This is a genomic window from Pseudomonas sp. REST10, assembly GCF_029542605.1.
GTDB classification, from domain to species: Bacteria; Pseudomonadota; Gammaproteobacteria; order Pseudomonadales; family Pseudomonadaceae; genus Aquipseudomonas; species Aquipseudomonas khazarica.
In genome coordinates this window covers 1582992-1694458 of the sequence record NZ_CP035677.1, presented here as the reverse complement: position 1 = coordinate 1694458, position 111467 = coordinate 1582992, and the positions used below count along the sequence as shown (strand labels likewise).

111 protein-coding genes, 3 tRNA genes and 1 pseudogene (2 of these 115 cut by a window edge) are annotated in these 111467 nt (G+C 64.6%); 50 read left to right on the top strand and 65 right to left on the bottom strand.

The genetic code is table 11. The features are described 5' to 3' along the window. Nucleotides 1–298, bottom strand: partial view of a UTRA domain-containing protein gene (locus EWH21_RS07910; protein WP_037056975.1) — the beginning only. It extends 419 nt beyond the left edge of the window; the window shows 298 of its 717 coding nt (coding positions 1–298); it begins with the start codon at nucleotides 296–298; its stop codon lies beyond the left edge, outside the window. A 316-nt stretch (nucleotides 299–614) separates the two neighbouring features. On the opposite strand from EWH21_RS07910, the gene EWH21_RS07905 reads away from it, so the two are divergent. The 6 genes from EWH21_RS07905 (at nucleotide 615) to EWH21_RS07880 (ending at nucleotide 5929) form a co-directional block, all read left to right on the top strand. Next, nucleotides 615–1673 (top strand): ABC transporter substrate-binding protein, encoded by a 1059-nt coding sequence (locus EWH21_RS07905; RefSeq protein WP_037056973.1) that lies wholly within the window; start codon nucleotides 615–617, stop codon nucleotides 1671–1673. 187 nt (nucleotides 1674–1860) lie between these two features. Next, nucleotides 1861–2667: an alkaline phosphatase family protein gene (locus EWH21_RS07900; protein ID WP_277700231.1), complete on the top strand. Its 807-nt coding sequence runs from the start codon at nucleotides 1861–1863 to the stop codon at nucleotides 2665–2667. Further along, entirely contained in the window at nucleotides 2664–3509 is an 846-nt protein-coding gene (locus EWH21_RS07895; protein ID WP_277700230.1) for an ABC transporter permease subunit, read from the top strand. The genes EWH21_RS07900 and EWH21_RS07895 overlap by 4 nt, the downstream gene beginning before the upstream one ends. Then, nucleotides 3496–4293, top strand: coding sequence for an ABC transporter permease (locus tag EWH21_RS07890; protein ID WP_277700229.1), 798 nt, complete (start codon nucleotides 3496–3498; stop codon nucleotides 4291–4293). The genes EWH21_RS07895 and EWH21_RS07890 overlap by 14 nt, the downstream gene beginning before the upstream one ends. After that, entirely contained in the window at nucleotides 4290–5276 is a 987-nt protein-coding gene (locus tag EWH21_RS07885) for an ABC transporter ATP-binding protein (protein WP_179553711.1), read from the top strand. The genes EWH21_RS07890 and EWH21_RS07885 overlap by 4 nt, the downstream gene beginning before the upstream one ends. Next, nucleotides 5276–5929 carry an HAD family hydrolase gene (locus EWH21_RS07880; RefSeq protein WP_134677392.1) on the top strand — a complete coding sequence of 218 codons (654 nt, stop codon included), beginning with the start codon at nucleotides 5276–5278 and terminating at the stop codon, nucleotides 5927–5929. The genes EWH21_RS07885 and EWH21_RS07880 overlap by 1 nt, the downstream gene beginning before the upstream one ends. Here EWH21_RS07880 and EWH21_RS07875 read toward each other — a convergent pair. Then, the gene (locus EWH21_RS07875) at nucleotides 5916–6794 is read right to left on the bottom strand and encodes a LysR substrate-binding domain-containing protein (RefSeq protein WP_047587649.1); all 879 of its coding nucleotides are present in this window, start codon (nucleotides 6792–6794) and stop codon (nucleotides 5916–5918) included. The two genes, EWH21_RS07880 and EWH21_RS07875, sit on opposite strands and share 14 nt — an antisense overlap. A gap of 142 nt (nucleotides 6795–6936) precedes the next feature. Between EWH21_RS07875 and EWH21_RS07870 the strand changes: the two genes are divergently transcribed. Further along, on the top strand, nucleotides 6937–7779 hold the full coding sequence (locus tag EWH21_RS07870) for a bifunctional allantoicase/(S)-ureidoglycine aminohydrolase (protein WP_037056954.1): 843 nt from the start codon (nucleotides 6937–6939) through the stop codon (nucleotides 7777–7779). A 191-nt stretch (nucleotides 7780–7970) separates the two neighbouring features. On the opposite strand, the gene ahpF is transcribed toward EWH21_RS07870, so the two are convergent. The 3 genes from ahpF to EWH21_RS07855 form a co-directional block, all read right to left on the bottom strand. Beyond that, nucleotides 7971–9527, bottom strand: a complete 1557-nt coding sequence (gene ahpF, locus EWH21_RS07865; protein ID WP_277700228.1) for an alkyl hydroperoxide reductase subunit F — start codon at nucleotides 9525–9527, stop codon at nucleotides 7971–7973. Nucleotides 9528–9782: 255 nt separating this feature from the next. After that, nucleotides 9783–10346 (bottom strand): alkyl hydroperoxide reductase subunit C, encoded by a 564-nt coding sequence (gene ahpC / locus EWH21_RS07860; RefSeq protein ID WP_037004971.1) that lies wholly within the window; start codon nucleotides 10344–10346, stop codon nucleotides 9783–9785. Nucleotides 10347–10501: 155 nt separating this feature from the next. Then, a complete protein-coding gene (locus EWH21_RS07855; RefSeq protein WP_277700227.1) occupies nucleotides 10502–11464 on the bottom strand; it encodes an NAD(P)H-quinone oxidoreductase in 963 nt (320 codons plus the stop codon). Between the two features lie 128 nt (nucleotides 11465–11592). On the opposite strand from EWH21_RS07855, the gene EWH21_RS07850 reads away from it, so the two are divergent. Then, nucleotides 11593–13671 carry a carboxy terminal-processing peptidase gene (locus tag EWH21_RS07850; protein ID WP_277700226.1) on the top strand — a complete coding sequence of 693 codons (2079 nt, stop codon included), beginning with the start codon at nucleotides 11593–11595 and terminating at the stop codon, nucleotides 13669–13671. Nucleotides 13672–13772: 101 nt separating this feature from the next. Beyond that, nucleotides 13773–15530, top strand: coding sequence for a bifunctional diguanylate cyclase/phosphodiesterase (locus tag EWH21_RS07845; protein WP_037057446.1), 1758 nt, complete (start codon nucleotides 13773–13775; stop codon nucleotides 15528–15530). Here EWH21_RS07845 and EWH21_RS07840 read toward each other — a convergent pair. The 7 genes from EWH21_RS07840 to EWH21_RS07810 form a co-directional block, all read right to left on the bottom strand. Further along, entirely contained in the window at nucleotides 15519–16004 is a 486-nt protein-coding gene (locus tag EWH21_RS07840) for a sel1 repeat family protein (protein WP_277700225.1), read from the bottom strand. The two genes, EWH21_RS07845 and EWH21_RS07840, sit on opposite strands and share 12 nt — an antisense overlap. After that, nucleotides 15997–16362 (bottom strand): hypothetical protein, encoded by a 366-nt coding sequence (locus EWH21_RS07835; protein ID WP_037057444.1) that lies wholly within the window; start codon nucleotides 16360–16362, stop codon nucleotides 15997–15999. The genes EWH21_RS07840 and EWH21_RS07835 overlap by 8 nt, the downstream gene beginning before the upstream one ends. Beyond that, nucleotides 16359–16682 carry a helix-turn-helix transcriptional regulator gene (locus EWH21_RS07830; RefSeq protein ID WP_277700224.1) on the bottom strand — a complete coding sequence of 108 codons (324 nt, stop codon included), beginning with the start codon at nucleotides 16680–16682 and terminating at the stop codon, nucleotides 16359–16361. The genes EWH21_RS07835 and EWH21_RS07830 overlap by 4 nt, the downstream gene beginning before the upstream one ends. Nucleotides 16683–16825: 143 nt before the next feature. Beyond that, nucleotides 16826–17257 (bottom strand): YkvA family protein, encoded by a 432-nt coding sequence (locus EWH21_RS07825; RefSeq protein WP_037057442.1) that lies wholly within the window; start codon nucleotides 17255–17257, stop codon nucleotides 16826–16828. 326 nt (nucleotides 17258–17583) lie between these two features. After that, nucleotides 17584–18318: an FKBP-type peptidyl-prolyl cis-trans isomerase gene (locus EWH21_RS07820; RefSeq protein ID WP_277700223.1), complete on the bottom strand. Its 735-nt coding sequence runs from the start codon at nucleotides 18316–18318 to the stop codon at nucleotides 17584–17586. 188 nt (nucleotides 18319–18506) lie between these two features. Next, nucleotides 18507–18583, bottom strand: a tRNA-Asp gene (locus tag EWH21_RS07815). Nucleotides 18584–18598: 15 nt separating this feature from the next. After that, nucleotides 18599–18674, bottom strand: a tRNA-Val gene (locus tag EWH21_RS07810). 295 nt (nucleotides 18675–18969) lie between these two features. Between EWH21_RS07810 and rdgC the strand changes: the two genes are divergently transcribed. Next, on the top strand, nucleotides 18970–19890 hold the full coding sequence (gene rdgC, locus EWH21_RS07805; protein WP_037047431.1) for a recombination-associated protein RdgC: 921 nt from the start codon (nucleotides 18970–18972) through the stop codon (nucleotides 19888–19890). A gap of 82 nt (nucleotides 19891–19972) precedes the next feature. Here the strand turns inward: rdgC and edd are convergent, their stop codons facing one another. After that, nucleotides 19973–21796 carry a phosphogluconate dehydratase gene (gene edd, locus EWH21_RS07800; protein ID WP_277700222.1) on the bottom strand — a complete coding sequence of 608 codons (1824 nt, stop codon included), beginning with the start codon at nucleotides 21794–21796 and terminating at the stop codon, nucleotides 19973–19975. A 130-nt stretch (nucleotides 21797–21926) separates the two neighbouring features. On the opposite strand from edd, the gene gap reads away from it, so the two are divergent. Next, nucleotides 21927–22928 (top strand): type I glyceraldehyde-3-phosphate dehydrogenase, encoded by a 1002-nt coding sequence (gene gap / locus EWH21_RS07795; RefSeq protein WP_277700221.1) that lies wholly within the window; start codon nucleotides 21927–21929, stop codon nucleotides 22926–22928. Between the two features lie 13 nt (nucleotides 22929–22941). Beyond that, complete coding sequence (locus EWH21_RS07790; RefSeq protein ID WP_175253153.1) at nucleotides 22942–23406, top strand: methylglyoxal synthase; 465 nt, start codon at nucleotides 22942–22944, stop codon at nucleotides 23404–23406. Between the two features lie 8 nt (nucleotides 23407–23414). On the opposite strand, the gene arfB is transcribed toward EWH21_RS07790, so the two are convergent. Beyond that, on the bottom strand, nucleotides 23415–23828 hold the full coding sequence (gene arfB, locus EWH21_RS07785) for an alternative ribosome rescue aminoacyl-tRNA hydrolase ArfB (RefSeq protein WP_179553700.1): 414 nt from the start codon (nucleotides 23826–23828) through the stop codon (nucleotides 23415–23417). A gap of 131 nt (nucleotides 23829–23959) precedes the next feature. Between arfB and EWH21_RS07780 the strand changes: the two genes are divergently transcribed. Both EWH21_RS07780 and EWH21_RS07775 read left to right on the top strand, forming a co-directional pair. Beyond that, on the top strand, nucleotides 23960–25024 hold the full coding sequence (locus tag EWH21_RS07780; RefSeq protein WP_277700220.1) for a metal-dependent hydrolase: 1065 nt from the start codon (nucleotides 23960–23962) through the stop codon (nucleotides 25022–25024). Between the two features lie 45 nt (nucleotides 25025–25069). Beyond that, complete coding sequence (locus EWH21_RS07775; protein WP_277700219.1) at nucleotides 25070–26905, top strand: ABC transporter ATP-binding protein; 1836 nt, start codon at nucleotides 25070–25072, stop codon at nucleotides 26903–26905. A gap of 440 nt (nucleotides 26906–27345) precedes the next feature. On the opposite strand, the gene EWH21_RS07770 is transcribed toward EWH21_RS07775, so the two are convergent. Further along, nucleotides 27346–28671: a DEAD/DEAH box helicase gene (locus tag EWH21_RS07770; RefSeq protein ID WP_179553697.1), complete on the bottom strand. Its 1326-nt coding sequence runs from the start codon at nucleotides 28669–28671 to the stop codon at nucleotides 27346–27348. 186 nt (nucleotides 28672–28857) lie between these two features. Between EWH21_RS07770 and EWH21_RS07765 the strand changes: the two genes are divergently transcribed. Both EWH21_RS07765 and EWH21_RS07760 read left to right on the top strand, forming a co-directional pair. Next, the gene (locus EWH21_RS07765) at nucleotides 28858–29280 is read left to right on the top strand and encodes an anti-virulence regulator CigR family protein (RefSeq protein ID WP_047588106.1); all 423 of its coding nucleotides are present in this window, start codon (nucleotides 28858–28860) and stop codon (nucleotides 29278–29280) included. A gap of 98 nt (nucleotides 29281–29378) precedes the next feature. Then, a complete protein-coding gene (locus EWH21_RS07760; RefSeq protein ID WP_179553695.1) occupies nucleotides 29379–29948 on the top strand; it encodes a dihydrofolate reductase family protein in 570 nt (189 codons plus the stop codon). 5 nt (nucleotides 29949–29953) lie between these two features. On the opposite strand, the gene rarD is transcribed toward EWH21_RS07760, so the two are convergent. From rarD to EWH21_RS07740, 4 genes are all read right to left on the bottom strand, one after another. Beyond that, nucleotides 29954–30841, bottom strand: coding sequence for an EamA family transporter RarD (gene rarD / locus EWH21_RS07755; RefSeq protein WP_150608593.1), 888 nt, complete (start codon nucleotides 30839–30841; stop codon nucleotides 29954–29956). Next, entirely contained in the window at nucleotides 30841–31704 is an 864-nt protein-coding gene (locus EWH21_RS07750; protein ID WP_277700218.1) for a carboxylate/amino acid/amine transporter, read from the bottom strand. The genes rarD and EWH21_RS07750 overlap by 1 nt, the downstream gene beginning before the upstream one ends. A 159-nt stretch (nucleotides 31705–31863) precedes the next feature. After that, the gene (locus EWH21_RS07745; protein ID WP_152488161.1) at nucleotides 31864–32463 is read right to left on the bottom strand and encodes an FMN-dependent NADH-azoreductase; all 600 of its coding nucleotides are present in this window, start codon (nucleotides 32461–32463) and stop codon (nucleotides 31864–31866) included. Between the two features lie 135 nt (nucleotides 32464–32598). Beyond that, nucleotides 32599–32913, bottom strand: coding sequence for a hypothetical protein (locus EWH21_RS07740; RefSeq protein WP_037047329.1), 315 nt, complete (start codon nucleotides 32911–32913; stop codon nucleotides 32599–32601). A 74-nt stretch (nucleotides 32914–32987) separates the two neighbouring features. Between EWH21_RS07740 and EWH21_RS07735 the strand changes: the two genes are divergently transcribed. Genes EWH21_RS07735 through EWH21_RS07725 form a run of 3 tightly spaced genes read left to right on the top strand, consistent with a single transcriptional unit; the run spans nucleotide 32988 to nucleotide 35291 of the window. Further along, entirely contained in the window at nucleotides 32988–33914 is a 927-nt protein-coding gene (locus tag EWH21_RS07735) for a LysR family transcriptional regulator (RefSeq protein WP_037047327.1), read from the top strand. A 10-nt stretch (nucleotides 33915–33924) separates the two neighbouring features. Then, nucleotides 33925–34731, top strand: a complete 807-nt coding sequence (locus tag EWH21_RS07730; RefSeq protein WP_277700217.1) for an alpha/beta hydrolase — start codon at nucleotides 33925–33927, stop codon at nucleotides 34729–34731. Nucleotides 34732–34736: 5 nt separating this feature from the next. Beyond that, complete coding sequence (locus EWH21_RS07725; RefSeq protein ID WP_150608583.1) at nucleotides 34737–35291, top strand: peptidylprolyl isomerase; 555 nt, start codon at nucleotides 34737–34739, stop codon at nucleotides 35289–35291. A 57-nt stretch (nucleotides 35292–35348) separates the two neighbouring features. On the opposite strand, the gene fpr is transcribed toward EWH21_RS07725, so the two are convergent. Beyond that, on the bottom strand, nucleotides 35349–36128 hold the full coding sequence (gene fpr / locus EWH21_RS07720) for a ferredoxin-NADP reductase (protein ID WP_037047321.1): 780 nt from the start codon (nucleotides 36126–36128) through the stop codon (nucleotides 35349–35351). Nucleotides 36129–36242: 114 nt separating this feature from the next. Between fpr and EWH21_RS07715 the strand changes: the two genes are divergently transcribed. Further along, on the top strand, nucleotides 36243–37169 hold the full coding sequence (locus EWH21_RS07715) for a LysR family transcriptional regulator (RefSeq protein ID WP_037047319.1): 927 nt from the start codon (nucleotides 36243–36245) through the stop codon (nucleotides 37167–37169). Between the two features lie 12 nt (nucleotides 37170–37181). Here EWH21_RS07715 and erdR read toward each other — a convergent pair whose 3' ends face one another. Next, nucleotides 37182–37829: a response regulator transcription factor ErdR gene (erdR, locus tag EWH21_RS07710; protein ID WP_037047317.1), complete on the bottom strand. Its 648-nt coding sequence runs from the start codon at nucleotides 37827–37829 to the stop codon at nucleotides 37182–37184. A gap of 203 nt (nucleotides 37830–38032) precedes the next feature. On the opposite strand from erdR, the gene EWH21_RS07705 reads away from it, so the two are divergent. Continuing rightward, nucleotides 38033–38959 (top strand): DMT family transporter, encoded by a 927-nt coding sequence (locus tag EWH21_RS07705; protein WP_277700216.1) that lies wholly within the window; start codon nucleotides 38033–38035, stop codon nucleotides 38957–38959. Here EWH21_RS07705 and EWH21_RS07700 read toward each other — a convergent pair. After that, nucleotides 38919–39641 carry a tRNA-uridine aminocarboxypropyltransferase gene (locus EWH21_RS07700; protein ID WP_277700215.1) on the bottom strand — a complete coding sequence of 241 codons (723 nt, stop codon included), beginning with the start codon at nucleotides 39639–39641 and terminating at the stop codon, nucleotides 38919–38921. The genes EWH21_RS07705 and EWH21_RS07700 overlap by 41 nt on opposite strands. 60 nt (nucleotides 39642–39701) lie before the next feature. Continuing rightward, nucleotides 39702–41399 carry an OmpP1/FadL family transporter gene (locus EWH21_RS07695; RefSeq protein WP_277700214.1) on the bottom strand — a complete coding sequence of 566 codons (1698 nt, stop codon included), beginning with the start codon at nucleotides 41397–41399 and terminating at the stop codon, nucleotides 39702–39704. 285 nt (nucleotides 41400–41684) lie between these two features. On the opposite strand from EWH21_RS07695, the gene EWH21_RS07690 reads away from it, so the two are divergent. Further along, complete coding sequence (locus tag EWH21_RS07690) at nucleotides 41685–42086, top strand: quorum-sensing-regulated virulence factor family protein (RefSeq protein WP_037047310.1); 402 nt, start codon at nucleotides 41685–41687, stop codon at nucleotides 42084–42086. A 13-nt stretch (nucleotides 42087–42099) separates the two neighbouring features. Here the strand turns inward: EWH21_RS07690 and EWH21_RS07685 are convergent, their stop codons facing one another. Beyond that, entirely contained in the window at nucleotides 42100–42294 is a 195-nt protein-coding gene (locus EWH21_RS07685; RefSeq protein ID WP_037047308.1) for a hypothetical protein, read from the bottom strand. Between the two features lie 361 nt (nucleotides 42295–42655). Between EWH21_RS07685 and EWH21_RS07680 the strand changes: the two genes are divergently transcribed. Next, a complete protein-coding gene (locus EWH21_RS07680) occupies nucleotides 42656–44059 on the top strand; it encodes an MBL fold metallo-hydrolase (protein WP_277700213.1) in 1404 nt (467 codons plus the stop codon). Between the two features lie 82 nt (nucleotides 44060–44141). Then, nucleotides 44142–45221, top strand: a complete 1080-nt coding sequence (locus tag EWH21_RS07675) for an LOG family protein (protein ID WP_047592716.1) — start codon at nucleotides 44142–44144, stop codon at nucleotides 45219–45221. Nucleotides 45222–45295: 74 nt separating this feature from the next. Here the strand turns inward: EWH21_RS07675 and nadA are convergent, their stop codons facing one another. The 16 genes from nadA to aspS all read right to left on the bottom strand — a co-directional run bounded on the left by nadA (nucleotide 45296) and on the right by aspS (nucleotide 58603). Then, the gene (nadA, locus tag EWH21_RS07670; RefSeq protein ID WP_150608573.1) at nucleotides 45296–46354 is read right to left on the bottom strand and encodes a quinolinate synthase NadA; all 1059 of its coding nucleotides are present in this window, start codon (nucleotides 46352–46354) and stop codon (nucleotides 45296–45298) included. A gap of 141 nt (nucleotides 46355–46495) precedes the next feature. Continuing rightward, nucleotides 46496–46571, bottom strand: a tRNA-Lys gene (locus EWH21_RS07665). Between the two features lie 58 nt (nucleotides 46572–46629). After that, nucleotides 46630–47304 carry a 7-cyano-7-deazaguanine synthase QueC gene (gene queC / locus EWH21_RS07660; RefSeq protein WP_277700212.1) on the bottom strand — a complete coding sequence of 225 codons (675 nt, stop codon included), beginning with the start codon at nucleotides 47302–47304 and terminating at the stop codon, nucleotides 46630–46632. A 2-nt stretch (nucleotides 47305–47306) separates the two neighbouring features. Continuing rightward, nucleotides 47307–47954 (bottom strand): 7-carboxy-7-deazaguanine synthase QueE, encoded by a 648-nt coding sequence (queE, locus tag EWH21_RS07655; RefSeq protein WP_277700211.1) that lies wholly within the window; start codon nucleotides 47952–47954, stop codon nucleotides 47307–47309. Nucleotides 47955–48175: 221 nt separating this feature from the next. Beyond that, entirely contained in the window at nucleotides 48176–48985 is an 810-nt protein-coding gene (gene ybgF, locus EWH21_RS07650) for a tol-pal system protein YbgF (RefSeq protein ID WP_277700210.1), read from the bottom strand. A 6-nt stretch (nucleotides 48986–48991) separates the two neighbouring features. Next, nucleotides 48992–49489, bottom strand: coding sequence for a peptidoglycan-associated lipoprotein Pal (pal, locus tag EWH21_RS07645; protein WP_037047296.1), 498 nt, complete (start codon nucleotides 49487–49489; stop codon nucleotides 48992–48994). A 55-nt stretch (nucleotides 49490–49544) separates the two neighbouring features. Further along, the gene (gene tolB, locus EWH21_RS07640; protein ID WP_152488156.1) at nucleotides 49545–50843 is read right to left on the bottom strand and encodes a Tol-Pal system beta propeller repeat protein TolB; all 1299 of its coding nucleotides are present in this window, start codon (nucleotides 50841–50843) and stop codon (nucleotides 49545–49547) included. 5 nt (nucleotides 50844–50848) lie between these two features. Next, on the bottom strand, nucleotides 50849–51802 hold the full coding sequence (tolA, locus tag EWH21_RS07635; RefSeq protein ID WP_277700209.1) for a cell envelope integrity protein TolA: 954 nt from the start codon (nucleotides 51800–51802) through the stop codon (nucleotides 50849–50851). After that, on the bottom strand, nucleotides 51802–52254 hold the full coding sequence (gene tolR, locus EWH21_RS07630) for a protein TolR (RefSeq protein WP_037047288.1): 453 nt from the start codon (nucleotides 52252–52254) through the stop codon (nucleotides 51802–51804). Before tolR ends, tolA begins: the two co-directional genes overlap by 1 nt. A gap of 15 nt (nucleotides 52255–52269) precedes the next feature. Next, the gene (tolQ, locus tag EWH21_RS07625) at nucleotides 52270–52965 is read right to left on the bottom strand and encodes a protein TolQ (RefSeq protein WP_037047286.1); all 696 of its coding nucleotides are present in this window, start codon (nucleotides 52963–52965) and stop codon (nucleotides 52270–52272) included. 20 nt (nucleotides 52966–52985) lie between these two features. Then, nucleotides 52986–53420, bottom strand: a complete 435-nt coding sequence (ybgC, locus tag EWH21_RS07620; protein WP_277700208.1) for a tol-pal system-associated acyl-CoA thioesterase — start codon at nucleotides 53418–53420, stop codon at nucleotides 52986–52988. 53 nt (nucleotides 53421–53473) lie between these two features. Further along, on the bottom strand, nucleotides 53474–54526 hold the full coding sequence (gene ruvB, locus EWH21_RS07615) for a Holliday junction branch migration DNA helicase RuvB (RefSeq protein WP_277700207.1): 1053 nt from the start codon (nucleotides 54524–54526) through the stop codon (nucleotides 53474–53476). A gap of 84 nt (nucleotides 54527–54610) precedes the next feature. Next, a complete protein-coding gene (ruvA, locus tag EWH21_RS07610) occupies nucleotides 54611–55216 on the bottom strand; it encodes a Holliday junction branch migration protein RuvA (protein WP_134677349.1) in 606 nt (201 codons plus the stop codon). Nucleotides 55217–55234: 18 nt separating this feature from the next. Beyond that, nucleotides 55235–55759, bottom strand: a complete 525-nt coding sequence (gene ruvC, locus EWH21_RS07605) for a crossover junction endodeoxyribonuclease RuvC (protein WP_047592699.1) — start codon at nucleotides 55757–55759, stop codon at nucleotides 55235–55237. A 149-nt stretch (nucleotides 55760–55908) separates the two neighbouring features. After that, the gene (locus EWH21_RS07600; RefSeq protein ID WP_037047274.1) at nucleotides 55909–56658 is read right to left on the bottom strand and encodes a YebC/PmpR family DNA-binding transcriptional regulator; all 750 of its coding nucleotides are present in this window, start codon (nucleotides 56656–56658) and stop codon (nucleotides 55909–55911) included. Nucleotides 56659–56827: 169 nt separating this feature from the next. Further along, a complete protein-coding gene (gene aspS / locus EWH21_RS07595) occupies nucleotides 56828–58603 on the bottom strand; it encodes an aspartate--tRNA ligase (protein WP_037047271.1) in 1776 nt (591 codons plus the stop codon). Between the two features lie 192 nt (nucleotides 58604–58795). Here aspS and EWH21_RS07590 point away from each other — a divergent pair, with 192 nt between their 5' ends. The 5 genes and pseudogenes from EWH21_RS07590 to EWH21_RS07570 all read left to right on the top strand — a co-directional run bounded on the left by EWH21_RS07590 (nucleotide 58796) and on the right by EWH21_RS07570 (nucleotide 62614). After that, nucleotides 58796–59914: an HD domain-containing phosphohydrolase gene (locus EWH21_RS07590; protein WP_277700206.1), complete on the top strand. Its 1119-nt coding sequence runs from the start codon at nucleotides 58796–58798 to the stop codon at nucleotides 59912–59914. 286 nt (nucleotides 59915–60200) lie between these two features. Beyond that, entirely contained in the window at nucleotides 60201–60671 is a 471-nt protein-coding gene (locus tag EWH21_RS07585) for a Dps family protein (RefSeq protein WP_037047267.1), read from the top strand. Nucleotides 60672–60767: 96 nt separating this feature from the next. Further along, a complete protein-coding gene (locus EWH21_RS07580; protein WP_172979132.1) occupies nucleotides 60768–61835 on the top strand; it encodes a GGDEF domain-containing protein in 1068 nt (355 codons plus the stop codon). Between the two features lie 173 nt (nucleotides 61836–62008). Next, nucleotides 62009–62314: pseudogene (locus EWH21_RS07575) on the top strand (cold shock domain-containing protein membrane protein); the annotation flags it as partial. Between the two features lie 99 nt (nucleotides 62315–62413). Then, nucleotides 62414–62614, top strand: a complete 201-nt coding sequence (locus tag EWH21_RS07570) for a cold-shock protein (protein WP_230622853.1) — start codon at nucleotides 62414–62416, stop codon at nucleotides 62612–62614. Between the two features lie 40 nt (nucleotides 62615–62654). Here the strand turns inward: EWH21_RS07570 and EWH21_RS07565 are convergent, their stop codons facing one another. Together EWH21_RS07565 and EWH21_RS07560 are read right to left on the bottom strand one after the other, a co-directional pair. Continuing rightward, the gene (locus tag EWH21_RS07565) at nucleotides 62655–62861 is read right to left on the bottom strand and encodes a SlyX family protein (RefSeq protein WP_037047258.1); all 207 of its coding nucleotides are present in this window, start codon (nucleotides 62859–62861) and stop codon (nucleotides 62655–62657) included. Then, nucleotides 62858–63289, bottom strand: coding sequence for an HIT domain-containing protein (locus tag EWH21_RS07560; RefSeq protein WP_037047255.1), 432 nt, complete (start codon nucleotides 63287–63289; stop codon nucleotides 62858–62860). Before EWH21_RS07560 ends, EWH21_RS07565 begins: the two co-directional genes overlap by 4 nt. 655 nt (nucleotides 63290–63944) lie before the next feature. Here EWH21_RS07560 and EWH21_RS07555 point away from each other — a divergent pair. After that, entirely contained in the window at nucleotides 63945–65201 is a 1257-nt protein-coding gene (locus EWH21_RS07555; protein WP_277700205.1) for an OprD family porin, read from the top strand. A 69-nt stretch (nucleotides 65202–65270) separates the two neighbouring features. On the opposite strand, the gene EWH21_RS07550 is transcribed toward EWH21_RS07555, so the two are convergent. Continuing rightward, on the bottom strand, nucleotides 65271–65678 hold the full coding sequence (locus EWH21_RS07550; protein WP_134677430.1) for a PaaI family thioesterase: 408 nt from the start codon (nucleotides 65676–65678) through the stop codon (nucleotides 65271–65273). A gap of 143 nt (nucleotides 65679–65821) precedes the next feature. Between EWH21_RS07550 and EWH21_RS07545 the strand changes: the two genes are divergently transcribed. Together EWH21_RS07545 and EWH21_RS07540 are read left to right on the top strand one after the other, a co-directional pair. Beyond that, the gene (locus tag EWH21_RS07545) at nucleotides 65822–67537 is read left to right on the top strand and encodes a proline--tRNA ligase (RefSeq protein ID WP_037047250.1); all 1716 of its coding nucleotides are present in this window, start codon (nucleotides 65822–65824) and stop codon (nucleotides 67535–67537) included. Between the two features lie 20 nt (nucleotides 67538–67557). After that, nucleotides 67558–68514 carry a hypothetical protein gene (locus EWH21_RS07540; protein ID WP_037047249.1) on the top strand — a complete coding sequence of 319 codons (957 nt, stop codon included), beginning with the start codon at nucleotides 67558–67560 and terminating at the stop codon, nucleotides 68512–68514. 26 nt (nucleotides 68515–68540) lie between these two features. Here EWH21_RS07540 and EWH21_RS07535 read toward each other — a convergent pair whose 3' ends face one another. Together EWH21_RS07535 and EWH21_RS07530 are read right to left on the bottom strand one after the other, a co-directional pair. Further along, nucleotides 68541–69362 carry an aldo/keto reductase gene (locus EWH21_RS07535; RefSeq protein ID WP_277700204.1) on the bottom strand — a complete coding sequence of 274 codons (822 nt, stop codon included), beginning with the start codon at nucleotides 69360–69362 and terminating at the stop codon, nucleotides 68541–68543. A 66-nt stretch (nucleotides 69363–69428) separates the two neighbouring features. Then, on the bottom strand, nucleotides 69429–70109 hold the full coding sequence (locus tag EWH21_RS07530; RefSeq protein ID WP_037047246.1) for a methyltransferase domain-containing protein: 681 nt from the start codon (nucleotides 70107–70109) through the stop codon (nucleotides 69429–69431). Nucleotides 70110–70280: 171 nt separating this feature from the next. Here EWH21_RS07530 and EWH21_RS07525 point away from each other — a divergent pair, with 171 nt between their 5' ends. Both EWH21_RS07525 and EWH21_RS07520 read left to right on the top strand, forming a co-directional pair. Next, nucleotides 70281–73379: a transglycosylase domain-containing protein gene (locus EWH21_RS07525; RefSeq protein WP_277700203.1), complete on the top strand. Its 3099-nt coding sequence runs from the start codon at nucleotides 70281–70283 to the stop codon at nucleotides 73377–73379. Nucleotides 73380–73474: 95 nt separating this feature from the next. Continuing rightward, nucleotides 73475–74359 (top strand): alpha/beta fold hydrolase, encoded by an 885-nt coding sequence (locus EWH21_RS07520; protein ID WP_277700202.1) that lies wholly within the window; start codon nucleotides 73475–73477, stop codon nucleotides 74357–74359. A gap of 6 nt (nucleotides 74360–74365) precedes the next feature. Here the strand turns inward: EWH21_RS07520 and EWH21_RS07515 are convergent, their stop codons facing one another. From EWH21_RS07515 to EWH21_RS07475, 9 genes are all read right to left on the bottom strand, one after another. Beyond that, on the bottom strand, nucleotides 74366–74578 hold the full coding sequence (locus tag EWH21_RS07515; protein ID WP_037047239.1) for a VF530 family protein: 213 nt from the start codon (nucleotides 74576–74578) through the stop codon (nucleotides 74366–74368). 103 nt (nucleotides 74579–74681) lie between these two features. Then, the gene (putP, locus tag EWH21_RS07510) at nucleotides 74682–76166 is read right to left on the bottom strand and encodes a sodium/proline symporter PutP (RefSeq protein WP_037047237.1); all 1485 of its coding nucleotides are present in this window, start codon (nucleotides 76164–76166) and stop codon (nucleotides 74682–74684) included. 411 nt (nucleotides 76167–76577) lie between these two features. Beyond that, the gene (locus EWH21_RS07505; RefSeq protein WP_277700201.1) at nucleotides 76578–77711 is read right to left on the bottom strand and encodes a GNAT family N-acetyltransferase; all 1134 of its coding nucleotides are present in this window, start codon (nucleotides 77709–77711) and stop codon (nucleotides 76578–76580) included. A 216-nt stretch (nucleotides 77712–77927) separates the two neighbouring features. Next, nucleotides 77928–79226, bottom strand: coding sequence for a porin (locus EWH21_RS07500; RefSeq protein ID WP_277700200.1), 1299 nt, complete (start codon nucleotides 79224–79226; stop codon nucleotides 77928–77930). 159 nt (nucleotides 79227–79385) lie between these two features. Beyond that, entirely contained in the window at nucleotides 79386–79718 is a 333-nt protein-coding gene (locus tag EWH21_RS07495; RefSeq protein ID WP_037047228.1) for a YnfA family protein, read from the bottom strand. Nucleotides 79719–79727: 9 nt separating this feature from the next. Next, on the bottom strand, nucleotides 79728–80156 hold the full coding sequence (locus EWH21_RS07490) for a hypothetical protein (protein WP_037047227.1): 429 nt from the start codon (nucleotides 80154–80156) through the stop codon (nucleotides 79728–79730). Between the two features lie 72 nt (nucleotides 80157–80228). Further along, nucleotides 80229–81362, bottom strand: coding sequence for an MFS transporter (locus EWH21_RS07485; protein WP_047592669.1), 1134 nt, complete (start codon nucleotides 81360–81362; stop codon nucleotides 80229–80231). A gap of 130 nt (nucleotides 81363–81492) precedes the next feature. Continuing rightward, nucleotides 81493–82305, bottom strand: coding sequence for an SDR family oxidoreductase (locus EWH21_RS07480; protein ID WP_277700199.1), 813 nt, complete (start codon nucleotides 82303–82305; stop codon nucleotides 81493–81495). A gap of 119 nt (nucleotides 82306–82424) precedes the next feature. Continuing rightward, nucleotides 82425–82754 (bottom strand): DHCW motif cupin fold protein, encoded by a 330-nt coding sequence (locus EWH21_RS07475; protein WP_277700198.1) that lies wholly within the window; start codon nucleotides 82752–82754, stop codon nucleotides 82425–82427. Between the two features lie 198 nt (nucleotides 82755–82952). Between EWH21_RS07475 and EWH21_RS07470 the strand changes: the two genes are divergently transcribed. The 4 genes from EWH21_RS07470 (at nucleotide 82953) to EWH21_RS07455 (ending at nucleotide 86373) form a co-directional block, all read left to right on the top strand. After that, entirely contained in the window at nucleotides 82953–83174 is a 222-nt protein-coding gene (locus tag EWH21_RS07470) for a DUF2061 domain-containing protein (protein ID WP_037047218.1), read from the top strand. A 169-nt stretch (nucleotides 83175–83343) separates the two neighbouring features. Beyond that, entirely contained in the window at nucleotides 83344–84642 is a 1299-nt protein-coding gene (locus EWH21_RS07465) for a serine/threonine protein kinase (RefSeq protein WP_277700197.1), read from the top strand. After that, nucleotides 84635–85402 (top strand): VacJ family lipoprotein, encoded by a 768-nt coding sequence (locus tag EWH21_RS07460; RefSeq protein ID WP_277700196.1) that lies wholly within the window; start codon nucleotides 84635–84637, stop codon nucleotides 85400–85402. Before EWH21_RS07465 ends, EWH21_RS07460 begins: the two co-directional genes overlap by 8 nt. A gap of 116 nt (nucleotides 85403–85518) precedes the next feature. Beyond that, nucleotides 85519–86373, top strand: a complete 855-nt coding sequence (locus tag EWH21_RS07455; RefSeq protein ID WP_277700195.1) for a pirin family protein — start codon at nucleotides 85519–85521, stop codon at nucleotides 86371–86373. A gap of 6 nt (nucleotides 86374–86379) precedes the next feature. Here the strand turns inward: EWH21_RS07455 and EWH21_RS07450 are convergent, their stop codons facing one another. Together EWH21_RS07450 and EWH21_RS07445 are read right to left on the bottom strand one after the other, a co-directional pair. Beyond that, nucleotides 86380–87561 (bottom strand): patatin-like phospholipase family protein, encoded by a 1182-nt coding sequence (locus EWH21_RS07450; protein ID WP_037047201.1) that lies wholly within the window; start codon nucleotides 87559–87561, stop codon nucleotides 86380–86382. A 35-nt stretch (nucleotides 87562–87596) separates the two neighbouring features. Continuing rightward, entirely contained in the window at nucleotides 87597–88529 is a 933-nt protein-coding gene (locus tag EWH21_RS07445; protein ID WP_277700194.1) for a lipid A biosynthesis lauroyl acyltransferase, read from the bottom strand. A 202-nt stretch (nucleotides 88530–88731) separates the two neighbouring features. Here EWH21_RS07445 and minC point away from each other — a divergent pair, with 202 nt between their 5' ends. The 8 genes from minC to EWH21_RS07405 all read left to right on the top strand — a co-directional run bounded on the left by minC (nucleotide 88732) and on the right by EWH21_RS07405 (nucleotide 95788). Further along, nucleotides 88732–89460 carry a septum site-determining protein MinC gene (minC, locus tag EWH21_RS07440; protein WP_150608539.1) on the top strand — a complete coding sequence of 243 codons (729 nt, stop codon included), beginning with the start codon at nucleotides 88732–88734 and terminating at the stop codon, nucleotides 89458–89460. 100 nt (nucleotides 89461–89560) lie between these two features. Continuing rightward, nucleotides 89561–90376 (top strand): septum site-determining protein MinD, encoded by an 816-nt coding sequence (minD, locus tag EWH21_RS07435; protein ID WP_037047179.1) that lies wholly within the window; start codon nucleotides 89561–89563, stop codon nucleotides 90374–90376. Continuing rightward, the gene (minE, locus tag EWH21_RS07430) at nucleotides 90373–90627 is read left to right on the top strand and encodes a cell division topological specificity factor MinE (RefSeq protein ID WP_037047177.1); all 255 of its coding nucleotides are present in this window, start codon (nucleotides 90373–90375) and stop codon (nucleotides 90625–90627) included. Before minD ends, minE begins: the two co-directional genes overlap by 4 nt. Before the next feature lie 110 nt (nucleotides 90628–90737). Further along, on the top strand, nucleotides 90738–91403 hold the full coding sequence (locus EWH21_RS07425; protein WP_269319939.1) for an RluA family pseudouridine synthase: 666 nt from the start codon (nucleotides 90738–90740) through the stop codon (nucleotides 91401–91403). 70 nt (nucleotides 91404–91473) lie between these two features. After that, complete coding sequence (locus EWH21_RS07420) at nucleotides 91474–92763, top strand: M18 family aminopeptidase (RefSeq protein WP_277700193.1); 1290 nt, start codon at nucleotides 91474–91476, stop codon at nucleotides 92761–92763. A gap of 164 nt (nucleotides 92764–92927) precedes the next feature. After that, nucleotides 92928–93515 (top strand): D-sedoheptulose 7-phosphate isomerase, encoded by a 588-nt coding sequence (gene lpcA, locus EWH21_RS07415; RefSeq protein ID WP_277700192.1) that lies wholly within the window; start codon nucleotides 92928–92930, stop codon nucleotides 93513–93515. Nucleotides 93516–93756: 241 nt separating this feature from the next. Further along, a complete protein-coding gene (locus EWH21_RS07410; protein WP_277700191.1) occupies nucleotides 93757–94629 on the top strand; it encodes an RNA ligase family protein in 873 nt (290 codons plus the stop codon). A gap of 1 nt (nucleotide 94630) precedes the next feature. Beyond that, entirely contained in the window at nucleotides 94631–95788 is a 1158-nt protein-coding gene (locus EWH21_RS07405) for an AAA family ATPase (RefSeq protein WP_047591745.1), read from the top strand. Between the two features lie 7 nt (nucleotides 95789–95795). Here the strand turns inward: EWH21_RS07405 and EWH21_RS07400 are convergent, their stop codons facing one another. Then, entirely contained in the window at nucleotides 95796–96545 is a 750-nt protein-coding gene (locus tag EWH21_RS07400; RefSeq protein WP_134677311.1) for an AraC family transcriptional regulator, read from the bottom strand. A gap of 250 nt (nucleotides 96546–96795) precedes the next feature. Between EWH21_RS07400 and EWH21_RS07395 the strand changes: the two genes are divergently transcribed. From EWH21_RS07395 to EWH21_RS07385, 3 genes are all read left to right on the top strand, one after another. Next, entirely contained in the window at nucleotides 96796–97500 is a 705-nt protein-coding gene (locus EWH21_RS07395) for a hypothetical protein (protein ID WP_277700190.1), read from the top strand. Between the two features lie 61 nt (nucleotides 97501–97561). Continuing rightward, nucleotides 97562–99958, top strand: coding sequence for an endopeptidase La (lon, locus tag EWH21_RS07390; RefSeq protein WP_277700189.1), 2397 nt, complete (start codon nucleotides 97562–97564; stop codon nucleotides 99956–99958). A 126-nt stretch (nucleotides 99959–100084) separates the two neighbouring features. After that, nucleotides 100085–100477: a protease inhibitor I42 family protein gene (locus tag EWH21_RS07385; protein ID WP_037047429.1), complete on the top strand. Its 393-nt coding sequence runs from the start codon at nucleotides 100085–100087 to the stop codon at nucleotides 100475–100477. Between the two features lie 271 nt (nucleotides 100478–100748). Here the strand turns inward: EWH21_RS07385 and EWH21_RS07380 are convergent, their stop codons facing one another. From EWH21_RS07380 to kdgD, 8 genes are all read right to left on the bottom strand, one after another. Then, a complete protein-coding gene (locus EWH21_RS07380) occupies nucleotides 100749–101510 on the bottom strand; it encodes an ABC transporter permease (RefSeq protein ID WP_037047162.1) in 762 nt (253 codons plus the stop codon). Then, entirely contained in the window at nucleotides 101507–102436 is a 930-nt protein-coding gene (locus EWH21_RS07375; RefSeq protein ID WP_047591735.1) for an ABC transporter ATP-binding protein, read from the bottom strand. Before EWH21_RS07375 ends, EWH21_RS07380 begins: the two co-directional genes overlap by 4 nt. A gap of 239 nt (nucleotides 102437–102675) precedes the next feature. Further along, complete coding sequence (locus EWH21_RS07370) at nucleotides 102676–103614, bottom strand: 2-hydroxyacid dehydrogenase (RefSeq protein ID WP_152488134.1); 939 nt, start codon at nucleotides 103612–103614, stop codon at nucleotides 102676–102678. 58 nt (nucleotides 103615–103672) lie between these two features. After that, a complete protein-coding gene (locus tag EWH21_RS07365; protein WP_152488133.1) occupies nucleotides 103673–105091 on the bottom strand; it encodes an FAD-binding oxidoreductase in 1419 nt (472 codons plus the stop codon). Between the two features lies 1 nt (nucleotide 105092). Beyond that, nucleotides 105093–106649 (bottom strand): galactarate dehydratase, encoded by a 1557-nt coding sequence (gene garD / locus EWH21_RS07360; protein WP_152488132.1) that lies wholly within the window; start codon nucleotides 106647–106649, stop codon nucleotides 105093–105095. 23 nt (nucleotides 106650–106672) lie between these two features. Next, nucleotides 106673–107998 carry an MFS transporter gene (locus EWH21_RS07355; protein WP_037047146.1) on the bottom strand — a complete coding sequence of 442 codons (1326 nt, stop codon included), beginning with the start codon at nucleotides 107996–107998 and terminating at the stop codon, nucleotides 106673–106675. Nucleotides 107999–108053: 55 nt separating this feature from the next. Then, the gene (gene gudD, locus EWH21_RS07350) at nucleotides 108054–109403 is read right to left on the bottom strand and encodes a glucarate dehydratase (protein ID WP_037047144.1); all 1350 of its coding nucleotides are present in this window, start codon (nucleotides 109401–109403) and stop codon (nucleotides 108054–108056) included. 99 nt (nucleotides 109404–109502) lie between these two features. After that, on the bottom strand, nucleotides 109503–110414 hold the full coding sequence (gene kdgD / locus EWH21_RS07345; protein ID WP_037047142.1) for a 5-dehydro-4-deoxyglucarate dehydratase: 912 nt from the start codon (nucleotides 110412–110414) through the stop codon (nucleotides 109503–109505). 546 nt (nucleotides 110415–110960) lie between these two features. On the opposite strand from kdgD, the gene EWH21_RS07340 reads away from it, so the two are divergent. After that, nucleotides 110961–111467, top strand: the 5' end (the start) of a protein-coding gene (locus EWH21_RS07340) for an enolase C-terminal domain-like protein (RefSeq protein WP_277700188.1). The gene runs 888 nt beyond the window's last position; the window shows 507 of its 1395 coding nt (coding positions 1–507); the start codon lies at nucleotides 110961–110963; its stop codon lies off the right edge, out of view.

The following is a 111467-nucleotide window of genomic DNA, read 5'->3' as shown; positions in this document are numbered from 1 at the left end:
CGGTGGCGGGCACCCGCCCCTGTTCGGCGACCATGGCATGGAAGTGGGTGCGGACCAGCGGGTTGTAAGACACCCGCTGCGGAGAAACGAACCAGCCACGGCGTTCCTCGCGGTACACCAGCCCCTGAGCCTCCAGCTGACCCAAGGCCTCACGCAGGGTGATGCGGGTGGTGTCGAACAATTCGCTGAGCTTGCGCTCGGCCGGCAACTTGCTGCCGGACGGCAACAGGCCCCGGTCGATCTGCTCCTGCAATGCGCGGCAGATGATGGTGACCGCTCGCGGCGCTTCATCGCGCATCAATTTCTCCCCTTTTGGACTAGTCCAGCCCCAACACGGGGCACACGTCATTCGCTCGAATGGGTGACAAGACTAGGCAGTCTAGATGACTGATAGATGACAGCTATGCTGCAAGCATGCCGCATGCCACCACGACCTTCGTGCACAACCCGTTAAATCAGTTACTTATCCATGGTCTACGCTTGCTGAGCGCGCCATCCGTACAGGCCTAGACATCTGCAGCTGGCAAACGGACATAAAACTGTCATCGAAGGCGCTTAGATTGGCTCGGGTATTGCTGATCTAGACCAACACACACACCGCAAAGGAGTTTCCGATGAAACAACTGCTGCTGGCTTCTCTGATGGGTTCGGCGATTGCCCTCGCCACTTCCGCCATGGCTGCAGGCACCGACCTGCAAGCGCTGGAAAAAGCCGCTCGCGCCGAAGGCGCGGTCAATAGCGTGGGTATGCCCGACAGCTGGGCCAACTGGAAGGACACCTGGAACGACCTGAATAGCAAGTACGGCCTCACGCACTCCGACACCGACATGAGCTCGGCCCAGGAGATCGCCAAGTTCGCCGCCGAGAAGGACAACGCCACCGCCGACATCGGCGACGTAGGCGCCGCCTTCGGCCCCATCGCCGTGCAGCAGGGCGTGACCCAGCCCTACAAGCCGAGCACCTGGGAGCAGATTCCGAGCTGGGCCAAGGATGCCGACGGCCACTGGATGCTGGCCTACACCGGCTCCATCGCGTTCATCGTCAACAAGCAACTGGTCAAGGACGTACCGAAGTCCTGGGCCGACCTGAAGAACGGCAAGTACCGCGTCGCCATCGGTGACGTCAGTGCCGCCGCCCAGGCCGTCAACGGCGTACTGGCTGCAGCCATCGCCAACGGCGGCGACGAGAAGAACATCCAGCCGGGCCTGGACTTCTTCGCCAGCATCGCCGAACAGGGCCGCCTGTCGCTGTCCAACCCGACCATCCAGACCCTGGAGAAGGGCGAAGTGGAAGTGGGCGTGGTGTGGGACTTCAACGGCCTGTCCTACCGCGACCAGATCGACCCCAGCCGCTTCGAAGTGCTGATTCCGTCCGATGGCTCGGTCATCTCCGGCTACAGCACCATCATCAACAAGTACGCCAAGAACCCGAACGCGGCCAAGCTGGCGCGTGAGTACATCCTTTCCGACGCCGGCCAGATCAACCTGGCCAAGGGTAACGCCCGGCCGATCCGCGCCGAGCACCTGACCCTGCCGGCCGACGTGCAGGCCAAGCTGCTGCCCAACGAGCAGTACGCCAAGGTCCAGCCGATCAAGGACGCTGCGGCCTGGGAAGCCACGTCCAAGGCGCTGCCGCAGCTGTGGCAGGAGCACGTCATCATCAACATGGAGTGATAGGTTGAGGCGCAGGGTGGACCGGGGCGCATAGCTGACGCTCCACCCGTCCACCATTCGATACCCCCGGATGCTGGATGAAAAGAGCGTCATCCACCCTGCGCACGACAAACGCCGCTCCCTCAGGCAGTACCTGTGGGAGCGGCTTCAGCCGCTAAGCGCTTCCATCGTTTTCAGGATTTCCCCCATGCCTTCCAAGGTCATCCTCGTCATGCTCGACGGCCTCAGCCATTCGGTCGCACAACACGCCATGGGCCATCTGCATGCCTGGTGCCAAGCCGGGCGGGCGGCCTACTACCGCCTGGACTGCGAGCTGCCGGCGCTGTCGCGCCCGCTCTACGAATGCATCCTTACCGGCGTACGCCCCATCGACAGCGGCGTGGTGCACAACGACGTCTCGCGCCTGTCGCGTGAGCACAGCCTGTTTCATTACGCGCGCGATGCCGGCCTGACGACCGCCGCCGCGGCCTATCACTGGGTCAGCGAGCTGTACAACCGTTCGCCCTTCGTCGCCGTGCGCGATCGCCACACCAGCGATCCAGGCCTGCCGATCCAGCACGGCCATTTCTACTACGCCGACCACTACCCGGACTCGCACTTGTTCGTCGACGCCGAGAGCCTGCGCCTGCAGCACGAGCCGGACCTGCTGCTGGTGCACCCGATGAACATCGACGACGCCGGGCACAAGCACGGCCTGGACAGCCCGCAGTACCGCAACGCGGCACGCATGGCCGACGTGCTGCTGGCCGACCACCTGCAGAACTGGGTCGATGCCGGCTACCAGGTGCTGGTCACCGCCGACCACGGCATGAACGTCGACCGCTCGCACAACGGCCTGTTGCCGGAGGAGCGCCAGGTGCCGCTGTTCGTCATCGGCGACGCCTTCAGCCTCGACGCGGCCGCCCGCCCACGGCAGGTCGAACTGTGCGGCAGCATCTGTCAGCTGCTCGGTGTGCCCCATGACAAACCCTACTGCGCGGAGCTGTTGAAATGAGCGCGCCGTCTTCCCTGCGACGCTGGTTACCGCTGCTGTGCCTGCTGCCTTTCGCCGTGTTCTTCCTGGTGTTTCAGGTCGCGCCGCTGGTGTGGGTGGCGGTCAACAGCCTGAACGGCCCCAATGGCTGGGGCCTGGGCAATTTCGAGAAGATCTTCGCATCCAAGTTCTACCTGCAGGCGATCAAGCACAGCCTGCAGATCGCCTTCTGGTCGAGCCTGTTCGGCATGGCCATCGCCATCCTCGGCAGCTACTCGCTGCGCCAGGTGGACTCGAAGCTGCGCGACTTCGTCATCGCCTTCTCCAACATGACCAGCAACTTCGCCGGCGTGCCGCTGGCCTTCGCCTTCATCATCCTGCTCGGCTTCAACGGTGCGCTGACCCTGCTGCTGATCCAGGCCGGGCTGATCGACGGCTTCAACCTCTACTCGAAGAACGGCCTGATCGTCCTCTACACCTACTTCCAGATTCCCCTGGGCGTGCTGTTGCTCTACCCCGCCTTCGACGCCCTGCGCCAGGACTGGCGCGAGTCGGCGGCGCTGCTCGGCGCCGGCACCTGGGACTTCTGGCGCCACATCGGCCTGCCGGTGCTGACCCCGGCCCTGCTCGGCACCTTCGTCATCCTCCTGGCCAATGCCCTGGGCGCCTACGCCACGGTGTACTACCTGACCACGGGCAACTTCAACGTGCTGCCGATCCGCATCGCGGCGATGGTCTCCGGTGACATCTCGCTGAACCCGAACCTGGCCAGCGCCCTGTCGATGATCCTGGTCGGGCTGATGGTGCTGATCACCATCGTTCACCAGCTGCTGCTGAAAAGGAGCAACCATGTCACACGCTGACGCCCCTGCCGCCAGCCTCTACCACCGAGTCGTGGTCTGGCTGCTGTTCCTCATCCTGCTCCTGCCGCTGGCCGGCACCCTGCTCTACTCACTGTCCACCAGCTGGTCGGCGACCATCCTGCCGGATGGCCTGACACTGAAGTGGTACGCCGCCCTGTGGAGCGACGAGCGCTTCCTGCGCGCCTTCGCCCAGTCGCTGCTGGTCTGCGTCGGCGCCCTGGCGCTGTCGGTGATGCTGATCCTTCCGCTGATGTTCGTGGTGCACTACCACTTCCCCAGGCTCGACACGCTGATGAACGTGCTGATCCTGCTGCCGTTCGCGGTACCGCCGGTGGTGTCCTCGGTGGGCCTGCTGCAGCTCTATGGCTCCGGCCCGCTGGCGATGACCGGCACGCCGTGGATCCTGTTCGGCTGTTACTTCACCATCGCCCTGCCGTTCATGTACCGCGCCATCAGCAACAACCTGCAGGCGATCAACCTGCGCGACCTGATGGACGCTGCCCACCTGCTCGGCGCCAGTACCTGGAAGGCGGCCTTTCTGGTGGTGCTGCCGAATCTGCGCAAGGGCCTGATGGTGTCGCTGTTCCTCTCCTTCAGCTTCCTGTTCGGCGAGTTCGTCTTCGCCAACATGCTGGTCGGCACCCGCTATGAAACGCTGCAGGTGTACCTGAACAACATGCGCAACAGCAGCGGCCACTTCAACAGTGCGCTGGTGATCTCCTATTTCTTCTTCGTCCTGGTCTTCACCTGGGCGGCCAACCGTTTGAACAGGGACAAGGCATGAGCTTCCTGAGCATCCAAAACCTGCATAAAAGCTACGGCGACACCCGCATCTTCAGCGACATCAACTGCGAGATCGCCCAGGGCGAGTTCGTCACCCTGCTCGGCCCCTCCGGCTGCGGCAAGTCCACCCTGCTGCGCTGCATCGCCGGACTGACCGGCGTCGATGGCGGGCAGATCATCCTCGGCGACCAGGACCTGGTGCCGCTGACGCCGCAGAAACGTGGCATCGGCATGGTGTTCCAGAGCTATGCGCTGTTCCCCAACATGACCGTGGCGCAGAACGTCGCCTTCGGCCTGCGCATGCAGAAAGTGGCCAGGACCGAGAGCGACAAGCGCGTGCAGGAAGCCCTGGACATGGTCGAGCTGGGCGAGTTCGCCACACGCTACCCGCACCAGCTTTCCGGCGGCCAGTGCCAGCGCGTGGCCCTGGCCCGCTCGCTGGTCACCCGTCCGCGCCTGCTGCTGCTCGACGAGCCGCTGTCGGCCCTCGACGCACGCATTCGCAAACACCTGCGCGAGCAGATCCGCGCCATCCAGCAGGAACTGAACCTGACCACCATCTTCGTCACCCACGACCAGGAAGAGGCGCTGACCATGAGCGACCGCATCTTCCTCATGAACGCCGGCAAGATCGTCCAGAGCGGCGACGCCGAGACCCTCTACACCGCCCCCGTGGACGCCTTCGCCGCCGGTTTCATCGGCAACTACAACCTGCTCGAGGCCGATGCCGCCAGCCGCCTGCTGGAGCAGACGGTGAGTTCGCGCGTGGCGATTCGCCCGGAAGCCATCGCCTTCGCCGAGCATGGCATCGGCGCGAAAATCGTCAGCCACAGCCTGCTGGGCAACGTCGTGCGCTACCGCATCGACGCCCGCGGTGTGGAGCTGTTCGTCGACGTGCTCAATCGCTCGGCGGATGAACTCTACAGCTGCGGCCAGCAGGTCAGCCTGCAGATCGATGTCGGCGCAATCCGGGAGGTGGCGTGATGGCCCTGGTCATATTCGATCTGGACGAAACCCTGATCCACGGCGACTGCTCCACCCTGTGGACCGAGGAAATGGTGAAGATCGGCTGGGCCGATGGCGATTCCTTCATCAGCCACGAGCAGGAGCTGATGCGCCAGTACGCCAGCGGGACCCTGGCCATGGAGGACTACATGGCCTTCACCCTGTCGCCGCTGGTCGGGCGCACGCCCGAGGAGGTCGCCCACGTGGTCGAGCCCTTCGTCGAGGACGTGATCGAGCCGATCTTCTACAGCGACGCCAGCCGCTGCCTGGCCCGGCACCGCGAAGCCGGCGACCGCCTGCTGGTGATCTCCGCCTCGGCGCACTTCCTGGTCAGCGCGATTGCCGAACGCTTCGGCATCGGCGAAGTGCTGGCCATCGACCTGGAACAACAGCGGGGCTTCTACACCGGACGCACCGAAGGCGTGCTGACCTATCGCGAAGGCAAGGTGACGCGCCTGCATGCCTGGCTCAGTGAACAGGGCGAAAGCCTGGCCGGGGCCGCCTTCTACTCCGACTCGCGCAACGACCTGCCGCTGCTGAAACTGGTGGAGAAGCCCTTCACCGTCAACCCGGACCCGGTTCTGCGCGCCCACGCCGAACAGGCGGGCTGGCCCATCCTCAACTGGCGCTGAGCGCGCCAGCCGGGGCCTGCATGATCCCTTCGCACGCCTCGATCAACGCCGCCGCCAACTCACGCGCATAACCGGGCAACTGGTTACGCGCGTGCAGGGCCACCTCCACCGGTGCCACGGCGGCAAAGCCTTCGGCGGCCCCCAGTTCGCGGTGCGCCGCGGTGATCAGGCGGCGCGGCAGCAGAGTCAGGCCCAGACCGCCTTCGGCCGCCGCGCTGACGCCCGGCAGGCTGCTGCTGACATAGGCGATGCGCCAGGGCTTGCCCATGGCATCCAGGGCGTGGGTCATCTCCAGGCGATACAGGCCGTTGGGCGGGAACACCGCCAGCGGCACCGGGTTGCGCGCCAGCACCGGCCGTGCGCGGCTGTCCAGCCAGGCCAGGGGCTCGGCCCAGCTGGCCAGCCCCTTGGCGCTGCCGGCGCGCTGCTTGATCAGCGCCAGATCCAGCTCGCCGGCGTTGAACGCACGCCACACGTCATGACTGAGGCCGCTGGTGATCTCCAGGCGGATGCCAGGGTGCGCGTCGGCGAAATCAGCCAGGTAAGGCGTCAGGCTGTTGGCCGCGAAATCGTCCGGCACACCGAGACGCACCTCGCCCTCCACCGCACTCTGGCCCAGCGCGAGCAGCGCTTCGTCCATCAGCGCAACGATGCGATTGGCATAACCGAGCAGGCGTTCACCTTCGGTGGTGGTCACCACGTAGCGGCCGCTGCGGTCGAGCAGCTCGGCGCCGATCTGCTCCTCCAGGCGCCGCACCTGCTGGCTGACCGTGGACTGGGTCAGGTGCAGGCTGGCCGCGGCACGGGTGAAGCCACCGGTCTGGACCACGGCGAGAAAGCTGCGCAACAGCACGGGATCGAGCATATCGACACCTATCATGAAACCCACTGACAGGGATTCTACTATTTAATTTCCGAATCCAGGCGCAAATTCCTATAGTGCATGGGAGACCGTTTTCCGCGCCGGGTCGATCCCGGTGCCTTTCACCCGCCGAGGCAATCTCTCGATGAGCAAATCGCCCTACTACTACGCCCCGCATGGCGGCCATCCCGGTCAGGAGCAACTGCTGACCGATCGCGCCATGTTCACCGAAGCCTACGCCGTGATCCCCAAAGGCGTGATGCGTGACATCGTCACCAGCCACCTGCCGTTCTGGGACAACATGCGCATGTGGGTCATCGCCCGCCCGCTGACCGGTTTCGCCGAAACCTTCTCGCAGTACATCGTCGAAGTCGCCCCCAACGGCGGCAGCGACAAGCCCGAGCTGGACCCGAGCGCCGAAGGCGTGATCTTCGTCGTCGAAGGCGAGTGCAACCTGACCCTGAACGGCACCCGGCATGCCCTGCGTCCGGGCAGCTACGCCTTCATCCCGCCACAGAGCGACTGGTCGCTGCGCAACAACGGCAGCGAAGCGGTGCGTTTCCACTGGCTGCGCAAAGCCTACCAGCCCGTCGAAGGCGTGCCCTACCCGGAAGCCTTCGTGACCCACGAGCAGGACATCGAGCCGATCGTCATGCCGGGCACCGAAGGTCGCTGGAGCACCACGCGCTTCGTCGAAATCAGCGACATGCGCCATGACATGCACGTCAACATCGTCAACTTCGAGCCGGGCGGCGTGATCCCCTTCGCCGAGACCCACGTCATGGAACACGGCCTGTACGTGCTGGAAGGCAAGGCGGTGTATCGCCTCAACCAGGACTGGGTCGAAGTCGAGGCCGGTGACTTCATGTGGCTGCGCGCCTTCTGCCCGCAGGCCTGCTACGCCGGTGGCCCGAGTCGCTTCCGCTACCTGCTGTACAAGGATGTGAACCGCCAGATGCCGCTGACTCTGGGCGGCCTCAAGCGCTGAGTGCAGGAGTGGCTCTAGCCGCGGGCTGACGCACCGCCGCGGATTGCATCCGGGCTACACAACCGTAGCCCGGAGGAAATCCGCGGCATGCAGCATGAACACCTGCAGCGTCGGCCGCGAGGCAGTCACCGCAATACGCCCATGACGACAAAGGCCACCCGAAGGTGGCCTTTGTCGTTCCAGCGCGCTGATCAGCTGTGGCGGATCAGGTGATCGAAGGCGCTCAGCGAGGCCTTGGCCCCCTCACCCACGGCGATGACGATCTGCTTGTACGGCACGGTGGTGACGTCACCGGCAGCGAAGACGCCCGGCACGCTGGTCTGGCCCTTGGCATCGACCACGATCTCGCCGAAGCGGTTGAGCTCGAGGGTGCCCTTGAGCCAGTCGCTGTTGGGCAGCAGGCCGATCTGCACGAAGATGCCTTCCAGTTCGACCGTGTGCAGCGCTTCGCTGGTGCGGTCCTTGTAGACCAGCGCGTTGACCTTCTGGCCATCGCCCTTGACCTCGGTGGTCTGCGCACTCTTGATCACGGTCACGTTCGCCAGGCTGTACAGCTTCTTCTGCAGCACGGCATCGGCACGCAGGGTGTCGGCGAACTCCAGCAAGGTCACATGGGCGACGATCCCGGCCAGGTCGATGGCCGCCTCGACGCCGGAGTTACCGCCACCGATCACCGCCACGCGCTTGCCCTTGAACAGCGGGCCGTCGCAGTGCGGGCAGAAGCACACGCCCTTGGCCTTGTACTCCTGCTCGCCGGGCACCCCCATCTCGCGCCAGCGTGCGCCGGTGGAGAGGATCACGGTCTTGGCCTTGAGCGAGGCGCCATTCTCGAACTGCACCTCGTGCAGGCCGCCTTCGCCATTGGCCGGCACCAGCGCGGAGGCGCGCTGCAGGTTCATCACGTCGACTTCGTATTCCTTGACGTGTTCTTCCAGGGCGCGCACCAGCTTCGGCCCTTCGGTTTCCTTCACCGAAATGAAGTTCTCGATCGCCATGGTATCGAGCACCTGGCCACCGAAACGCTCGGCAGCGATGGCCGTGCGGATGCCTTTGCGCGCAGCGTAGATGGCCGCCGAGGCGCCAGCCGGGCCACCGCCGACCACCAGCACGTCGAAGGCTTCCTTGGCGCTCATCTTCTCGGCGTCGCGGCTGCCGGCCTTGGTGTCGATCTTGGCGAGAATCTCCTTCACTTCCATGCGGCCGGAAGCGAATACCTCACCGTTCAGGTAGATGCTCGGCACGGCCATGACCTGGCGACGCTCGACTTCTTCCTGGAACAGCGCACCGTCGATGGAGACGTTGCGGATATTGGGGTTCAGCACTGCCATCAGGTTCAGCGCCTGGACCACGTCCGGGCAGTTCTGGCAGCTCAGCGAGAAATAGGTCTCGAACTCGAAACGGCCTTCGATGGCCTTGATCTGGGCGATGGTATCGGCGTCCAGCTTCGACGGGTGGCCACCGACCTGCAGCAGCGCCAGCACCAGCGAGGTGAACTCATGGCCCATGGGGATGCCGGCGAAGGCGACGCCGGTGTCTTCGCCCGGACGATTCAGGGCGAACGAAGGACGACGGGCATCGCTGCCATCGGTCTTCAGGGTGATCTTGTCGGTCAGGCCGACGATGTCGTTGAGCAGGCCAAGCAGCTCCTGGGATTTCGCGCTGTCATCGAGGGACGCGACGATCTCGAACGGCTGGGTGACCTTTTCCAGGTAGGCCTTCAACTGGGCTTTAAGATTGGCGTCCAACATGGCGAACAGTCCTCAGAAACAAAAAATTCGGGCAATAAAATGCCCGGACGGATCGCGCCCGGGCATCGGGCACCACAAGGGCCGGTGATGGCCCAAACAGCGCAGGTAGCAAGTGCAAAACGGGTTTCAGAGCGTCGGGAGCGACGGCCAGACAAGGCGTAATCCGATGAGGGCGCGGAATGTACCGACGTACATGACAAGCCCGAGTCCGATTACCCCGCTGCCTGGCCGAGCGCAGCAGCTCTGAAGCCGTTCTTAGATCTTGCCGACCAGGTCCAGCGAAGGAGCCAGAGTGGCTTCGCCTTCTTTCCACTTGGCCGGGCAAACCTGACCCGGGTTGGCGGCGGTGTACTGAGCGGCCTTCAGCTTGCGCAGGGTCTCGGACACGTCACGGGCGATTTCGTTGGAGTGGATTTCCAGGGTCTTGATCTGGCCTTCCGGGTTGATGATGAAGGTGCCGCGCAGCGCCAGGCCTTCTTCCGGAATGTGCACGCCGAAGGCGTTGGTCAGCTGGTGGGTCGGGTCACCGATCAGCGGGAACTGAGCCTTGCCAACGGCCGGCGAAGTTTCGTGCCAGACCTTGTGCGAGAAGTGAGTGTCGGTGGTCACGATGTAAACCTCGGCACCCGCCTTCTGGAACTCGGCGTAGTTGTTGGCGGCGTCTTCGATCTCGGTCGGGCAGTTGAAGGTGAAGGCAGCCGGCATGAAGATCAGCACGGACCACTTGCCCTGCAGGGACTGCTCGGTCACTTCGACGAACTCACCAGCGTGGAAAGCGTTGACCTTGAACGGTTGAACTTGAGTATTGATGAGAGACATCTCTGACTCCTTCTGAGGTTTCTGTGAGGGTTGAAAATTTACGGTTGCTATCTTAGCTACCTAACGGAAAAAAGCTTATTGATTACGGCCATGATATCGATTGATTGCACCAATCGATAACGAAGCCCGCGCCAGACGCGGGCTGCAGCCCTGGCTCAGGCCAGGTCGGGATCGATCAATAGCGCCAGTTTACCTGCGACTTGGTTACCAGCGAGTGTCTCGAACGCCACTTCGCTGTCTTCGATCGCAAAAGTGCGCTCCAGTTGCGGCCGCAATCGGCCTTCGGCGAACAGCGGCCAGACCTGCTGCTGCAGGTCATGCAACAGATCCGCCTTGAACTGATCGTCGCGGTTGCGCAGGGTCGAGCCGATCAGCTGGATGCGCTTGCCCAGCACCTGCGCCAGGTCCAGCTTGGCCTCGCGCCCGCCCATCAGGCCGATGTTGATCCAGCGCCCGTCACGCGCCAGCAGCTCCAGGTTGAGGGCCGCGTACTGGCCACCGACGGGATCAAGGATCACGTCGAACGGTCCGAAATCGCTGAGCGCCTGAAGATCTTCGCCACGCAGCGCGCCGCCCTGGGCGCCTAGCCCTTCGCAGTAGGCCAGCCGCTCGGCGGAGCCGACGCTGACCCAGCAGGGGCTGCCGAACGCCTTGCACAGCTGGATCGCCGCCGAGCCCACACCACTGGCACCGGCATGCAGCAGAACCTTCTCGCCAGGATGCAGGGCGCCGAGCTGAAACAGGTTGAGCCAGGCCGTGGCATACACCTCGGGGACCACGGCGGCCTCGACCAGGCTGAGGCCCTCGGGCACCGACATGGCATGGCGCGCATCGACCACCACCTCTTCGGCCATACCGCCGCCCGCCAGCAGGCAGCAGACCCGATCCCCCACCTGCCAGGCGCTGCCGGCGCCCACTTCGGTGACCACGCCGGAGCACTCCAGGCCCAGAGCCTGGCTGGCCCCCGGCGGTGGCGGGTAGAGCCCCGCGCGCTGCAGCAGATCGGCCCGATTGAGCCCTGCGGCGGCGACCTTCACGCGAATCTGCCCCGCGTCGCAGGCCTGGGTGGGTTGTTCCAACCACTCCGCACGCCCTTCGACGCCTTGCAATGCCTTCATGCTGCCTCCATAGTGCAAGTGAAACGAGCCTCGCGCCTTGCGCGAGGCTTTCGTCTAGCGCCAACGGAACCTGGCGCCCTCAGATACGGCCTAATATGCGTTATCACCTGCCACTACGTCGAATCCGCATGAAACGCTCTCTAGCAAGTACCGCCCTCGCCCTAGTACTCGGCTTCAGTGCCCTGCCGCTGGCGGCCAAGACCACTCCAGCGACCAGCTGGGACTATCTGCAGCCGGACCGCGATCAGGTGATTGCCAGTCTCAACGTCGTGGAGCTGCTCAAGCGCCACCACTACAACAAGCCGCCGCTCAACGACGAGCGCTCGATCAAGATCTACGACAACTACCTGAAGTTGCTCGATCCATCGCGCAGCTACTTCATGGCGTCGGACATCGCCGAATTCAACCAGTGGCGCAACCAGTTCGATGACCTGCTCAAGAGCGGCAACCTCGAACCGGGCTTCGCCATCTACCGCCGGCACCTGACGCGCCTGCAGGAGCGCCTCGACTTCGCCCTGGCCGAGCTGGCCAAGGGGGTCGACAAGATCGACTTCAGCGTCGACGAGGACCTGCAGGTCGACCGTGAGAAAGCGCCCTGGGCGAAGGACCGTGCCGAGCTCGACGACCTGTGGCGCAAGCGCGTCAAGGATGAAGTGCTGCGACTGAAGATCGCCGGCAAGGAAACCAAGGACATCCAGGAGCTGCTGACCAAGCGCTACAAGAACCAGCTCAAGCGCCTCAAGCAGACCCGTGGCGAGGATGTGTTCCAGGCCTACATCAACGCCTTCGCCACCACCTACGACCCGCACACCACGTACCTGTCGCCGGACAACGCGGAAAACTTCGATATCAACATGAGCCTCTCGCTCGAAGGTATCGGTGCCGTGCTGCAGAGCGACAACGAGCACGTCAAGGTGGTGCGCCTGGTGCCCGCCGGCCCGGCGGAGAAGAGCAAGCAGATCGCACCGGCCGACAAGATCGTCGGTGTCGCCCAGGGCAACGAAGAGATGGTCGACGTGATCGGCTGGCGCCTGGACGAAGTGGTCAAGCTGATCCGTGGCCCGAAAGGCTCCACGGTACGCCTGGAAGTCATTCCGGCCAGCAACCCGCCGACCGACCAGACCAGCAAGGTGGTCACCATCACCCGCGAGGCAGTGAAGCTCGAAGAGCAGGCGGCGAAGAAGAAGGTCCTGCACCTCAAGCAGGATGGCCGCGACTACAAGCTCGGGGTCATCGAACTGCCGGCCTTCTACCTCGACTTCAAGGCCTTCCGCGCGGGCGACCCCAACTACAAGAGCACCACGCGTGACGTGAAACAGCTGATCGACGAGCTGCGTGCCGAGAAGGTCGACGGCCTGGTCATCGACCTGCGCAACAACGGCGGTGGCTCCCTGCAGGAAGCCACCGAGCTGACCAGCCTGTTCATCGAGCAGGGCCCGACCGTACTGGTACGCAACGCCGATGGCCGCGTCGACGTACTGGCGGACGAGAACAAGGGGATCTACTACAACGGCCCCCTGGCCGTACTGGTCAATCGCCTCTCGGCCTCCGCCTCGGAGATCTTCGCCGGCGCCATGCAGGACTATCACCGCGCGCTGATCCTCGGCGGCCAGACCTTCGGCAAGGGCACGGTGCAGACCATCCAGCCGCTCAATCACGGCGAACTGAAGCTGACCCTGGCCAAGTTCTACCGTGTATCGGGGCAGAGCACCCAGCACCAGGGCGTGCTGCCGGACATCGCCTACCCCGACGTGATGCACACCAAGGACATCGGTGAGAGCGCCCTGCCCGCCGCCATGCCCTGGGACAGCATCCGCCCGGCGATCAAGCCGGAGCTGGACCCGATCAAACCGTTCCTCACCCAGCTACAGAGCAAGCACGACCAGCGCACCGCGCAGGACCCGGACTTCCTCTTCACCCGCGCCAGCATCGACCTGTCGAAGCAGCTGATGGCCGAAACCACCGTCAGCCTCAACGAAGTCAAACGCCGTGCGCAGCAGGCCGCCATCGAGGCCAAGCAGCTCAAGCTGGAGAACGACCGTCGCGTGGCCAAGGGTGAGAAGCCTCTCGCGGAACTGGCCAAGGAAGACGAAGACGCCCTGCCCGTGGAAGACAAGGGCAAGCCGGAAGACGACGCCTACCTGTCCGAGTCCGGCCACATCCTCATCGACTACCTGAGCCTGAACCCGTCCCTGGCCATCCATTGACCAGGGATCAGGGAACGTCATCAAATTGTCATCGAACTGTCGTGAAATGCAGGGGCCGGCTGAAAAGCCGGCCTCTTCGTTTCCGGCAGATCGAGAACACCATGACCGTCACCGAGCAGTTGAGCGCCTTGGGGAATATCCTCGCTCACGGCGACCTCAGTAGCCTGTTCCAGCCCATCGTCTCGCTTTCCGAGCAGCGCATCCTCGGCTACGAGGCGCTGACCCGTGGCCCGTCCAACAGCCCGCTGCACTCGCCCCTGACCCTGTTCGCCGTCGCCCGCCATGCCGGCCGCCTGAGCGAGCTGGAAATGGCCTGTCGCAAGAGCGCGTGCCGGGGTTTCAGCGCACTGGGGCTGGAGGGCAAGCTGTTCCTCAACGTGTCTCCCGAATCGCTGCTCGACCCCAGCCACCAGCCCGGACGCACCCTGAAGCTGCTGCAGACCTTCGGCATACCGCCCAGCCAGGTGGTGATCGAACTCACCGAGCAGTCGCCGACCGAAGACTTCGCGCTGCTCGACAATGCCCTGCACCATTACCGCGCCATGGGCTTCTCCATCGCCCTGGACGACCTTGGCGCCGGCTATTCCAGCCTGCGCCTGTGGTCCGAGCTGCGCCCGGACTACGTGAAGATCGACCGCCACTTCATCGACGGCATCCACCAGGACGCGGTGAAGCGCGAGTTCGTCGGCTCGATCCTGAAGATGGCCGAGGCCTCGCGCGCACAGGTCATCGCCGAGGGCATCGAGCTGACCGAAGAGCTGACCGTACTGGCCGAGATGGGCGTCGATCTGGTGCAGGGCTACCTGCTGAGCAGGCCGCAGGAAAAACCGCCACGGGACGCCCGCCAGTTGCTGCCACAGCTGCAGAGCACGCAGCACAGCAGCCTCAACGAGGACAACCATGACCTCAGCGCCCTGCTCAACGAGCAGCCCGCCGTCGACCAGCGCACCGCCATCGCCGAGGTGCTGGATCTGTTTCGTGCCCAGGCCAATCTGAACTCACTGGCGGTGCTCGACGAGCAGCAACAACCGGTAGGTATCGTGCACCGCCATTCGCTCTCCGAAGCGCTGCTGAAGCCCTTCGCGACCGACCTGTTCGCGCGCAAACCGATCAGCCGCCTGATGAGCCAGGACTTTCTCGCGGTGGAACTGAAGCAATCGCTGCAGAAGGTCAGCCGCCTGCTCACCAGCCGCGCACGGCAGCGCATCGAAGAGGACTTCATCATCATCCAGGGTGGCCGCTACCTCGGCCTGGGGCGGGTGATCGACGTGCTCAAGCTGATCACCGAACAGAAGCTGCAGCAGGCGCGTCATGCCAACCCGCTGACCCTGCTACCGGGCAACGTGCCCATCCAGCAGTGCCTGAGCCGGCTGCTGCAACAACAGCGGGAAGCGGCGGTGTGCTACGTCGACATCGACAGCTTCAAGCCCTTCAACGACCTCTACGGCTACGCCAAGGGCGACGAGGTCCTGCTGTGCCTGGCACAGTGCCTGAACGAGCGGGTGGACCCGGCGCGCGATTTCGTCGGTCATATCGGGGGCGATGATTTCATGCTGGTGCTCGGCTCGACCGACTGGCGCGAAAAGCTCGGTCGCCTGATCGAGGACTTCCAGAGCCAGTGCCGCCGCTTCTACCGCGAAGAACACCTGCAGGCCGGCTGTTTCGTCGCCCACAACCGTCACGGCCAGCGCCAGGAATACGCCCTGCTGTCGCTGTCCATCGGCGTGGTGCACGTGAGTAAGGAAGACTGCCTGCAGCTCGACGCCTCGCGCCTGGCGGAACTCGCCTCCGAAGCCAAGCGCCACGCCAAGGCCGTGCCCGGCTACAGCCTGCACATCCTCGCCGGATCAGCCAGCTGAAACCTGCGTCTCCTGCGCCAGCGCGGCATGCTGCTCGGCCAGGGCCCGATCAGGCGTGACGCCCGGTGCGCCGTCGAGATACACCTGGCTCAGGCGCCGCGCTGCCAGCGGATGGCCAGCTGCCAGCGCCATCTCCCACCAGCGCACCGCCTGCACACCGTCCGGCGCCTGTCGCGTGTCACCCTGCAACGCCTGCACACCCAGCTGATAGGCGGCCTTGCCGTCGCCGCCGCTGGCAGCCAGGCGCAACAGCCTCAGCCCCTCCTCGCGCGCACCGAGGCCCTGACCGCGAAACAGCAGGATATGGCCGTAGAAGCTTTGCGCCGGGGTATCGCCCAGGTTGGCCATGCGCCCGTACTGGCCCTGCATCCACTGCCACAGGCGCGGCTGACGCAGCGTCCACGACCAGTGAAACAGGCGCCGGGCCAACCAGTAGCCCAGGCGCGCGCGCACCTGCCAGAGCAGCCTAGACATCGACGGGATAGTCGAATTCGAACACCCGGACCACCTCTGCGGCATGCCAGGATGCCGCCGCCACGCCATCGGAGGCTCCGCTGAAGCGCCCCAGGCGCATCACGCAGTCGAAGAAGCCGGTACGCGGCAGACGGCTGGCCCCCTGGCTGATGACCAGCGCGCTGCGCAGTGGCCGTTCGGCACGGGCATCCAGCGCCGCCAGATGCTCCAGCGCTGCGGTCAGGGTCTGCATGGCCGGTGTCGGCAGGTCGAGGCGCTCGATCAGCGCACGGTAGGTAAGCAGATGGCGCTGCCGGCGCGCATCATCGAGTTCGTCAAGCAACGCCTGCCAGTGTTGGCGACTGATACGTACGCTCAAGACCAGCCCTCCAACCCCAGCGACCATGCCAGGGAGCGCAGGATGGCCGCATCCGGTTGACGCTCGCCACGCTCGATCATCGCCAGATAGTGCGGGCTGATACCGACACTGCGCGCCAGCGCCTCGGCCGTCAGCCCTTTGTCTTCACGCAGTGCCCGCAGTTGATCGAGCCCGGGTCTCACGGCCTCCGGATCAGGCTGTTCGCGACCGGATTCGACGGCAGGCTGGTGTCCTGCGGCCTGCAGCAGGGCCTGATAATCGGCCCAGGGCAGTACCGCGTACTCCGGCTCACCATCGCGGGCAATGATTTGCACACTCATGAGTCTCTCCGTTGGAAAGCAGGACCGATGGCCTCGATCCTTTCCTTGCAAGCGGCCATCTTAACAGGGCCAAGCCGCCTGGGGCGTGATCCGTGCAGACACTCCACGCAGCGCGCCGCGTCTCGCCGCACAGGCGCCCGCGATCAGGAATGCAACGGCTCGGCCGGCAGGTGCTCAATGAGCGCCAGCTTCTCCGGGGCCTGCCTGGCACGCCAGGCCTTGAATGCCTCGAGTTCCCCCTGCCAGGTGCGCATCACCCAGGCCAGCACGGCCAGGTCATCGACGAACCCCACCCCCACCAGCCAGTCGGGAATGGCGTCCAGCGGGGTGATGAAATACAGCAACGCGGCGACCACCATCAGCAACGCCTGGCGGCTGATCTGCCGGTATTCCCCCTTGAACCAGGCCAGGCTCAGCGCGCGCAGCAGCTGCAGGTCATCCTTCAGCGCGGCGAAGCGCTGGCCCTGCGGGGTGCGCTTGTCACCCAGCGCGCGCAGCAACTCAGGCAGCCGCCCCTCACGAAGAAAACGGGCCGCCAGCGGCAGGTAACGCGTCAGTTTCCACGGGGTTTTCATCGGACCTCCTCGGCAAGCCAGGCGCTGCCTGGGCTTGCTTCGCTTATCCACCGAAGCTGTGGATAAATCTGTGCAAAGACTTTCGACAAGCTTATCAAAGCCCCGTGGCATGGGGCCTGGGCTCAGATCGGGCATTTTTTATACAGCCCATAAAACCCATGAAAATCAACGAGTTGCCGATTGACATGAACAGCTTGCAAGGGTAGCGCACGCTTGTTAGGAACCTTTCCCACAATGTGCATAAGCGTAACACTGCAGGTGCCAGCCAAGGCCCGGAAACGACAACGCCCCGTCAAGACGGGGCGTTGTCATGAAGCCATGCAGTGTTACTGCGCTGCCGGCTCGGCTGGCTCAGCCGGTTCTGCCGCATGATCCTTGATACCGATCAGCTCCAGGTCGAACACCAGCACCGCGTTGGCCGGAATGGCCGGGGACGGGCTCTGCTCGCCATAGGCCAGCTCGCTGGGGATGTACAGTTTGTACTTCTCACCCACGTGCATCAGCTGCAGACCTTCGACCCAACCCGGGATCACGCCACCGACCGGCAGGTCGATGGGGCTGCCACGTGCGACGGAGCTGTCGAAGACGCTGCCATCGGTCAGCTTGCCTTCGTAGTGAACGGTCACCACGTCGCTTTCCTTCGGCTGCGCGCCGTCGGTCTTCTTGATCACTTCGTATTGCAGGCCGGACGGCGTGGTCACGACGCCTTCTCGCTTGCCGTTCTCTTCGAGGAATTTCTTGCCGGCTTCGGCCGCTTCCTTGTTCAGCGCGGTCATGCGCTCTTGCGCACGGTTCTGCAGGAAGGAGAAGGCCTCGATCATGTCCTCGTCCTTGATGCGCGGCTCCTTCTTCGCCAGCGCGTCTTCGATGCCCTGGGCGACGGCCTTGGAATCCAGATCGTCCATGCCTTCCTCGGACAGACTGCGACCCATGTTCAGGCCGATGCCGTAGGAGGCTTTCTGCGCGGGGCTCTTGAGTTCGACTTCGCTGGTTTGCGAATCGCAACCGGCAAGCACCAGGCCCACCAGGGCAACCGCTGCCGCCAAACGATGCTGTTTCATGCTTGTTCCTTGTAGATACGCCCGAAGGCCGTCGTGTGAAAGCGCGAGCTTAGCAGTACGCCGCGATCACTGGCTACGGCATAGGAGCCGTGCAATGCGCATAAGTTCAAGCAAACAAAGGATTTTTTCGAAGAGATTCGGCTGGCGCCGAAGCATTGTCACAGGAGGGGATGAAGCGAGGAGAAGAATGGCGCAGCGGACGGGACTCGAACCCGCGACCCCCGGCGTGACAGGCCGGTATTCTAACCGACTGAACTACCGCTGCGCGTAACTGCGAGATTGGTGGGTGGTGACGGGATCGAACCGCCGACCCTCTGCTTGTAAGGCAGATGCTCTCCCGGCTGAGCTAACCACCCATTCGCTCTCGAAGTGGGGCGCATTCTAGAGAGCGATCCGCACCTTGGCAAGCCCTCTTTGCAAAAAAATTTACCGGCCCAGCAAGAACTTAGGTGAGACCAGCGAATTTTCTCGACGCACCGTGGTCAGGGTTGGCCTGAGCCCGCCAGCGGAGAATAATGCGCGCTCTGTGCCGAGTGGACGAATCCCTGTCCATCACCTTCATCCGTCGCGGTGCGCCTCCTTTCTCATGCGGGAAAGGTTCATGGATGGCGCCACCCCGCGACCTCAACACCAATGGAGAGTCACCTGCTCATGTGGTTTCGTAACCTGCTGGTCTACCGCCTCACTCAGGACATCCCGTTCGACGCCGACGCGCTGGAAGCCGCACTGTCCGGCAAGCAGGCCCGTCCCTGCGCCAGCCAGGAGCTGACCACCTATGGCTTCACCGCGCCCTTCGGCAAGGGTGCCGATGCCCCGCTGGTGCATGTCAGCGGTGATTTCCTGCTGATCGGCGCGCGCAAGGAAGAGCGCATCCTGCCGGGCTCGGTGGTGCGTGACGCGCTGAAGGAGAAGGTCGACGAGATCGAGAACACCCAGATGCGCAAGGTGTACAAGAAGGAGCGCGATCAGATCAAAGACGAGATCGTCCAGGCCTTCCTGCCTCGCGCCTTCATCCGCAAGTCCGGCACCTTCGCGGCCATCGCGCCGAAGCAGGGCCTGATCCTGGTCGACAGCGCCAGCGCCAAGAAAGCCGAGGACCTGCTCTCCACCCTGCGCGAGGCCATCGGCTCGCTGCCGGTACGCCCGCTGTCGGTGAAGATCGCACCGACCGCCACCCTGACCGACTGGCTGAAGAACCAGAGTGCCGCCGAAGGCTTCTTCGTGCTCGACGAGTGCGAGCTGCGCGACACCCACGAAGACGGTGGCGTGGTGCGCTGCAAGCGCCAGGACCTGACCAGCGAGGAAATCCAGCTGCACCTGTCCACCGGCAAGCAGGTCACCCAGCTGTCGCTGGCCTGGCAGGACAAGCTGTCGTTCGTGCTCGACGACAAGCTGACCATCAAGCGCCTGCGCTTCGAAGACGTCCTGCAGGAGCAGGCCGAGCAGGACGGTGGCGATGACGCCTTGGCCCAGCAGGATGCCAGCTTCGTGCTGATGATGATGACCCTGGTGGAGTTCCTCCCGGAGCTGTTCACCGCACTGGGCGGCGAAGAGATTCCGCAAGGCATCTGATAACCCGCCGGGTGGATGACGCGTCTTTCATCCACCATCCGGACAGGCGGTGGACACGCTTCGCGCTGCCCACCGCCCCTGTTCAGGTCAAGGATTCGAGGCTCTCGGTGAAGGCGCTGGCGCCCTGCTCCGCCGTGCTGAAGTTGTGACGCATGAAGGCGAACAGCTCGCGCCCGCAGCCACTGGCCGGCGCCGGCCTGGCCGCCAGTTCGCGGGAAGCCAGCTCGGCGTCTGCGACTTTCAGGAGCAATTCACCGCTGCGACCATCGACACGCAGCACGTCGCCATCGCGCACCCGCGCCAGCGGCCCGCCGTCGAACGCTTCCGGACACACATGGATGGCCGCCGGGATCTTGCCGGAGGCGCCGGACATGCGCCCGTCCGTCACCAGCGCCACCTTGAAGCCCCGGTCCTGCAGCACACCGAGGTAAGGCGTCATCTTGTGCAGCTCCGGCATGCCGTTGCTGCGCGGTCCCTGGAAGCGCACCACGGCAACGAAATCGCGCTCCAGCCTGCCGGCCTTGAAGGCTTCCACCAGCTCCAGCTGGTCCTCGAAGACCAGCGCCGGCGCTTCGACCACCTGGTGCTCCGGCGCCACCGCAGACACCTTCATCACCCCACGCCCCAGGTTGCCCTGCATCAGGCGCAGGCCACCCTCGGCCGAGAAGGGCCGGGCCACCGGACGCAACACGCTTTCCTCGAGGCTCGCACTCGGCCCGTCACGCCATACCAGCTTGCCGGCTTCGAGGAAGGGTTCGCGGGTGTAACGCGACAAGCCGCGCCCGGCCACGGTATTGACCTCTTCGTGCAGCAGGCCGGCATCCAGCAGTTCACGGATGAGAAAGGCCATGCCACCGGCGGCCTGGAAGTGATTGATGTCGGCCTTGCCGTTGGGATAGACGTGCGCCAGGGTCGGCACCACCTCGGACAGGTCGGCCATGTCCTGCCAGGTCAGCAGGATCCCGGCGGCACGGGCGATGGCCGGCATGTGCAGGGTGTGATTGGTCGAGCCGCCCGTCGCGTGCAGGGCGACGATCGAGTTGACCAGGCAGCGCTCGTCGACGATCTCGCCGATGGGCATGAACTGGCCGCTCTGCCGGGTCAGGCGCGTGACCTGCTGCGCGGCCTCGCGGGTCAGGGCATCACGCAGCGGCGTGCCCGGATTGATGAAGGAGGCGCCCGGCAGATGCAGCCCCATCACTTCCATCAGCAGTTGGTTGGTGTTGGCGGTGCCGTAGAAGGTGCAGGTGCCCGGCCCGTGGTAAGCCGCCATCTCCGCCGCGAGCAGCTCGTCACGGCTCGCCTTGCCCTCGGCATAGCGCTGCCGCACGTCGGCCTTTTCCTTGTTGGACAGGCCCGAGGTCATCGGCCCTGCCGGGACGAACAGCGACGGCAGGTGACCGAAGCGCAGCGCGCCCATCAGCAGGCCAGGAACGATCTTGTCGCAGACCCCCAGGTACAGCGCGGCATCGAACATGTTGTGCGACAGCGCCACCGCGCTGGCCATGGCGATCACTTCGCGACTGGCGATACCCAGCTCCATGCCCGGTTCGCCCTGCGTGACGCCGTCGCACATGGCCGGCACGCCACCGGCGAACTGCCCGACCGAACCCAGCTCGCGCAGGGCCTGCTTGATCTGCTCGGGGAACCGCTCATACGGCTGATGCGCCGACAGCATGTCGTTGTAGGCGGACACGATGGCGACGTTGGCCGCATCCATCAGCCGCAGCGCCTGCTTGTCGTGCCCGCTGCAACCGGCAACGCCATGGGCGAAGTTGGCGCACTGCAGCTTGCCGCGCTGCGGCCCTTCGCTGGCCGCCGTGCGAATCATCTCGAGGTAGCGCTGGCGCGTGGCTCGGCTGCGCTGGATAAGACGGTCGGTCACTTCGACAACACGGGGATGCATGAGGAATCTCCAGGTTAACAGCTAGCGCATATTTATATTTACAACAAAATTCTGCCACTCATTGGGCTTGATTTCCACGGCAACGGGAATAATCTTGTAATTCTAACAACAAAATCACGAGACCCTCACCATGACGCTACGAATCGCCATCAACGGTTTTGGCCGCATCGGTCGCAACGTGCTGCGAGCACTCTATACCCAGAACTACCGCCAGCAGCTGCAGGTCGTGGCGATCAACGACCTGGGAGACAGCGCGATCAACGCCCACTTGCTGCAATATGACAGCGTACACGGGCATTTCCCCGAAGAGGTGCGGGTCGATGGCGAAAGCCTGTGGATCAAGGGTGACCGCATCGCCGTCAGCGCCATCCGCAACCCCGTCGACCTGCCGTGGCGGGCACACCAGGTCGACGTGGTGCTCGAATGCACCGGGCTGTTCACCGAACGCGACAAGGCCGCCGCACACCTGGCCGCGGGTGCGCGCAAGGTGCTGATCTCGGCCCCGGCCAAAGGGGCCGATGCGACGCTGGTCTACGGAGTCAACGACGAGGTCCTGACGCCGGCCATGCAGATCATCTCCAACGCCTCCTGCACCACCAACTGCCTGGCGCCCGTGGCTCAGGTGCTGCAACGCGAGCTGGGCATCGAACAGGGCCTGATGACCACCATTCACGCCTACACCAACGACCAGAACCTTTCCGACGTCTATCACAGCGACCCCTATCGCGCACGCTCGGCCACCCAGTCGATGATCCCGACCAAGACCGGCGCCGCCGAGGCCGTCGGCCTGGTCCTGCCGGAGCTGGCGGGCAAGCTCACCGGCATGGCGGTGCGGGTGCCGGTGATCAACGTCTCGCTGGTCGACCTGACCCTGCAGGTCAAACGCGACACCGACGCGACCGAAGTCAACGCCCTGCTCAAGGCGGCCAGCGAATGCTCGCCGGTGCTCGGCTACAACGCGCTGCCGCTGGTGTCCTGCGACTTCAACCACAATCCACTGTCGTCGATCTTCGATGCCAACCACACCAAGGTCAGCGGCCGGCTGCTCAAAGTCATGGCCTGGTATGACAACGAGTGGGGCTTCTCCAACCGCATGCTGGACAACTGCCTGCTCCTGGCACGCATGAAGTGAAAGAGGAGGTTCGATGAGCCGCATCAGCTTCACCCAGGCGACCTTGCCCGCTCGCAAGCGCATCGCCCTGGTCGCCCACGACCACTGCAAGAGCTTCCTTCTCGACTGGTGCGAGCGCCAGCGCGAGCGGCTGCGCCAGCACCAGCTGCTGGCGACCGGCACCACGGGCCTGCTGCTGGGCCAGCGCCTGGAGCTGCCGGTGGAAAGCATGATCAGCGGTCCGCTGGGCGGTGACCAGCAGATCGGCGCACGCATCGCCGAGCAGCGCGTGGACATGCTGGTGTTCTTCTGGGACCCGTTCGAACCGCAGCCGCACGACCCCGACATCAAGGCCCTGTTGCGCGTCGCGGCGGTGTGGAACATTCCGGTGGCGTGCAACGAGAGCAGCGCCGATTACCTGCTCAGCAGCAGCCTGATGGAGCGCGAGCACAGCTACCGCATTCCCGACTACCAGACCTACCTGGCCGGACGCCGCTGAGCAACGCGCTAGAAATCCACCTTGCCGCGCCCCGCCTTGATCGCCCCACGCTTGCTCTTGCCATCGAGGCGGCGCTTCTTCGACCCCAGCGTCGGCTTGGTCGGGCGGCGCTTCTTGTCCACCTTGACCGCATGGCGGATGAGTTCGAGCAGTCGCTCCAGCGCATCGGCGCGGTTCTGCTCCTGGGTGCGGTACTGCTGCGCCTTGATGATCACCACGCCGTCTGCGGTGACGCGGCTGTCGGCAAGCCCCAGCAGGCGTTCCTTGTAGAACGGCGGCAGCGACGAAGCCTGACTGTCGAAGCGCAGGTGCACGGCACTCGACACCTTGTTGACGTTCTGCCCGCCGGCGCCCTGGGCGCGAATGGCGGTCAGCTCGATTTCATCGAGCGGGAGGTGGACGCTGTTGGACAGGATCAGCATGAGCAGGGTTTCTGGATGAACATGCGCATCAGGATACCTCTGCGGTCTGTAATCTTTGCTTGAAATTTCCCCACGCCACGCCGGCAGCACCTCGGCTAACGTAGCGGCCTCTACTCTTGCGGAAGCACACGATGGACTCCATAACCCAGGCGGTACTCGGCGCCAGCATCCAGGGCGCACTGCTCGGCCGCTGGCAGGGACGCAAGGCCCTGCTCTACGGCGCCATGCTCGCCACCGTACCCGATCTGGACGTGATCATGGAGTACGGCGACGCGGTGGCCAACATGACCTACCACCGAGGTTTCAGCCACTCGCTGTTCGTGCTCAGCGGCTTCGCCCTGCTGCTGACCTGGCTGGCCAGACGCTTTCGGCCTCATCCCGGCTACTCGGCCCAGCGCCTGCTGCTGACCCTGTGGCTGGTGCTCGTCACCCACCCGCTGCTGGATGCCTTCACCAGCTATGGCACGCAGCTGTTCTGGCCGCTGACGCCGACACCCACAGCCTGGTCCAGCCTGTTCATCATCGACCCGCTGTATACCGTGCCGCTGATCGCGGCCGTGGTCATCAGCCTGTTCACCGGACTACGCGAGCAGAGCTGGCGCGTGCCCGCCGTCGCTCTGGCCCTGTCGACGCTGTACATCGGTTTCAGCCTGGCCGGCAAGTTCATGGCCGAACAGCGCGTGGAGCAGGAACTGGCGCGCCAGGGCATCCAGGCAGAACGCCTGTTCGTCACCCCGACGCCGTTCAACACCCTCCTCTGGCGGGTGATCGTGCTCGACGGCGAGGACTACCACGAGGCCCTGGTCGGCTGGCTCGACGACGACACGCCGCACCTGCAGCGCCTGCCACGCGGTACGCAGCTGCGCGAACAGCTCGCGGGCTCGGCCATGCACGAACGCCTGGACTGGTTCACCGGAGGTGTGCTGCGCTATGACCAGGTCGGCGATCACCTGATCGTCACCGACCTGCGCCTGGGCATGACCGGGTTCCATCCGTTCCGCTTCGATTTCGCCCACCTGCGCGACGGTCGCTGGCAGCTACAGGAACACATCGCACGCCTGCCCTTCGAACGCGGGGAGATCGAACACCTGAACCTGTTGCTCAAGCGCATCTGGCAGCCCGAGCTGGATGTGCCGCTGCTGGCCTGGGCCAGCGAACTGCAGAAACCACTTTTGACTGAGACTCGCTCGCACTAAGGGCGTACTATCGGCGTCCCTCCATGCCGAGGCAGGATGCCTGCAATGTTGTTTCGCCGCTTCGAGTCGTTGATCGACGTCTTCAAACCCAGCCCGGACATCGCGCCACCGCCGGGCATGCTGCGCTTCTACGGCCACTACCTGAAACAGGTGTGGCCGCTGATGGTCGCGGTGCTGATCGTGGGCTTCTTCGCCGCCGTGATCGAGGTGGCGCTGTTCAGCTTCCTCGGCCAACTGATCGACATGGCGCAGGCCAGCACGGATGCCGGCAGCTTCTTCGCCGAACACCGCGACGCACTGCTGTGGATGCTGCTGGTGGCGCTGGTCATCCGCCCCCTGGTGTTCGGCCTGCACAACCTGCTCACGCACCAGGCGGTCAACCCCGGGCTGACCAACCTGATCCGCTGGCAGAACCACCGCTACGTACTCAAGCAGAGCCTGAGCTTCTTCCAGAACGACTTCGCCGGTCGCGTCGCCCAGCGCGTGATGCAGACCGGCCCGTCGCTGCGCGACTCGGCCATGCAGGTGATCGACGCGCTGTGGCACGTGGCGGTCTACGCCGGCAGCGCGCTGTACCTGTTCGCCGCCGCCGACCTGCGCCTGGTGCTGCCGCTGGCCCTGTGGATCGTCGGCTACAGCGCTGCGCTGTGGTACTTCGTACCGCGCATCAAGGCACGCTCGGCCGCCGCCTCGGCCGCACGCTCCAAGGTGATGGGGCGCGTGGTCGATGGCTACAGCAACATCGCCACGCTCAAGCTGTTCGCCCACTCGCAGGAAGAGGAAAGCTACGCACGCGAAGCCATGCAGGACCTGCTCGACAAGTTCCGCCTGCAGTCGCGCACCATCACCGCCCTGGACTTTCTCATCACCTGCCTCAACGGCGTGCTGATCGTCGGCACCGGCGCCCTGGCGCTGTGGCTGTGGAGCCAGGCGCTGATCAGCACCGGCGCCATCGCCCTGGCGCTCGGCCTGGTGATCCGCATCAACAACATGGCCGAATGGATCATGTGGGTGGTCAACGGCATCTTCGAGAACGTCGGCACCGTGCAGGACGGCATGCAGACCATCGTCCAGCCGCGCCAGGTCGCCGACCGCGAGGATGCCACGCCGATTCAGGTGCCGCACGGCGGCGTGCGCTTCGAGAACATCCACTTTCACTACGGCAAGCGCGGCGGCGTGATCAGCGGCCTGGACATCGACATCCGCCCCGGCGAAAAGATCGGTCTGGTCGGCCCGTCGGGGGCCGGCAAGTCGACCCTGGTCAATCTGCTGCTGCGCCTCTACGACCTGGAGAGCGGACGCATCCTGATCGACGGCCAGGACATCGGCACGGTGACCCAGGAAAGCCTGCGCGCGCATATCGGCGTCGTGACCCAGGACACCTCCCTGCTGCACCGCTCGATCCGCGACAACCTGCGCTACGGCAAGCCCGATGCCAGTGACGACGAACTCTGGGAGGCAATACGCAAGGCACGCGCCGACAGCTTCATCCCGACGCTCGACGACAGCCAGGGCGGGCGCGGCATGGACGCTCAGGTGGGCGAGCGCGGCGTCAAGCTCTCGGGCGGCCAGCGCCAGCGCATCGCCATTGCCCGCGTGCTGCTCAAGGACGCACCGATCCTGGTGCTGGACGAAGCCACCTCGGCGCTCGATTCGGAAGTGGAGGCGGCCATCCAGGAAAGCCTGGACAGCCTGATGCAGGGCAAGACGGTGATCGCCATCGCCCACCGCCTGTCGACCATCGCGCGCATGGACCGCCTGGTGGTGATCGACAAAGGACAGGTCATCGAAACCGGCAGCCACGCCGAGCTGATCGCCCATGGCGGCCTGTATGCGCGCCTGTGGCAGCACCAGACTGGCGGTTTCGTCGGCGTCGAATAAACACGAGGACAGGCCGCAGGATGGATGACGCTCTTTTCATCCACCATTGCGCTCGCAGCGCGGTGGACGAGTGAAGCGTCGTCCACCCTACGGAATCCCCTCGCCGCCGGCTTCTGCGCCCGACGCAAACCTAGGGTGGGTGACGCTCTTTTCAGCCACCATTGCGCTCACCGCTCGGTGGACGGGTGAAGCGTCGTCCACCCTACGGAATCACCTCGCCGCCGGCTTCTGCGACTGGCACAAACGTAGGGTGGATGACGCTCTTTTCATCCACCATTGCACTCACAGCACGGTGGACGGGTGAAGCGTCGTCCACCCTACGGAATCCCCTCGCCGCCGGCTTCTGCGACTGGCAAAAACGTAGGGTGGATGACGCTCTTCTCATCCACCACCGCGCTCACAGCACGGTCGACGGGTGAAGCGTCGTCCACCCTACGGAATCACTCTGCGGCTGGCTTCTTGCGCTTGAGCGGTGCGCTGCCGTCGGCGCTGACCAGCGCGGAGGGTTTGCCGGCCGGGCGCGGGCCGCTCTTGCGCTTGGGCGCGGCGGCTTTCTTCGGCTCTTTCTTCTCGGTCTTTTTCTTCTTGCTGCCGGCGGCCTTGCCCGAGGCCTTGAGGTTCTTCGGCCCCTGGTAGACGCCCTTGAGTTCCTTGACGGTGCGGCGCTCGAAACGCTGCTTGAGGTAGCGCTCGATGCTCGACATCAGGTTCCAGTCGTTGTGGCAGATCAGCGACACCGCCAGGCCCTCGCCACCGGCACGGCCGGTGCGGCCGATGCGGTGCACGTACTCGTCACCGGAACGCGGCATGTCGAAGTTGATCACCAGGTCCAGGCCATCGACGTCCAGACCGCGTGCCGCCACGTCGGTGGCGACCAGAACCTTGACCGCGCCCTGGCGCAGGCGCTCGATGGCCAGCTTGCGGTCCTTCTGGTCCTTCTCGCCATGCAGCACGAAGGCCTTGACCCCGGCCGCCACCAGCTTGCCGTAGAGGCGATCGGCCTGCACCCGGGTATTGGTGAAGACGATGGCCTTGTCATAGGTCTCGTTGGCCAGCAGCCAGTCGACGAGCTGCTCCTTGTGGTAGTTGTGGTCGGCGGTGATGATCTGCTGACGGGTGCCTTCGTTGAGCTGGCTGACGCTGTTGAGCATCAGGTGCTGCGGCTGCTTGAGCACCTTGGCGACCATCTCCCGCAGCCCGTTGCCACCGGTGGTGGCGGAGAACAGCAGGGTCTGGTGCGGCCCGCAGGACTCGGCCAGGCGCTGGGCGTCCTCGGCGAAGCCCATGTCGAGCATGCGGTCGGCCTCGTCGAACACCAGCACCTCGACCTCATCCAGCGGCAGGTTGCCGGCATTGGCATGTTCGATCAGACGGCCAGGCGTGCCGATGAGGATGTCGATCTTGCGCATCAGTGCGGCCTGCACCTTGAAGTCCTCGCCGCCGGTAACCAGTCCGGCCTTGAGGAAGGTGAACTGGGCGAAGCGCTCGACTTCCTTGAGCGTCTGCTGCGCCAGCTCGCGGGTCGGCAGCAGGATCAGCGCACGGATGCTCAGGCGCTGCTTCGAGTTGCCATCGCCGAGCAGGCGGTTGAGCAGTGGCAGGACGAAGGCGGCGGTCTTGCCGCTGCCGGTCTGGGCGATCACTCGCAGGTCCTTGCCCTCCAGCGCAGGAGGAATCGCTGCGGCCTGTACCGGCGTCGGCTCGACGAATTTAAGCTCGGCCACGGCTTTCAGCAGGCGTTCATGCAGGGCGAATTGGGCAAACACGGGGGCACTACCTCGAGAAATCGACAAAACGGTGCATAGCCTAACGGTTTCCGGCGTCCGGGCCGAATTTCTTTGCACTCGGCCAACGATAGTCGATGCGTTCGCCGCTACGCTTTCCTACCGGCGGGTGGAACCGAGCGCACCCGCCGGGAGTCAGATTGATATCACTCCAGAGGAGTTTCTCTCATGTTCATGAAGCCTCACTCAGCGGTAGCCTTGAGCCTCTGCGCGCTGCTGGCGGCCTCCCCGGTCCTCGCCAGCCCGCCACCGGGCAAGGGCAAGCAGGGTCACCAAGGCCAGCAGGGCCAGCAGGAAGACGTGCGGATCGACCTGCGTGGCCCGAGCGTCGATATCGGCCGGGTACGTATCGTCCTCGGCGACAACCGCCAGTTGATCGGCCCCACCTCATCCCTGCCACCCGGCATCGCCAAGAACCTGGCTCGCGGCAAGCCGCTGCCGCCGGGCATCGCCAAGAACTTCGACAGCCGCCTGAACGCGCGCCTGCCGCACTACGATGGCTACGAATGGAAGCAGATCGGTACCGACGTGGTGCTGGTGGCGGTCGCGACGGGCATCGTCTACGAAATCCTGCGTAACGTGCTGGACTGAGTGGCCTTCCGACGGTCTGCCGACAAGCGGTATGGCCACTGACGAACTTGTCTCCACGGCATCGCTCAAATCGTCAGATGGCCAGCCGAGAACGCACCATGAGCCCGTCACTGATCTATCACGTCACCTCCAGCCTGGACGGCTACATCGCCCGCCCCGATGGCCACATCGACTGGTTCGATTCGCTGCGCCAGGCCGATGAGGAATACAGCTTCCAGTACTTCTACTCCGGCATCGATGCACTGCTGATGGGCCGCGGCACCTATGAGGCGCTGCTCAAACGCGGCGGCGCCTGGCCCTACCCCGGCAAGCCCTGCGTGGTGCTCACCCGCCTGCCCCTGCCGCGCGCCTCGGACGAGGTGCAACTGACCCACTGCACCCCCGCTCAGGCGGTCGCCGCCCTGGGGGAAGCCGGCTTCCAGCGTGTCTGGCTGGTCGGTGGCAGCCTGCTGGCGGGCAGTTGCTACACCGCCGGGCTGATCGACGAAGTGGTGATCAACCTGGTGCCCCACCTCCTCGGCGCCGGCATCCCGCTGCTGGCGACGGGCATGGAGCGCAGCCTCACGCTCAGCGATCAGCGCCGCTTCAACAGCGGCACCCTGCAGGTGCACTACAAGGTGCAGAACCCCGCCTCGCAGCAGTCGCCCTCGCGCATCAACGCGGCCTGATCACCTCAGGCCGGCGTTTTGCGCAGCAGACGCGCGCTGTCCCAACCGACCAGCAATACGGCTGCCCAGATCGGCAGGTAGGTCAGCCATTGCCCGGCATCGAAGGTCTCCCCCAGCACCAGCAGTGCAACGGCGAACAGCAGCACCGGCTCGACATAGCTGAGAATGCCGAACAGCCCCAGCGGCAACAGCCGGCTCGCCGCCATCATCGCGGCGAAGGCCAGGGTGCCGATCAGCGCCATGCCCGGTACAAGCAACCACAGCGCGGGCCGATTGGCAAAGGCATCCACGGGGCCATGGGTGACGATCAGCCAGATCGCCAGCGGCGCCAGCAGCAGCATCTCGAGCACGAAGCCGGACAGCGCATCGAAACGCATCCAGCGGCGCAACATCATGTAGGGCGGGTAGCCGAGCGCGGTCACCAGCGTCAGCCAGGAAAACGCCTGGGTGCGCCAGAGCTCATGCAGCACGCCGAGCACGGCGCAGGTCACCGCCAGTCGCTGCAACGGGCGCAGGCGCTCGCCGTAGAACACCCGCCCGGTCAGCACCAGGGCAAGCGGCAGCAGGAAGTAGCCCATGGACACTTCCAGCATGTGCCCCGCCAACGGTGCCCAGACGAACAGCCCCCACTGCACGCCGATCAGGGCAGCAGCCACGGGGCAGGCAGCCAGCAGCAGCGGCTCGCGGCGCAGACGCACGAACGTCTCGCGCAGCAGCGCGGTCTGCCGGGCCAGCAGCACCAGCAGCAACACCAGCGGAATGGACCAGAGCACACGCTGCGCGAACACCTGTATGCCGTCCAGCGGCGTCAGCCATTGCACGTAGCCGGGCAGCACGGAGAACAGCACCGAGGCGCCGACGGACAGCGCCACACCGCGCCCGGAAAGCTGCATCAGCCAATCCTCGCGGGCCTGCGCCCCAGGCCCGCCAACGGCAGTGACAGGGCGATGACCGCGCCACCAATGGCCAGGCGCAGCAGATCGGCGTCATGGTTCCAGATCAGCAGGTTGACCAGCAGGCCGGCCGGCACCAGGGCGTTGTTCATCACCGCCAGGGTGCCGCCGTCGACCAGGCTGGCGCCCTTGTTCCACCAGTACAGACCCAGGCCGGAGGCGACTACGCCGAGCCAGCCGAGCACGCCCCATTGCAAGGCGCTGCTCGGCAGCCGCTCGCCATTGCCCAGCAACAGGAAGGCCGGCAATGCGATCAGCAAGGCGCCGAGGTAGAAGAAGCCGAAACGCCGGTACTGCGGCTCGCTCGAGGGAAACTTCAGCAGCAGGTGCTTGTACAGCACCTGGCCGGCGGCGAAGGTGAAATTGGCCACCTGCAGCAGCAGGAAGCCCAGCAGGAAACTGCTGCTGATCCCGTCATAGCGGATGATCCCGGCGCCCAGCACGGCCACCAGGGCGGCGAGCAGCGCCCAGGGGTTGAAGCGGCGGTTGAGCGCATCCTCGATCAGCGTCACGTGCAACGGCGTGAGGATGGTGAACAGCAGCACCTCCGGCACCGTCAGCACCGAGAAGCTGAGGTACAGGCAGACGTAGGTGATGCCGAACTGCAGCGCACCGATCACCAGCATGCCGCGCACGAAGGCCGGAGCGTGACCGCGCCAGCGGGTCAGCGGCAGGAACAGCAGGCCGGCGATGACGATGCGCGTCAGCACCGCGAAATAGCTGTCGACCCGACCGGCCAGGTACTCGCCGATCAGACTGAAGGAAAAGGCCCACAGCAGGGTCACTATCAGCAGATATCGCACAGCCACCTCCGAAGGAAGGCGGCGACCTTAGCGCGTTCGCCGGCAGCGGACAATGCATGCCCGGCCAGCGCCCGGTCGGACATGCAAAAAAGCCGGCCACCTCGTAGCGAAGCGACCGGCGCAACACGCCCGTGGACGGGCGCTCAGGAGAGAGTGGGATCAGGCGACCTCGGCCACCTTGGCCCTGGCCTGGGCCAGGCCCTTTTCGCTGAACTCGGCACCCAGGTTCAGGCCTTCGGCGTGGATGAACTGCACATCGTGGATACCGATGAAGGCCAGCGCCTGGCGCAGGTAGGGCTCCTGGTGATCCAGCGCACTGCCGGCGTAGATACCGCCACGGGCAGTCAGCACGAAGGCGCGCTTGCCGGTCAGCAGGCCCTGCGGGCCGGTCTCGGTGTACTTGAAGGTGACGCCGGCGCGCAGCACGTGGTCCAGCCAGGCTTTCAGGGTGCTGGGGATGGCGAAGTTGTACATCGGCGCCGCCAGCACCAGCACATCGGCTGCCAGCACTTCGTCGGTGAGCAGATTGGAGCGCGCCAGGGCGGCCTTCTCCGCCTCGCTCTGCTGCTCGCTCGGCGTCATCCAGCCGCCCAGCAGCGTGGCGTCGAGGTGCGGCACCGGGTCGACGGCCAGGTCGCGAACCTGGATCTGGTCGGCCGGGTGAGCGGCCTGCCAGTTGGCGATGAATTGCTGGGTCAGCTCACGGGAAACCGAACCTTGTTGGCGCGCGCTGCTTTCGATCACGAGAATACGGGACATACCTGAGGCTCCATCGAGGTGGGTAGGAATCGATGGAGCACAGACTAGGTCCACAACATTCGATTAAAAAGCGCAAATATCCGCTTACATATATCGACAAAGTTGATTTATGGATGGGCCGGGTCTAGGCTCTGGTTACTTCAGGCCACAGGTCAGGTCGACCCGCAGGCGAATCACGCTGCGGCTGAACTTCACCGTCATGTTGTTGCTGGCCCCCGGTGTCAGCACGGCTCGCCGCGTACGTGGCGCTTCCGGGCCGTTGCGGAACACGGCGCTGCATTCTGCTTCACTCTCGCCGTAGTTGTAGAGCACCAGCGCTGCCATGTTGTGATCGATTTCCTGAGTGGTGGCCGATACCTCGGCGCCGTTCAGCTGTTTCTCCACATCGATCGGATAGGCGTGGGCAGCCAGGGGCAGCAGGGCGAACAACAGGCAGAAGATTTTTTTCATCGGTGCTCTCCATCGTCGGAGCGCCAGTGTAGGTCGAGATCGCCGGCGATGACAGCCGGTAACAGGACAGTGTCATGAAAGCTCCCCGTGTAACCCTGGACCAGTGGCGTACCTTGCAGGCGGTCGTCGACCAGGGCGGTTTCGCCCAGGCCGCCGAGGTGCTGCATCGCTCGCAATCGTCGGTGAGCTATACCGTGGCGCGCATGCAGGAGCAGCTCGGCGTGCCGTTGCTGCGCATCGACGGGCGCAAGGCGGTGCTGACCGAGGCCGGCGACGTCCTGCTGCGCCGCTCGCGGCAGCTGGTCAAGCAGGCCAGCCAGCTGGAAGACCTGGCCCACCACATGGAACAGGGCTGGGAGGCCGAGGTGCGCCTGGTGGTCGACGCCGCGTATCCGACGGCGAACATCGTCCGCGCACTGACCGCCTTCATGCCGCAGAGCCGTGGCTGCCGCGTACGCCTGCGCGAGGAAGTACTGTCCGGGGTCGAGGAAGTGCTGCTGGAAGGCACCGCCGACCTGGCCATCAGCGCCCTGAACATCACCGGCCACCTGGGCATCGAACTCGGCGAAGTGGAATTCGTCGCCGTGGCCAACCCCGAGCACCCCTTGCATCGCCTGCAACGGGAACTGAGCTTCCAGGACCTCGAGGGCCAGATGCAGGTGGTGACCCGCGACAGCGGCCGCCTGCAGCCACGCGACGCCGGCTGGCTCGGCGCGGAACAACGCTGGACCGTGGGCAGCCTGCCGACCGCGCGGACCTTCGTCAGCAGCGGCCTGGGCTTCGCCTGGCTGCCGCGCCACCTGATCGCGCGTGAACTGCAGGAGGGCCTGCTCAAGCCCCTGCCGCTGGCCCAGGGCGGCCTGCGCAAGCCTCGCTTCTTTCTCTACAGCAACAAGGACCGGGTCCTGGGCCCGGCCACGCAGATTCTCATCGAACTGATCAAGAACTTCGACGCCGCGCCGCTGGACGCTCCGTTCGCCGCGCCGCAGTCCAGCCACTGAGAGCCGCCCCATGCCCTACTTCGACAACGATGGCTGCCAGCTGCACTACGAGGACTACGGTCACGGTACGCCGCTGCTGCTGGTGCACGGTCTGGGTTCGAGTACGCGCGACTGGGAGTACCAGATTCCTGCCCTCAGCCCGCACTACCGGGTCATCGCCCTCGACGTGCGCGGGCATGGCCGCTCGGACAAGCCGCGCGAGGCCTATCGGATCACCGACTTCGCCGACGACGTGGCCGCGCTGATCGAACACCTGCAACTGCCCGCCGTGCACCTGGTGGGCATTTCCATGGGCGGCATGATCGGCTTCCAGCTCGGCGTCGACCGCCCCGAGCTGCTGCGCAGCCTGACCATCGTCAACAGCGCCCCCGAGGTGAAGGCCAGGAGCGCGCGTGACTGGCTGGAGGTCGGCAAACGCTGGACGCTGTCCCGCCTGCTCAGCCTGGACAGCATCGCCAAGGCCCTCGCCAGGCTGCTGTTCCCCAGACCGGAGCAGGCCGACCTGCGGCGCAAGGTGGAGGAACGCTGGCCACAGAACGACAAGCGCGCCTACCTCGCCAGTCTCGACGCGATCATCGGCTGGGGCGTGCGGGAACGCCTCGCACGCATCACCTGTCCTACGCTGGTCATCACCGCGGACCGCGACTACACCCCGGTTGAACGCAAGCGCGAATACGTGGCAGAAATGCCTGACGCGCGCCTGCTGGTGATCGAAAATTCGCGCCACGCCACACCACTGGATCAACCTGAACGCTTCAATAGCGCCCTGCTCGCCTTTCTCGGTGAAGCAGACACCACTGCCAACAAGGAAAACTGACCATCATGCTCAAGCAACTCGTTATCGCCGCCGGCGCCCTGCTGCTGTCGACCAGCCTGCTGGCCGCGGAAAACCCCAAGGTACTGCTGACCACCAGCATGGGCGAAATCGAAGTGGAACTGGCCGCCGACAAGGCGCCGATCAGCACGCAGAACTTTCTCAAGTACGTGGACAGCGGCTACTACAACGGCACCCAGTTCCATCGCGTGATTCCCGGCTTCATGATCCAGGGCGGCGGCTTCGATGCCGACCTGCGCCAGAAGGACACCGACGCACCGATCAAGAACGAGGCCGACAACGGCCTGCACAACGTGCGCGGCACTCTGGCGATGGCCCGCACCCAGGTACGCGACTCGGCCACCAGCCAGTTCTTCATCAACCACAAGGACAACGCCTTCCTCGACCACGGCTCGCGTGACTTCGGCTATGCCGTGTTCGGCAAGGTGACCCGTGGCATGGAGGTGGTCGACAAGATCGCCCAGGTGCCGACCGGCAACCGCGGCATGCACCAGAACGTCCCCCGCGAGCCGGTGCTGATCATCGACGCCAAGCGCCTGTAAGCCGCGCACCAACGAAAAAGCCGCCCGATGGGCGGCTTTTTCGTTTGCCAGAGGCGCTTACTTCTCGACGAAGGCGCGCTCGATCAGGTAGTCACCCGGCTCACGCATGCGCGGGGAGATCTTCAGGCCGAAGCTGTCGAGCACTTCGGCAGTCTCGTCGAGCATGCTCGGGCTGCCGCAGATCATGGCGCGGTCGTCCTGCGGGTTGATCGGCGGCAGGCCGATGTCGGCGAACAGCTTGCCGCTGCGCATCAGGTCGGTCAGGCGGCCCTGGTTCTCGAACGGCTCGCGGGTGACGGTGGGGTAATAGATCAGCTTGTCACGCAGAGCCTCGCCGAAGAATTCGTTCTGCGGCAGGTGCTCGGTGATGAACTCGCGATACGCCACTTCGTTCACGTAGCGCACGCCGTGCACCAGGATCACCTTCTCGAAGCGCTCGTAGGTTTCCGGGTCCTGGATCACGCTCATGAACGGCGCCAGGCCAGTGCCGGTGCTGAGCAGGTACAGGTGCTTGCCGGGGTTCAGGTCATCGAGCACCAGCGTGCCGGTAGGCTTCTTGCTGATGATGATCTCGTCGCCTTCCTTGAGGTGCTGCAGCTGCGAGGTCAGCGGGCCGTCGGGCACCTTGATGCTGAAGAACTCCAGGTGCTCTTCCCAGTTCGGGCTGGCGATGGAGTAGGCACGCATCAGCGGGCGACCATTGTCCTGCTGCAGGCCGATCATCACGAACTGGCCATTTTCGAAGCGCAGGCCCGGATCGCGGGTGCACTTGAAGCTGAACAGCGTATCGTTCCAGTGGTGGACGCTGAGCACGCGCTCGACGTTCATATTGCTCATGATGATCTTTCCTCGGGAAGCACAGCGCCTTCGGCGCGATTGCGCGGCATTTTATTCGCGGCAACAATATCTGTTAAGTGGATTATCAAGATATAGGTTATCGGTTATATCGATATGCGATTTACTCTCAGACAACTTCAGGTATTCGTCGCGGTCGCCCAGCAGGAGAGCGTCTCGCGCGCGGCGCAGTCACTGGCGCTCTCGCAGTCCGCCACCAGCACCTCACTGACCGAGCTCGAACGCCAGTCCGACTGCCAGCTGTTCGACCGCGCCGGCAAGCGCCTGGCGCTCAATGCCCTGGGGCGCCAGCTGCTGCCGCAGGCGGTGGCGCTGCTCGAGCAGGCACGCGAGATCGAACGCCTGCTGGGCGGCAAGAGCGGCTACGGCTCGCTCAACGTCGGCGCCACGCTGACCGTGGGCAACTACCTGGCCACCCTGCTGATCGGCAGCTTCATGCAGCAGCACCCGGAGTGCCGGGTGAAACTGCAGGTGCACAACACCGCCCACGTGGTACAGCAGATCGCCCACTACGAGCTGGACCTGGGCCTGATCGAAGGCCACTGCCAGCACCCGGATATCGAGGTGCAACCCTGGGTCGAGGATGAACTGGTGGTGTTCTGCGCACCGCAGCACCCGCTGGCGGCACGTGGCACGGCGAGCCTGGAGGAACTGACCTGCGAGGCGTGGATTCTGCGCGAGCAGGGCTCGGGCACCCGGCTGACCTTCGATCAGGCCATGCGTCATCACCCGCGCAAGCTGAATATCCGCCTGGAGCTGGAGCACACCGAGGCGATCAAGCGCGCCGTGGAGTCCGGCCTGGGCATCGGCTGCATCTCACGTCTGGCCCTGCGCGACGCCTTTCGGCGCGGCAGCCTGATGCCAGTGGAAACCCCCGAGCTCGATCTGCGCCGGCAGTTCTATTTCATCTGGCACAAGCAGAAGTATCAGACGGCCGCCATGCGCGACTTTCTCGAGCAGTGCCGCGCACTGACCGCCGGGGTGGCCCGCAGCGACCAGATCGTCCTGCCAGCCATCGTCTGAGCCTGGGGCCCGTCAGCCTGGAATCGACTCCATCTGCTGCAGCAGCAGCGCCGCCTGCGTGCGCGTGCGCACGCCGAGCTTGCGGAAGATCGCCGTGACATGCGCCTTGACCGTCGCCTCGGAGACGTTCAGTTCGTAGGCGATCTGCTTGTTCAGCAGACCTTCGCAGACCATGGTCAGGACCCTGAACTGTTGCGGGGTCAGGCTGGCGAGCCCGGCACTGGCGGCCTTGGCCTCCTCGGAAACCGGGGCGCTCTCCTCGGCCATCGGCGGCCACCAGGTATCGCCGTCGAGCACCTGGCGCACGGCCAACTGCAGGGTTTCCAGCGGGCTGGACTTGGGAATGAAACCGCTGGCACCGAACTCGCGGGAGCGGTTGACCACCGAGGCTTCCTCCTGTGCGGAGATCATCACCACCGGAATCTGCGGGTATTGCCCACGCAGCAGGACCAGGCCGGAGAAACCGTAGGCACCCGGCATATTGAGGTCGAGCAGAACCAGATCCCAATCACTCTTGTCGGCCAGGCAGGCCTCCAGCTCAGCGATGCTGGCAGCCTCCACCAGGCGCACATCCGGCCCCAGCCCCAGGGTCAGTGCTTGTTGCAGCGCGCTGCGAAACAGCGGGTGGTCATCGGCAATCAGGATTTCATAGGCGGCCATCGGCAGATCCTGCTCTTGTTATGAGTGGCACTGAGGTGAGTATGACAGTGCTTATTGGCTGACGACCCGCTCAAGACTGTTCATCCATCACGACAGACTCCCCACTCGGACCGACGGCGGCGCCCAGCATGCCGAGCTGTGACGGGGTGGTCAAGTTCAATGCTTTGCGGCAGGATGCGCAGCTTTCCTGCCGAGAAGCTCCGATGCGAAGCCAAGCCCTGCGCGCCGACCTGTTGATGCTGATTACCGCGATGATCTGGGGCAGCGCCTTCGTCGCCCAGCGACTGGGCATGGATAACATCGGCCCCTTCCTTTATACCGGCCTGCGCTTCGCCCTCGCCTGCCTGGCGCTGGTCCCGGTACTGATGCTGCTGCAACGCCGCCAGAAACGCCCCGCCGCACCCTTGAATCGCAACCTGCTGCTGGGTGGCATCGTCATGGGCCTGGCCCTGTCGCTGGGCATCAACCTGCAGCAGGTCGGCCTGCTGTTCACCACGGTGACCAACTCGGGCTTCATCACCGGGCTCTACGTGATCGTGGTGCCGATTCTCGGTCTGCTGATCGGCCAGCGCAGCAGCGTCGGTATCTGGCTGGGCGCCAGCCTCGCCGTGGTCGGCATGTTCCTGCTCAGCGTCGGCGAGGGTTTCACCGTGGCCTCCGGCGACTGGCTGCAACTGGCCGGCGCCTTCGTCTGGGGTATTCACGTGCTGCTGGTGGGCTTCTTCGCCAACCGCCATGACCCGTTGCGCCTGGCGCTGATCCAGTTCATCACCTGCGCGGTGATCAGCCTGCTGCTGGCCCTGGTGTTCGAGACGGCCACGCTGGACGGCATCCTCGCGGCCGCCCCGGCCATCGTCTATGGCGGCTTGTTCGGCGTCGCGGTGGGCTTCACCTTGCAGGTGGTCGCGCAGCAACATGCGATCGCCTCGCATGCGGCGATCATCCTGTCCCTCGAGGCGGTGTTCGCCGCCATCGCCGGCGCCCTGCTGCTGGGCGAGATGCTGGCGCCACGCGGTTACCTGGGGTGTGCCCTGATGTTCGGCGGCATGCTGCTGGCCCAGTTGTGGCCGAAGCCGCTGCCGGCCGCGCTCAGCGATAGCCCTGCAGGCGCTGATGCAACGCGTCATTGAGGTCGAGCGGCAAGCGCCGCTTGGCTGCCAGGTAGTGCTGACTGAAGGCATCCAGGTAATCGTCCAGGGCCTCGCCCGCGCGCGAGTCGCCGGCCAGCTCCAGGCACATGGCCGCCACTTCGGCGGTGCACAGGTGCTCGCCGCGCGTGGAGCGACGCAGGCGATAGCGTGACAGCTGCGCCGGGGTCAGGCTGAGCACCGGCAACGCGTCCAGGTAGGGGCTCTTGCGAAACATCTTGCGGGCTTCCGTCCAGGTGGCATCGAGCAGCACGAACAACGGCCGCTTGCCGGGCGCCAGCTGCACCTCCTCCACCACGCGCTGCGGCGCCACGTACTCGCCGGGGAAGACCAGGTAAGGCTGCCATTGCGGGTCGGCCAGCAGCGCGAGCAGCGCCGGCTCCACCGCCGTGCGCGTCCAGCCGAAGGCATGGGTTTCGGGCACCACATCGGCGATCAGCCAGCCCGTATTGCTCGGCTTGAGCGCCTCGATGTCATGCATCACCAGGCACATGGCGGCATTCGCCTGCACCTGCGGACGCCAGGCGCACAGACAGTAGTCCGGCTGCACGCGGCAATGCGGGCAACGCTCGGCACGGGAACCGCGCGCAACGAAGGGTTTCAGGCTGCGTGCCAGGCGTTCTGCACGCAGACGGGCAACGGCATGTGGGGCGGGATGGCTCATGAAGGCGACAACGACGAAAGGGGGCGCAAGTCTAGCACCCCCATCCGCCGCCCAGGCGCCTCAGAAGCGGTGGTTCAACGCCAGGCCGATGAAGTGGATGCGCGTTTCGTACTCGCCACGGAAGTTGCCGCCGTTGCCGGTGCAGCGCACTCCGCTGTCCTGATACAGACCTCCGGCCCCCGGCGCCCAGCCGGCCGGAGAGCAGCCGTCCTGGTAATCCATCTTGCCGCTGGAGAACTGCACGTAGCTGTAGGCCAGGTCCACCGAGGTATCGGGGGTCATCTTGTAGTTGGCACCGAGCGACAGCCAGTAGCGATCCGCATCGGGGAACGCCGGGTGGCGCAGCTGCGGCGAGTTGACGGGCGAACGGTCGTAAGCGACCCCGCTGCGCAGGAGCAGGTCGTCGCTGTACTGATAGTTCATGCCCAGGGAGATCTTGTAGGTGTCCTTCCAGTCCTGCTCGACGTTCAGATCCCCCTCGGTGACGCCGTTGAAATAGGGATAGCCGGCCACCTGATCGATGCCGATGCGCACCTCGTCCAGTCGCGAATGACGGGTGAAGGTCAGGTCCGCCATCAACGCCACCCTGTCGTTGAGCTGATGGAAGACGTTGAAGGAGAGCATTTCCGGAGTATCGATCCTGGTCTTGGCCCTGGAATTCGGATGCAGCCTCGTCGCCGCGAAGTCGCCCGCGTTCACCCAGTTGCCTTCATCGAACAACTGCTGAAGCGCCTCTGCAGGCGGAACGTAGATGTTGAAGATGGGGATAGTGAATCCACCTGCCAGCGACGTATCCGGAGAGGGAACGCCCCCTTGCACATCGGCAAAACTCCATTTGGTCTCACCTTCCAGGGTGTGCTTGATGTTGGAGCGATAGGACACCCCGAAGCGCGTCGACTCGGTGGGCTCCCACAGGTAGCCGATGTTCCAGCCGAAGCCCCAGTCGTCGCCCTTGACGCGAAAGTAGCCATCGCCCTGGACGTTGTCGGCGAAGTTGCCGGCCACGCAGTCGACGAAGCCATCCCGGTCGGCCACGCCGTTGCACGAGCGGATTTCCTCGGGGACGGGAACACCGGCGATGCCTCCGACTATAGGCCCCAGAATGGGGCTGGCGGCATTACGGGTGTCCTGGTAGTTGGCGTCGACGAACTGCCCCGCCAGTTGCCTCGACGCCCCCTTGACGTCCGCCGCACCGCGCTGGATCGACTTGATGTACTGCGCCGACACGCCGAAGCCGATGCTGTGATGCTCGTTGAAGCGAAAGCCGATGCTCGGGTTGAACGTCACCGTTTCCAGGCTGGCCGACTGGATGGCGTAGCGCCCGGCCCAGTCCTCCTTGTAGTCCAGCTTGGCACCGAACGGCGTGAAGATGCCCAGGCCGATCGTGACCCGGTCATTGATCTCGTGAGAGATGTAGAAGTTGGGCGCGGCGGCGGCATCCGGGAGAAACTCGCCCGCATCCCCCGATAGCGGGTTGCCGAACACGTCCGTGCTGCCCTTGTCCTCGTAGTCACCATCGGGCAGCAGGATGGTCAGGCCGGACGTCACCTGCGTACCCTTGAGTCGGGTCAGGCCCGCCGGGTTGTAGAAAATGGTCGAAGGATCGGCCGCCTCGGCGCCATTGGCATGCGCGGAACCCTGCGCCGCCACCGACTGCGAACCAAAGTGATAACCGGATGCCTGTACCTGCGTAACGGGCGAAACCAGTAGACTGCCGACCATCACATGCGATGGCCAACGCCGATAGAGTCTTGTCATTGTTATTCTCCTGCACGCTGCTTGAACACCCAGCAGCCAACGCCTCATTCGCGACAGACTTCAGGCAGGTCTGCGCAGGCGGCGTCCGACTGCAACGCGGCTCAAGGTTGAGACGTGCAGGACTGGCCGATGATCCCCGGCCTTTGGTCGTGATGGCGGAAGACAGCGTTTGGCCAGCATGTGGCCGTCGGTAACACCGCTGGCAAAGGGGCCAGTGGCCATTTCGCGAACATTCGTGCGGGGGCCCTGTCCAACCCTCGTCCAAGCTTTCAGGAGTCACACCCCATGTTGCGTTACATCCTTCCCGCTCTCGCGCTCAGCCTGATGCTGCCGACCGCCCAGGCCGCTTCGCTGAAGGAAATGGAATTGACTCGGACACTGGAACAGGTCGCCCGGCAGAGCAGCGAAGGCACGCCACGCGCGATCAACGAGGACATTCTCGACCAGGGCTATACGGTGGAAGGTCACACGCTGATCAACCACCTCAGCGTGCGTCCGGCGCATGCCGCGCAGATGCGTGGCAACCCGGACACCGTTCGCTCGCAACTGGCGGCGAGCGTCTGCCGCAACCCGGGCTATCGCAAGCTGCTGGCCGATGGCGCGCAGCTGCGCTACCAGTTCAGCGAATACCGCAGCAACCGCCCTGTGACCGTCGAGGTCTTCGACAAGAGCGACTGCGGTATCTGAGCGAACGCCTCGCTCAGCCCCTCTCCGCTCGGCGCTGCGCGTCATCCGCGCGCAGCTCGGCGAGCAGTGCCTCCATGTAGCGCGAGCGACGCACACCGCCCTCCAGACGTCGCAAGCATTCGTCCTCGAGGCTCAGCTGGTTGGTGCGTGCTGCCTGCTGCAGCATGTCGTAGAGCTCCGCCTCGACCTGCAGAATCAAACTGGGCATACCTGCCCCTCCCTTCCTGTTCACCTCACAGCAGACTCGACGCCGGCAGCGAGGTTCCCCTTCCCTGCCCTGGCCGCTTGCAGATGGCGCGCCTGTAGTCGCCAGGACACGCCGGGCGGAGTCGCTCGCACCCCGGCGCGGGCGTCGCTGCGCAGCAGCCGCACAGATGAATCGGCCCCGCATCCAACAAGTAAATCAGACGGCCGAACGCAGCCCGGCCACTCGGACGAACGGCAGCGCTGCGGGATGACTATGCTGAGTGAAGGTAGCGCTGCGCGCCCGGACGTCGGCTGATCTGCGTCAACCCTCGCCACGCGCAGAGCCGGCAGACTCGAGCCATCACCACGACAAGGATAGAACCATGGCCCTGCTCACCTTCATCGGCGCGATCCAGCAAGTCACAGGCTCCTGCTACCTCGTGGAAAGCCGCGACGGCGCCAGGGTGCTGCTCGAATGCGGCATGCATCAGGGCCGCCGCCAGGAGCAGGAACAGAACCACAGCCGCTTTCCGTTCGATCCGAGCAGCCTGGATGCCGTGGTCATCTCCCACGCCCACCTCGATCACAGCGGCCTGCTCCCGCGCCTGGTGGCGGAGGGTTACCGCGGCCCGATCCACGCCACCGAAGCCAGCTGCGAGCTGCTCGAACTGATGCTGCTGGACGCCGCCTTCCTCCAGGAAAAGGACGCCGAGTGGGAAAACCGCTGGCGGGCGCGCCAGGGCAAGCCTGCCGTTCAACCGCTGTACACCCAGGCCAACGCGGAGCAGGCGCTCAGCCAGCGGCGACCGCATGCCTACGGCGAAGCGGTCGAGGTCGCCAAGGGCATAACGGTGACCTTTCACAATGCCGGCCACATTCTCGGCTCGGCGATCGTCGAGATGCAGGTGGAGGATCATCACCTGCAGCGCCACCTGGTGTTCTCCGGCGACCTGGGCAACACCTGCTCGCCGCTGATGCAGGCGCCTGCGCACCTGAACCGGGCGGACGTGCTGCTGATGGAGTCGACCTACGGCGACCGTGACCACCGCTGCAGCGAGGACACCCTGGAAGAGCTGGCCGCGATCCTGCAGCAGGCACACAACGAAGGGGGTAACGTCCTGATTCCCTCGTTCGCGGTCGGCCGCACCCAGGACCTGATCTACTACCTCGGGCGCTTCTACCAGGAGGGCCGCCTGCCGCAGCAGGCGGTATTCCTCGACAGCCCCATGGCCATTCGCGCCAACGCCATCTACAGCCGCTTCCACGACCAGTTCGCCGCTCCGGATCGGGCGGCACTGGCGGCCAAGGGGGTGAAACGCATCGAGGATTGGCTGCCCGTGCTGCGCTGCACGCCAACGGCCGAGGAATCGATGGCGATCAACCGGATCAAGAGCGGCGCGATCATCATCGCCGGTGCCGGTATGTGCAATGGCGGGCGCATCGTCCATCACTTCAAGCACAACCTCTGGCGCGAGAACTGTCACCTGATCTTCCCCGGCTTCCAGGCCAAGGGCACGCTCGGCCGCCTGATCGTGGAGGGCGCCGAGACGGTCAAGGTGCTGCACCAGCGCATCGCGGTGAAAGCCAAAGTACATACCCTCGGCGGCTTCTCCGCCCATGCCGGTCAATCGCAGCTGCTCGACTGGGCCAGCCAGTTCGAACACCACCCGGAGCTGTACCTGGTGCACGGTGAACTGGAGAAGATGCAGGCGCTGCAACAGGCCCTGCGCGAACGGCTGAACTGGATCGCCAACATTCCCGAACCCGGCGAGCAGATCGCCCTGTAGCACCGACAGCGAAACGCCAACCTGGCTGTGGCAAGCTGTGGGCATGTGAACCGGGAACCCGCCGGACCAGAGGAGAACGCGCATGCCTTATGAACCGGATGACTATCTGTCGCGTCACGTCCAGACCAGCGAAGTCGACCTGAGCAGCAGGGTCGACGAACTGGTGGCACTGGCCGCGCCAGGCAACAGCCCCAACCTGCCGCTGTACCGGGAAATGTTCACCACCGTGATCCACATGGCCCAGGCGGATCGCAACCGCTGGGACGCCAAGATCATGCTGCAGACGCTGCGCGAGATGGAGCATGCCTTCGGTGTGCTGGAGCAACTGAAGAGGCGCCGCAAGGTCACGGTATTCGGCTCGGCACGCACCCCTGCCGATCATCCGCTGTATCAGCAGGCTCGCGAACTGGGCGCCTTGCTGGCGCGACGCGACCTGATGGTGATCACCGGCGCCGGTGGCGGCATCATGGCGGCGGCCCACGAAGGTGCCGGTAGCGAGAACAGCCTGGGCTTCAACATCACCCTGCCCTTCGAGCAGACGGCCAATGCCACGGTGCGCGGCAGCCACCAGTTGCTGTCGTTCCACTTCTTCTTCCTGCGCAAGCTGTTCTTCGTCAAGGAGGCGGACGGCCTGGTCCTCTGCCCGGGCGGCTTCGGCACGCTCGACGAAGCCCTGGAAGTGCTGACGCTGATCCAGACCGGCAAGAGCCCACTGGTCCCCGTGGTGCTGCTCGACCAGCCGGGTGGCAGCTACTGGAAAGACGCGCTGGGCTTCATTCGCCGCCAGCTCGAAGGCAACGGCTACATCCTGCCCACGGATCTGAACCTGCTGCACCTGGTCCACAGCGCCGAGGAAGCGGTGGACGAGATCGCGCGGTTCTACCGCAACTTCCACTCCAGCCGCTGGCTGAAGGACCGCTTCGTGATTCGCCTCAACCACCCGCTGAGTGACGCGGCACTGGCGCAGCTTCACGACAGTTTCGCCGGGCTGTACAAGGAAGGTGGCTTCGTCCAGCAAGCGTACTGCGAGCAGGAGCGCGACGAGCCGGAACTCTGCCACCTGACTCGTCTGGCCTTCGCCTTCAACGGCCGGGACTACGGCCGCTTGCGTGCGCTGCTGGACTTCGTCAACGAGCCGGCGAACTGGGCATCACGCCCGTAGCGCGGATGCAATCCGGGTGACACACAGCAAAAAAAGCCCAACACTGGCTGGGCTTTTTCGTTGGTAGCGCAGGCTCAGGCGTTGCCTGCCACCTTCATGCGCGCCGCCTGGGTGAAATCGAGCATGCGCTTGAGCGGCTTGATCGCCTTGGGAATCAGCGCCGGGTCGACATGAATCTCCCCGGAACCTTCGCGCAACCCGGTCAGCACACGCTCCAGGGTGTTCATCGCCATCCACGGACAATGCGCGCAGCTACGGCAGGCCGCGCCATTGCCGGCCGTGGGCGCCTCGATGAAGGTCTTGTCGGGGCACAGCTGCTGCATCTTGTAGAAGATGCCGCGGTCGGTGGCGACGATGAAGGTGGAGTTCGGCAGGGTCTGCGCGGCCTTGATCAGCTGACTGGTGGAACCCACCGCATCGGCCAGCTCGACCACGTTCTGCGGCGATTCGGGGTGCACCAGAATGGCGGCATCCGGATACAGCGCCTTCATGTCCAGCAGCTGCTTGGACTTGAATTCCTCGTGGACGATACAGGCACCGTCCCAGAGCAGCATGTCGGCGCCGGTTTCGCGCTGGATGTAGTTGCCCAGGTGCTTGTCCGGCGCCCAGATGATGGTCTCGCCGTTGTCCATCAGGCTCTCGACGATTTCCAGCGCGCAGCTGGAGGTCACCACCCAGTCGGCACGCGCCTTCACCGCCGCCGACGTGTTGGCGTAGACCACCACGGTGCGCTCCGGATGCTGGTCGCAGAACGCGCTGAACTCGTCTACCGGGCAACCCAGGTCGAGCGAGCAGGTCGCCTCCAGCGTCGGCATCAGCACGCGTTTTTCCGGATTGAGGATCTTCGCCGTCTCGCCCATGAACTTGACCCCGGCCACCACCACGGTCTGCGCCGGATGCTGATTGCCGAAACGGGCCATCTCCAGCGAGTCGGAGACGCAGCCACCGGTCTCCTCGGCCAGCGCCTGGATCACCGGGTCGCAGTAGTAGTGCGCCACCAGCACGGCGTTCTGCTTCTTCAGCTCGGCGGCGATCTCACGGCGATAGAAGGCCTCCTCTTCGGCCGTCAGCGGCTTGGGCTGCTTGGCATCGAGGTGGGCCTGAACCAGAAGGCGTTCGGAAATCTGCGACATATCTCAAACCTGTGGCGCTCGTACGCGAGCCGCGAGTATACACCCTGCTCTGCGCAGCCACTGCCACAGTCAGGACACGGACCTGGCCGGGGGCTTTTTCAGGGCAAAAAAAAGCCAGTCTTGCGACTGGCTTTTGCGATTTGGTGGGTCGTGTAGGATTCGAACCTACGACCAATTGGTTAAAAGCCAACTGCTCTACCAACTGAGCTAACGACCCAACGCGAGGCGCATGATACTGATTTAATTCAGGAAATCAACACTCTGCGAAAAATTTTTCAGAAATAGCGGGTAGCGTCGGGCACACCGGCCGCAACGAAACCGGCCGCACGCAGCCGGCAGCTGTCGCACTTGCCGCAGGCTCGGCCGTCGTCATCGGCCTGGTAACAGGACACGGTCAGCGCATAATCCACACCCAGGCGCATGCCGGCCTGGATGATCTCGCCCTTGCTCATCTGCTGCAGCGGAGCGCGAATGCTGAAGCCCTGCCCCTCTACGCCGGCCTTGGTGGCCAGGTTGGCCATGCGCTCGAAGGCCTCGACGAACTCGGGCCGGCAATCGGGATAGCCGGAATAGTCCACGGCGTTGACGCCGATGAAGATATCGCGTGCTCCGAGCACCTCGGCCCAGCCCAGGGCGAGCGCCAGGAATACCGTGTTGCGCGCCGGCACATAGGTGGCCGGGATGCCCTCGGTCGGTGATTCGGGCACGGCGATGCTGCTGTCCGTCAGAGCCGAACCACCGATGCCGTTGAGATTGAGGCCGATGACCTTGTGCTCGACGACGCCCAGCTGCCGCGCCACGCGTTCGGCCGCCTGCAGCTCGGCGCGATGGCGTTGCCCATAGTCGAAACTCATGCTGTAGCAGCTGTAGCCCTCGGCCTTGGCCATGGCCACCACCGTGGCCGAATCCAGGCCGCCGGAGAGAAGAATTACCGCGTTCTTGTCACTCATGCTCAATGTCCCGGCTCGTCGTTCCAGAGAATCTTGTGCAGCTGCAGCTGCAGGCGTACCGGCAGGTTGTCCGTCACTATCCAGTCAGCCAGCGCACGCGCATCGACCTGCTTGTGGCTGGGCGAGAACAGCACCTCGCCGGCACGCGCTGCCAGGTCGTGCTGGATCAGCCTGGACACCGCCCAGTCGTAGTCCTCGCGCGAGCAGATGACGAACTTGACCTGGTCGTTGCGCGTCAGCCATTCGATGTTCTCGTAGCGATTGCGCTGCACCTCGGCCGAACCCGGGGTCTTCAGGTCGAGCACCTTGCTCACCCGTGGATCGACGGCCGAGACATCGAGTGCGCCGCTGGTTTCCAGCGACACCTCGTAGCCGGCGTCACAGAGTTGCTGCAGCAGCGGCAGGCAGTTGGGCTGGGCCAGCGGTTCACCTCCGGTGACGCAGACATAACGCGGTTTGTAGCCCGCGACCTGGGCCAGGATGCTGTCCAGGCTGACCACTTCGCCGCCACTGAAGGCATAGGCGGTGTCGCAGTACTGACAGCGCAGGGGGCAGCCGGTCAGGCGTACGAATACCGTCGGCAGACCGGCGGTACGCGTCTCGCCCTGCAGCGAGTAGAAAATCTCGGTGATGCGCAGGGTTGCTTGCATAAATAGCCACGGGCGTGATGACGAAACAGGCCATCCGCCTCCGTTGCGGGAAAGACGATGGATACAGGCAGTAAAGCCCGATCCGGCAATGGCGCCAGCGCAGGAACATCAGCCGAGCTGAAACCCCGCGCGCGACGCGCCGCGCATTCTAAAGGAAGTCGCTCGCGCAGATAAGCAAAACCCGCGACAAGCGCGGGTTCGTGGCCAAGCGATGGTGCGCCTTACAGACGCTGCAGGTCGCGCTGCGCCAGTTGTGCGGCAGAGCTGCCCGGATACTGGGCGATCACCTGCTGGAGAATGCCCCGTGCCTTGTCGTTGTTACCCAGGCGACGCTCGACGTCGGCCAGCTTGAACAGCGAATCCGGCACCTTGGAATGGCTGGGGTAGGCCTGGCTGACCTTGGCGAAGGCCTTGCCGGCAGCCTGCAGGTCACCCTTGGCCAGGTTCACTTCACCCAGCCAGTACTGCGCGTTGCCGGCGTACTGGCTGTTGGGGTAACGATTGAGGAACGCCGTGAATGCCTGCGACGCCTTGTCGAAGTCCTTGGCCTTGATCAGGTCGAAGGCGGCGTCGTAGTAGAGCTTTTCCTTGGCCGGATCGGCCGCCTCGGCGCTGCCCTGCTGCTGAGCGGCAGGCGGCGTCGGGGTGTCGTTGGCGTTCACCGCGCCATCGGCAGAATTCTGTGCGGGAGTACCACCGGCAGCGGCGCCGGAGGAAAGGCGTTGATCCAGATCCTGGTAACGCTCCAGGCCTTCCCGTTTGAGGCGCTGGATTTCATTCTGCTGTTCTTCCAGCATGCCACGCAGCTGGGCGATCTCCTGCTGCATCTGCTGCAGCTGATTGAACAGCATGCCCTGCGCCGATACCTGGGCACCTGCCCCGGTACCGGCGGAGGCGCCGGCCGTACCATAACCCGCCGGTGGATAGCTGCTGCCTTGCATGGAGCTGCTTTCCAGCACGGGAACTTCCGCCATTGCCACGAGTGGCAAGGCGAGCGTCAGAGCGGTCAGAGTACGGCGGCACTTAAGCATGGCAAATTACTTGCGCAGCTCTACGCGACGGTTCTGAGCCCAGGATTGCTCGTCGTTGCCAGTGGCAACCGGACGCTCTTCACCGTAGGAAACCAGCTCCAGCTGAGCCGGGGAGACGCCCTGCAGAACCAGGTAGCGCTGAACGGCCTTGGCGCGACGCTCGCCCAGAGCCATGTTGTACTCGCGGGTACCGCGCTCGTCAGCGTGGCCTTCCAGAACGACGCGGTTGCCGTTGGCTTTCAGGTCCTTGGCGTGTACGTCCAGAGCGCGCATGGCTTCGGCTTTCAGGTCGGAGCTGTCGTACTCGAAGTAGAAGGTGGTGATAGCGCGCAGGGCCGCTTCTTCGCTCAGGCTGCCGTCGACAGCACCGGTGTTGGCGCCGTAGCCGGCGTTCGGGTCTACTGCGCCTTCGCCAGCAGCGTCACCGCCTTTGGAGGAGCAACCTACAGCAACGGCGAGAGCCAGGGACAGCGCAGCGAACTTACCGAATTTCAGCATTTCCATCATGTAACTCCTAATGAACCCCAGTTGTGTTAAGCAAGATTGGTGAAGCGCCGCATCAGTTCAGGTAAGGGGACCAAGAAGGCTCTCGAACTTCGCCTTGAGCGGTAGGAAGAGGGAGCCTCACGCGTCCATTGGTGGACGCCAACATCAAGACTCCCCGGCCCTGCTGGCGGGTGGCGTAGATTAGCATGGCGCCATTTGGCGCAACAGTGGGCGACTCATCCAAACTTGTGTCGGAGAGTATGCGTAGACGGTTGGTTTCAAGGTCCTGGGCGGCGACCTTGAACACGGTGAAACCGTCTTGGCGATGAATCATGACCAGCGTCTTCTCGTCAGCCGACAATTTCGGGTTGGCGTTGTAGTTACCGACGAAGGTGACTCGTTCTACCGCACCGGAATTGATGTTGGTTTTATAGATCTGCGGCTTACCCGCACGATCCGAGGTGAAGTACAGGGTCTGACCGTCCTTGCCCCAGAAAGGTTCGGTATCGATGGCATAATGATTCGTCACGCGGCGAATCTGCCGGCTGCCCATGTCCATCACGTAAATTTCCGGGTTGCCATCCTTGGACAGCACGAACGCCAGGCGCGCGCCGTCCGGCGACCAGGCCGGCGCGCCATTGAGGCCTTCGAAGTTGGTGATCTGCTCGCGGCGACCGGTATCGATGTGCTGTACGAAGATGCGCGGACGCCGCTGTTCGAAGGACACATAGGCGATACGACGACCGTCGGGCGCGAAGGACGGCGACAGGATCGGCTCACGCGATTGCAGCAGGGTCACCGCACGCGCACCGTCGTAGTCGGAGCGCTGCAGGGTGTAGCGGGTGTTGTTGGTGCCCATGCGCTCGGCAGTGACGTAGAGCAGACGAGTAGAGAACGCACCCTTGACGCCGGTGAGTTTCTCGAACGACTGATCGGCGATGTAGTGCGCCATGTCGCGCAGCTGATCGGTGCCACCGCCGACGTTGCCGGTCACCACCTGTTGTTCGGTGTTGACGTTGAACAGCGCGTACTGCACCTGCAGGCGCCCACCGTTGGGCACGATGTTGCCGACCAGCACGTACTGCGCGCCGAGGGCCTTCCAGTCGCGGTAGATGACTTCGCTGGCCTGGGTCGGCAGGCTGATCATGTTCTGCCGCGGAATCGGCTCGAAGTAACCGGAGTTGCGCAGGTCGTTGCCGATGATCTCGGCCATGTCCTGGGGCAGGACGTTGCCGCCCTGCCAGCCGAAGGGAACTACGGCGATCGGTGTGGCGCGGTCGGCGCCATGCGAGATCACCAGCGGGTCGGCTGCCTGGACGCTGCCGGCCAGTATGACCAGCCCCAGCAGGGCGATACGAATCAGGGTATTCACAGAGCTCAATCCTCCGGTTTGAAAATGACGCGGCGCTGCCTGTACAGACGATCGAAGGTAGCGCGATCCAATTGTTGCATCTCGGGAATACGACCAACGTTACGCACGGCGGCCACCGCCGAACTGTCGAAGGCGGCATCGCCGCTGGAGCGCGACACGCTGGCATTGGTGACGGTGCCATCGGGCAGCATCTGGATCAGCAGTTCGACACTCATACCGCGACGCGCCGACATCGGACGCTGCCAGTTCTCGGTAATCAGCTTGATGATCAGATCGTCGAGGTTGCCCGCGACCTGGTCACCATGGGTTTCGGCCAGCGCCTGCTGGTTCTGCACGTTGTCGGAAAGCAGCTCGGCCAGTGCAGCAGCCTTCTGCTCCTCGGCAGCCTTGCGCTTGGCATCCTCGGCCGCTTTCTTCTTCGCGTCCTCGGCTGCCTTCTTCTTCGCTGCCTCGGCAGCGGCGGCCTTCTTCTTGGCCTCCTCTGCCGCTTTTTTCTTGGCCTCTTCAGCCGCCTTCTTCTTCGCTTCTTCCTCGGCGCGTTTCTTGGCGATATCCGCCTGGCGCTTCTGCTCGGCGACTTTCTCGGCCTCGGCCTTCTTCGCGGCTTCGGCCTTGGCCGCCTCAGCTTTGGCCTGCTCGGCCTTCTTTTGTTCCTCAGCCTTCTTGGCTGCGGCGACTTTCTGCTCCTCGGCTTTCTTCTGCTCCAGACGCTCCGTCTCGAACTGCGGCGCCGAGGTCTTCTGCGCCTCGCCCGCCACCTTCTGCGTGGTCTGGGTGGTGGCCTGGCTCTGCGACTTCAGCTGATACAGCGTAGCCTGCACCACCGGACGCGCCGGCGGCAGCTCCGGGCTGAAGGCGAAGCTGACGAACAGCATGGCGAACATCAGGACGTGCAGACCCACGGCCCAGACGATGGGCCAGAAGTAGCTTTCCGATTGCGAACGCTCGGTTTGCTGCATCAGGGGGCCTCGGTAATCAATCCGACGTTACCGACGTCGGCCTGTTGCAGACCGCCCATGGCCGCCATCACGGTGCCGTAGTCCACCGCCTTGTCACCACGCACGAAGACCTGCACCTGCTTACCCTGGCGACGGTTCTCGGCAATGATCGCCGTGACGGCCTGGGTCATCTGCTCGAGCGTGGAGGCGCGCTCCTGCTCGGTATCGACGTCCACTTCGCTGCCCATGTTCCAGTAGTAGGTCTTGTCGGCCTTGATGGAGATGGTCAGCACCTGGGCGTCGTTGTCCTGCGGCAGCACTTCGCTGCTGACCTTCGGCAGGTCGACCTTGACGCCCTGGTTGAGCATCGGTGCAGTCACCATGAAGATGACCAGCAGCACCAACATCACGTCGATGTAGGGCACCACGTTCATCTCGGCGACCGGTTTGCGTCTGTTGCGAATTCTCGCCATGGCTGAAACCTGCCCTTAGTCTTCCGAGGTGTGCACTTTGCGGTGCAGGATGGCCTGGAACTCGTCGGCGAAGGTGTAGTAGCGGCCGATCAGCATCTCGCCGCGCGCCGAGAAACGGTTGTAGGCGATGACCGCAGGAATCGCGGCGAACAGGCCGATGGCCGTGGCGATCAGTGCCTCGGCGATACCCGGAGCGACGGTGGCCAGGGTGGCCTGCTGCACCTGGGCCAGGCCACGGAAGGAGTTCATGATGCCCCATACGGTACCGAACAGGCCGATGTAGGGGCTGGTGGAACCGACGGTAGCGAGGAACGGCAGCGCGGTTTCCAGCTTCTCCTCCTCACGCGAGATGGCCACGCGCATGGCGCGCGAAACGCCATCCATCACGGCGTCCGGGTCGACACCCTGCTGCTGACGCAGGCGCGAGAACTCCTTGAAGCCGGCGCGGAAGATCTGCTCCAGGCCCGAGTCCGGGTCCGGATTGCTGCCCGCCTGGCGATAGAGCTTGGACAGGTCGATGCCGGACCAGAAACGGTCCTCGAAATTGTCCAGCGCACGCTTGGCGGCACGCAGGGCACTGCTGCGCTGGAAGATCATGACCCAGGAAATGACCGAAGCGGCCACCAGGGTAAGCATCACCAGCTGGACCACCAGACTGGCATTGCTGATCAGACTCCACATCGACATATGGTCAACGGCGTTAGCTTCCACGCTTACTCTCCTGCTGCAATTTAAGTCCGCGCCTGCGTCCCGGCGAACGCGTGTCGCAGGGTTTCGGGGATGGCCCGGGGTTTCAAGTTGTCGGCGCGCACACAGGCCACCAGGAACTGCCCTTCGCAGAGCAGCGCATCATCCGCAGCCCGCCTGACCTGTTGACGAAAACGCAGGCTGGCACGGTTCAATTCGATCACATCGGCGCTGATCAGCAGCTCGTCATCCAGGCGGGCCGGAGCGTGGTAACGCGCCTCGGCCGAATGCACGACGAACAACAGGCCCTCACCGGCCAGCGTCGACTGGGCATAACCCAGCTCACGCAGGCGCTCGGTGCGAGCCCGCTCCATGAATTTGAGGTAGTTGACGTAGTAGACGATACCGCCGGCGTCGGTGTCTTCGTAATAGACCCGACAGCGGTGGCTGAACAGCTGGACTCCGTTTGGCGCGCGCATACTCTATTCCTCGGCCTTTCGCTTGCCAATCCGGCCTGGTAACAATTTTTTCGTCATTCGTCGTCCGCCGCGAACAGGTCGGTGGCAGGCGGCTCGGCCTGGCGTGACGGCGTGTTGAGACCGAAGTGCTGGTAGGCATGCCGCGTCACCACACGCCCACGCGGGGTGCGCATCATGTAGCCCTGCTGGATGAGATAGGGCTCGAGCACATCCTCGATGGTGTGGCGTTCCTCGCCGATGGCTGCCGCCAGGCTGTCGAGCCCGACCGGGCCACCGTCGAACTTCTCGATCATCGCCAGCAGCAGGCGACGGTCGGAGTGATCGAAGCCACGTTCGTCGACATCCAGCAGGTTCAGCGCCTGGTCGGCGATCAGCTGGGAGATCTGCCCGGAGCCGCGCACTTCGGCGAAGTCACGCACCCGGCGCAGCAGGCGGTTGGCGATACGCGGCGTACCCCGCGCGCGGCGGGCAATCTCGTAGGCCCCCTTGGCCTCGATGGGCAGACCCAGTATGCCGGCGGAGCGCGAGACGATGGTGGCCAGGTCGTCGACGCCGTAGAACTCCAGGCGCTGGACGATACCGAAACGATCACGCAACGGGTTGGTCAGCATGCCGGCACGGGTCGTGGCGCCGACCAGGGTGAACGGCGGCAGATCCAGCTTGATCGAACGTGCGGCCGGGCCCTCGCCGATCATGATGTCGAGCTGGAAATCCTCCATGGCCGGGTACAGCACTTCCTCGACCACCGGTGACAGACGGTGAATCTCGTCGATGAACAGCACATCGCCGCTTTCCAGGTTGGTCAGCAGCGCCGCCAGATCACCCGGACGCTCCAGCACCGGGCCCGAGGTGCTCTTGATCGAACTGCCCATTTCCTGGGCGATGATGTTGGCCAGGGTGGTCTTGCCCAAGCCGGGCGGACCGAAGATCAGGGTATGGTCGAGCGCTTCCGCCCGCCCCCGCGCGGCCTGGATGAACAACGCCATCTGCTCGCGCACGACGGGCTGCCCGGTGTAGTCGGCCAGGCGCAGCGGCCGAATGGCGCGGTCCTGCTGCTCTTCACGCTCGCGCGGGCTGGAGGTGATCAGGCGATCGGCTTCGATCATCGAGGTGTTCCACTAAGAGTCCATTGAATTGCGGTGCAGCGTTTTCCAGCGGAAAACCGGTGGATGAAAACGGCGTCATCCAGCCTACGCCATGCCGCGCAGTGCGCGTCGGATCAAATCTTCGCTGCTCATACCATCCTCCTTGACGGCGGCAACCGCTCGACTGGCTTCCTGCGGCTTGTAACCGAGGGAAATCAGCGCGCTGACCGCATCGTTCTCCGCGCTTGAGACTGCCTGGGCCAGTTGAGGTTCCACCACCAGGGGCGCAATGGCGGGGATCGACTCCCACGCCTTGAAGCGATCCTTGAGCTCCACCAGCAGGCGCTCGGCAGTCTTCTTGCCAACGCCGGGCACCTTGGTCAACGCCGCCGTGTCCTGCGCTTGCACACAGCGCACCAACTCGTCGACCTCCAGCCCCGACATCAGCGCCAGCGCCAGCTTGGGGCCGACGCCATTGAGGCGGATCAACTCGCGGAACAGCTCGCGATCACGCTTTTCATAGAAACCGTAGAGCAGATGCGCGTCCTCACGCACCACCAGATGCGTGTGCAGGGTCACCGTCTCACCCTGCGCCGGCAGACGATAAAGGGTCGTCATCGGTACTTCCAGTTCGTAACCGACGCCATTCACATCCAGAAGCAAATGCGGCGGCTGTTTCTCCGCCAGGGTGCCGCGCAAACGTCCGATCACCAGAGATTCCTTAACAGGTTATAAACGAAGACGACCGCCGCGCCGCTTGGCGCTGGCCAGCCCATGGGGAATGAGACTTTGCCGGTGGTGGGCATGGCACAAGGCAATGCCCAAGGCATCGGAGGCGTCGATCTGCGGTTTCTGCACCAGCTTGAGCAGGTGCATGACCATCATCTGCACCTGCTGCTTGTCGGCTGCTCCGGTGCCGACCACGGCCTGCTTGACCTGGGTGGCGGTGTACTCGCTGATCTCCAGCCCCGCTTCGGCGGCCGCGACGATGGCCGCACCGCGCGCCTGACCGAGCTTGAGCGCCGAGTCGGCGTTACGCGCCATGAACACCTGCTCGATGCCCATGGTCATGGGCCCGTAGGTGGCGATGACCTCGCTGACGCCACGAAAGACGATCTGCAGGCGCTCGGCCAGCGCCCCGTTGCCGGTACGGATGCAGCCGGAAGCCACGTATTCGCACCCCCGTCCGGTGTCGCGTATCACGCCATAGCCGGTGATGCGCGAGCCGGGGTCGATGCCAAGGATCAGGGTCATGTCAGAAACTGTCTATTTATCCAGTTCGCGAGTATACGGCGCGACCCCGGCGCCGTCATCCGCCGGCCCCGTGAAAAGCCGATGGCCCGACAAAAAAGCCGGAAACGCTGTGCACGCTTCCGGCTTTCTGACCAGCACGAACGGGCAGCTCAGCCAAGCTGCTCCATGATCTCGTCCGCGACCTCGGCGTTGTGGTAGACGTTCTGCACGTCGTCCAGGTCTTCGAGCATGTCGATCAGCTTGAAGACCTTCTGCGCGGTCTCCAGGTCATCGATCGGCGCGCTGATCGACGGAATCATGGCGATTTCCGCCTCTTCACCCTTGAAGCCCGCAGCCCCCAGCGCCTCGATCACGGCATGGAACTCGCTGAAGCTGGTCGACACCAGCGCGGCGCCCTCCTCGCCCATTTCCACGTCATCGGCGCCGGCCTCGAGCGCGGCTTCCATCAGTTCATCCTCGTCCACACCCGCAGCGAAGCTGATCTGCCCCTTGCGCTCGAACATGTAGGCCACGGAACCATCGGTGCCGAGGTTGCCACCGCACTTGCTGAAGGCGTGACGGACTTCGGCGGCGGTCCGGTTGCGGTTGTCGGTCATCACCTCGACGATGATTGCCACGCCACTGGGCGCGTAGCCCTCGTAGCTGAACTCGACGACGTTGTCGGCTTCGTTGTTGCCGGCACCACGGGCGATGGCGCGGTCGATGACGTCACGCGACATGTTGTTGGTCAGCGCCTTGTCCACGGCCAGGCGCAGACGCGGGTTATCGGCAGGAATCGGGCCACCGTGCTTGGCGGCCACGGTCAGCTCGCGAATCAGCTTGGTGAAGATCTTGCCGCGCTTGGCGTCCTGACGCCCCTTGCGGTGCTTGATGTTGGCCCATTTGGAATGACCAGCCATAACTCACTCCATCTTTTTCAAAACAAACTACAACCGGCACAAGCCGAGATGAGAACCGTCGCGAGCGCAGCTCAGGCAAGGCGGGAAGAGGTGAGAAAGCGCAGTTTGCTGAAGCAAATGAGCATTTCGAACCTCTTTCCGACGCAGCATGACCAAGCGCAGCAGGTTATCACTCGGCTTTGGGTTGCTCGCGCAGGCGGATGTGTAGCTCGCGCAGCGACTTGGCGTCCACCAGCCCCGGCGCCTGGGTCATGACGCAGGCCGCGCTCTGGGTTTTCGGGAAGGCGATCACTTCGCGGATCGACTGTGCACCGGTCATCAGCATCACCAGGCGATCCAGGCCGAAGGCCAGGCCACCGTGGGGTGGTGCACCGAACTTCAGTGCGTCGAGGAGGAAGCCGAACTTCTCTTCCTGCTCCGCTTCGCTGATGCCCAGCACCTCGAAGACGGCCTGCTGCATCTTCTTGTCGTGGATACGGATCGAACCGCCACCCAGTTCGGTACCGTTGAGCACCATGTCATAGGCGCGCGACAGCGCGGCGCCCGGGTTGGCCTTGAGTTCTTCCGGGCTGCACTTGGGCGAGGTGAACGGGTGGTGCATGGCGGTCAGGCTGCCATCGTCGTTTTCCTCGAACATCGGGAAGTCGACGACCCACAGCGGTGCCCACTCGCAGGTCAGCAGGTTCAGGTCGTGACCCAGCTTGATACGCAGCGCGCCCAGCGCCTCGGAGACGATCTTGGCCTTGTCGGCGCCGAAGAACACGATATCGCCGTCGACGGCACCGACGCGATCGAGGATCACGTTGATGTTGTCCAGCGGGATGTTCTTGACGATCGGCGACTGCAGGCCTTCGACACCGGCGGCACGCTCGTTGACCTTGATGTAGGCCAGGCCCTTGGCGCCGTAGATGCCGACGAACTTGGTGTAGTCGTCGATCTGCTTGCGCGGCATGCTCGCCCCGCCCGGTACGCGCAGCGCGGTGACGCGGCACTTCGGATCGTTGGCCGGGCCGGCGAAGACCTTGAATTCAACGTCCTTGAGCTGGTCCTCGACATCCACCAGCTCCATCGGGATGCGCAGGTCCGGCTTGTCCGAACCGAAGCGACGCATGGCCTCGGCCAGGGTCATGTGCGGCAGCGTGTCGAACTCGACGTCCAGCACTTCCTTGAACAGGTTGCGCACCATGGTCTCGGTGATGTCCATGATGTCTTTTTCATCGAGGAAGCTGGTCTCGATGTCGATCTGGGTGAATTCCGGCTGACGGTCGGCACGCAGGTCTTCGTCGCGGAAGCACTTGGCGATCTGGTAGTAACGGTCGAAGCCGGCGACCATCAGCAGCTGCTTGAACAGCTGCGGCGACTGCGGCAGGGCGAAGAAGCTGCCGGCGTGGGTGCGGCTCGGCACCAGATAGTCGCGCGCACCTTCCGGCGTGGCACGGGTCAGGATCGGCGTTTCCACATCGAGGAAGCCGTTGTCATCGAGGTAACGGCGGATGCTCGAGGTGATGCGCGAACGCAGCTTGAGCTTCTCGGCCATTTCCGGACGACGCAGGTCGATGAAGCGGTAGCGCAGGCGGGTTTCCTCGCCCACGTCGGTGTACTCGTTGAGCGGGAACGGCGGGGTTTCCGCTTCATTGAGGACCTCCAGCTCGTAACCCAGCACTTCGATGGCGCCACTGGCCATGTTGGCGTTGCGCGCGCCTTCCGGACGCAGACGCACCTTGCCGGTGATCTTCACCACATATTCGCTGCGCACGCGGTCGGCCTTGGCGAAGGTCTCGGCACGATCCGGATCGAACACCACCTGGGCCAGGCCTTCACGGTCACGGATATCGAGGAAGATCACCCCGCCATGGTCGCGACGACGGTGTACCCAGCCGCAAAGGGTGATTTCCTGGCCATCCAGGCTCTCGTTCAACTGGCCGCAATAGTGGCTGCGCATCATGATCGTGTTTCGCTTCTCTAAGGTCTGGGATAGGTCAGGCAGCCCCCAACGCCTTGGGCAGGAGCCACATCGCGGCGAACGTCCACGCCGCGCTTCGATAAAGAGCGGGATTATATAGCGTAAATCGCCGAGACGCAGCCGCCCGGCAAGAGCCTTCTATAATGAACGGGGCCGCCACCGTGGAGAATCGCCATGGCCACGCCCCACCACACCGATTTGTCCAGCGACCTGCTGGAAGACTTCCGGCTCGACGCTGCGGAGCAGTTCCCGCGTTGCGAGCAACTGCTGATCGAGCTGGAGCAGGCACCGAGGAGCACGGAGCGGCTGCGCGAGCTGTTTCGCCTGATACATACGCTCAAGGGCAATCTCGGTTACGTCGACCTCAACCAGCTGATGCCATTGCCGCAGGCGATGGAAGACGTGCTCGACGCCCTGCGTTCGGGACGTCTGAGCTTCGACAGCCTGCTGGGCGACATCCTCCTGCTCTGCCTCGATCACCTGCGCGCCCTGGTGGACCAGGCACTCGGCGGAGCGGACGCGCCCCTGAGCGCGGCCCAGCTCGATGCGCTGTGTCAGGCCCTGCACGCCCTGGCCATGGCGCCCGCCGGACAACAGACCGAGGTGCGCCGCGAGCTGCTGCTGCACATGGACCCGAGCACCCGCCTGCAAGCGCCCGAGGCAGCCGAACCCAGCCAGACCGAAGCGCTGCTGGTTCGCCACGGCATCGCCATCCACCCCGACCTGCAGTTCTTCTGCGCCCTCACCGAGGCCGCCGAGCAACGTTCCAGCTACTGGCAAGGACGCAACCTGCGCCTGCTCGAACTGGCACTCAGCATGAACGCGGCCGGCGCCAACGCGGAACGTCCCGAGCAACTGGCAGCGGCCGTGTGCCTGCATGACCTCGGCATGGCCTTCCTGCCCCTGGATCTGCTGCACAAGCAAAGCCACTTCAGCCGCGAGGAGCGTCGCCTGATGCAAGGCCACCCGCGCCTGGCCAGCGAACTGCTCAAGCGCATGCCCGACTGGGCTGCGGCCATGGAGATCGTTCTGCAGCACCAGGAACACGCGGACGGCAGCGGCTACCCCAAGGGGCTGCGGGAATTGGAGATCACCCCAGGCGCACTGATCCTGCACATCGTCGACACCTTCGATGCACGCACCCACGAACGCGCACACCAGACCCTGAGCAAGCGTCCGCTACTGCGCGCCATTCTCGAGATCAACAACCTCGCCGGCCAGCAGTTCAGCCGTCACTGGGTGGAGGTGTTCAACCGCACCCTGCAACAGCGCCCCGGCCTGGCACACCCCTGATCGCCCGGGCAGAGCCATAGTGCTGTTCACATGGGAAGTGGTCGGACGCGATCAGCCCCCTCTCCCCCAGCCCCTCTCCCATGAATGGGCGAGGGGAGCCAAAAATGAACAGCATCAGGCGCAGAACCAGGCCATTTGGTCATAAGAAATGAACTGTGTGCGCTCGATAGCTTCTAAACATCGCTTTCATTGACAGAAGCCAAGATTATTCTCGGATCGCGCATGTTAGGCTCGTCCCAACATTGCGGAACAGACTTCCCCAGGCCCACCTGAAAGGAGAAAGATCATGGAAATCAACATCGGAATCGCTGAACAGGATCGCGCCGCCATCGCCGAAGGCCTCTCGCGCCTGCTGGCCGACACCTACACCCTGTACCTGAAGACCCACAACTTTCACTGGAACGTCACAGGCCCGATGTTCAACACCCTGCACCTGATGTTCGAGGGGCAGTACACCGAACTGGCCCTGGCAGTGGATGCGATCGCCGAGCGTATTCGCGCACTGGGCTTCCCGGCCCCTGGCACCTATGCCGCCTACGCCCGCCTCTCTTCGATCAAGGAAGAGGAAGGCGTTCCCAGCGCGCAAGAGATGATCAAGCTGCTGGTACAGGGTCAGGAAGCCGTCGTACGCACCGCGCGTAACATCTTCCCGCTGCTGGACAAGGTCAGCGACGAACCCACCGCCGACCTGCTGACCCAGCGCATGCAGGTGCACGAGAAAACCGCCTGGATGCTGCGTAGCCTGCTGGCTGCCTGAACATCCCTGAGGCCCGGTAATCCGGGCCTTTTCATTAGGCACGCCGCCTCGCTCTGATCTATGCTCTGGCCAATCGCCAATGAGTTCCCGCGCCCCATGAGTCAACCAAGCAAACCGCCAAGCATCATCGAGCTGTATCCGGAGGAAACCCGCAAGGCGGCTTCGCTGCTGAAGCAGGCCGTACCCCTGATGATGCGCCACGACATACCGCCGAACCCGGTGCACTACGCGCTGTGGTACACCTACAGCCGGGGCAGCGAACCGGAGCTCAATCGGCGCATGGACAAGGCGGTGGAAGACTTCGATGTCTTCCCGACGGAGACCGCAAGCCGGCTGTTCCGCGACTACATCATCCGCGGCGAACTGGAAGAGGCACGTGCCGGCCAGCAGCAGGTGATCGAACTGGTCGATGACATCGAAGACGATGTCTCGCACAGCGTCATCGGCAGCCAGCACTACCAGCAGAGCCTGAGCCAGGGCCTCAGCGCCCTGCAGGAACCGGTCATCGACGACCTGCCCAGCGTTCTCAGCGACCTGCAGGAAAGCACCCAGCTGATGCAGGACCAGCAGGAGAAGTTCCTCTATCGCCTGCGCGCCGCACAACAGGAGATCACCCATCTGCGCGGCCAGTTGGAGCGCGCACACATGGCCGCAACGCTGGACAGCCTGACACGCGTCTTCAACCGCCACGCCTTCACCCGCCTGCTGGAGCGCGCCCTCGCGGAGTCCCAGCAGGGCCTGGCGCTGGTGATCCTGGATATCGATCACTTCAAGCAGTTCAACGACCAGTACGGCCATCCGCTCGGCGACCGGGTGCTGCAGCACGTCGGTCAACTCCTGCGCGACCTGCTGCCTCCCGGCGCCTTTGCGGCGCGCTACGGTGGCGAGGAGTTCTGCGTGGTACTGCGCGACTGCAAGGGTTTCAGCGAAGTGATCGAATTTGCCGAGCAACTGCGCAACAAGATCCAGTCGCTGCGCATCAAGGTCAGGCGCACCGACCAGGTCTTGGACAGCATCACCGCGTCGTTCGGCTGCGCGATGGCCGAGGCGGAAGACGACTTCGAGTCGCTGCTCACCCGAGCGGACGATGCGCTCTATCAAGCCAAGCGCAGCGGCCGCAACCAGGTCCACCCCGCCAAGAGCGAGACCATGCTAAGCGCTTGATTTGAGAAGCCCCCGCCTTTGCTGTTAAATAGGACGGCACGCCGCATTATCACCCTGCGGCGGCGCCGACCTTGCTCCACAGGCGCTCAGGATGACCGTTCGACTGGCCATCCACCGCGTGCGCTCCCTCCGCAACACCTTGAGTCATCATTCAATCAGTGAGTTCGTCCAACATGTTGAAGATTGCCCATTTCGTGACAGGGTTTGCCGCCCTGCTGCTGTCTGCCGTCCCCGGTTTTTCCAGTGCATTCCTCGCCACACCCGATGCCATCTACCTGAACCTGATCGGCCTGCTCAACCTGCTCGCCGCAGCGCAACAGTACACGCCTGCCCCGCGCCAGCAACTGGCCAACCTGTCATCGGCACTGCTGATCCTGGCGGCCGTGGTGCAGAGCCTGATCCTGCTTGCCCCGCTACCCAACATCGGCGGCCAGCCGGCGATCTGGCTGCCGCTGCTGACCATCGGTATCGCGGTAGCCTTCCAACTGACCGCCCAGTTGAACCCGCAACCGCGTGACAGCCAGCCACGCGCCGTCGCACAGCACAGCGCCAGCCAGGAAGACCGCGAGACCGGCACGGTGAAGTGGTTCAACACCTCCAAGGGCTTCGGCTTCATCTCCCGCGATTCGGGTGAGGATATCTTCGTGCACTTTCGCGCCATTCGCGGTGAAGGCCACCGCGTCCTGATCGAAGGCCAGCGCGTGGAGTTCTCGGTGATGCAGCGCGACAAAGGCCTGCAGGCAGAAGATGTGATCGCAGCAGCACCCTCACGGCGCTGAAGACGACAAGAAAAAGCCCGGGAAACCGGGCTTTTTCATATCAGTAGTGCGGTGGCGGCGCTTCGTCCTCGGCAATGCCGACCTGGCCGTTCAACTCCTCCTGGCGACGCGCCAGCGCTGTCAGTTGCAGCTGCATGCGCTCGATACGCCTGTTCTGCTCGACCAGCTCGTCGCTCAGCGCCTGGATGGTGTCGTCCTGGAAGGCCAAACGACTTTCCAGCTCCATGATTCTGGCTTCCAGGCTCATGCCAGGCCTCCGGCAAACTGGAAGTCCTCGGTCAGCACCAGACGCAACTTGTCGATGATCTGGCGTATCTGCGCGTCCTCGTAAGGCCTGGCCGGCTGCCGCCCCCAGACGGGTGCCGGCCACGCCGCGTCATCACGCCGCCGCACGATGACGTGCATGTGCAACTGGCTGACCACGTTACCCAGCGTCGCCACATTCATCTTGTCGGCGGCGAAGGTATCCTTGAGGGTCTCGGCCAGCAACGAAGTCTCCTGCCACAACTGACGCTGATCGGCGCCATCAAGCTGAAAGATCTCGCTGACCTCTTCACGCCGGGGCACGAGAATGAACCAGGGGTAGCTGGCGTCGTTCATCAACAGCAAGCGACAGAGAGGAAAGTCTCCGACCAGCAGGCAGTCCTGCTGAAGACGTGAATCCAGGGTGAACATGATGTTTTCCTCCTTTACCCAACCCTATCAAGCTTAGCGCCAGCCACACCCGGCGCGATGGCGCGCAGCATACGCAGGGTCGCGCGACAATTCACCCGCCAGCGTCGCACCAGCACAAGGCACGTCACAGGCACCCGCACCGTCGGCGTGCACCATTTTGTTTCCTCCCGTAATACCTCGCCTCAAGCGTTACCGCGACGCCTCACCACAGTGCACCCTTCGCCCCGGGAGAAAACGCCGCAACCGCCCACGCAGGCGACAGGCAAGCCCACAGAATGCAACGCCCACGCAGCCGCGCGTGGGGTTCGCACCGGGAAATCACGTTTTTGCAGAATCCCTGGCGTTTTGAGCACGACTTTTGCTAACTGTCAGAGCAATGCCCGGCACGCCGTGCAGTCGATCAATAACAGCGGTACCAGGCAACCCAGAACCGCGAGAGCGTCGGCCTAACGCAACGCAAGTGAAGATCTACAGATTTGCGACATCCTTCATTACGCCATGCGACACCGTTCTGAACGAACCCGCAATGAATAGACTGCAACTATCGCCATAATTGGCTGCGTGCTATAAGTTACCGCCGACACAAAAAGAAAGAGCCGCCCATACAATAAAATAGTGGGCAGCGCAACTCTTCTAAACCAAAGGAGCAATCACGATGCAAGTGATGAAGTGGAGCGTAATCGCCCTGGCAGTCGCCGCGGGCACTTCCCAGATGGCAGTGGCATCCAGCCAGTCCGAGTCGAACGGTTTGATCGAAGATAGCAGCTTCAACATCTTCAACCGTGCCCTGTACATGAACCGTGACTTCCGTTCTGGCGGTCCTCAGCGCAACGCTCAGAGCTACCGTGAAGAAACCGGCCTGGGCATCCGCCTGCTGTTCGAATCCGGCTTCACCCAAGGCACCGTAGGCGTCGGCTTCGACGCTCACTCCCTGAGCAGCATCAAGCTCGACGGCGGCCGCGGTCACCGTGGCAACGGTCTGTTCGACCAAGCTGGCGATGGCCACAGCGAAGACACCCAGACCGAAGTTGGCGGCGCTATCAAGTTCCGTATTTCCGATACCGTTCTGAAGTACGGTAACCAGGAAGTAGCCAGCCCGGTATTCTCCACCGACGACAGCCGTCTGCTGCCAGAAGTTGCTACCGGTACTCTGGTAACCAGCAATGAAATCTCCGGCCTGGAACTGACCGCTGGTCGCTTCACCGCGATGAGCAGCCAGGTCAGCACTGACCGCGACACCTTCGGCCTGAAGGAAATCAACATCCTCGGCGCCAACTACAGCATCACCGACGATCTGAGTGCTGCCCTGCACTACTCCGACGCCGATGACAACTTCAAGAAGTACTACGTCAACCTGAACTACAACCTGCCGCTGGCAGATGATCAGGCACTGAACTTCGACCTGAACGGCTACCGCACTCGCGGCCAAGGCAAAGAGCTGCAGGGCGAGATGGACAACAACATCTGGAGCCTGGCAGCTGCCTACTCCATGGGCGCCCACAAGTTCACCGTTGCGCACCAGCGCTCCAGCGGCGACACCAGCTATCGTTACGGCGATATCGATGGTGGCGGCACCATCTGGCTGGCCAACTCGGTTCAGTACTCCGACTTCAACGCCAAAGACGAAACCTCCTGGCAGGTTCGTTATGACATCAACATGGCGAGCTACGGCATTCCTGGCCTGAGCTTCATGACCCGCTACATTGTTGGTGACAACATTGATGTGGTTGGCGTTGACTCTGACGCTTCCGAGCGCGAGCTGGACATCGAAGCCAAGTACGTGATCCAGGACGGCGCTGCGAAGGACCTGTCCTTCCGTATCCGTAATGCGTTCTACCGTGCAGACAACGACTACGGCGGCGACATCAATGACTTCCGCCTGATCGTCGAATACCCGCTGAGCGTTCTGTAACGACTGCGTGATTCGACAACAAAGAAACCCGGCCTAGGCCGGGTTTCTTTTTATGGGCAGGATGCTGCGTCAGATCGGCAACGCATATGTCCCGGTCACGTGAGCCACCAGCTCAGCCTCGTTCCCCGCCGAATACAGCGAAACCTCACAGACGGCCTGGCGCCGGCTCAGGCGCAGGATGCTCGCCTCGGCCAGCAGGTCCACCGGCTGAGGTTTGACCAGGAAGTTGATGTTGAGATTGGAGGTCACCGCCATCTCCACGCGCCCCAGACGCCCCAGTACCACGGCGTACATCGCCGCATCGCCCAGCGCCATGATGGTCGGCCCCGACAAGGTGCCGCCCGGACGCACCAATTTGGCATGAAAGGGAACCCGCGCCAGCACCCCCGCCTCGTCGAGCCGGTCGATACGCAGGTCGATGTCCTCGGCCATGGGCAACCCGGCCCGAATCAATGTCTGAACCTCACGCGCAGTCAGTCCCACAGCATCGCCCTCCTGGATTAACGCAGCGCCGCGCCCAATGCCGGTCGCAGTACCTGCAACCGTCCTGTACGCCACTGTACAGGCACCGTACAATGCCGGCCTACTCCAAGCCCTAGCAACCGACAGAACGGCCAAACATGCGTACCAGTCAGTTCCTGCTCTCGACCCTGAAAGAAACTCCCTCCGATGCCGTGGTGATCAGCCACCAGCTGATGCTGCGTGCCGGCATGATCCGCAAACTGGCCTCCGGCCTGTACACCTGGCTGCCGATGGGCCTGCGCGTGCTGCGCAAGGTTGAGAACGTGGTGCGCGAGGAAATGAATGCCGCCGGCGCGCTGGAAGTGCTGATGCCGGCCATCCAGCCCGCCGAACTGTGGCAGGAATCCGGTCGCTGGGTGCAGTACGGCCCCGAACTGCTGCGGGTTCATGACCGTCATGACCGCGAGTTCTGCGTCGGCCCGACCCACGAGGAAGTGATCACCGATCTGGCGCGCAACGAGCTGAACAGCTACAAGCAGCTGCCGATCAACTTCTACCAGATCCAGACCAAGTTCCGTGACGAGATTCGTCCGCGCTTCGGCCTGATGCGCGGCCGCGAGTTCATCATGAAGGACGCCTACTCCTTCCATGCCGACCAGGCGTCGCTGCAGGAAACCTACGACCGCATGCACCAGGCGTACTGCAACGTGTTCAGCCGCCTGGGCCTGGACTACCGTCCGGTGCAGGCCGACACCGGCTCCATTGGCGGCACCGGCTCGCACGAGTTCCACGTGCTGGCCGAATCCGGTGAGGACGACATCGCGTTCAGCACCGTCTCCGACTATGCCGCCAACATCGAGAAGGCCGAGGCCGTGCCGCGTGAAAGCGCGCGCGGCGCCGCGACCGAGGAAATGCGTCTGGTCGATACCCCGGACACCAAGACCATCGAGGCGCTGGTCAACGGTTTCGGCCTGGCCATCGAAAAGACCATCAAGACCCTGGTGGTGCACGCCGCCGAGGAAGGCAAGCTGATCGCGCTGGTGGTACGTGGTGACCACGAGCTGAACGAGATCAAGGCCGCCAACCTGGAACTCGTTGCCAGCCCCCTGCAGATGGCCAGCGAGGCCGAGATTCGTGCCGCCATCGGCGCCGGCCCCGGCTCGCTGGGCCCGGTCAACCTGCCGATTCCCTGCGTGATCGACCGCAGTGTCGCCCTGATGAGCGACTTCGCCTCGGGCGCCAACATCGAGGACAAGCACTACTTCGGCGTCAACTGGGAGCGTGACCTGCCCCTGCCCGCCGTCGCCGACCTGCGCAACGTCCTCGCGGGCGACCCCAGCCCGGACGGCCAGGGCACCCTGGAGATCAAGCGCGGCATCGAAGTCGGGCACATCTTCCAGCTGGGCACCAAGTACAGCGAAGCGATGAACTGCCAGGTGCTCGGCGAGAACGGCAAGCCGGTGACCCTGAGCATGGGCTGCTACGGCATTGGCGTATCGCGTGTCGTGGCCGCCGCCATCGAGCAGAACTTCGACGAGCGTGGCATCCGCTGGAACGACGCCCTGGCGCCCTTCCACATCGCCCTGGTACCGCTGCGCTACGAAACCGAGCAGGTGCGCGAAGCCACCGACAAACTGTATGCGCAACTGACCGCAGCGGGCTTCGAGGTGCTGCTCGACGATCGCGACAAGAAGACCAGCCCCGGCATCAAGTTCGCCGACATGGAGCTGATCGGCATCCCGCATCGCGTGGTGGTCAGCGATCGCGGCCTGGCAGAGGGCAACCTCGAGTACAAGAGCCGCGCCGAAACCGAGCCGCAAGCCGTACCGCTGGCGGAGATCCTGTCCTTCCTGCAAGCCCGTATCAGCCGCTGATCACGTAGCACCGAGACATCATGCACACGAGCAACAACCTTCGCCTGACTGGCGCCGCACTGTGCGGCGCCCTCTTTCTCAGCGGCTGCGCCAACCAGCTCCCCCAGCGCAGCGAGCATGAGGAGCGTATCGAACGCAAGCTGCTGGATCACCAGCTGCAGATCGATACGGGCGAGCCCAAGGTGTTGGAGCTGCCGCAACGGCGTATCCGCGTGCATGACCAGAAGAGCTACGAAGTCACCGCATTCGAGGTGACGCGCCGTTACGACCGCTACACGCCCTATCAGCCCTGGCGCGAGCTTTACGAGGTGCCGGTGGGGGCCGTCGCGGTCGTGGCCGGCGTCGGCGCCAACGTGCTCAACGTGGTCCTGCTCGGCAGCCTGCCGGAAACCGCGACCCGCGACTGGATCAGCTACGGCATGGCGGGCCTGAATCCGTTCATGAACGTGGAATCCAACGGCCGTGCCGAGCAGAACCTGGCGAGCATCGAGGAGCTGCAGCGCGACCGGCGCATGGAGTACACCAACCTGCCCTGGGCTGAACGAGCGGTACAGGTCCAGGCTGGGGAGCAACGCTTCGAGCTGCTTACCGACAGCACCGGCGTGCTGCGTCTCAATCTGCTGGACAGCCCGTTCACCGAGCAGGACATCACGCGACTGAACCTGTTGCAGCTGAGCGTCGAGGAGCGCCTGGGCGACGACCTGGCCCGCGCCGAGACGACCCTGATGGTCAGCCACACCCTGCGCGGCAAGCTGCGCGAGGCGCACGACCTGATCTTCGACGACCTCGAAGGCGATGATGTCGCCCAGTGGGTACACCGGGTCAAACGCCTTTCCGATCTGGGCCTGGAGGAAGAAGCCAGCGAGCTGGAGCAGAGCCTGATCGAGCTGACCCGCAACGACCCCGAGCTGCAGGATGCCTTCCTCAAGGCCCTGCTCAAGGATGCCGGGCGTCTGGCCGCCGACCCGGCCAACTGACCACCGGCCTGCCCCGCTCCGGGGCGCTAGACCATCTCCAGCGGACGCTTGCGCTGCGGCGGCGCGAAGGCCGCATCCAGCGACTCCAGGTCGTGCGTATCGAGGACAATGGCAGCCGCCGCCACGTTGTCGCGCAGGTGCGCGCTGCCAACCGCCTTGGGAATGGCGATCACCCCGTCCTGCCTGAGCGTCCAGGCCAGTGCCACCTGGGCCGGCGTCACCCCATGCCGCTCGGCGACCGCGCACAACGCAGGCGCGTGCAGCAACGCCCCCGCCTGACTGAGCGGGCAGTAGGCCATCAACGGCATCGCAGCACGCTGCTGCCAGGGCAGCAGGTCATATTCGATGCCACGTGCCTCAAGGTTGTACAGCACCTGATTGGTGCTGCAGCCCGGCTGATCCAGCTCCAGCAGATCGTCCAGGTCGAAGTTGGAAACACCCCAGGCGCCGATCTTGCCCTGTTCGCGCAAGCGCTCGAAGCCTGCCACGGTTTCCGCCAGCGGAAAACGCCCACGCCAGTGCAGCAGATACAGGTCGATACGTTCGCAGCCAAGGCGCTTGAGGCTGCGCTCGCAGGCCGCCTGCACACCGTCCAGGCTGGCATTGTGCGGGTACACCTTGCTGACCAGGAACACCTCGTCACGACGCCCGGCAATGGCTTCTCCCACTACCTGCTCGGCACCACCCTCGCCATACATCTCGGCGCTGTCGATCAGCGTCATGCCCAGGTCCAGCCCCTCACGCAGCGACGCGACCTCGCGCGCACGCTGCTGCCGGTCTTCCCCCATGCGCCAGGTGCCCTGCCCGATCACCGGTACCCGGGTACCAGCCAGTTCAATCTTGCGCATCGACAGATCCTCGAGTGATTGAGCGCGCGGCTCACTGCCACGCCATGGCCGACGAACGTCGCCGGTTCAGAGTGGCTTGAGCAGAAGCAGCAGGGAAACCGGCTGGACGCTTTCGGGGTGCAACGGCTCCTGCAGCCATTCCAGGCGCCAGCCGGTCTCGCCGAACAGCGTCAGCCAGGATTGCAAGGTGCGGAAGAACCAGGGCATGGGCGCCTGAAAGCCCTCGCCAAAACCGGCGAAGTCCTCCACCCGCCAGCCATCCTGATAGGGTTCGCCATGGCTGGCGCGCCAGGGGTGCAAGGTCTGAATCAGCAGGCTGCCGCCAGGTGCGAGCAGGGCATGCAGGCTCTGCAACACCGGCTGCAGGGGCTCCTCCAGCAAGGCGAAATTGCACACCAGCACCTCGAAACGCCCGAGCTGCTCGGCATGCTGATCCAGCTCGGCATAGCCACAGACACGGTACTGGCTGCGCCCGTCGCAGGCGGCACGAGCGGCTTCGATCAGGGGTGCCGAAGCATCCACGCCCACCGGCTCGATGCCATGCTCCGCCAGCCCCCGGCACAGCCAACCCTCGCCGCAACCGATGTCCAGCACACGCCTGGGCTGCAGCGCCAGCACCGCCTGGATGATGGCGGCATCGGTGACCAGGCGACGGCTCTCGATGCGCTGCTCGCGCACGGCGGCAGCCCAGGCATCGGCGTTGGCCTGCCAGCTCTGCTGAAGCTGTTCTCGATGGTCGCGCTGCATGCGGGGCCCCCTGCATCTTGCGTTGCAGCGAGTCTAGCAGCCCTGTTGGCGGAGCAATACCGCAGGCGCCATCGACTAAGCTGTAGTGCATGAGTGGCGACGAGCGCAGTGCTGCCGGCACGCGAGCACTGGTGCAGTTCACATGAGGCCGACAGGCCAGGCCGGTGGTATATGGGCGCATCATGGCAATCCAACCCGCAGCACGGTGTCCTGGTCCGCTCGCCCGACCTGCAGGACCCGTCTGGTGCGCCGACCAGCAAGCGTCGCTGGCGCACCTACCTCTATCTCCTGCTGACCTTGCTGGTGCTGCTCGGCACGGCGCTGCTGGTATACGAGTCGCGCAGCGCGCACTTCCAGTCACGCGAGCTGAGCCGCTATGCGGCCAGCCTCGGCTACCAGGTCGAGCCCGGCCCCAGCGAACGCATCGTCTACCCGTCCGATGGGCCGTTCGACAAGCGCCAGGGCTATGCCTACCTGCCGCTGATGCTGGAGCGCCTGCAGCAGCGCGACTACCTGATCAGCGCGCAGTCGCGCTTCTCCGACGCACTGCTGGCCTACACCCGCCGCGGCCTCTTCCCGCCGTTCACCGAGAAGAGCCAGAGTGGCCTGAGCATCAGTGACTGCCGTGGCAGCCCCTTCTACACATTTCTCTATCCGCGCCAGGGCTATGCCGATTTCGCCAGCATTCCGCCCCTGGTGGTGAACAGCCTGCTGTTCATCGAGAACCGTCACCTGCTCGACCAGGCGCAACCGCTGGCCAACCCGGCGGTGGACTGGCCACGCTTCGCCATTGCCGCACTGTCCCAGGTGGGCAAGGTGCTCGACCTTCAGGACCAGTCGGCCGGCGGCAGCACGCTGGCAACCCAGCTGGAGAAGTACCGTCACTCCCCGGACGGGCTGACCCTGTCCGCCGGGGAAAAGCTGCGGCAGATGATTTCCGCCAGCGTGCGCGCCTACCAGCAGGGGCCGCAGACGCTGGAGACGCGCCAGCGCATCGTGCGCGACTACCTCAACAGCGTGCCGCTCTCCGCTGCGCCAGGCCATGGCGAGGTGCACGGCCTGGCGGACGGCCTGCGCATCTGGTACGGGGCGGACTTCGAACGCAGCAATGCCCTGCTCGATCCCGCCCGCTCGACCGAGGCCAGCCTCGCCGAACGGGGCCTGGCGCTGCGCCAGGTGTTGTCGCTGATGATCGCCCAGCGCCGCCCATCCTATTACTTGGCCCAGGGCCGGCACGACCTGGAGGACCTGACCGAGAGCCACATCCGCCTGCTGGCCAGTGGCGGGCTGATCGACCACGACCTGCTGGACGCCGCCTTGGGCCAGCGCCTGGTCTATCGGGACTGGCAACTGGAGCCCAACCTGCGCGTGCAGGAGAACGACAAAGGCATCAGCGTCGCCCGCTCGCGCCTCTCCAACCTGCTGGGCATGCCGTTCTACGACCTCGACCGCCTCGACCTTGCCGCCAGCAGCACCCTGCAGTACGACCTGCAGCAGCAGGTCAGCCACTACCTGCAGCAACTGGCCGAACCGCAGTTCGCCGGGCAGATCGGCCTGTTCGGCGAGCGCCTGCTGTCCCCGGAGAAGACCGCGGAGGTGCGCTACAGCTTCACCCTGTTCGAGCGCACCGCGACCGGCAGTCGGGTGCGGGTGCAGACTGACAGCACCGACCAGCCGTTCGATATCAACGAGGGCAGCAAGCTCGAACTGGGCTCGACCGCCAAGCTGCGCGTGCTGGCCACCTACCTGGAGATCATCGCCGAACTGCATCGGCAGCACGCAGGCAAGACCCCGGCCGAGTTGCGTGAAGTGGACATCGCCCGCCAGGATCACCTCAGCCGCTGGGCGGTCGACTACCTGCAGGCCAACCCGCAGGCGGAGCTGGCCGGCATGCTGCAGGCGGCGCTGGAGCGGCGCTACTCGGCCAATCCCAACGAACGCTTCTTCACCGGCGGCGGCCTGCACAGCTTCGGCAACTTCCGCCGCGAGGACAACGGCCGCAACCCGACCCTGCGCGAGGCCCTGCGCGAGTCGATCAACCTGCCCTTCGTACGCCTGATGCGCGATCTGGTGCGCTACAGCACCTACCAGAACAGCGCCGAGCTGCTCAAGGACGACAAGGACCCGCGCCGCCTGAAATACCTGCAGCGCTTCGCCGACCGCGAAGGACGCACCTTTCTCCTGCGCTTCTGGCGCAAGTACCAGGGCCAGCCCGAGCAACAGCGCCTGGAGACCTTCATCAGCGGCCTGCGCCAGACCTCGGTGCGCCTCGCCGCCGTGCACCGCTATCTGCTGCCGCACGCCGACGAGGCCAGCTTCGCCGCATTCCTGCGCGCCCAGCTGCCGCAGGAACGGCTCAGCGAGCAGCGCATCACGCGCCTCTACCAGGACTACGGGCCTGGCGCCTACAGCCTCCCCGACCAGGGCTACATCGCCCGTGTGCACCCGCTGGAGCTGTGGCTGCTGGGCTACCTGATCGACCACCCGCAGGCCAGTTTCAACGACGCCGTCGCCGCCAGCGTCGACGAGCGCCAGGAGGTCTACGGCTGGCTGCTGCGCAGCCGCCACAAGAGCGCGCGCGACAGTCGCATCCGCATCATGCTGGAAGTCGAAGCCTTCTCCGACATCCATCGCCGCTGGCAGAACCTGGGCTACCCCTTCCAGCATCTGGTGCCGTCGCTGGCCACCGCGCTGGGCAGCTCCGGGGATCGGCCGGCAGCGCTGGCGGAGCTGATGGGCATCATCCTCAACGACGGCATTCGCCAACCCGTCCTGCGCATCGATGCGCTGCACTTCGCCACCGACACGCCCTACGAGACCCGCGTCGAGCGCGATACTCGGGGAGGTAGGCGGGTGATGGCCTCCGAAGTCGCCGCCGCGTTGCGCGACGCCCTGTCCCAGGTGGTGGAGGGAGGCACCGCGCGCCGGCTGCAGGGCAGCTTCCAGCTGCAGGACGGCCACAGCCTGACACTCGGCGGCAAGACCGGCACTGGTGACAACCGAGTCGAGAGCGTTGGCGCCGGCGGCCGGGTGATCAGCTCACGGGCGATGAACCGCACGGCCACCTTCGTGTTCTTCCTCGGCCCGCGCCATTACGGCACGCTCACCGCCTTCGTGCCGGGGCGAGAAGCCGAGCGCTTCACCTTCACCTCGGCGCTGCCGGTGCAGGTGCTCAAGGGCATGGCGCCGATACTCGCGCCCTATCTGGAGCCAGGCAGCGCGACCGGATGCCAGGCGCCCCTGAGCGCCCCTCAGATCAGCAGGCGGTAACACCTGGTAACCAGCGCGGGGGCAGGCGCAGGAAACCCGGCAGCGCCTGTGCAGTCCATGGCAGCACCACCGTCTTTCTTTCGTGAGTGTCGCCCATGCCCCTGTCCTGGCTGGCCCTGCTGCGCCGTCGTCGCCTGAGCCTGATCATCCTCGCGTGCCTGCTGGTATTGCTGCCGATAGGCTGCGCCAAACTGGAGCAGACCGAGCGCGAACTGGTGTTCCGTATCGAGCCGGGCACGGCCCGCTGGTTCAATGGCCTGCCGGCCGGGCTCGAGGACGTGCAACTGCAATCACCCGAGCTGACGGCCGAGGAAAGCCTGCATGCCTGGTGGTGGCCCGCCAGCCGGCAGGACGCGCCAACCCTGCTCTATCTGCACGGCTCTCGCTGGAACCTGACGGGCCAGCTGTTTCGAATCGAGCAACTGCATGCCATGGGATTCTCGGTGCTGGCCGTGGACTACCGCGGTTTCGGCCAGAGTCGTGGCGCGCTGCCCTCCGAGCGCAGCGTCTACCAGGACGCTGCAATCGCCTGGCAGCACCTGGCTCGCCTGCAACCCGAGCCGGGCAAGCGCTTCATCTATGGCCACTCCCTCGGAGGTGCCGTGGCCGTCAACCTGGCCCATGAACTGGCCAGTGAACACAGCAGCGCACAAGCCGGCGGGCTGATCGTCGAATCCAGCTTCACCAACCTGGGCGACATTGCCGCTGCAGTCACCCATACCTCGCTGCCCGTGCGCTGGCTGCTGTCGCAGGACTTCGACTCGCTCGGCAAGATTGGCGCAGTCGGTGTGCCGGTGCTGATCGCCCACGGTCGTGATGATCGCTACGTGCCGTCGCGCTTCAGCGAGGAGCTGTTCGCTGCGGCCAGTGAACCCAAGCAACTGCTGCTGATCGACGGCGCCAACCACAACAACGGCCTGCGCATGGCCGGTGCGAACTACCGTCAGGCGCTGCAGACGCTTGGCCTGTCGCCCAACTGAGCGGACTCAGGACTTGAACTGCTGGAGGTAGAGCTGCTCGACCTTGGCACGGGCCCAGGGCGTCTTGCGCAGGAAGGCCAGGCTCGACTTGATGCTGGGCTCATGCTTGAAACAGCGCACATCGATCTGCCGCGCCAGGCCATCCCAGCCCAGGCGTTCCACCAATGCGCCGAGAATCGCCTGCAGGGTCAGGCCGTGGAGAGGGTCGTTGCTGGTCATGCGGACATCCGTTGCGAAATGGCAGGCGCCTACCTTAACGCCAGCGCAAAGAAAAAGGCGATGACTGTCTGCCAGTCATCGCCTTCGGCTACAGCCAGCGCACTTACGCCGACTTGTATTCCTTCTCGGCCTCATCGAAGCGGCTGAGCATCGACTGGCTCGGGGCCTGACCGATGCGGCTGAAGATCACGATCGCCAGGGTGGCGAGGATGAAGCCCGGGATGATCTCGTACAGCCCCATGCCAATCCAGTTCTTCCACACGATCACGGTGGTGGCACCGACCAGCATGCCGGCCAGCGCGCCATTGCGCGTCATGCCTTTCCACAGCAGCGAGAGGATCACCACCGGACCGAAGGCGGCACCGAAGCCGGCCCAGGCGTAGGACACCAGGCCAAGTACGCGGTTTTCCGGGTTGGCGGCCAGGGCGATGGCGACCAGCGCGACCAGCAGCACCATGCCGCGGCCGACCCAGACCAGCTCGGACTGCGAAGCGCCCTTGCGCAGGAATGCCTTGTAGAAGTCCTCGGTCAGCGCACTGGAGCACACCAGCAGCTGGCAGCTCAGGGTGCTCATCACCGCGGCCAGGATGGCGGACAGCAGGATACCGGCGATCCAGGGGTTGAACAGCAGCTTGGACAGCTCGATGAAGACGCGCTCCGGGTTCTCGCCGACCGGGCCGGCCAGTTCAGGATGCGCGGAGAAGTAGGCGATGCCGAAGAAACCGACGGCCACGGCACCGGCCAGGGTCAGGATCATCCAGGTCATGGAGATGCGACGGGCAGCCGGGATCGACTTGACCGAATCGGCGGCCATGAAGCGCGCCAGGATGTGCGGCTGGCCGAAGTAGCCCAGGCCCCAGGCCATCAGCGAGATCACGCCGATGAAGGTGGCGCCCTTGAGCATGTCGAAGTGGCTCGGGTCGACCGCCTCGATGGCGGTCATCGCCGGATCGAAGCCACCGGTGCCGATCAGCACGAATACCGGGGTCAGGATCAGGGCGAAGATCATCAGGGTGGCCTGCACGGTGTCGGTCCAGCTCACCGCCAGGAAGCCACCGATGAAGGTGTAGGCGATGGTCGCTGCGGCACCGGCCCACAGGGCGGTTTCGTAGCTCATGCCGAAGGTGCTTTCGAACAGACGGGCGCCAGCCACCACGCCGGAGGCGCAGTAGATGGTGAAGAACACCAGAATGACCACTGCCGAGAAGATGCGCAGGATGCGGCTGTTGTCTTCGAAGCGGTTGGTGAAGTAGTCAGGCAGGGTCAGGGCGTTGCCATTGTGCTCGGTCTGCACGCGCAGGCGACCGGCGACGAACAGCCAGTTGAGGTAGGCGCCGATGACCAGGCCGATGGCAATCCAGCTTTCGGAAATACCGGCAACGAAGATCGCGCCCGGCAGGCCCATGAGCAGCCAGCCGCTCATGTCGGAGGCACCTGCGGACAGCGCGGTCACGAAGCTGCCGAGGCTGCGGCCACCCAGGATGTAATCGGAAAGGTTCTTGGTACGCAGATAGGCGATCAGGCCGATCAGTACCATGGCTGCGATGTACACCACGAAGGTGACGAGCATTGGAGTACTAGCTGTCATTGGGGGGCTCCCCTCTCGTTTGTTGTTCTCGGGCACCGAGCCCTGAAGGCATGCTGCATCCGCCTGTGCGGATGCGGGCTCCGGTCTCTTTTCCTCGTCACACCGATGCCGGGTGAGCACGATCAGGAAGCACGCTTCCCGATCTCCCTGGCTGACGCCTGCGGCCACCGAATCGCGTCACGACCGTGCTGCAATCACGCAACGCCCCTGGCTATGGGTCTAGCCCAGCAACGCTGGTCTGACCAATACATAAGGGTAAAAACGGTCGTAACGAAAGTGAAGGGCGGAATTTAGTGGCAGAACCGAACGGGCTTCTTGCCGAAAGCTCTGGAGTTTTTGCAGAAACCTACGCCCAGGGGAACTTCCGGCGAACGGCTGCTGCATGCCCGCCGGCACTACCTGAGCGACTGGTCAACTCTCGCCGGCATGGCGAAACGGCAGGTAGCTGCGTGCTTCTTCGGCATAGGACAGCACGCCGGAACGCTCCTGCACGAGGAAGTCGGTGACGGCAGCACGCAGCCCCGGATGGCAGAGATAGTGCCAGGAACGCGTGATGACCGGTTCGAAACCCCGGATCAGCTTGTGCTCCCCTTGCGCGCCGGCATCGAAACGCCGCAAGCCTTCGGCGATGGCCAGTTCCATGCCCTGGTAGAAGCAGGTTTCGAAATGCAGCCGGTCGAATTCGGCCAGGCAGCCCCAGTAGCGGCCATAGAAGGTATCCCCGTCCACCAGGCTGAATGCCATGGCCACCGGCCGACCGCGCAACTGCGCGAACACCAGGCGAATCATCTCCGGCATGCGCTCGGCCAGCAGGCTGAAGAAGGCCCGCGTCAGATAGGGCGCCTGCCCCCGTACGTGATAGGTGTTGGCGTAGCAGTGGTAGACGAAGTCCCACTCCTGCTCGCTCAGCTGGTGACCCAGGCGTCGCTCGAACTCGATGCCCTGCCCCGCGACCTGCTCACGTTCCTTGCGCAGTTGCTTGCGCTTGCGCGAGCTGAGCGCGTCGAGAAAGTCCTGAAAGTCACGGTAACCGCGATTGTTCCAGTGAAACTGGCAGCCCAGGCGCTCCAGCCAGCCGTCACGGCCGTTCAGCAGCGCATCGCATGCCGGACTGGTGAAGTTGATGTGCAGGCTCGACAACCCCTGCGCCTCCAGCTCGGCCGTCAGCTCATCGAGCATCGCGCCCGCGCAGCGGGGCTCCCCGAGCAGCCGCGCGCCGGCAACCGGCGAAAACGGCACGGCGCCCAGCAACTTCGGGTAATAGGCGATCCCGGCGCGCCGACAGGCATCGGCCCAGGCGTGGTCGAACACGTACTCGCCATAGGAATGCCGCTTCAGATAGGCCGGCAACGCCGCCCTCACCTGCCCCTGGTCATCGCACCAGAGACGATGCGACGGCTGCCAGCCACTGTCGCCCCCGACACTGCCGCTGTCTTCGAGAGCGCTGTGAAATGCATGCCGCAGAAACGGCTGAGCACCAGGCAACAGGGCGTCCCAGGTATCGGCAGAGAGCGCGTGAAGTGAATCGAGGGTGGTGACGGGCATGACAACGAATCCCAGAGGCGAGGTTGCACTATATATCCAACGGCACCCAAGCAAGATGGCTGCCAGCAGCCAAACCCTCAACTCCAATCGAGAAGCGTCATGCACCAGCCCCTGCCCTGGCCGCGCTCGTCAGCTCGCCACACTCCGCTCCAAAGCCAAGCAGCATAAAAAAACCCCGCACATGGCGGGGTTCAGAGAGGAGCGATCAGGTTTTGCTTAGAACACGTACTGTGCGCGGAAAACCATGCCGTCGCCATCGTCGTCGCCATTGGCGTTGGTCGCGTTGTCGACCTTGGCCTTGACGTACACACCGCTGATCTTGACGGAGTCGTTCACGTACCAGTTGACACCCAGGTTGTGCACCTTGGCTTCGATGTCGCCGATCGCGGCACGCGCGCCGTTGTCGTCATCCACCGACAGGTTGTCGTAACGGTAGAACAGTTCCCAGGCACCAATCTGCTTGTTGTCAGGCTTGATGGCGTCGAACTTGCCGAGTTTGTAGCCACGCGCTTCACCGGTCAGGGTGTAAGCCACCTGGGCGTAGTAACCCTTGCCTTCGATGTCGTCGTAGGCAGCGCTGTCGGCTTCCATCTCACGCTTGATGTATTCGCCCTGCACCGAGAACGGGCCCATGGCGAATGCGGCTTCGATACCGAAGGCGCTGTCATCGTCGTAGGAACCAGCCGGGGAAACGTTGATACCACCCAGAACCAGGCGGTTGCCGTTGGTGCCAGCGTCATTACCGCCGTTGGTGCTCACGCCGCGCATGCCCATACGGCTGCGGATACGGCCGTCGAAGGCAGTGTCGGAGAGGTCACGATGAGCGTAGTTCACACCCAGGTGCAGGACGTTGCCGGCTTCATGCATCGGAGCGAAGACACCACGCACGTTGAACTGCTTGGTGCTTTCACCGTCGACGTCGTTCTGGTCCTTGGAGCTCAGGCTGAAGGAACCGTACAGGGAGTCGCCAGCGGTGCCGGAAACCTGGATACCCATGCCGTTCTGGTGGCTGTTGGCCCAATCGACCAGATCGTAAGCAGCGTTACGCTCCTGGGCGGTGACCCACTTGGAGCTGGTGGCTTTTTCCAGACCGAACTCGGGGTCGAAGCGACCGACCTTGATGGAAACCGGGGAGAAACCGTTGTACGCGATGGAGGCTTCGTCGAAATAGCCGTCTTCCGAGCTGCCGGCGTTGTGCGAGAAGTCATAGCTGAGCACGTAAGCCCAGTCCTTGTAGACGTAGCCGGACAGTTCAAGGAACGCGCGACGGAAATAGGCCGCATCGGCGTTGTCACCATTGCTGGTGTAGATGCCGTCGAAAGTGCTGTAGTCCGCTTGCAGACGACCGCCGATCTTGAAGCCGAACTGCTTGTCGGTGGTACCGACTTCCAGGCCGCCTTTGGTCTTGATCACGATATCGGCGCCGTCAGTGGTAACAGTACCGGCGAAAGCCTGGGCGGAGACGGCCAGAGCCAGAGCGCTGGCTGCGAAACCGGCGAAGTGCTTACGGATCATCGAGGATTCCCCTGTTGAACTTTAAGTGTTGAAAACACCCGAGCGATGGGCTCGTTCGTGTTGGGGGGAATCTTGGCGGGGGGTTATTTCAGCTCAGTTGCCGATATATAAAGATTTGATTACAGCGGAACTTTTTTACTTCCACTGCTTATAAGCGGATCAGGGGCCCTGGATGCGCGGCCCGAGCAGGATGATCGCAGCACCCGCCAGGCACAGCGCTGCACCCAGCCAGTCGCTGAGTAGCGGCCGACTCTTCTCGACCAGTGCCAGCCACGCCAGCGAGGCGACGATGTAGACGCCGCCATAGGCCGCATAGGCGCGCCCGGCGAAGGCGGCTTCGACGCGGGTCAGCAACAGGCCGAACAGTGCCAGGCTGAGCAGCCCCGGCACTATCCACCAGGCACTGCGGTCGAGCCGCAGCCACATCCAGAAGGCGTAGCAACCTGCGATCTCGAACGCGGCTGCGAGCAGGAACCACAGGTAATTGATCATCGCCCCAGCCTAGCCGCGCAAGGCGCCTTCGCGCTCCCAGGCACACCGCACGCGCAGGGAACCCTCCTGCGGGCTGTGAAAGCCACTGTCGGACTCCCAGCGGAAGGTGTGCATACCGTTGAGCTCGGTTTCCAGATGGACCACCGCGCTGGCCCAGTACAGACGCTTGAGCAGCGCCTCGAAGGCCTCGATCCACAGGTTCCATTCGTACTCCACCGCGCCGTAGCTGGCGCCGAAGTGGATCACCTGGGTCTGGTAGAGCCCCGCCCCCGGCAGTTCGCAGAAGGAGAACATCTCGCGACCAAGAAACGGCCAGAGTTCACCGGCCGGCAGTTCGGCGAGCACGCCATGGTTGGTTTCACGACGCAAGCGACGTAGCTCGGGATCATCCGAGGGCCAGTCGCGGATACAGCCATAGACGATGGATTCTGACTCCACACCGGCACTCCTGAATAAGCAGAAAGCCTTCTAACACAGCCTGCCAGGGCAAGAAAGGAACTGGCGCGAATTCTAGCGTTGCCGGCGTCGACCGCGCCCCAGCAGCCAGGCCATCAGGATCATCACCAGGGCCAGGGCCGTGAGCACCATGAACGGCAACTGGTAGCTGCCCGAGAGGTCCCGCGCCAGACCGGTGAGAATCGGCGTCAGGCAGCCGAGACCATATCCGGTGAAGAGCATCATCGCGGTCCAGCGGCTGACCGCCAGCGGCGAGCCTGCCTCGTACAGCGGCAACACCAGCGACAGGGCGAAGGAGCCGCCCAGGGAGAAGCCCATGATCACCGCCCACAGTTCCGGCACCACGCGTGGCAGGAAGGTGATCATCGCCAGACAACTGCAGGTGATCACGCCGCAGGCCAGCAACAGCTGATAGCGTGCGTCGTAGCGCTGCGCCAGCCAGGGCAGCAGGAAGGAGCTGGGCAGGCCCATCAGCATGATGAAGCTCAGCAGCGAGTTGCTGTGCAGCATGCTCAGGCCCGCTTCGTGGTAGCGCGCCACGGCCCAGGTCGCGATGGCATAGAACAGACCGGCCTGAATCGCGAAGAAGCCGCTGATCAGCCAGGCGCGCGGCTGGCGCCAGGGCAGCCCGCCGCCCTCGCGCTCCTCCGTACTGCCACTCTGGTTGGGCAGGCACAGCCAGAGCATCACCCCAAGCAGCGCCGGCAGCGCCCATATGGCCAACCCCAGGTGCCAGGCGTCACCGAACAGCTGCGTCGCCGGCGCGGTCAGCACGGCACCACCGGCGCCACCGATGGCCATGCCCAGCGAGTACCAGCCCACCACACGGCTCATCTGACCGGCGAAATGGCGTTTGATGAAGCCGGACAGCAAGGGCCCGGCGACCGCAATGGCAGCGCCCAGGGCAATGGCACTGCCGATCAGCACGGCGCTCTGGTGCGCGGCCAGACGGGCCAGCAGGGCCAGGCCGATCAGGGCCAGGCAGAGCATGATGGTGCGCTCCAGCCCCCAGCGCACGGCCAGACGGGGCGCCAGCGGGGCCAACAGGCCCATGCACAGCACCGGCAGTGCCGTGGTCAGGCTGATGAAACCGCGACTGAGCGACAGTTCGTCGGCGATGCGTTCGATGAGAGGCGCGAGGGAGGTGATGCCGGGGCGCAAATTGATCGCCGCCAGCACCAGGGCCATCAACAGCAGGGCCCGAGAGGCTGGTTTCACGGTGTATCCAAGGTCAGGGCGGCAGGCAGGCCGGGGCCGTCACCCTACCCCCGCAGACCTTGCCAGGCAAGCCTGCAGGGGCAAATAACTGACCTGTTGGTCAGCTGACGGTTCGGGCCTTGCCGCGCATCTTCTCGGCCATGCCGGCCATCTCGTCGTAGAGCGCCTGCGGGTTCTTCTGCTTCAGCGCCCAGGCCATGCGCCCCATCTCGTGCGGCAGGATCATGAAGCTGCCCTTGGCCAGCTCGTCATGGATGTAGCCGGCGATGTCCGCCGCGCTGATCGGCGAGCTTTCCAGCAGCTTGCCGACCTGGGCCTTCATCGCCGGGGTCGGGCCGCGGAAGGAGTCCAGCAGGTTGGTCTGGAAGAACGACGGGCAGACCACATGCACGCCGATCTCCTGCTGCCGCAACTCCACCAGCAGGCTCTCCGACAGCGCCACCACGCCGGCTTTGGCCACGTTGTAGTTGCTCATCGCCGGCCCCTGCATCAGTGCCGCCATCGAGGCGATGTTGACGATCTTGCCCTTGCTCTTCTCCAGCAGCGGCAGAAAGGCCTTGCAGCCCTTGACCACGCCCATCAGGTTGATCGAGATCTGCCAGTCCCAGTCCTCCAGCGACAGCTCGCTGAAGAAGCCACCGGAAGCCACCCCCGCATTGTTGACGATGATGTCGATGCCGCCGAACTGCTCGTCGCAGGCCTGCGCCAGTGCCGTCAGCTGGCTGTAGTCACGCACGTCACAGCGGCGCGTGAAGCCGTCGCCGCCGGCCTCGCGCACCAGCTTGAGGGTTTCCGCCAGGCCAGCCTCGTTGACGTCCGCCAGCGCCAGGCGCCAGCCATCGCGAGCCCAGCGCAAGGCAATCTCGCGCCCCAGGCCGGAACCGGCCCCCGTGATCATCATGCGGTTTTGCATAGCGAACCTGCCTTACATGTCCTGTGGGAATGCCAGAGAGTGTAGCGAGGAAGACCGGGGACACCGCCCTCCATCAGACTCATGAATAGGCAAGGCAAATTGCCACGGCGGGCGAGGGTTCAGTCGACCACGAACAGCCGTGCACCCTGTTCGGTGAAGGAACGGTGCGCCTCGGCGTCGTCAGCCACCTGGTAGCTCATCCCCGGACCCAGCACGAAGACGCGGCCATCCTCCAGTTCGGTGTGCAGCTCGCCCTCCAGGCACAACAGTACATGGCCCTTGCGGCACCAATGGTCGGCCAGATAGCCCGGCGAGTACTCGACCATGCGCACCCGCACCTCGCCAAACTGGCAGGTTCTCCAGCGCGCGAGACCGGTTTCGCCCGGGTGCTCGGTTGGCGTGACGGCGGACCAGTCGGTGATGCAAAAGGCGATATCTCGGATGTGCATGAACCGGGACTCCCTGTGATGAAGAGCGGCACTCTAGCGCGCCGCAGGCAAGCGGGAGAAGTGAATAGACGGCCGCTTTCACACGAGAACCTTTCATGCACGCAGGCTATCGAGGCCATGGACACAGCGCATTTCACCGGGCACCTGCGGCGTACTAACCTGAGCCTCATCGGTAAATGATTCTCATCGAGGTGCGCCATGCTCAAGACCCTGACCTTCACCATCATGCACTTCTGCATCGCCTTCGGCGTGGCCTACCTGTTGACCGGCAGCATCGCGGTCAGCGGCCTGGTGGCTGCAGTGGAGCCGCTGTGCAACTCGGTCGGTTTCTACTTCCACGAGAAAGTCTGGGCACGCCTGGAGCAGCGCAAGCGCGAGGACTCGATTCCCAAGCACGCCTGGTTGCATCACCACGCGTGACGCCGGCATCCGCCTACCCCGAGGGCGACACCCGCAGGCGACGAAAAGGACGCTGGACAGACCGACTCGATGTATCTTGTTGACGGCAACGTGGCACTTTGCCCGACTTGCTGCTGTCATAAGCGAGCGCTTCAATCCCGATGTTCGCTTATTAAAAGGGACTTACCACATGCCCAGCCTTGCCCGACTCGCCGCCCTGCTCGGCGGCCTGGTCTTCTGTGTCTCCGCGACGGCCGCCGATGTGGACGCGCAAAGCTACGGCTATCCGCTGGCCAACCCGTTCGAGGCGACCATCGCCACCACACCGCCCGAACTGCGCCCTGCCCTGCCGGATGACCGTGACATCGACCAGAGCGACTACTCGGTTCGCCTGCGCCCGGACCGGGAGTTCGAACTGCTGGACAACTTCTGGCCGGTGACCAAGCTGCAATACCGCCTGGCCGAACAGAAGGGCCGCGCGCCGCTGATCTTCATCATCTCCGGCACCGGCGCCAGCTACGCCAGCAGCATCACCGAATACCTGAAGAAGCTGTTCTATGGCGCCGGCTTCCATGTCGTACAGCTGTCCTCGCCAACCAGCTACGACTTCATGGCCGCCGCCTCGCGCTTCGCCACGCCAGGCTACAGCCCGGACGATGCCGACGACCTGTACCGGGCGATGCAGGCGGTGCGCGCCCAGCACCCGAAGCTGCAAGTCAGCGAATACCTGCTTACCGGCTACAGCCTCGGTGCGCTGCATGCCGCCTTCGTCAGCCAGATCGACGAAACCCGCCGCGCCTTCGACTTCAAGCGCGTGCTGCTGCTCAACCCGCCGGTGAACCTCTACACCTCGGTGAGCAACCTCGACAAGCTGGTGCAGACCCGGGTGCAGGGCATCGACAACAGCACCAACTTCTATGAACTGGTGCTGGGCAAGCTGACCCGCTACTTCAACGACAAGGGCTACCTCGACATCAACGAGGCGATGCTCTACGACTTTCAGCAATCCAGGGAAAAGCTCTCCGACGAGCAGATGGCCATGCTCATCGGCACTTCGTTCCGCTTCTCTTCCGCCGATATCGTCTTCACCTCGGACCTGCTCAACCGGCGCGGGCTGATCACCCCGCGGGATTACCGCATCACCGAAAGCACCAGCCTCACCCCGTTCTTCCAGCTGGCGCTGCGCTGCGACTTCGATTGCTACATCGCCGAGCAGCTGATGCCCATGTGGCGTGCCCGCTACGACGGCGGCAGCCTCAACCAGCTGATCGAACAAAGCAGCCTCTATGCCCTCGAGGACTACCTCAGCGGCAGCGACAAGATCGCCGTGATGCACAACGCCGACGATCTGATTCTCGGCAAGGGCGACATCGGTTTTCTGCGTCGTACCTTCGGCGAGCGCCTGACCCTGTACCCGCGTGGCGGGCACTGCGGCAACCTCAACTACCGCGTCAACAGCGACGCCATGCTGGAGTTCTTCCGTGGCTAAGCACAGCAACCTGATCATCGCCCTGCTGCTGGCCAGTGCACACGCCTGGGCCGGCGAGGTCGACGCCGACGGCTTCACCAACCCGCTGCAGGACCTGAAATTCAACCCCGGACTGGACCAGCAGGAGTTCGAACGCGCCTCCAGCGACGCACTGCGGGTCTATGACCCGCTGGAACCCTGGAACCGCCGCGTCTACCACTTCAACTACCGTTTCGATCAGTGGGTGTTCCTGCCGGTCGTCAACGGCTATCGTTACGTCACACCAAACCTGGTGCAGACCGGCGTACACAACTTCTTCAGCAACCTGGGTGAAATTCCCACCCTGGCCAACAGCCTGCTGCAACTGAAGGGACAGCGGGCGATGAACAGCACGGCACGCCTGCTGTTCAACACCATTCTCGGCATCGGCGGCATCTGGGACCCGGCCACGCACATGGGCCTGCCCAGGCACTCCGAGGACTTCGGCCAGACCCTCGGCTACTACGGTGTACCTGCCGGCCCCTATCTGATGCTGCCGCTGCTCGGCCCATCCAACCTGCGCGACACCGGCGGGCTGGTGATGGACTACAGCCTCGAAAGCGCGGTCAACTACCTCGACGTGGCAGATGCCAGTAGCGACAACCCCGGCATCACCGCGCTGCGCGTGGTAGACACGCGCGCCAACACCAGCTTCCGCTACGGCCAGCTCAACTCGCCATTCGAGTACGAGAAGATCCGCTACTTCTACCATGAGTCGCGCAAACTCAAGATTGCCGACTGAGATACCCGCGCTAAACATCGATCGATTCGATATTTAGCGCGGGAAAATTGCGACCATCGATCGACATGATCGGCATAGCATGGGCTCATTCCTCGCCTCGAACGGAGCCCATTGCCATGACCCAACAGCGCCGCATCATCAGCATCCAGCCAGGCCAGCCGGCCTCCGACGGCGCCGGCGTGCGCCTCAACCGCGTGATCGGCGGACCGGGCCTGGAGCGCTTCGACCCGTTCCTCATGCTCGACGAATTCGCCACCGACAATCCCGACGACTACATCGCCGGCTTCCCGCCTCATCCGCACCGTGGCTTCGAGACCATCACCTACATGCTCGAGGGGCGCATGCGCCATGAGGACCACCTCGGCAACGTCGGCCTGCTGGGCAGCGGCGGCGTGCAGTGGATGACCGCAGCACGCGGCATCATCCACAGCGAAATGCCCGAGCAGGAGTCCGGCGCCATGCGCGGCTTCCAGCTATGGCTTAACCTGCCAGCCAGGGACAAGCTGGGCGAAGCCGACTACCGCGACATTTCGGCCGCCGACATTCCACGCCTCGTCACCCGCACCGGCGTGGAGGTGGTGGTGATCGCGGGCGAGTTCGACGATGGCGAACAGCGCCAGGTCGGCGCCGTGCAGCGCCCGCATACCCAGCCACAGCTGTTCGACCTGCGCCTGGCGCCCGGCAGCCAGGTCGCACCGCGCCTGACCGATGGCCAACGGGTGATGCTGTACGTCTACGAAGGTCAGCTGCAGCTCGCCGCTGCCAGCACGCAGACGGTCGGCGCCGGTCGCCTGATACGCCTGTCCGAAGAAGGCCAGCTGCAACTGGCCAGCGCCCAGGGTGCGGGGGTGTTGCTGATCGCGGGCACACCACTGAACGAGCCCATCGTGCAATACGGTCCGTTCGTGATGAACAGTCGCGAAGAGATCGAACAGGCGTTGCGCGACTTCCGGGACGGCGTGCTGGCGTAACGCGCGTCAGGCGGACTGCGTCAGCTCGGTGAGGCCGAGGAAGCGACTCAGCTCGGCCTTGCGCGCCATGGCATCCTGGTAGCCCAGTTCGATCAGTTCGCTGCAGTAGCCGGGCTCGAACAACAGGTAGCTGAGCACCCCGGCGCCGCTGGTCTTGGTCGCCCCCGGACCACGCAGGAACAGGCGCAGCGCGCGGGGCAGCTCACGCTGGTGGCGCGCCGCGATCTGATCCAGCGGCTGGCTCGGGGCGATCACCAGCACGTCCACCGGATTCAGCCCCAGGCCCCTGGGCCGAAGCTCGGGCGGCACCAGTTCGCTCATCTGGTTGAGCCGTTCGAGCAGCTCGATATCGGTTTCCAGGTTGTCGATGAAGGTGCTGTTGAGCATGTGTCCGCCGATCTGCGCCAGGCTCGGTGGCCGGTTGCTGGAGACCCGTGGTGCCGGCGCCTCCGATTCGCCCTGGGTATTGCCGCTGACACCGATCACCAGCACCCGGCTGGCGCCCAGATGCAATGCCGGGCTGATGGGCGCCGCCTGCCGCACAGCACCGTCGCCGAAGTACTCACGGTGGATTCTCACCGGCGGGAAGATCAGCGGGATCGACGCACTGGCCAGCAGATGTTCGAGATTCAGGCGGGTGGGAATGCCGACACGGCGATGGCGAAACCAGGGATCGATGGTCGCCCGCCCCTGGTAGAAGGTCACCGCCTGGCCACTTTCGTAGCCGAATGCCGTGACGGCGATCGCCCGCAAGCGGCGATGGCGCACCGCGGCCGCGATGCCGGAGAAATCCAGCTCACGGGCCAGCAACTCGCGCAACGGGGAGCTGTCGAGCAGCGCCACCGGGATGTCGCGCCCGATACCCAGCAGGCTGTGCCCCACGAAACGCGCAGCCTGGCGCAGCACGCCCGGCCAGTCGCTGCGGTACACCATCCGCGTATGAAAGCCCTGCCAGACCGAGGTCAGACGGCGCACCGCCTCACCGAACTGCAACGCACCGCAGGCCAGGCTCACCGCATTGATCGCCCCCGCCGAGGTGCCAACGATGACCGGAAAGGGGTTGTGCGAGGCATCGGGCAGCAGATCGGCAATGGCCGACAGCACACCCACCTGATAGGCCGCCCGCGCCCCGCCACCGGAAAGAATCAGCCCGGTAACGGGCTCGTGAGGGTGGGCAATGACGGTCATCGGGCGGTCCTGTTTTTCGTTGCAGTATAGATGGGCTACTTGCGCGTCCCGTACAGCTTCGGTTCGCCCTCGGGACGCGTCTTGAAGCGTCGGTGCGCCCACAGGTACTGCTCGGGGCAGGCACTGACGACCTGCTCGATCCACTGGTTGATGCGCAGGCAATCGGCCTCTTCGCTGTCCCCGGGGAAATCGGCCAGCGGCGGATGGATCACCAGGCGATAACCGCTGCCATCGGCCAGGCGCTGCTGGGTGAAGGGCACCACGCGTGCCTTGCCCAGGCGCGCGAACTTGGTGGTGGCAGTGACCGTGGCGGCCGGTATGCCGAACAGCGGCACGAAGATGCTCTGCTTGCGCCCGTAGTCCTGGTCCGGCGCGTACCAGATGGCCCGACCGGCACGCAGCACCTTGAGCATGGCGCGAATGTCCTCGCGCTCGATGGCCGTGGCGTCGCGGTTGTGCCGCTCACGTCCACGGCGCTGGATGAAATCGAACAGCGGGTTGTCGTGCTCGCGGTACATGCCGTCGATGGTGTGCTGCTGGCCCAGCAGCGCCGCACCGATCTCCAGGGTGGTGAAGTGCACCGCCATGAGGATCACGCCCTGCCCGGCGGCCTGCGCCTGCTGCAGGTGCTCCAGCCCCTCGACATGTGCCAGGCGGGCCAGGCGCGATCGGGGCCACCACCAGCTCATGGCCATCTCGAAGAAGGCGATGCCGGTGGACGCGAAGTTCTCGCGCAGCAGCCGCTCGCGTTCGGCCGCGCTCTTGCCCGGGAAACACAGCTGCAGGTTGCGCTCGGCGATCTGCCGGCGCGGGCCGGCCAGGCGGAACATCAGCCAGCCCAGCAGACGCCCGAGCTGCAGTTGCAGGCGATAGGGCAACTGCACCACCAGCCACAACACGCCGAGACCCAGCCACATTGGCCAGAAGCGCGGGTGCAGAAAGTAGGCGCGAAAGCGGGGGCGTTCCATGTAGCGGGTCCGGTCACAGGCAGGGCCGCGCATTCTACCCCACTTTGCCGGCCTGACTCGCCAACCAGCCGCACGCCATGCGAACGCTGTCAGGGTTTGCCGGTCAATGTCCTGCAACCGGCCTTCGAGTTGCGGTGCGCAGTCGATACCGCTATAAGTCCGGCAACCTTTCGTAGTGCTGCAGAAGTCTCCTCTTTCGACCATGAGCCAAGCCGATCTCCTCGCCCAAGACCCCGTATTCCAGCTCAAGGGCAGCATGCTGGCCATCACCGTGATGGAGCTGGCCCACAACGATCTCGAACGCCTCGACGCCCAACTGACGGAAAAGGTCGCCCAGGCCCCGGCGTTCTTCAGCAACACCCCCCTGGTCCTGGCGCTGGACAAGCTCCCGGAAGGCGAAGGGCAGCTGGACCTGGCCGAACTGATGGCCGTCTGCCGTCGCCATGGCCTGCGCACCCTGGCCATACGCGCCTCCCGCGAGAGCGACGTGGCCGCCGCCGAAGCCCTGGACCTGCCGGTGCTGCCGCCGTCCGGCGCGCGCGAACGCCCGCTCGACCCGGCGCCGAAGAAGGTGGAAGAGAAACCCGCCGAGCCCGAGCACAAGCCCAGCCGCATCGTCACCACACCGGTGCGCGGCGGGCAGCAGATCTATGCCCAGGGTGCGGACCTGATCGTCCTCGCCCCGGTCAGCGCCGGGGCGGAACTTCTCGCCGATGGCAACATCCATGTTTACGCGCCCATGCGCGGCCGCGCCCTGGCAGGTATAAAGGGCAACGCCAAGGCACGCATATTCTGTCAACAGATGGGCGCCGAAATGCTGTCGATCGCCGGCCATTACAAGGTCGCCGAAGACCTGCGACGTGACCCGCTGTGGGGGGATGCCGTCCAGGTCAGCCTGTCGGGTGACGTGTTGAACATCACCCGCCTTTAACGGATACTGCGGCCATTTTTCAGGGACACAGAAAGGGCATCTGGAAGCCTTAAATGGCCACGGATTCCCGCGTTATCTTCTTTTTTTGGGGTGAATCACCTTGGCCAAGATCCTCGTAGTCACTTCCGGCAAGGGTGGCGTCGGTAAAACCACCACCAGCGCTGCCATCGGCACCGGCCTCGCCCTGCGCGGGCACAAGACCGTCATCGTCGACTTCGACGTCGGTCTGCGTAACCTCGACCTGATCATGGGCTGCGAACGCCGCGTGGTGTACGACTTCGTCAACGTCGTCAACGGCGAAGCCACCCTCACCCAGGCCCTGATCAAGGACAAGCGCCTGGAAAACCTCTACGTGCTGGCCGCCAGCCAGACCCGTGACAAGGACGCGCTGACCCAGGAAGGCGTCGAGAAGGTCATCGCCGAGCTGTCGGAGAACTTCGAATACGTGGTCTGCGACTCGCCAGCCGGTATCGAGAAAGGCGCGCACCTGGCGATGTACTTCGCCGACGAAGCCATCGTCGTGACCAACCCGGAAGTGTCCTCGGTGCGTGACTCCGACCGCATGCTCGGCCTGCTGGCGAGCAAGTCGCGCCGCGCCGAGAAAGGCGAGGAGCCGATCAAGGAACACCTGCTGCTGACCCGCTACAACCCCGAGCGCGTCACCAAGGGCGAAATGCTTGGCGTCGAGGACGTCGAGGAAATCCTCGCCATCCGCCTGCTCGGCGTCATTCCCGAGTCGCAGGCCGTGCTCAAGGCTTCCAACCAGGGTATCCCAGTCATCCTCGACGACCAGAGCGATGCCGGCCAGGCTTACAGCGACGCTGTCGACCGCCTGCTGGGCAAGGACATGCCGCATCGCTTCCTCGATGTGAAGAAGCAGGGCTTCCTGCAGCGCCTGTTTGGAGGTCGAGAATGAATATTTTCGACTTCTTGCGTTCGCGCAAGAAGGAAACCACAGCATCCATCGCCAAGGAACGCCTGCAGATCATCGTGGCCCACGAACGTGGCCAGCGCAGCCAGCCCGACTACCTGCCTGCCCTGCAGCAGGAGCTGGTCGCGGTGATCCGCAAGTACGTCAACATCGACCAGAAGGACGTGCAGGTCGCTCTGGAAGACCAGGGCAGTTGCTCGATCCTGGAACTGAACATCACCCTGCCGGATCGTTGATCGACACCGGCGGCGCTCACGGCGGCTTCGGCCGCCGTGTTCATTTGTAGCAACACGCACCTGCACGAGCGGATCTTCCGCGTCGCTTGCGCAGGCCAGACACATCGCGAATCCGTTCGCTCCGACACCAGCCACAGCCCATGCCGCTAAGCCAGATCGAAATCATTCACCAGGACGCCGCCCTGCTGGTGATCAACAAGCCCACCCTGCTGCTGTCGGTGCCTGGCCGCGCCGAGGACAACAAGGACTGCCTGGTCACCCGCCTGCAGGAAAACGGCTACCCCGAGGCACGCATCGTCCATCGGCTGGACTGGGAAACCTCCGGGATCATCGTGCTGGCGCGCGACGCCGACAGCCACCGCGAACTGTCGCGGCAGTTCCACGACCGTGAGACCGAGAAGGCCTATACCGCGCTGTGCTGGGGCCAGCCCACGGCCGACAGTGGCAGCATCGACCTGCCCCTGCGCTACGACCCACCGACCAAGCCGCGCCATGTCGTCGACCACGAACTGGGCAAGCACGCCCTGACCCACTGGCGCATTCTCGAGCGCTGTGGCGACTGGTGCCGGGTGGAGCTGACGCCGATCACCGGGCGCTCGCACCAGCTGCGCGTGCACATGCTGTCCATCGGCCACCCGCTGCTCGGCGACCGCCTCTATGCGCACGAACAGGCCCTCGCCGCCCACGAGCGCCTGTGCCTGCACGCCAGCATGCTCGCCCTCACCCACCCGCAAAGCGGCGAGCGCATGCGTTTCGAGTGCCCGGCGCCGTTCTGACCTGCCGGTTACGTCTCTGCCAAGCCGGGGCAAAACGGTTAAACTGCGCCATCGCTGTCTGGAGCCATGCATGCGCGAAGAACTCAATATCGGGCTGATCGACTTTCTCAACGCCTCCCCCACGCCTTTCCACGCGACCACCAGCCTGGCCATGCGCCTCGAAGCGGCCGGTTATCGCCACCTGGACGAACGCGCGACCTGGCATCTCGAGACCGGCGGCCGCTACTACGTGACCCGCAACGACTCGTCGCTCATCGCCTTCAAGCTGGGTAAGCGCCCGGCCCTCGAAGGCGGCCTGCGCCTGGTCGGCGCCCACACCGACAGCCCCTGCCTGCGGGTGAAACCCAGCCCGGAACTGCAACGCCAGGGCTACTTCCAGCTCGGCGTGGAGGTCTACGGCGGCGCCCTGCTCGCGCCCTGGTTCGACCGCGACCTGTCGCTGGCCGGCCGCGTCACCTACCGGCGCGACGGCAAGGTGGAAAGCCAGCTGATCGACTTCTACCAGCCGATCGCCGTGATCCCCAACCTGGCCATCCACCTCAACCGCGAGGCCAACCAGGGCTGGGCGATCAACCCGCAGACCGAGCTGCCACCGATTCTCGCCCAGCTCGCCAGCAGCGAGACCGCCGACTTCCGCGCCCTGCTCGCCGAACAGCTGGCCATGGAGCATGACTTCAACCCGGACGCGGTACTCGACTACGAGCTGAGTTTCTACGACACCCAGAGCGCCGCCGTCGTCGGCCTCAACCAGGACTTCATCGCCAGTGCGCGCCTGGACAACCTGCTGTCGTGCTACGCCGGCCTGCAGGCGCTGATCGACTCCAGCGACGAAGAAACCTGCGTACTGGTGTGCACCGATCACGAAGAGGTCGGCTCCTGCTCGGCCTGTGGCGCCGACGGCCCCTTCCTCGAACAGGTACTGCGCCGCGTCCTGCCGACAGGCGAGGGTTTCGTCCGCACCATCCAGCGCTCGCTGCTGGTCTCGGCCGACAACGCCCATGGCGTACACCCGAACTACGCCGACAAGCACGACGGTAACCACGGCCCGAAACTCAACGCCGGCCCGGTGATCAAGATCAACAGCAACCAGCGCTACGCCACCAACAGCGAGACCGCCGGCTTCTTCCGCCACCTGTGCCTGGAGAACGAAGTACCGGTGCAGAGCTTCGTGGTGCGCAGCGACATGGGCTGCGGCTCGACCATCGGCCCGATCACCGCCAGCCAGCTGGGCCTGCGTACGGTCGATATCGGCCTGCCCACCTTCGCCATGCACTCGGTTCGCGAACTCGCCGGCAGCCATGACCTGGATCACCTGGTGAAGGTCCTGACCGCGTTCTACTCGAGCCCCGAGCTGCCCTGAAACCTGTTGAAATCCGCTGCGCTTCAACCCTGCCGTGTTGCACCGGCTGAAGCGCCAGCCCAGTCGAAATGCCGATTTACAACGCGTAAACTCCGCTTTCTCGCCAGCTTTCGCCTTGCATGGCTCTGGCTCGCGAAACTGCCAAAGAGGTTCCAAGACCTGCCATGATCGAACATATCCGCAACAGCCTGCAGGAAGCCCAGCGTGCGCTGGAAGCCTTCCTCGGCAACGAACAGACCCTGGCCAACATCCAGCGTGCTGCCGAGCTGCTGGTCGAGAGCTTCGAGCACAAGGGCAAGGCCTTCTCCTGCGGCAATGGCGGCTCGATGTGCGACGCCATGCACTTCGCCGAGGAGCTGACCGGACGCTACCGCAGGAACCGCCCCGGCATCGCCGCCGTGTCGATCAGCGACCCCAGCCACATCAGCTGCGTGGCCAATGACTTCGGCTACGACTTCATCTTCTCGCGCTACATCGAGTCGCACGGCCGCGAAGGCGACGTGCTGATCGCCATCAGCACCAGCGGCAAGAGCCCCAACGTGGTCAAGGCCGCCGAAACCGCCAAGGCGCTCGGCGTGAAGGTGATCGCCCTGACCGGCAAGCCCGGCTCGCTGCTGGAAGACCTGGCCGACGTGTGCATCTGCGCCCCCGGCGGCGACTTCGCCGACCGTGTGCAAGAACTGCACATCAAAGTGCTGCACATCCTCATCGAGCTGATCGAACGCAAGCTGAGCCCGCAGAACTACGCCTGAAACGCCCTTCTTGCCCCTGGCCGTGCTTGACAACCGGCCAGGTTGGCGTTTGAATGCGCGCCCTTCGCTATTCAACCTATCTCCCAAGTGGTGAACGACGTGCCCTGCACCTGCCAACTCGCCTGATACCGACGACGGTCCATCGCGCCTGATGGCTGCCCGCGCACCTGCGCGGACGCTTCCCACGCCCTGCTGCTCGAGTCCTGTCGTCGGTTTTCCCTGATACCCAAGGAGAAAACCCATGAACATGGATTCATCGTGCAATCTGCACAACCTCGAACTGCACAAGTACCCACGTACACCGCATTTGCAAGGCTCGCGACTGCAGCCTGGCGACAGCAACGCCGACCAGGTGCGTTACCACGAACTGCATGGCCAGTGGCTGGTGGTCGAGGAAAAACTCGATGGCGCCAACGCCGGCATCAGCTTTTCCAGCGCCGGAGAGCTGTTGCTGCAATCGCGCGGCCATTACCTCACCGGCGGCGGCCGCGAGCGGCAGTTCAATCTGTTCAAGCAGTGGGCCGTGGCCCACGAACGCTGGTTACTGGAACGCCTGGAAGACCGCTACGTGCTGTTCGGCGAATGGCTGCACAAGAAGCACTCGGTGTTCTACGACCAGCTGCCGCACTACTTCTGTGAGTTCGACATCTGGGACCGCGCCCAGGGGCTGTACCTCTCCACCGCAGCAAGGCGCCACCTGCTGCAGGACGGCCCGGTGCTGTCGGTACCGGTACTGTATGAGGGCCCGGCGCCCAGGCGCCTGGAAGACCTGCTGGAGCTGGTCGGCCATTCGCTGGCCAAGTCCGCGATCTGGCAGAAAACCTTCGAGGCAGCGGTGGCGCGCGAAGGACTGGACCTGCCTCGTGCCTGGCGTCAATGCGATCGCTCCAGCCAGATGGAAGGGCTGTACCTCAAGGTGGAAGACGAGCACTGCACCCGCTCTCGCCTCAAATGGGTTCGCCAGGACTTCGTCCAGGCGATCCTCGACGCCGACCAGCACCACGCCAGCCAGCCTTTCATCGCCAACCGGCTGGCCACGCTGGCCGATCTTTATTCCCCTCGCCTGGCCCTGGACTGGAACGGCCCGCGTGAGGGTTATTCAGGGAGTTACTGAGATGGACATTCAACACTTGCAGCGCCTGGTGCCCGACGCGGGCCAGCGCTTCGACCCGGCAGCCTGCCTCGCGGCCATTCCGGCCCTCGGCCGGCTGGCCGAAACCCCGCAGGACGCCCATTACCATGCAGAGGGCAATGTCTGGATTCACACCTGCATGGTGGTCGAGGCGCTGCTCGAGCAGCGCGCGTACCAGCAGGCGACTGACGCGCAACGCTTCGTGCTGTTCTTCGCCGCCCTGCTGCACGACATCGCCAAACCGGATACCACGGTGATCGACAGCGAAAGCGGACGCATCGGCCAACCCGGCCACTCGCGGCGCGGCGCAGTGGACACGCGCCTGCTGCTCTGGCGCGCGGGCGTACCATTCGAGTGGCGCGAGCAGATCTGCCGGATCATCGCGGTGCACCAATTGCCGTTCTTCGCCCTGGGCGACTCGCGTAGCGGCCACAGCGCCGAGTTCATCCTTCACAAGCTGTCGTGGGAGTTGCCGGTGTGGATGCTCTGCGCGGTGGCCGAGGCCGACATGCAGGGCCGCGATTACATCGGCAAGGCCGCCGTACTCGACGACATCGAACTGTTTCGCCAGCTCGCCGCCGAGGAAGGCTGCCTGCACGGCCCGCGTGCCTATGCCGACGACTACACCCGCGTGCAGTACCTGCGCGGCGCCCGCGTGCATCCGGACTACGCCCTGCATGAGCCCTCGGGCTCGCAGGTGATCATGCTGTCCGGCATGCCCGCCAGCGGAAAGAATACCTGGGTCGAGCAACAGCACCCGCAGCTGCCGGTGGTGTCCTTCGATGACGCACGCCAGCAGCTGGGCCTGCGCCACGGCGAGAACGAGGGCGCCGCAGCGCACCATGCAATCGAACAGGCCAAGGCGCTCCTGCGCGAACAACGCCCGTTCGTATGGAACTCCACCCACTTGTCGGCACAGATGCGCAAGAAGACACTCGACCTGCTTTATGCCTACCAGGCTCAGGTCGAGATCGTCTACCTGGAGATGCCCGAAGCGACCATCTTCCAGCGCAACAGGCAGCGCGATACCAGCCTGAGCAATGAAGCGCTGCGGCGCATGCTGTTCAAATGGGAAGTACCGCTACCGACCGAGGCGCACCGGGTACGCTACTGCACACAGGACGCAGAGCGCAGAAGGTGAGGTGACTTCAGGCGGCACGTACCCGCTTGGGCGTCAGCCCCAGGTAGCGGCGCATCGCGGTGGTCAGGGCGCTCTGGCTGGAGAAGCCGCACTCTTCGGCGACCCGTACCAACGGCAGGTTGCTCTCGCGCAGCAGGCGGGCAGCCCGGTCGAGACGGGTCTTGAGCAGGTACTGGTGCGGGGTGAGGCCGACGCTGTCCTTGAACTGCGCATGGAAGTGGCTCGGACTCAGGCACATCACCTGGGCCAGCTCGGCAACACTGATGCGCCGCGCCAGGTGTTCGCCGATGTAATGATCGAGGCGCTGCAGGTCCAGCGCGCCCTGCGCCGGACGACGCTGTTCGCCGAACAGCCGCAGGTGCAGTGCACGCAGCAGCACGCCGCCGATGGAGCGCGCCAGGATCGAGTCGCTGCCGTAGCGCTCCAGCTCGGAGCCGGCATAATTGAGCAGGTTCTGGAAGTCGACATCGAGCGCCGGGTAGCAGGGTTTCTCGAACAGGCGGTGAAGCAGTTCGAGGTCCTCGCTGGGCGTGTCCTGCTCGTCCAGGTCGAGAATCAGCATGCGATTCTCGCCCATGCCGGCGAACTGGTGAGCCGCATCCCCGGGCACCAGGCAGGCACGCATGCGGCAGACCTCCCCACCACGGCCACCGACCTCGAATTCGGCACGACCGACCAGGGACATCACCAGTTGATGATGATCATGGGCATGTTCATGGGCCTGTTCATCCAGGCGGATCACACGGGCTTGCAACATAACGGCAGACTGACAGCACGAAACAAGGGTTGCACTTTACTCTTTTCCGCAAGAAAACGCCGCAACCACCCATCAGCAACAAGGTTGCACCTATAGCAACCCAGGCACCATCAGGTACCCCGGTGCGGTCGCCTGCTCCATTTCCGTGCAACACGACAGGCGCGTACTGCCGGAATCCGCCCCCCTCTGCGGCTGGCAGGGGAGTTGCTTCATCGAAGGATGAACCTGCACGCCGCCCTCACGAGCCTCCATGAGTCATGCCGCCCTCTTCGCCGTCACCCTGTTGATCACCCTGCTGGCATTGAGCTTCTGGCTGACCCAGCGCCAGGAGGCCCGCCAGCAGTCGGCACGCCTGCAGCAGCACAGGCAGGTCGCGCAGCGCTGTCTGGACCTGCTCCAGGCACTGCAGCTGCATCGCGGGCTGGGAGCCATGCAGGGTGCCGGGAACCTCGAGCAGCGCACGCGAGTGGCCCGGCAGCTCGACAGCCTGTGGCTGAACTGGCCCGGCGCCAGCCTGCAGCTGCCAGCCCTGCAGCAGGACTGGCCGCAGCTACGGCGCAAGCCCGGCGACTTCGACGCGCATTGCCGCCTGATCGAAGCCCTGCTGGCGGTGATCGAACAGCTCGAAGACCGCCTCTATCGCCACCACCGCCCTGCCATCCGCGGCCTGGGCGAAGCCTGCCGTTCGCTCGAGGACCTCTCTCGCCTGCGCGGCCTGGCGGTTCGCGCAGCGAGCTACGAGCGCTGTCCGCCGGGGCTGCAGATGCAGCTGCGCTTTCTCTGCGAGCGCCTGCTGAGCCAGCAGCAAGCGCCGCCGTTGCAGGCCCTGATCGAGCGCCTGCAGACCGAGCTGATCGAGTCCTCTCAGGTGCAACTGAGCCCGGATGACTGCTTCGCCCTGCTCACGCCGTTGATCGAACAACGCCTGCAGGGGATTCGCCTGGGCCTGGATTGAAGCGTTGAAAACCTGCAGCTGCCGCCCCATGTAGCAAGCAACGTGCAAGCAAAGGTGCTCCATGAACGATCAGGACATCCACCCCGAAGCAGTCGACGAAACCTTACAGCCTGGCGCGACCGGCCTGGTTCTGCCCGCGCAGCGACTGCCGGACAAGCTCTACATCATCCCCATCAACAACCGCCCGTTCTTCCCGGCGCAGGTCCTGCCGGTGATGGTCAACGAGCACCCATGGGGGCGCACGCTCAAACGCGTGGAGAATACCGAGCACAAATCCCTGGCAGTGTTCTACGTCGACACGCCGCCCGACGAGCACGGCGAGTTCGACCTCGACAGCCTGCCGGAGCACGGCACGCTGGTGCGTCTGCACCATGTCAGCGAGGAAGGCGGCAAGCTGCAGTTCGTCGCCCAGGGCCTGACCCGCGTGCGCATTCGTGGCTGGCTCAGCCGCCGTGGCCCGTACCTGGCCGAGGTGGAGTACCCGCAGGCGCCTGCCGATCCGCGCGACGAGGTCAAGGCCTACGCCATGGCGCTGATCAACGCGATCAAGGAACTGCTGCCGCTCAACCCGCTGTACAGCGAAGAGCTGAAGAACTACCTCAATCGCTTCAGCCCCAACGAGCCGTCGCCGCTCACCGACTTCGCCGCCGCCCTGACCACCGCCTCCGGCCATGAGTTGCAGGAGGTGCTGGACACCGTGCCCATGCTCAAGCGCATGGAGAAGGTGCTGCCGCTGCTGCGCAAGGAGGTCGAGGTCGGCCGCCTGCAGAAGGAGCTGTCGGCCGAGGTCAACAAGCAGATCGGCGAGCGCCAGCGCGAATTCTTCCTCAAGGAACAGCTGAAGCTGATCCAGCAGGAGCTGGGCATCAGCAAGGACGACAAGAGCGCCGACCGCGAAGAATTTCTCGCCCGCCTGGAAGGCAAGACTCTGACGGCCGCCGCGCAGAAGCGCATCGACGAAGAACTGAACAAACTGTCGATCCTGGAGGCCGGCTCTCCGGAGTATGCCGTCACGCGCAACTACCTCGACTGGGCCACCGCCCTGCCCTGGGGCATCCAGGGCCAGGACAAGCTCGACCTCGGCCACGCGCGCAAGGTGCTGGACAAGCACCACGCCGGCATGGACGACATCAAGCAGCGCATCACCGAGTTTCTCGCGGTCGGCGCCTTCAAGGGCGAGATCGCCGGCTCCATCGTGCTGCTGGTCGGCCCGCCCGGCGTGGGCAAGACCAGCATCGGCAAGTCCATCGCCGAATCCCTCGGCCGGCCGTTCTACCGCTTCTCGCTGGGCGGCATGCGCGACGAGGCCGAGATCAAGGGCCACCGCCGCACCTACATCGGCGCCATGCCCGGCAAGCTGGTCCAGGCCCTCAAGGAAGCCGAGGTGATGAACCCGGTGATCATGCTCGACGAGATCGACAAGATGGGCACCAGCTACCAGGGCGACCCGGCCTCGGCGCTGCTGGAAACGCTGGACCCGGAGCAGAACGTCGAATTCCTCGATCACTACCTGGACCTGCGTCTGGACCTGTCCAAGGTGCTGTTCGTCTGCACCGCCAACACCCTCGACTCGATTCCCGGGCCGCTGCTCGACCGCATGGAGGTGATCCGCCTGTCCGGCTACATCACCGAGGAAAAGCTGGCCATCGCCAAGCGCCACCTGTGGCCGAAGCAGCTGGAAAAGGCCGGCGTACCGAAATCACGCCTGGGCATCAGCGATGCCGCCCTGCGCGCGGTGATCGAGGGCTACGCCCGTGAAGCCGGCGTGCGCCAGCTGGAGAAACAGCTGGGCAAGCTGGTGCGCAAATCCGTGGTGAAACTGCTGGACGACCCCGAGGCGAAGATCCGCATCGGTGCCAAGGACCTGGAAGAGGCCCTCGGCATGCCGGTGTTCCGCAACGAGCGGGTACTGGCGGGTACCGGGGTGATCACCGGCCTGGCCTGGACCAGCATGGGTGGCGCCACCCTGCCGATCGAGGCGACGCGCATCCACACCCTCAATCGCGGCTTCAAGCTCACCGGGCAGCTCGGTGACGTCATGAAGGAGTCGGCGGAGATCGCCTACAGCTACGTCAGCTCGCACCTGAAGCAGTTCGGCGGCGACCCGAGCTTCTTCGACCAGGCCTTCGTCCACCTGCACGTGCCGGAAGGCGCCACGCCCAAGGACGGTCCCAGCGCGGGGATCACCATGGCCAGCGCCCTGCTCTCCCTGGCACGCGACCAGGCGCCGAAGAAAGGCGTGGCCATGACCGGTGAGCTGACCCTCACCGGCCAGGTCCTGCCGATCGGCGGTGTGCGCGAGAAGGTCATCGCGGCGCGCCGGCAGAAGCTGCATGAGCTGATCCTGCCGGAAGCCAACCGCGGCAGCTACGAAGAGCTGCCCGACTACCTCAAGGAAGGCCTGACGGTACACTTCGCCAGACGCTTTGGCGACGTGGCCAAGGTGCTTTTCGAATAGCCGCTGACGGCCAGCTTCAAGCTGCAGGAAAGAGCGGCGCGCGCTTCGGCTTGTCGCGTGCAACCTGTAGCTTGTGGCTTGCTCGTGCGGCTATGCTGAGCCAGGTTTCATCGATTGGAGTTCATCATGCACGCCCCCTTGCGCCTGCTCACCCTGTCCGCCCTGGCACTGCTCACGGCCTGCGCCCATCAGTCCGGCACGCTGGAGCTGAAGAAGGATCGGCAGTGCCCACTGACGCTGACCAAGGGCCAGTTGCTGATTCTCAGCCTGCCCAGCAACCCCACCACCGGCTTCCGCTGGATGCTCCGCGACACGGCGACGAACGTGCTGCAAAGCCTTGGCCCGGAGGTTTACACCAACCCGGAGGATGCTGGTCTGGTGGGCGCAGGCGGTATCTCCACCTGGCGTTTCAGCGCCCGCGAGCCGGGCGAGGGACGCCTGCTGCTGACCTACCAGCAGCCGTGGGAGCCGAGCGTACCGCCCGCGGATACCTTCGACTGCGAACTGCGGGTGAAGTGAGACAGACGACTGCTCAGGCTGGATCGCGCCTTGTCGATCCAGCCGGGTGGCGGATGTGAAGCGCGACACCCACCCTACGCCGCCTGTGAGAAGGGCTTCAGCCGCGACGACTCGTAGGGCGGGTGCAACCCGCCACCTATTCATGGCGGGTTTCAGCTTCCCTACCGACTGAGCATGAGCAGGGCGTGATGCCCTCGCGCCCTCGTTTCGCGGCTGAAGCCGCTCCTACTGTTTGACACTTGCACGACGTTAGCCGAGCACAGGCGCGGCATCAGCTCTTGAGGCGGTAACCGCTCTTGAAGATCCAGCCCACCAGGGCAATGCACAGCAGCAGGAAGCCCAGCACCATCGCCAGGCTGACGCCGACGTTGACGTCGGACACCCCGTAGAAGCTCCAGCGGAAGGCACTGATCAGGTACACCACCGGATTGAACAGGGTCACCGTCTGCCAGGTCGGCGGCAACATGCTGATGGAGTAGAAGGCGCCGCCCAGGAAGGTCAGTGGCGTGACGATCAGCGCCGGCACGATCTGCAGCTTCTCCCAGCCATCGGCCCAGACGCCGATGATGAAGCCGAACAGGCTGAAGGTCAGCGCCGTGAGCAGCAGAAACGCCACCATCCACAGCGGGTGCTGGATCTCGAAGTCGACGAACAGCCGCGCCGTGATCAGGATCACCACGCCGAGGATCACCGACTTGGTCGCCGCCGCACCGACGTAGCCGATGAGAATCTCCAGGTAGGAGACGGGCGCCGAGAGAATCTCGTAGATGCTCCCCGAGTACTTGGGCATGTAGATGCCGAACGAGGCGTTGGAGATGCTCTCGGTCAGCAACGCCAGCATGATCAGCCCGGGAATGATGAAGGCGCCGTAGCTCACCCCCTGCACCTGGGTCATGCTCGAGCCGATGGCCGAGCCGAACACCACGAAGTACAGCGACGTGCTGATCACCGGGGTGGCGATGCTCTGCAGCAGGGTGCGCCAGGTGCGCGCCAGCTCGAACAGGTAGATGGCCTTGATGGCATACAGGTTCATGCACGCGCCTCCTTGATCAGACCGACGAAGATCTCCTCCAGCGAGCTCTGGCTCGACTGCAGGTCCTTGAAATCGATACCGTGCTGCGCCAGATCACGCAGCAGTTCGGCGATGCCGGTGTTTTCGTGCTGGGCATCGAAGGTGTACACCAGCGCATGGCCCTGGTCCGCCAGTTCCAGGCCGTAGCGCGCCAGCTCCGCCGGCACGCAGGACAGCGGCTGCTGCAGTTGCAGGGTCAGCTGCTTCTTGCCCAGCTTGTGCATCAGCACCTGCTTGTCCTCCACCAGCACGATCCTTCCGGCGCTGATCACCCCGATGCGATCGGCCATTTCCTCGGCCTCCTCGATGTAGTGGGTGGTCAGGATGATGGTCACGCCGCGCTCGCGCAGGCGCCGCACCATGTTCCACATATCGCGGCGCAACTCGACGTCGACACCGGCGGTGGGCTCGTCGAGAAAGAGGATCTGCGGCTCATGGGAGAGCGCCTTGGCGATCATCACCCGGCGCTTCATGCCGCCGGACAGCTCCATGATCTTGGCGTTGCGCTTGTCCCACAGCGAGAGGTCCTTGAGCAGCTGCTCCAGGTAGGCCGGATCGGGCTTCTTGCCGAACAGGCCACGGCTGAACTTGACCGTGGCCCACACGGTTTCGAACACGTCGCTGACCAGTTCCTGCGGCACCAGGCCGATCTGCGAGCGGGCCGCACGGTAGTCGCGGACGATGTCCTTGCCACCGACCAGCACCCTGCCCTCGCCGGGGTTGACGATGCCGCAGATGATGCTGATCAGGGTGGTCTTGCCGGCACCGTTGGGGCCGAGCAAGGCGAAGATCTCGCCCTGGCGAATGTCCAGGTCGATACCCTGCAGGGCCGGGTGGCCCGATGCATAGGTTTTGTTCAATTGTTCGATGGTAATGACCGACTGCACGGTGACTGATCCCTTGCCTGCGGAAAACACCGCAGTCTACAGGGCTTGTGCGGCCCGATCATCGCGCGGCATGAAAAACGGCGCACTTGTGGTGCGCCGGGATGCAGCAGGAGAGGAAAGAAACGATCGCCGCGCTTGTGGCGCGGCAACGATAGGCCAGGCAGCGATTGCCAACCCGGCGTATTCAGGACCATAGGCCGGGTGAAACCCGCCGCCCTGGTTGGCGGGTTGTAGCCGCCCTACAACGGAGTCAGCAGCGTGCCGGTGTCGATATAAGCACGCAGGTTGTCCAGCACCAGGTCGGCCATCTGCTGGCGTGTCTCGACACTGGCACTGCCGACGTGCGGCAGCAGTACCACGTTGTCCAGCTCGCGCAGCGCCGCCGGCACCAGGGGTTCCTGCTCGTAGACGTCCAGACCGGCCCCGGCGATCACATTGTTCTGCAAGGCGTCGATCAGCGCCGGTTCGTCCACCACCGAACCACGCGCCACGTTGATCAGGAAACCATCGCTGCCCAGCGCCGCGAGCACCGCCGCGTCGATCAGGTGATGGGTCGCCTTGCCGCCGGGGCAGGTCAGCACCAGGAAGTCCGCCCAGCGCGCCAGCGCCAGCAGGTCCGGCTCATGCTGGTAGCTGCTGCCCGCGACCGGGCGCCGGTTGTGGTAGCGCACCGACATGGAGAAGCCCGACGCCCGCAAGGCCACCGCCTCGCCGATGCGCCCCATGCCGACGATGCCCAGACGCTTGCCACTGACCCGCCGCCCCAGCGGGAACGCCGCACCGTTCCAGGCACCGCTGCGGGTAAAACGGTCGGACTCGCTCAGGCGCCGGGCGCTGTCGAGCATCAGGCCAAAGGCCAGGTCGGCGACACAGTCGTTGAGCACATCCGGGGTGGTGCTGATGGCGATGCCGCGATCACGCAGCAGCTCCAGCGGATAGGGGTCGTAGCCAACGCCGAAACTGCTGATCGCCTCGAGATTGGGCAGCAGCGCCAGCTGCTCGGCGCTGCAACCGAAGCGCGCCGACGACACCAGGTAGCGAAACCGCTCGCCCTGCTCACGCAGGAAAGCCAGCGGATCGGCCTGCTGCCACAGGGCGCAGACCTCGTACCGCTCGGCCAGCTCACGATTGAAACGCTCGCTCAGCGGCGCGACTTGCAACACTCGAACCTTGCTCATGATGCCTCCTCTCTCGTCGGTCTGTGGACGCCGTCAGCGGCGTGGATATCGGTCGGGTTCACAACAGCTTGCCCGGGTTCATCAGCCCGGCGGGATCGAGTGCCTGCTTGATGCTGCGCATCAGCTCCAGTTCCAGCGGCGCCTTGTAGTGCTGCGCCGCCGCACGCTTGGATTGCCCCAGGCCATGCTCGGCACTGATGCTGCCGTCATCCTCCAGGGTCGAGTCATAGATCACCCGCATGATCGCCTCGGCCTGGGCCTTGAAGGGCGCATCGTCGCTGCCGGGCGGCTTGCTGATGTTGTAATGCAGGTTGCCGTCGCCGACGTGACCGTAGGCCACGACGCGCACGCCGGGAAAGGCCTGCTGCAGCGCCCGGTCGGTACGCGCGATGAAGTCGGGGATGCGGCTGACCGGCACGCTGATGTCGTGCTTGAGGCTCGGCCCCTCGTGGTTCTGCGCCTCGGAAATGCCTTCGCGCAGCGCCCACAGGGCCTCGACCTGGGCCTGGCTGCCGGCGACCACGGCGTCGAGCACCAGCGCCTGTTCGAAGGCTTCGCCCAGGCCCTGCTCCAGCAGGTCGTTCAACGCGGCATCGGGCTGGGTGTCGCTCAGCTCGATCAGGACGTACCAGGGATGCCCCTCGGCGAAGGGATCGCTGGCGCCCGCGACATGGCGCAGAACGAACTCCAGGCTTTGCCGCGACATCAGCTCGAAGCCGGTCAGGCGGTCGCCGCACAGCCCGCGCATCTGCCCGAGCAACGTCACGGCTGCCTGCGGACTGGGCAGGGCGACCCAGGCGGTGGTCAGGCTGCGCAGCGCCGGGAACAGCTTGAGCACGGCAGCCGTGATGATGCCGAGCGTGCCTTCGCTGCCGATGAACAGCTGCTTGAGGTCGTAGCCGGTGTTGTCCTTGCGCAGGCCGCGCAGGCCATCCCAGATGCGCCCGTCAGGCAGTACCACCTCCAGGCCGAGCGCCAGGTCGCGCATGTTGCCGTAGCGCAGCACGGCCGTGCCGCCGGCGTTGGTCGCCAGGTTGCCGCCGATCGTGCAGCTGCCTTCGGCGCCCAGCGACAGCGGGAACAGACGACCGACCTCGGCTGCCGCGTCCTGCAGCTGCTGCAGGATCACGCCGGCCTCGACGGTGATGGTGGCGTTGGCCACATCCACCTCGCGGATGCGCTTCAGACGGGTCAGCGACAGCACCATCTGCGCCCCCGACGCATCCGGAATCGAGCCGCCACACAGGCCGGTATTGCCGCCCTGCGGCACCAGCGCGACGCCGGCCTGCGCGCACAGGCGAACCGCCGCTGCGACCTCCTCGGTCGTGCCCGGGCGCAACACCGCCGCAGCCTGGCCACGGTAGGCGTTGCGCCAGTCGCTTAGGTAGCTCTGCATGCGCTCGGCATCGGTGATCAGGCCGGCCTCGCCCAGTGCGTCGCGCAGGGCCGGGAGCAGGTCTTCGGGAAGTCGTGTCATCTCAGGTCACCGGCGCCGGGTTGAAGAGCACCAGGTCATTGTGCAGGCGCAGGCGCTCGGCACAGGCCTGCTTGCGGCCACTGGCGATGTCCAGGTAGAGCTGGAAGATGTACCAGCCCATCTGTTCCAGGGTCATGCGTCCGGAGAGGATCTGCCCGGCGTCGACGTCGATCAGGTCGGGCCAGCGCTCGGCCAGCTGGGTGCGCGTGGCCACCTTGATCACCGGCACCATGGACAGCCCGTAGGGCGTGCCGCGCCCGGTGGTGAAGATATGCAGGTTCATCCCCGCCGCCAGTTGCAGCGTGCCGCAGATGAAGTCGCTGGCCGGCGTGGCGCAGAACCATAGGCCCTTGCCGCGAATGCGCTCGCCCGGCGCGACCACCCCGGCGATCGGGCTGTTGCCGGACTTGGCGATCGAGCCCATGGCCTTCTCGACGATGTTGTTCAGCCCGCCCTTCTTGTTGCCCGGCGTGGTGTTGGCACTGCGGTCGGCCATGCCGCGCTGCAGGTAGCGGTCGTACCAGTCCATCTCGCGGATCAGCGCATCGGCCACCTCGACGCTGGCGGCACGCGGAGTGAGCAGATGGATACCGTCACGCACCTCGGTGTTCTCGCTGAACATCACCGTGGCACCGGCGCGCACCAGTAGGTCGGCGGCCACGCCCAGGGCCGGGTTGGCGGTGATGCCGGAGAAGGCGTCGCTGCCGCCGCACTGCATGCCCACCACCAGCTCGCTCGCGGGCACCGTTTCGCGGCGGCGCAGGTCGAGGACCTGCAGGCGCGCCTCGATCATGCCCATGATCTGCTCGACCATGCCGGCGAAGCCGCTGCCGGAGTCCTGCAGGCGGAACAGCCAGTCCTCCTCGTCCATGCCGTTGGTCAGCAGGTCGCCATCCATCAACTGGCTGGCCTGCAGCTTCTCGCAGCCGAGGCTGATCACCAGCGCCTGGCCGGCGAAGTTGGGATTGCGGCTGATGTTGTACAGGGTGCGGATCGGCACCACGGCATCCGGCGCATTGATCGCCACGCCGCAGCCATAGCTGTGCGACAGCGCCACCACGTCATCGACGTTGGGGTACCTGGGCAGGAGTTCCCGGCGCACCCGCTCGACCACGTGATCGAGCACGCCGACCACGCACTGCACGGTGGTGGTCACGCCGAGGATGTTACGGGTGCCGACGCTGCCGTCCGGGTTGCGGAAGCCCTCGAAGGTGTAGCCTTCCAACGGTTCGCCGGGTACGGCCTTGATGGTCGCCTTGGGCAGATTGTCCAGCAGCGGCGGCTCGGGCATGCGCAGCACCTGCTCGGTGACCCAGCTGCCAGCGGCGATGGGCTCGAGGGCATAGCCGATGACCTCGCCGTAGCGCACCACCTCGCCGCCTTCGGCGATGTCCTGCAGCGCCACCTTGTGGCTCTGCGGAATGCCGCAGGTGGCCGTCAGGCCATCGTCGAAGCGGCCGCCGGCGGCCACACCCTGGTCGTTGACCACCACGCCGACGTTGTCGCTCGGGTGCAGGCGGATGTAACGGGGCGAATCCTGATGGGGAATCAACTGCATGGATGGGTTCTCCTGTTTTGCGCTCAGGCCGCCGCGCTGCGGCCATCGGCCGGCAGCTCGAGCCTGTGAATACGACCGACGATAAGGGTAAAGCCGACAACCGCGAGCAGGGCATTGGCGCCGACGTACAGCAGCGCGCCGTCGAACGAGCCGGTGAGGCTGACCAGGTAGCCGATGATGATCGGCGTGGTGATCGCCGCCAGGTTGCCGAAGGTGTTGAACAGCCCGCCGCACAGGCCGAGGATCTGCCGGGGCGCGGTGTCGGCGACCAGCGTCCAGCCCAGCGAGCCCAGGCCCTTGCCGAAGAAGGCCAGGGTCATCAGCGCCACCACCGCCGCGTCGCTCTCGACGAAGATGCACAGCACCAGGCTGCATGACAGGAGCAGGCCGAACACGCTGGGCAGCTTGCGCGCCAGGGTCAGCGAATGGCCACGGCGCAGCAGGCCGTCGGACAGCAGCCCGCCGAGCACGCCGCCGATGCAGCCACTGATGGCCGGCACCGCGGCGGCGAAGCCGGCACCGACGATGCTCATGCCGCGAGCCTGGATCAGGTACACCGGAAACCAGGTGAGGAAGAAATAGGTGATGGCGTTGTTGCAGTACTGCCCCAGGTAGATGCCGAGCAGGGTGCGCTGGGTCAGCAGCAGGCGTAGGTGACGCCACTGCGGGCCGCCGGCGCCACTGCGCTGGTCGAGGTCGACCAGCGCCCCGCCCTGCTCCAGCAGCTGCAGCTCCGCCGCGCCCAGCAGCGGATGCTCGCGCGGGACGTAGAGGTTCTTCAGCCACAGCAGCGACAGCGCCAGGCCCAGGCAGCCGAGAATGATGAAGACGAATTGCCAGCCGAGGGCCTGCACCACCCAACCCATCAGCGGCGCGAACAGGGCCGTGGCGGCGTACTGCGCCGAACCGGCGATGGCCGTGGCGGTAGCGCGCTCGGCCGAAGGGAACCAGGACGCCGTGACCCGGGCGTTGCCCGGAAAGCATGGCGCGCCAGCGAATCCCACCAGCAGGCGCAGGAGGAACAGACTGCTGACGGCCCAGGTGGTCGGCAACCAGCCGACGAACCCCTGCAGCAGGGTCAGCAGCGACCAGGCGAACAGCGCCAGGGTGTAGACCGGCTTGGTGCCGAAACGGTCGAACAGCCAGCCCCCGGGAATCTGCCCGATCACATAGGCCCAGCCGAACGCCGAGAAGATATAGCCGAGGGCTACCGCATCGATACCCAGGCCGGCCTGCAGGGCAGTACCGGCAATGGACAGACTGGAGCGGTCGGCAAAGGTGACCGTGGTCACCAGGAACAGCATCAGCAGGATGCGGTAACGCACCCGGCCGGATTGGGCGGCTTGCATCTGGACGACTCGCGGCAGGCTGGCAAAGCCCGGCCTCGGGGCCGGGCCTGCCGATTCAACGCACCAGGCAGGGCTTCTTGTTGTTGAAGCTCCAGCCCGGAATCAGGTACTGCATGGCGCTGGCGTCGTCGCGCGAGCCCAGGCCCCTGGCCTGGTACAGCTCGTGCGCCTGCGCCAGCGCATCCCAGTCCAGCTCCACGCCCAGGCCTGGGGCCTTCGGCACCTGTACCAGGCCACCTTCGATGCGCAGCGGGTTGCGCGTCAGGTGCTGGCCGTCCTGCCAGATCCAGTGGGTGTCGATGGCCGTGACGCGTCCCGGCGCCGCAGCGGCGACGTGGGTGAACATGGCCAGGGAGATGTCGAAGTGGTTGTTGGAGTGCGAGCCCCAGGTCAGTCCCCAGTCGTTGCACATCTGCGCCACGCGCACGGAACCGGCCATGGTCCAGAAATGCGGGTCGGCCAGGGGGATGTCCACCGATTGCAGGGAGATGGTGTGGCCCATCTGCCGCCAGTCGGTGGCGATCATGTTGGTCGCGGTCGGCAGGCCGGTGGCGCGACGGAACTCGGCCATCACCTCCCGTCCGCTGTAGCCGTTCTCGGCGCCACAGGGGTCCTCGGCATAGGCCAGCACACCATGCAGGTCGCGGCACAGGGCAATGGCTTCGTCCAGCGACCAGCCGCCGTTGGGGTCGAGGGTCACACGCGCCTCCGGGAAGCGCGCCGCCAGGGCGCGAATCGCCTCGACCTCGGCCTCGCCATGGAGCACGCCGCCCTTGAGCTTGAAGTCGTTGAAACCATAGCGGGCGTGCGCGGCCTCGGCCTGACGGACGATGGTCTCCGGGGTCAGCGCGGTCTGGTTGCGCACACGGAACCATTCGTCATCGGCCTCGGCCTCGTCGCGGTAGCCGAGATCGGTCTTGCCCTTGTCGCCGACGAAGAACAGGTAGCCGAGCATCTCCACCGCGTCGCGCTGCTGGCCCTCGCCGAGCAGCGCCGCCACCGGCACGCCGAGGTGCTGGCCGAGCAGGTCGAGCAACGCCGACTCCAGCGCGGTGACCGCGTGGATGGTGATGCGCAGGTCGAAGGTCTGCAGGCCACGGCCACCGCTGTCGCGGTCGGCGAAGGCACGGCGCACCTGGTTGAGCAATGCGTTGTAGTTGCCGACCGGCTGGCCGACGAGCAGCGCGCGGGCGTCTTCGAGGGTCTTGCGAATGCCCTCGCCGCCGGGGACTTCGCCGACACCGACGTGACCGGCGCTGTCCTTGAGAATGAGGATGTTGCGGGTGAAATACGGACCATGGGCACCGCTCAGGTTGAGCAGCATGCTGTCCTGACCGGCGACCGGTACGACTTGCAGCTCGGTGATCAGCGGGGTGCCGATGGCGGCAGGCGTCTGTGAATTCATCAAGGTTACCCTGTTGTTCTTATGGGGTTCGACGAACAGCGGGCCGTTGCCCCGCCGAGGGGACAACGGCATGCGGGGGCCCTAGGGCACCCGTGGCGCTTACTGCGCGCCTTGCGCTTCGATCAGCTTGGCCAGCGCCTCGTATTCTTCCGGCAGCAGGTCGGTCAGCGGCGCACGCACCGGGCCGGCATCGTAGCCGACGATCTTGGCACCGGCCTTGACGATACTCACGGCGTAACCGGCACGGCGGTTGCGGATATCCAGGTACGGCAGGAAGAAGTCATCGATCAGCTTGCCGACGGTGGCGTGGTCATCGGCGGCAATCGCCTTGTAGAAGGCCATCGCGGTTTTCGGGATGAAGTTGAACACCGCCGAGGAATAGACCGGCACACCCAGGGCCTTGTAGGCAGCGGCATAGACTTCGGCTGTCGGCAGGCCGCCGAGGTAGGTCAGGCGCTCGCCCAGGCGGCGACGGATCGACACCATCAGCTCGATGTCACCCAGGCCATCCTTGTAGCCGATCAGGTTCGGGCAGCGCTCGGCGACCTGCTCCAGCAGGCTGGCATTGAGGCGGCAGACGTTACGGTTGTAGACCACCACGCCGATGTTCACCGACTTGCACACCTGCTCGACATGAGCGGCGACGCCCTCCTGCGAGGCTTCGGTCAGGTAGTGCGGCAACAGCAGCAGCCCCTTGGCGCCCAGGCGCTCGGCTTCCTGAGCCATCTGGATGGCCACGCGGGTCGGGCCACCAACGCCGGCGAGGATCGGCACGCTCTTCTCGCAGGTATCCACGGCCGTCTTGATCACGGCACTGTACTCGCTCGGCGCCAGGGAGAAGAACTCGCCGGTGCCACCGGCAGCGAACAGGGCGGATGCACCGTAGGGTGCCAGCCACTCCAGGCGGCGCACGTAGCCCGCCTGATGGAAATCACCGGCAGCATCGAAGTCGGTCACGGGAAAAGACAGCAGACCGGAGGAGAGGATGGACTTAAGTTCTTGTGGATTCATTATGCGAACACCCTGTAAAGCGAGTTGTGAGGAATGACGTCAGCCGCAGCTGTAGAGATACGTTATCGTACAACAACAAAAAAAACACCAGTTTTTATACCCTCCGTTCGTCGCACATCCCGGTGCCATTTCCCTCATCCCCGGAAAAACCTGCCCTAGACGGCAAAGCCAGACGTAAACAGGTCCCGACCCACAGGTCAAGGCAGATGGCAACGCAATCATCGAGACGCATGAGGAGCGTTGACAGGCCAGGAACAGGCTGGTACTAATTTCACCAAGTCATACGACAACCTATGACATTCCAATAAAAACAAGCGAGGCCCGGGTCATGTCATCGACCGTCACTGCCGCTCACCTCCTCTGCGCCAGCGCCTGCGTTGCAGCCAGCGATTGCCCGCAGCGTACGTCCCAAGCCGGCTTCGCGGCCATCTTCGCCCCTGCTCTCACGCCTTGCAGCCCCGCGCCCCTGCCGGCCGCGCTGCTCGACTGAACCGCCCCCTTGCCATAGCGGCCGAGGGCCGCGCCCAGTTCGGAGCCCCTGCCAAGATGTACGAAGCCTCCTCCACCAGCACGCCACATGTCATCGAGATGCAGGTCATTCCTGTTGCCGGCCATGACAGCATGCTGCTCAACCTGTGCGGCGCTCACGCCCCCTATTTCACGCGCAACCTGGTGCTGCTCAGGGACAACGCAGGCCGTGTCGGTTGTGGTGAAGTCCCTGGCGGCGAAGGTATCCGCCAGGCGCTGGAGCGCTGCCGCGAGCTGGTGATCGGCCAGCCGGTCGGGCGCTACAACCGCGTGCTCAATCGCCTGCGCCAGGCGATCGCCGGGCCGGGCAAAGGGCCGCAGACCACCCAGCACCAGGTCACCTCGGAATCCGAAGCACGGGTGCTGAAGCAGCCCCACGAAATCAACCTGCGCCTGGACAACGTGATCACCGCCGTCGAGGCGGCCCTGCTCGACCTGCTCGGCCAGCATCTCGACGTCCCCGTCGCCGAGCTGCTCGGCAGCGGCCAGCAGCGCGACCGCGTGCCGATGCTGGCGTACCTCTTC

What these genes read in the sequence shown, in the direction of transcription:
- EWH21_RS07905 (WP_037056973.1), top strand. Translation starts at nt 615, where the DNA reads ATGAAACAACTGCTGCTGGCTTCTCTGATGGGTTCGGCGATTGCCCTC.
- EWH21_RS07900 (WP_277700231.1), top strand. Translation starts at nt 1,861, where the DNA reads ATGCCTTCCAAGGTCATCCTCGTCATGCTCGACGGCCTCAGCCATTCG.
- EWH21_RS07895 (WP_277700230.1), top strand. Translation starts at nt 2,664, where the DNA reads ATGAGCGCGCCGTCTTCCCTGCGACGCTGGTTACCGCTGCTGTGCCTG.
- EWH21_RS07890 (WP_277700229.1), top strand. Translation starts at nt 3,496, where the DNA reads ATGTCACACGCTGACGCCCCTGCCGCCAGCCTCTACCACCGAGTCGTG.
- EWH21_RS07885 (WP_179553711.1), top strand. Translation starts at nt 4,290, where the DNA reads ATGAGCTTCCTGAGCATCCAAAACCTGCATAAAAGCTACGGCGACACC.
- EWH21_RS07880 (WP_134677392.1), top strand. Translation starts at nt 5,276, where the DNA reads ATGGCCCTGGTCATATTCGATCTGGACGAAACCCTGATCCACGGCGAC.
- EWH21_RS07875 (WP_047587649.1), bottom strand. Translation starts at nt 6,794, where the DNA reads ATGCTCGATCCCGTGCTGTTGCGCAGCTTTCTCGCCGTGGTCCAGACC.
- EWH21_RS07870 (WP_037056954.1), top strand. Translation starts at nt 6,937, where the DNA reads ATGAGCAAATCGCCCTACTACTACGCCCCGCATGGCGGCCATCCCGGT.
- ahpF (WP_277700228.1), bottom strand. Translation starts at nt 9,527, where the DNA reads ATGTTGGACGCCAATCTTAAAGCCCAGTTGAAGGCCTACCTGGAAAAG.
- ahpC (WP_037004971.1), bottom strand. Translation starts at nt 10,346, where the DNA reads ATGTCTCTCATCAATACTCAAGTTCAACCGTTCAAGGTCAACGCTTTC.
- EWH21_RS07855 (WP_277700227.1), bottom strand. Translation starts at nt 11,464, where the DNA reads ATGAAGGCATTGCAAGGCGTCGAAGGGCGTGCGGAGTGGTTGGAACAA.
- EWH21_RS07850 (WP_277700226.1), top strand. Translation starts at nt 11,593, where the DNA reads ATGAAACGCTCTCTAGCAAGTACCGCCCTCGCCCTAGTACTCGGCTTC.
- EWH21_RS07845 (WP_037057446.1), top strand. Translation starts at nt 13,773, where the DNA reads ATGACCGTCACCGAGCAGTTGAGCGCCTTGGGGAATATCCTCGCTCAC.
- EWH21_RS07840 (WP_277700225.1), bottom strand. Translation starts at nt 16,004, where the DNA reads ATGTCTAGGCTGCTCTGGCAGGTGCGCGCGCGCCTGGGCTACTGGTTG.
- EWH21_RS07830 (WP_277700224.1), bottom strand. Translation starts at nt 16,682, where the DNA reads ATGAGTGTGCAAATCATTGCCCGCGATGGTGAGCCGGAGTACGCGGTA.
- EWH21_RS07825 (WP_037057442.1), bottom strand. Translation starts at nt 17,257, where the DNA reads ATGAAAACCCCGTGGAAACTGACGCGTTACCTGCCGCTGGCGGCCCGT.
- EWH21_RS07820 (WP_277700223.1), bottom strand. Translation starts at nt 18,318, where the DNA reads ATGAAACAGCATCGTTTGGCGGCAGCGGTTGCCCTGGTGGGCCTGGTG.
- rdgC (WP_037047431.1), top strand. Translation starts at nt 18,970, where the DNA reads ATGTGGTTTCGTAACCTGCTGGTCTACCGCCTCACTCAGGACATCCCG.
- edd (WP_277700222.1), bottom strand. Translation starts at nt 21,796, where the DNA reads ATGCATCCCCGTGTTGTCGAAGTGACCGACCGTCTTATCCAGCGCAGC.
- gap (WP_277700221.1), top strand. Translation starts at nt 21,927, where the DNA reads ATGACGCTACGAATCGCCATCAACGGTTTTGGCCGCATCGGTCGCAAC.
- EWH21_RS07790 (WP_175253153.1), top strand. Translation starts at nt 22,942, where the DNA reads ATGAGCCGCATCAGCTTCACCCAGGCGACCTTGCCCGCTCGCAAGCGC.
- arfB (WP_179553700.1), bottom strand. Translation starts at nt 23,828, where the DNA reads ATGCTGATCCTGTCCAACAGCGTCCACCTCCCGCTCGATGAAATCGAG.
- EWH21_RS07780 (WP_277700220.1), top strand. Translation starts at nt 23,960, where the DNA reads ATGGACTCCATAACCCAGGCGGTACTCGGCGCCAGCATCCAGGGCGCA.
- EWH21_RS07775 (WP_277700219.1), top strand. Translation starts at nt 25,070, where the DNA reads ATGTTGTTTCGCCGCTTCGAGTCGTTGATCGACGTCTTCAAACCCAGC.
- EWH21_RS07765 (WP_047588106.1), top strand. Translation starts at nt 28,858, where the DNA reads ATGTTCATGAAGCCTCACTCAGCGGTAGCCTTGAGCCTCTGCGCGCTG.
- EWH21_RS07760 (WP_179553695.1), top strand. Translation starts at nt 29,379, where the DNA reads ATGAGCCCGTCACTGATCTATCACGTCACCTCCAGCCTGGACGGCTAC.
- rarD (WP_150608593.1), bottom strand. Translation starts at nt 30,841, where the DNA reads ATGCAGCTTTCCGGGCGCGGTGTGGCGCTGTCCGTCGGCGCCTCGGTG.
- EWH21_RS07745 (WP_152488161.1), bottom strand. Translation starts at nt 32,463, where the DNA reads ATGTCCCGTATTCTCGTGATCGAAAGCAGCGCGCGCCAACAAGGTTCG.
- EWH21_RS07740 (WP_037047329.1), bottom strand. Translation starts at nt 32,913, where the DNA reads ATGAAAAAAATCTTCTGCCTGTTGTTCGCCCTGCTGCCCCTGGCTGCC.
- EWH21_RS07735 (WP_037047327.1), top strand. Translation starts at nt 32,988, where the DNA reads ATGAAAGCTCCCCGTGTAACCCTGGACCAGTGGCGTACCTTGCAGGCG.
- EWH21_RS07730 (WP_277700217.1), top strand. Translation starts at nt 33,925, where the DNA reads ATGCCCTACTTCGACAACGATGGCTGCCAGCTGCACTACGAGGACTAC.
- EWH21_RS07725 (WP_150608583.1), top strand. Translation starts at nt 34,737, where the DNA reads ATGCTCAAGCAACTCGTTATCGCCGCCGGCGCCCTGCTGCTGTCGACC.
- fpr (WP_037047321.1), bottom strand. Translation starts at nt 36,128, where the DNA reads ATGAGCAATATGAACGTCGAGCGCGTGCTCAGCGTCCACCACTGGAAC.
- EWH21_RS07715 (WP_037047319.1), top strand. Translation starts at nt 36,243, where the DNA reads ATGCGATTTACTCTCAGACAACTTCAGGTATTCGTCGCGGTCGCCCAG.
- erdR (WP_037047317.1), bottom strand. Translation starts at nt 37,829, where the DNA reads ATGGCCGCCTATGAAATCCTGATTGCCGATGACCACCCGCTGTTTCGC.
- EWH21_RS07705 (WP_277700216.1), top strand. Translation starts at nt 38,033, where the DNA reads ATGCGAAGCCAAGCCCTGCGCGCCGACCTGTTGATGCTGATTACCGCG.
- EWH21_RS07700 (WP_277700215.1), bottom strand. Translation starts at nt 39,641, where the DNA reads ATGAGCCATCCCGCCCCACATGCCGTTGCCCGTCTGCGTGCAGAACGC.
- EWH21_RS07695 (WP_277700214.1), bottom strand. Translation starts at nt 41,399, where the DNA reads ATGACAAGACTCTATCGGCGTTGGCCATCGCATGTGATGGTCGGCAGT.
- EWH21_RS07690 (WP_037047310.1), top strand. Translation starts at nt 41,685, where the DNA reads ATGTTGCGTTACATCCTTCCCGCTCTCGCGCTCAGCCTGATGCTGCCG.
- EWH21_RS07685 (WP_037047308.1), bottom strand. Translation starts at nt 42,294, where the DNA reads ATGCCCAGTTTGATTCTGCAGGTCGAGGCGGAGCTCTACGACATGCTG.
- EWH21_RS07680 (WP_277700213.1), top strand. Translation starts at nt 42,656, where the DNA reads ATGGCCCTGCTCACCTTCATCGGCGCGATCCAGCAAGTCACAGGCTCC.
- EWH21_RS07675 (WP_047592716.1), top strand. Translation starts at nt 44,142, where the DNA reads ATGCCTTATGAACCGGATGACTATCTGTCGCGTCACGTCCAGACCAGC.
- nadA (WP_150608573.1), bottom strand. Translation starts at nt 46,354, where the DNA reads ATGTCGCAGATTTCCGAACGCCTTCTGGTTCAGGCCCACCTCGATGCC.
- queC (WP_277700212.1), bottom strand. Translation starts at nt 47,304, where the DNA reads ATGAGTGACAAGAACGCGGTAATTCTTCTCTCCGGCGGCCTGGATTCG.
- queE (WP_277700211.1), bottom strand. Translation starts at nt 47,954, where the DNA reads ATGCAAGCAACCCTGCGCATCACCGAGATTTTCTACTCGCTGCAGGGC.
- ybgF (WP_277700210.1), bottom strand. Translation starts at nt 48,985, where the DNA reads ATGCTTAAGTGCCGCCGTACTCTGACCGCTCTGACGCTCGCCTTGCCA.
- pal (WP_037047296.1), bottom strand. Translation starts at nt 49,489, where the DNA reads ATGGAAATGCTGAAATTCGGTAAGTTCGCTGCGCTGTCCCTGGCTCTC.
- tolA (WP_277700209.1), bottom strand. Translation starts at nt 51,802, where the DNA reads ATGCAGCAAACCGAGCGTTCGCAATCGGAAAGCTACTTCTGGCCCATC.
- tolR (WP_037047288.1), bottom strand. Translation starts at nt 52,254, where the DNA reads ATGGCGAGAATTCGCAACAGACGCAAACCGGTCGCCGAGATGAACGTG.
- ybgC (WP_277700208.1), bottom strand. Translation starts at nt 53,420, where the DNA reads ATGCGCGCGCCAAACGGAGTCCAGCTGTTCAGCCACCGCTGTCGGGTC.
- ruvB (WP_277700207.1), bottom strand. Translation starts at nt 54,526, where the DNA reads ATGATCGAAGCCGATCGCCTGATCACCTCCAGCCCGCGCGAGCGTGAA.
- ruvC (WP_047592699.1), bottom strand. Translation starts at nt 55,759, where the DNA reads ATGACCCTGATCCTTGGCATCGACCCCGGCTCGCGCATCACCGGCTAT.
- EWH21_RS07600 (WP_037047274.1), bottom strand. Translation starts at nt 56,658, where the DNA reads ATGGCTGGTCATTCCAAATGGGCCAACATCAAGCACCGCAAGGGGCGT.
- aspS (WP_037047271.1), bottom strand. Translation starts at nt 58,603, where the DNA reads ATGATGCGCAGCCACTATTGCGGCCAGTTGAACGAGAGCCTGGATGGC.
- EWH21_RS07590 (WP_277700206.1), top strand. Translation starts at nt 58,796, where the DNA reads ATGGCCACGCCCCACCACACCGATTTGTCCAGCGACCTGCTGGAAGAC.
- EWH21_RS07585 (WP_037047267.1), top strand. Translation starts at nt 60,201, where the DNA reads ATGGAAATCAACATCGGAATCGCTGAACAGGATCGCGCCGCCATCGCC.
- EWH21_RS07580 (WP_172979132.1), top strand. Translation starts at nt 60,768, where the DNA reads ATGAGTCAACCAAGCAAACCGCCAAGCATCATCGAGCTGTATCCGGAG.
- EWH21_RS07565 (WP_037047258.1), bottom strand. Translation starts at nt 62,861, where the DNA reads ATGAGCCTGGAAGCCAGAATCATGGAGCTGGAAAGTCGTTTGGCCTTC.
- EWH21_RS07560 (WP_037047255.1), bottom strand. Translation starts at nt 63,289, where the DNA reads ATGTTCACCCTGGATTCACGTCTTCAGCAGGACTGCCTGCTGGTCGGA.
- EWH21_RS07555 (WP_277700205.1), top strand. Translation starts at nt 63,945, where the DNA reads ATGCAAGTGATGAAGTGGAGCGTAATCGCCCTGGCAGTCGCCGCGGGC.
- EWH21_RS07545 (WP_037047250.1), top strand. Translation starts at nt 65,822, where the DNA reads ATGCGTACCAGTCAGTTCCTGCTCTCGACCCTGAAAGAAACTCCCTCC.
- EWH21_RS07540 (WP_037047249.1), top strand. Translation starts at nt 67,558, where the DNA reads ATGCACACGAGCAACAACCTTCGCCTGACTGGCGCCGCACTGTGCGGC.
- EWH21_RS07535 (WP_277700204.1), bottom strand. Translation starts at nt 69,362, where the DNA reads ATGCGCAAGATTGAACTGGCTGGTACCCGGGTACCGGTGATCGGGCAG.
- EWH21_RS07530 (WP_037047246.1), bottom strand. Translation starts at nt 70,109, where the DNA reads ATGCAGCGCGACCATCGAGAACAGCTTCAGCAGAGCTGGCAGGCCAAC.
- EWH21_RS07525 (WP_277700203.1), top strand. Translation starts at nt 70,281, where the DNA reads ATGGGCGCATCATGGCAATCCAACCCGCAGCACGGTGTCCTGGTCCGC.
- EWH21_RS07520 (WP_277700202.1), top strand. Translation starts at nt 73,475, where the DNA reads ATGCCCCTGTCCTGGCTGGCCCTGCTGCGCCGTCGTCGCCTGAGCCTG.
- EWH21_RS07515 (WP_037047239.1), bottom strand. Translation starts at nt 74,578, where the DNA reads ATGACCAGCAACGACCCTCTCCACGGCCTGACCCTGCAGGCGATTCTC.
- putP (WP_037047237.1), bottom strand. Translation starts at nt 76,166, where the DNA reads ATGACAGCTAGTACTCCAATGCTCGTCACCTTCGTGGTGTACATCGCA.
- EWH21_RS07505 (WP_277700201.1), bottom strand. Translation starts at nt 77,711, where the DNA reads ATGCCCGTCACCACCCTCGATTCACTTCACGCGCTCTCTGCCGATACC.
- EWH21_RS07500 (WP_277700200.1), bottom strand. Translation starts at nt 79,226, where the DNA reads ATGATCCGTAAGCACTTCGCCGGTTTCGCAGCCAGCGCTCTGGCTCTG.
- EWH21_RS07495 (WP_037047228.1), bottom strand. Translation starts at nt 79,718, where the DNA reads ATGATCAATTACCTGTGGTTCCTGCTCGCAGCCGCGTTCGAGATCGCA.
- EWH21_RS07485 (WP_047592669.1), bottom strand. Translation starts at nt 81,362, where the DNA reads ATGGCCCTGGTGCTGGCGGCGATCAATTTGCGCCCCGGCATCACCTCC.
- EWH21_RS07480 (WP_277700199.1), bottom strand. Translation starts at nt 82,305, where the DNA reads ATGCAAAACCGCATGATGATCACGGGGGCCGGTTCCGGCCTGGGGCGC.
- EWH21_RS07475 (WP_277700198.1), bottom strand. Translation starts at nt 82,754, where the DNA reads ATGCACATCCGAGATATCGCCTTTTGCATCACCGACTGGTCCGCCGTC.
- EWH21_RS07470 (WP_037047218.1), top strand. Translation starts at nt 82,953, where the DNA reads ATGCTCAAGACCCTGACCTTCACCATCATGCACTTCTGCATCGCCTTC.
- EWH21_RS07465 (WP_277700197.1), top strand. Translation starts at nt 83,344, where the DNA reads ATGCCCAGCCTTGCCCGACTCGCCGCCCTGCTCGGCGGCCTGGTCTTC.
- EWH21_RS07455 (WP_277700195.1), top strand. Translation starts at nt 85,519, where the DNA reads ATGACCCAACAGCGCCGCATCATCAGCATCCAGCCAGGCCAGCCGGCC.
- EWH21_RS07450 (WP_037047201.1), bottom strand. Translation starts at nt 87,561, where the DNA reads ATGACCGTCATTGCCCACCCTCACGAGCCCGTTACCGGGCTGATTCTT.
- EWH21_RS07445 (WP_277700194.1), bottom strand. Translation starts at nt 88,529, where the DNA reads ATGGAACGCCCCCGCTTTCGCGCCTACTTTCTGCACCCGCGCTTCTGG.
- minC (WP_150608539.1), top strand. Translation starts at nt 88,732, where the DNA reads ATGAGCCAAGCCGATCTCCTCGCCCAAGACCCCGTATTCCAGCTCAAG.
- minE (WP_037047177.1), top strand. Translation starts at nt 90,373, where the DNA reads ATGAATATTTTCGACTTCTTGCGTTCGCGCAAGAAGGAAACCACAGCA.
- EWH21_RS07420 (WP_277700193.1), top strand. Translation starts at nt 91,474, where the DNA reads ATGCGCGAAGAACTCAATATCGGGCTGATCGACTTTCTCAACGCCTCC.
- lpcA (WP_277700192.1), top strand. Translation starts at nt 92,928, where the DNA reads ATGATCGAACATATCCGCAACAGCCTGCAGGAAGCCCAGCGTGCGCTG.
- EWH21_RS07410 (WP_277700191.1), top strand. Translation starts at nt 93,757, where the DNA reads ATGAACATGGATTCATCGTGCAATCTGCACAACCTCGAACTGCACAAG.
- EWH21_RS07405 (WP_047591745.1), top strand. Translation starts at nt 94,631, where the DNA reads ATGGACATTCAACACTTGCAGCGCCTGGTGCCCGACGCGGGCCAGCGC.
- EWH21_RS07400 (WP_134677311.1), bottom strand. Translation starts at nt 96,545, where the DNA reads ATGTTGCAAGCCCGTGTGATCCGCCTGGATGAACAGGCCCATGAACAT.
- EWH21_RS07395 (WP_277700190.1), top strand. Translation starts at nt 96,796, where the DNA reads ATGAGTCATGCCGCCCTCTTCGCCGTCACCCTGTTGATCACCCTGCTG.
- lon (WP_277700189.1), top strand. Translation starts at nt 97,562, where the DNA reads ATGAACGATCAGGACATCCACCCCGAAGCAGTCGACGAAACCTTACAG.
- EWH21_RS07385 (WP_037047429.1), top strand. Translation starts at nt 100,085, where the DNA reads ATGCACGCCCCCTTGCGCCTGCTCACCCTGTCCGCCCTGGCACTGCTC.
- EWH21_RS07380 (WP_037047162.1), bottom strand. Translation starts at nt 101,510, where the DNA reads ATGAACCTGTATGCCATCAAGGCCATCTACCTGTTCGAGCTGGCGCGC.
- EWH21_RS07370 (WP_152488134.1), bottom strand. Translation starts at nt 103,614, where the DNA reads ATGAGCAAGGTTCGAGTGTTGCAAGTCGCGCCGCTGAGCGAGCGTTTC.
- EWH21_RS07365 (WP_152488133.1), bottom strand. Translation starts at nt 105,091, where the DNA reads ATGACACGACTTCCCGAAGACCTGCTCCCGGCCCTGCGCGACGCACTG.
- garD (WP_152488132.1), bottom strand. Translation starts at nt 106,649, where the DNA reads ATGCAGTTGATTCCCCATCAGGATTCGCCCCGTTACATCCGCCTGCAC.
- EWH21_RS07355 (WP_037047146.1), bottom strand. Translation starts at nt 107,998, where the DNA reads ATGCAAGCCGCCCAATCCGGCCGGGTGCGTTACCGCATCCTGCTGATG.
- gudD (WP_037047144.1), bottom strand. Translation starts at nt 109,403, where the DNA reads ATGAATTCACAGACGCCTGCCGCCATCGGCACCCCGCTGATCACCGAG.
- kdgD (WP_037047142.1), bottom strand. Translation starts at nt 110,414, where the DNA reads ATGAATCCACAAGAACTTAAGTCCATCCTCTCCTCCGGTCTGCTGTCT.